This is a genomic window from Pseudomonas sp. MIL19 (assembly GCF_028680365.1).
Classification (GTDB): domain Bacteria; phylum Pseudomonadota; class Gammaproteobacteria; order Pseudomonadales; family Pseudomonadaceae; genus Aquipseudomonas; species Aquipseudomonas spirodelae.
This window is the reverse complement of the sequence record NZ_JAPPVG010000010.1, coordinates 1-114,421: the sequence shown is the minus strand read 5'-3', so window position 1 is coordinate 114,421 and position 114,421 is coordinate 1. Positions and strand designations below refer to the sequence as shown.

Annotated in this window: 114 protein-coding genes and 1 tRNA gene (1 of these 115 cut by a window edge); 41 read left to right on the top strand and 74 right to left on the bottom strand. The window is 59.0% G+C overall.

What is annotated here, in order from left to right:
- Nucleotides 1-1,525 carry the 3' portion of a glycoside hydrolase family 17 protein gene (locus tag N1078_RS09240; protein WP_274087886.1) on the top strand. Its footprint begins 35 nt before the window's first position, so only the last 1,525 of its 1,560 coding nucleotides appear in the window; its start codon lies off the left edge, out of view; the stop codon is at nt 1,523-1,525.
- On the opposite strand, the gene N1078_RS09235 is transcribed toward N1078_RS09240, so the two are convergent.
- Nucleotides 1,526-1,894, bottom strand: coding sequence for a hypothetical protein (locus N1078_RS09235; protein WP_274087885.1), 369 nt, complete (start codon nt 1,892-1,894; stop codon nt 1,526-1,528).
- Between the two features lie 103 nt (nt 1,895-1,997).
- Between N1078_RS09235 and N1078_RS09230 the strand changes: the two genes are divergently transcribed.
- The 4 genes from N1078_RS09230 (at nt 1,998) to N1078_RS09215 (ending at nt 5,291) form a co-directional block, all read left to right on the top strand.
- Nucleotides 1,998-2,570, top strand: coding sequence for a hypothetical protein (locus tag N1078_RS09230; RefSeq protein WP_274087884.1), 573 nt, complete (start codon nt 1,998-2,000; stop codon nt 2,568-2,570).
- A 143-nt stretch (nt 2,571-2,713) separates the two neighbouring features.
- Nucleotides 2,714-4,012, top strand: coding sequence for a serine/threonine protein kinase (locus N1078_RS09225; RefSeq protein WP_274087883.1), 1,299 nt, complete (start codon nt 2,714-2,716; stop codon nt 4,010-4,012).
- Between the two features lie 16 nt (nt 4,013-4,028).
- On the top strand, nt 4,029-4,781 hold the full coding sequence (locus tag N1078_RS09220) for an MlaA family lipoprotein (protein ID WP_274088004.1): 753 nt from the start codon (nt 4,029-4,031) through the stop codon (nt 4,779-4,781).
- 66 nt (nt 4,782-4,847) lie between these two features.
- Nucleotides 4,848-5,291, top strand: a complete 444-nt coding sequence (locus N1078_RS09215; RefSeq protein WP_274087882.1) for a MerR family DNA-binding protein — start codon at nt 4,848-4,850, stop codon at nt 5,289-5,291.
- Nucleotides 5,292-5,457: 166 nt separating this feature from the next.
- Here N1078_RS09215 and N1078_RS09210 read toward each other — a convergent pair whose 3' ends face one another.
- The 10 genes from N1078_RS09210 to ccmA form a co-directional block, all read right to left on the bottom strand.
- Nucleotides 5,458-5,784, bottom strand: coding sequence for a hypothetical protein (locus N1078_RS09210; RefSeq protein ID WP_274087881.1), 327 nt, complete (start codon nt 5,782-5,784; stop codon nt 5,458-5,460).
- Nucleotides 5,781-6,983, bottom strand: a complete 1,203-nt coding sequence (gene ccmI, locus N1078_RS09205; RefSeq protein ID WP_274087880.1) for a c-type cytochrome biogenesis protein CcmI — start codon at nt 6,981-6,983, stop codon at nt 5,781-5,783. Before ccmI ends, N1078_RS09210 begins: the two co-directional genes overlap by 4 nt.
- Entirely contained in the window at nt 6,976-7,479 is a 504-nt protein-coding gene (locus N1078_RS09200) for a cytochrome c-type biogenesis protein (protein WP_274087879.1), read from the bottom strand. The genes ccmI and N1078_RS09200 overlap by 8 nt, the downstream gene beginning before the upstream one ends.
- A complete protein-coding gene (locus tag N1078_RS09195; RefSeq protein ID WP_274087878.1) occupies nt 7,476-8,012 on the bottom strand; it encodes a DsbE family thiol:disulfide interchange protein in 537 nt (178 codons plus the stop codon). The genes N1078_RS09200 and N1078_RS09195 overlap by 4 nt, the downstream gene beginning before the upstream one ends.
- The gene (locus N1078_RS09190) at nt 8,009-9,982 is read right to left on the bottom strand and encodes a heme lyase CcmF/NrfE family subunit (RefSeq protein WP_274087877.1); all 1,974 of its coding nucleotides are present in this window, start codon (nt 9,980-9,982) and stop codon (nt 8,009-8,011) included. Before N1078_RS09190 ends, N1078_RS09195 begins: the two co-directional genes overlap by 4 nt.
- Nucleotides 9,979-10,467: a cytochrome c maturation protein CcmE gene (ccmE, locus tag N1078_RS09185; protein ID WP_274087876.1), complete on the bottom strand. Its 489-nt coding sequence runs from the start codon at nt 10,465-10,467 to the stop codon at nt 9,979-9,981. Before ccmE ends, N1078_RS09190 begins: the two co-directional genes overlap by 4 nt.
- Nucleotides 10,464-10,640 carry a heme exporter protein CcmD gene (ccmD, locus tag N1078_RS09180; RefSeq protein WP_274087875.1) on the bottom strand — a complete coding sequence of 59 codons (177 nt, stop codon included), beginning with the start codon at nt 10,638-10,640 and terminating at the stop codon, nt 10,464-10,466. The genes ccmE and ccmD overlap by 4 nt, the downstream gene beginning before the upstream one ends.
- On the bottom strand, nt 10,637-11,395 hold the full coding sequence (locus tag N1078_RS09175) for a heme ABC transporter permease (RefSeq protein WP_274088003.1): 759 nt from the start codon (nt 11,393-11,395) through the stop codon (nt 10,637-10,639). The genes ccmD and N1078_RS09175 overlap by 4 nt, the downstream gene beginning before the upstream one ends.
- Nucleotides 11,396-11,469: 74 nt before the next feature.
- Nucleotides 11,470-12,141, bottom strand: coding sequence for a heme exporter protein CcmB (gene ccmB, locus N1078_RS09170; RefSeq protein ID WP_136666296.1), 672 nt, complete (start codon nt 12,139-12,141; stop codon nt 11,470-11,472).
- The gene (gene ccmA / locus N1078_RS09165) at nt 12,138-12,773 is read right to left on the bottom strand and encodes a cytochrome c biogenesis heme-transporting ATPase CcmA (RefSeq protein ID WP_274087874.1); all 636 of its coding nucleotides are present in this window, start codon (nt 12,771-12,773) and stop codon (nt 12,138-12,140) included. Before ccmA ends, ccmB begins: the two co-directional genes overlap by 4 nt.
- A 163-nt stretch (nt 12,774-12,936) precedes the next feature.
- Here ccmA and fliK point away from each other — a divergent pair, with 163 nt between their 5' ends.
- Both fliK and N1078_RS09155 read left to right on the top strand, forming a co-directional pair.
- Nucleotides 12,937-14,481, top strand: coding sequence for a flagellar hook-length control protein FliK (fliK, locus tag N1078_RS09160; protein WP_274087873.1), 1,545 nt, complete (start codon nt 12,937-12,939; stop codon nt 14,479-14,481).
- Entirely contained in the window at nt 14,478-14,804 is a 327-nt protein-coding gene (locus N1078_RS09155; RefSeq protein ID WP_274087872.1) for an EscU/YscU/HrcU family type III secretion system export apparatus switch protein, read from the top strand. The genes fliK and N1078_RS09155 overlap by 4 nt, the downstream gene beginning before the upstream one ends.
- Nucleotides 14,805-14,833: 29 nt before the next feature.
- Here N1078_RS09155 and N1078_RS09150 read toward each other — a convergent pair whose 3' ends face one another.
- From N1078_RS09150 to putP, 34 genes are all read right to left on the bottom strand, one after another.
- A complete protein-coding gene (locus N1078_RS09150) occupies nt 14,834-15,238 on the bottom strand; it encodes a DUF2802 domain-containing protein (RefSeq protein ID WP_274087871.1) in 405 nt (134 codons plus the stop codon).
- A gap of 3 nt (nt 15,239-15,241) precedes the next feature.
- Complete coding sequence (locus tag N1078_RS09145) at nt 15,242-15,721, bottom strand: chemotaxis protein CheW (RefSeq protein ID WP_274087870.1); 480 nt, start codon at nt 15,719-15,721, stop codon at nt 15,242-15,244.
- Between the two features lie 104 nt (nt 15,722-15,825).
- Nucleotides 15,826-16,653, bottom strand: a complete 828-nt coding sequence (locus N1078_RS09140; RefSeq protein WP_274087869.1) for a CheW domain-containing protein — start codon at nt 16,651-16,653, stop codon at nt 15,826-15,828.
- 87 nt (nt 16,654-16,740) lie between these two features.
- Nucleotides 16,741-17,529 (bottom strand): ParA family protein, encoded by a 789-nt coding sequence (locus N1078_RS09135; RefSeq protein WP_274087868.1) that lies wholly within the window; start codon nt 17,527-17,529, stop codon nt 16,741-16,743.
- A 51-nt stretch (nt 17,530-17,580) separates the two neighbouring features.
- On the bottom strand, nt 17,581-18,450 hold the full coding sequence (gene motD / locus N1078_RS09130; RefSeq protein WP_274087867.1) for a flagellar motor protein MotD: 870 nt from the start codon (nt 18,448-18,450) through the stop codon (nt 17,581-17,583).
- 12 nt (nt 18,451-18,462) lie between these two features.
- Entirely contained in the window at nt 18,463-19,203 is a 741-nt protein-coding gene (locus tag N1078_RS09125; protein ID WP_274087866.1) for a flagellar motor protein, read from the bottom strand.
- A complete protein-coding gene (locus N1078_RS09120; protein WP_274087865.1) occupies nt 19,203-20,309 on the bottom strand; it encodes a protein-glutamate methylesterase/protein-glutamine glutaminase in 1,107 nt (368 codons plus the stop codon). The genes N1078_RS09125 and N1078_RS09120 overlap by 1 nt, the downstream gene beginning before the upstream one ends.
- A 44-nt stretch (nt 20,310-20,353) precedes the next feature.
- Nucleotides 20,354-22,516 carry a chemotaxis protein CheA gene (locus N1078_RS09115; RefSeq protein ID WP_274087864.1) on the bottom strand — a complete coding sequence of 721 codons (2,163 nt, stop codon included), beginning with the start codon at nt 22,514-22,516 and terminating at the stop codon, nt 20,354-20,356.
- A 13-nt stretch (nt 22,517-22,529) separates the two neighbouring features.
- The gene (locus N1078_RS09110) at nt 22,530-23,318 is read right to left on the bottom strand and encodes a protein phosphatase CheZ (RefSeq protein ID WP_274087863.1); all 789 of its coding nucleotides are present in this window, start codon (nt 23,316-23,318) and stop codon (nt 22,530-22,532) included.
- Between the two features lie 18 nt (nt 23,319-23,336).
- Entirely contained in the window at nt 23,337-23,711 is a 375-nt protein-coding gene (locus N1078_RS09105; RefSeq protein ID WP_208598743.1) for a chemotaxis response regulator CheY, read from the bottom strand.
- 93 nt (nt 23,712-23,804) lie between these two features.
- Complete coding sequence (gene fliA / locus N1078_RS09100; protein ID WP_274087862.1) at nt 23,805-24,551, bottom strand: RNA polymerase sigma factor FliA; 747 nt, start codon at nt 24,549-24,551, stop codon at nt 23,805-23,807.
- Entirely contained in the window at nt 24,548-25,378 is an 831-nt protein-coding gene (gene fleN, locus N1078_RS09095) for a flagellar synthesis regulator FleN (RefSeq protein WP_274087861.1), read from the bottom strand. The genes fliA and fleN overlap by 4 nt, the downstream gene beginning before the upstream one ends.
- Nucleotides 25,379-25,455: 77 nt before the next feature.
- On the bottom strand, nt 25,456-26,754 hold the full coding sequence (flhF, locus tag N1078_RS09090; protein WP_274087860.1) for a flagellar biosynthesis protein FlhF: 1,299 nt from the start codon (nt 26,752-26,754) through the stop codon (nt 25,456-25,458).
- A gap of 15 nt (nt 26,755-26,769) precedes the next feature.
- Nucleotides 26,770-28,893, bottom strand: a complete 2,124-nt coding sequence (flhA, locus tag N1078_RS09085) for a flagellar biosynthesis protein FlhA (RefSeq protein WP_274088002.1) — start codon at nt 28,891-28,893, stop codon at nt 26,770-26,772.
- Between the two features lie 136 nt (nt 28,894-29,029).
- Entirely contained in the window at nt 29,030-30,166 is a 1,137-nt protein-coding gene (flhB, locus tag N1078_RS09080; protein ID WP_274087859.1) for a flagellar biosynthesis protein FlhB, read from the bottom strand.
- 3 nt (nt 30,167-30,169) lie between these two features.
- Nucleotides 30,170-30,946: a flagellar biosynthetic protein FliR gene (gene fliR, locus N1078_RS09075; protein ID WP_274087858.1), complete on the bottom strand. Its 777-nt coding sequence runs from the start codon at nt 30,944-30,946 to the stop codon at nt 30,170-30,172.
- A gap of 1 nt (nt 30,947) precedes the next feature.
- On the bottom strand, nt 30,948-31,217 hold the full coding sequence (fliQ, locus tag N1078_RS09070; RefSeq protein WP_274087857.1) for a flagellar biosynthesis protein FliQ: 270 nt from the start codon (nt 31,215-31,217) through the stop codon (nt 30,948-30,950).
- Between the two features lie 2 nt (nt 31,218-31,219).
- Nucleotides 31,220-32,005: a flagellar type III secretion system pore protein FliP gene (fliP, locus tag N1078_RS09065; RefSeq protein WP_274087856.1), complete on the bottom strand. Its 786-nt coding sequence runs from the start codon at nt 32,003-32,005 to the stop codon at nt 31,220-31,222.
- Nucleotides 32,005-32,439: a flagellar biosynthetic protein FliO gene (gene fliO, locus N1078_RS09060; RefSeq protein WP_274087855.1), complete on the bottom strand. Its 435-nt coding sequence runs from the start codon at nt 32,437-32,439 to the stop codon at nt 32,005-32,007. The genes fliP and fliO overlap by 1 nt, the downstream gene beginning before the upstream one ends.
- A gap of 2 nt (nt 32,440-32,441) precedes the next feature.
- Nucleotides 32,442-32,927: a flagellar motor switch protein FliN gene (fliN, locus tag N1078_RS09055; protein ID WP_274087854.1), complete on the bottom strand. Its 486-nt coding sequence runs from the start codon at nt 32,925-32,927 to the stop codon at nt 32,442-32,444.
- Between the two features lie 35 nt (nt 32,928-32,962).
- Nucleotides 32,963-33,934, bottom strand: a complete 972-nt coding sequence (gene fliM, locus N1078_RS09050) for a flagellar motor switch protein FliM (RefSeq protein WP_274087853.1) — start codon at nt 33,932-33,934, stop codon at nt 32,963-32,965.
- A gap of 13 nt (nt 33,935-33,947) precedes the next feature.
- A complete protein-coding gene (fliL, locus tag N1078_RS09045; protein ID WP_274087852.1) occupies nt 33,948-34,475 on the bottom strand; it encodes a flagellar basal body-associated protein FliL in 528 nt (175 codons plus the stop codon).
- 313 nt (nt 34,476-34,788) lie between these two features.
- Nucleotides 34,789-36,042 (bottom strand): flagellar hook-length control protein FliK, encoded by a 1,254-nt coding sequence (locus tag N1078_RS09040; protein WP_274087851.1) that lies wholly within the window; start codon nt 36,040-36,042, stop codon nt 34,789-34,791.
- Nucleotides 36,043-36,156: 114 nt separating this feature from the next.
- The gene (locus N1078_RS09035) at nt 36,157-36,510 is read right to left on the bottom strand and encodes an Hpt domain-containing protein (protein WP_274087850.1); all 354 of its coding nucleotides are present in this window, start codon (nt 36,508-36,510) and stop codon (nt 36,157-36,159) included.
- Between the two features lie 30 nt (nt 36,511-36,540).
- A complete protein-coding gene (locus N1078_RS09030) occupies nt 36,541-38,235 on the bottom strand; it encodes a fused response regulator/phosphatase (RefSeq protein ID WP_274087849.1) in 1,695 nt (564 codons plus the stop codon).
- Nucleotides 38,236-38,249: 14 nt separating this feature from the next.
- Nucleotides 38,250-38,555 (bottom strand): STAS domain-containing protein, encoded by a 306-nt coding sequence (locus N1078_RS09025; RefSeq protein ID WP_274087848.1) that lies wholly within the window; start codon nt 38,553-38,555, stop codon nt 38,250-38,252.
- 146 nt (nt 38,556-38,701) lie between these two features.
- Nucleotides 38,702-39,154 carry a flagellar export protein FliJ gene (fliJ, locus tag N1078_RS09020; protein ID WP_274087847.1) on the bottom strand — a complete coding sequence of 151 codons (453 nt, stop codon included), beginning with the start codon at nt 39,152-39,154 and terminating at the stop codon, nt 38,702-38,704.
- Nucleotides 39,155-39,157: 3 nt separating this feature from the next.
- Nucleotides 39,158-40,519, bottom strand: a complete 1,362-nt coding sequence (fliI, locus tag N1078_RS09015; RefSeq protein WP_274087846.1) for a flagellar protein export ATPase FliI — start codon at nt 40,517-40,519, stop codon at nt 39,158-39,160.
- On the bottom strand, nt 40,509-41,315 hold the full coding sequence (fliH, locus tag N1078_RS09010) for a flagellar assembly protein FliH (protein WP_274087845.1): 807 nt from the start codon (nt 41,313-41,315) through the stop codon (nt 40,509-40,511). The genes fliI and fliH overlap by 11 nt, the downstream gene beginning before the upstream one ends.
- Nucleotides 41,316-41,318: 3 nt before the next feature.
- Nucleotides 41,319-42,335 carry a flagellar motor switch protein FliG gene (gene fliG, locus N1078_RS09005; protein WP_274087844.1) on the bottom strand — a complete coding sequence of 339 codons (1,017 nt, stop codon included), beginning with the start codon at nt 42,333-42,335 and terminating at the stop codon, nt 41,319-41,321.
- On the bottom strand, nt 42,328-44,112 hold the full coding sequence (fliF, locus tag N1078_RS09000; protein ID WP_274087843.1) for a flagellar basal-body MS-ring/collar protein FliF: 1,785 nt from the start codon (nt 44,110-44,112) through the stop codon (nt 42,328-42,330). Before fliF ends, fliG begins: the two co-directional genes overlap by 8 nt.
- 15 nt (nt 44,113-44,127) lie before the next feature.
- Nucleotides 44,128-44,457: a flagellar hook-basal body complex protein FliE gene (fliE, locus tag N1078_RS08995; protein ID WP_274087842.1), complete on the bottom strand. Its 330-nt coding sequence runs from the start codon at nt 44,455-44,457 to the stop codon at nt 44,128-44,130.
- Between the two features lie 94 nt (nt 44,458-44,551).
- On the bottom strand, nt 44,552-44,773 hold the full coding sequence (locus N1078_RS08990) for a VF530 family protein (protein WP_274087841.1): 222 nt from the start codon (nt 44,771-44,773) through the stop codon (nt 44,552-44,554).
- A gap of 295 nt (nt 44,774-45,068) precedes the next feature.
- Nucleotides 45,069-46,556: a sodium/proline symporter PutP gene (gene putP / locus N1078_RS08985; RefSeq protein WP_274087840.1), complete on the bottom strand. Its 1,488-nt coding sequence runs from the start codon at nt 46,554-46,556 to the stop codon at nt 45,069-45,071.
- Nucleotides 46,557-47,163: 607 nt separating this feature from the next.
- Here putP and N1078_RS08980 point away from each other — a divergent pair.
- Nucleotides 47,164-48,021, top strand: a complete 858-nt coding sequence (locus tag N1078_RS08980) for an HDOD domain-containing protein (protein ID WP_274087839.1) — start codon at nt 47,164-47,166, stop codon at nt 48,019-48,021.
- A gap of 108 nt (nt 48,022-48,129) precedes the next feature.
- On the opposite strand, the gene N1078_RS08975 is transcribed toward N1078_RS08980, so the two are convergent.
- From N1078_RS08975 to N1078_RS08955, 5 genes are all read right to left on the bottom strand, one after another.
- Complete coding sequence (locus tag N1078_RS08975) at nt 48,130-48,549, bottom strand: group I truncated hemoglobin (RefSeq protein WP_274087838.1); 420 nt, start codon at nt 48,547-48,549, stop codon at nt 48,130-48,132.
- Between the two features lie 2 nt (nt 48,550-48,551).
- Nucleotides 48,552-49,409: a DUF3034 family protein gene (locus tag N1078_RS08970; RefSeq protein ID WP_274087837.1), complete on the bottom strand. Its 858-nt coding sequence runs from the start codon at nt 49,407-49,409 to the stop codon at nt 48,552-48,554.
- 2 nt (nt 49,410-49,411) lie between these two features.
- Entirely contained in the window at nt 49,412-51,748 is a 2,337-nt protein-coding gene (locus N1078_RS08965; RefSeq protein ID WP_274087836.1) for a putative bifunctional diguanylate cyclase/phosphodiesterase, read from the bottom strand.
- Nucleotides 51,735-52,421, bottom strand: coding sequence for a methylamine utilization protein (locus N1078_RS08960; RefSeq protein ID WP_274087835.1), 687 nt, complete (start codon nt 52,419-52,421; stop codon nt 51,735-51,737). The genes N1078_RS08965 and N1078_RS08960 overlap by 14 nt, the downstream gene beginning before the upstream one ends.
- 176 nt (nt 52,422-52,597) lie before the next feature.
- Nucleotides 52,598-53,350 carry an AraC family transcriptional regulator gene (locus tag N1078_RS08955; protein WP_274087834.1) on the bottom strand — a complete coding sequence of 251 codons (753 nt, stop codon included), beginning with the start codon at nt 53,348-53,350 and terminating at the stop codon, nt 52,598-52,600.
- 454 nt (nt 53,351-53,804) lie between these two features.
- Between N1078_RS08955 and N1078_RS08950 the strand changes: the two genes are divergently transcribed.
- The 3 genes from N1078_RS08950 to cmoB all read left to right on the top strand — a co-directional run bounded on the left by N1078_RS08950 (nt 53,805) and on the right by cmoB (nt 56,108).
- On the top strand, nt 53,805-54,200 hold the full coding sequence (locus tag N1078_RS08950) for a protease inhibitor I42 family protein (protein ID WP_274087833.1): 396 nt from the start codon (nt 53,805-53,807) through the stop codon (nt 54,198-54,200).
- 166 nt (nt 54,201-54,366) lie between these two features.
- Entirely contained in the window at nt 54,367-55,143 is a 777-nt protein-coding gene (gene cmoA, locus N1078_RS08945; RefSeq protein WP_274088001.1) for a carboxy-S-adenosyl-L-methionine synthase CmoA, read from the top strand.
- The gene (gene cmoB / locus N1078_RS08940) at nt 55,140-56,108 is read left to right on the top strand and encodes a tRNA 5-methoxyuridine(34)/uridine 5-oxyacetic acid(34) synthase CmoB (protein WP_274087832.1); all 969 of its coding nucleotides are present in this window, start codon (nt 55,140-55,142) and stop codon (nt 56,106-56,108) included. The genes cmoA and cmoB overlap by 4 nt, the downstream gene beginning before the upstream one ends.
- Before the next feature lie 86 nt (nt 56,109-56,194).
- Here cmoB and pdxJ read toward each other — a convergent pair whose 3' ends face one another.
- The 12 genes from pdxJ to rpoE form a co-directional block, all read right to left on the bottom strand.
- Entirely contained in the window at nt 56,195-56,941 is a 747-nt protein-coding gene (pdxJ, locus tag N1078_RS08935) for a pyridoxine 5'-phosphate synthase (protein ID WP_274087831.1), read from the bottom strand.
- Nucleotides 56,934-57,632, bottom strand: coding sequence for a DNA repair protein RecO (gene recO, locus N1078_RS08930; RefSeq protein WP_274087830.1), 699 nt, complete (start codon nt 57,630-57,632; stop codon nt 56,934-56,936). The genes pdxJ and recO overlap by 8 nt, the downstream gene beginning before the upstream one ends.
- A 46-nt stretch (nt 57,633-57,678) precedes the next feature.
- Entirely contained in the window at nt 57,679-58,581 is a 903-nt protein-coding gene (gene era / locus N1078_RS08925) for a GTPase Era (protein ID WP_274087829.1), read from the bottom strand.
- Nucleotides 58,574-59,263 carry a ribonuclease III gene (gene rnc / locus N1078_RS08920; protein ID WP_274087828.1) on the bottom strand — a complete coding sequence of 230 codons (690 nt, stop codon included), beginning with the start codon at nt 59,261-59,263 and terminating at the stop codon, nt 58,574-58,576. The genes era and rnc overlap by 8 nt, the downstream gene beginning before the upstream one ends.
- Nucleotides 59,260-59,637, bottom strand: a complete 378-nt coding sequence (locus N1078_RS08915; protein WP_274087827.1) for a DUF4845 domain-containing protein — start codon at nt 59,635-59,637, stop codon at nt 59,260-59,262. The genes rnc and N1078_RS08915 overlap by 4 nt, the downstream gene beginning before the upstream one ends.
- Nucleotides 59,638-59,741: 104 nt before the next feature.
- Nucleotides 59,742-60,596 carry a signal peptidase I gene (gene lepB / locus N1078_RS08910; protein ID WP_274087826.1) on the bottom strand — a complete coding sequence of 285 codons (855 nt, stop codon included), beginning with the start codon at nt 60,594-60,596 and terminating at the stop codon, nt 59,742-59,744.
- A 6-nt stretch (nt 60,597-60,602) separates the two neighbouring features.
- Complete coding sequence (gene lepA / locus N1078_RS08905) at nt 60,603-62,402, bottom strand: translation elongation factor 4 (protein ID WP_274087825.1); 1,800 nt, start codon at nt 62,400-62,402, stop codon at nt 60,603-60,605.
- A 147-nt stretch (nt 62,403-62,549) separates the two neighbouring features.
- The gene (locus N1078_RS08900) at nt 62,550-63,932 is read right to left on the bottom strand and encodes a DegQ family serine endoprotease (RefSeq protein ID WP_443218104.1); all 1,383 of its coding nucleotides are present in this window, start codon (nt 63,930-63,932) and stop codon (nt 62,550-62,552) included.
- 82 nt (nt 63,933-64,014) lie between these two features.
- Nucleotides 64,015-64,470 carry a SoxR reducing system RseC family protein gene (locus tag N1078_RS08895; protein ID WP_274087823.1) on the bottom strand — a complete coding sequence of 152 codons (456 nt, stop codon included), beginning with the start codon at nt 64,468-64,470 and terminating at the stop codon, nt 64,015-64,017.
- Complete coding sequence (locus N1078_RS08890; RefSeq protein WP_274087822.1) at nt 64,467-65,414, bottom strand: MucB/RseB C-terminal domain-containing protein; 948 nt, start codon at nt 65,412-65,414, stop codon at nt 64,467-64,469. The genes N1078_RS08895 and N1078_RS08890 overlap by 4 nt, the downstream gene beginning before the upstream one ends.
- A 21-nt stretch (nt 65,415-65,435) precedes the next feature.
- Nucleotides 65,436-66,029 (bottom strand): sigma-E factor negative regulatory protein, encoded by a 594-nt coding sequence (locus tag N1078_RS08885; protein ID WP_274087821.1) that lies wholly within the window; start codon nt 66,027-66,029, stop codon nt 65,436-65,438.
- A 31-nt stretch (nt 66,030-66,060) separates the two neighbouring features.
- Complete coding sequence (rpoE, locus tag N1078_RS08880; protein ID WP_274087820.1) at nt 66,061-66,642, bottom strand: RNA polymerase sigma factor RpoE; 582 nt, start codon at nt 66,640-66,642, stop codon at nt 66,061-66,063.
- Nucleotides 66,643-67,009: 367 nt separating this feature from the next.
- Between rpoE and nadB the strand changes: the two genes are divergently transcribed.
- Nucleotides 67,010-68,626: an L-aspartate oxidase gene (nadB, locus tag N1078_RS08875; protein ID WP_274087819.1), complete on the top strand. Its 1,617-nt coding sequence runs from the start codon at nt 67,010-67,012 to the stop codon at nt 68,624-68,626.
- On the opposite strand, the gene N1078_RS08870 is transcribed toward nadB, so the two are convergent.
- A complete protein-coding gene (locus N1078_RS08870; protein ID WP_274087818.1) occupies nt 68,595-69,047 on the bottom strand; it encodes a protein YgfX in 453 nt (150 codons plus the stop codon). The two genes, nadB and N1078_RS08870, sit on opposite strands and share 32 nt — an antisense overlap.
- The gene (locus tag N1078_RS08865) at nt 69,031-69,285 is read right to left on the bottom strand and encodes an FAD assembly factor SdhE (RefSeq protein ID WP_274087817.1); all 255 of its coding nucleotides are present in this window, start codon (nt 69,283-69,285) and stop codon (nt 69,031-69,033) included. The genes N1078_RS08870 and N1078_RS08865 overlap by 17 nt, the downstream gene beginning before the upstream one ends.
- 249 nt (nt 69,286-69,534) lie before the next feature.
- Between N1078_RS08865 and ygfZ the strand changes: the two genes are divergently transcribed.
- The 3 genes from ygfZ (at nt 69,535) to N1078_RS08850 (ending at nt 72,208) form a co-directional block, all read left to right on the top strand.
- A complete protein-coding gene (gene ygfZ / locus N1078_RS08860) occupies nt 69,535-70,476 on the top strand; it encodes a CAF17-like 4Fe-4S cluster assembly/insertion protein YgfZ (RefSeq protein WP_274087816.1) in 942 nt (313 codons plus the stop codon).
- A gap of 56 nt (nt 70,477-70,532) precedes the next feature.
- Nucleotides 70,533-71,369 (top strand): HDOD domain-containing protein, encoded by an 837-nt coding sequence (locus N1078_RS08855; RefSeq protein WP_274087815.1) that lies wholly within the window; start codon nt 70,533-70,535, stop codon nt 71,367-71,369.
- A gap of 77 nt (nt 71,370-71,446) precedes the next feature.
- Nucleotides 71,447-72,208 carry a substrate-binding periplasmic protein gene (locus N1078_RS08850; RefSeq protein ID WP_274087814.1) on the top strand — a complete coding sequence of 254 codons (762 nt, stop codon included), beginning with the start codon at nt 71,447-71,449 and terminating at the stop codon, nt 72,206-72,208.
- Here the strand turns inward: N1078_RS08850 and N1078_RS08845 are convergent.
- Together N1078_RS08845 and N1078_RS08840 are read right to left on the bottom strand one after the other, a co-directional pair.
- On the bottom strand, nt 72,198-73,616 hold the full coding sequence (locus N1078_RS08845; protein WP_443218098.1) for a sensor histidine kinase N-terminal domain-containing protein: 1,419 nt from the start codon (nt 73,614-73,616) through the stop codon (nt 72,198-72,200). The genes N1078_RS08850 and N1078_RS08845 overlap by 11 nt on opposite strands.
- The gene (locus tag N1078_RS08840; RefSeq protein ID WP_274087813.1) at nt 73,609-74,280 is read right to left on the bottom strand and encodes a response regulator; all 672 of its coding nucleotides are present in this window, start codon (nt 74,278-74,280) and stop codon (nt 73,609-73,611) included. The genes N1078_RS08845 and N1078_RS08840 overlap by 8 nt, the downstream gene beginning before the upstream one ends.
- A gap of 206 nt (nt 74,281-74,486) precedes the next feature.
- Between N1078_RS08840 and N1078_RS08835 the strand changes: the two genes are divergently transcribed.
- The 6 genes from N1078_RS08835 to N1078_RS08810 all read left to right on the top strand — a co-directional run bounded on the left by N1078_RS08835 (nt 74,487) and on the right by N1078_RS08810 (nt 81,048).
- Nucleotides 74,487-75,758: an OprD family porin gene (locus N1078_RS08835; protein WP_274087812.1), complete on the top strand. Its 1,272-nt coding sequence runs from the start codon at nt 74,487-74,489 to the stop codon at nt 75,756-75,758.
- Nucleotides 75,759-75,930: 172 nt separating this feature from the next.
- Nucleotides 75,931-76,908, top strand: a complete 978-nt coding sequence (locus N1078_RS08830) for a Bug family tripartite tricarboxylate transporter substrate binding protein (RefSeq protein WP_274087811.1) — start codon at nt 75,931-75,933, stop codon at nt 76,906-76,908.
- 142 nt (nt 76,909-77,050) lie between these two features.
- Nucleotides 77,051-77,494 (top strand): tripartite tricarboxylate transporter TctB family protein, encoded by a 444-nt coding sequence (locus N1078_RS08825; RefSeq protein WP_274087810.1) that lies wholly within the window; start codon nt 77,051-77,053, stop codon nt 77,492-77,494.
- Nucleotide 77,495: 1 nt separating this feature from the next.
- Nucleotides 77,496-79,004 carry a tripartite tricarboxylate transporter permease gene (locus N1078_RS08820; RefSeq protein ID WP_274087809.1) on the top strand — a complete coding sequence of 503 codons (1,509 nt, stop codon included), beginning with the start codon at nt 77,496-77,498 and terminating at the stop codon, nt 79,002-79,004.
- The gene (locus N1078_RS08815) at nt 78,997-80,028 is read left to right on the top strand and encodes an AbrB family transcriptional regulator (RefSeq protein ID WP_274087808.1); all 1,032 of its coding nucleotides are present in this window, start codon (nt 78,997-78,999) and stop codon (nt 80,026-80,028) included. Before N1078_RS08820 ends, N1078_RS08815 begins: the two co-directional genes overlap by 8 nt.
- A 150-nt stretch (nt 80,029-80,178) precedes the next feature.
- Nucleotides 80,179-81,048, top strand: coding sequence for a DUF6279 family lipoprotein (locus N1078_RS08810; RefSeq protein ID WP_274087807.1), 870 nt, complete (start codon nt 80,179-80,181; stop codon nt 81,046-81,048).
- 6 nt (nt 81,049-81,054) lie between these two features.
- Here the strand turns inward: N1078_RS08810 and ung are convergent, their stop codons facing one another.
- The 3 genes from ung to N1078_RS08795 form a co-directional block, all read right to left on the bottom strand.
- Nucleotides 81,055-81,753 carry a uracil-DNA glycosylase gene (gene ung, locus N1078_RS08805; protein ID WP_274087806.1) on the bottom strand — a complete coding sequence of 233 codons (699 nt, stop codon included), beginning with the start codon at nt 81,751-81,753 and terminating at the stop codon, nt 81,055-81,057.
- Between the two features lie 90 nt (nt 81,754-81,843).
- Nucleotides 81,844-82,614, bottom strand: a complete 771-nt coding sequence (locus N1078_RS08800) for a hypothetical protein (RefSeq protein WP_274087805.1) — start codon at nt 82,612-82,614, stop codon at nt 81,844-81,846.
- A gap of 176 nt (nt 82,615-82,790) precedes the next feature.
- Nucleotides 82,791-83,672, bottom strand: coding sequence for an AraC family transcriptional regulator (locus N1078_RS08795; RefSeq protein WP_274087804.1), 882 nt, complete (start codon nt 83,670-83,672; stop codon nt 82,791-82,793).
- Between the two features lie 141 nt (nt 83,673-83,813).
- Between N1078_RS08795 and N1078_RS08790 the strand changes: the two genes are divergently transcribed.
- The 6 genes from N1078_RS08790 to mmsB all read left to right on the top strand — a co-directional run bounded on the left by N1078_RS08790 (nt 83,814) and on the right by mmsB (nt 90,952).
- Nucleotides 83,814-85,307 (top strand): CoA-acylating methylmalonate-semialdehyde dehydrogenase, encoded by a 1,494-nt coding sequence (locus N1078_RS08790; protein ID WP_274087803.1) that lies wholly within the window; start codon nt 83,814-83,816, stop codon nt 85,305-85,307.
- A gap of 117 nt (nt 85,308-85,424) precedes the next feature.
- Nucleotides 85,425-86,672: an ABC transporter substrate-binding protein gene (locus N1078_RS08785; protein WP_274087802.1), complete on the top strand. Its 1,248-nt coding sequence runs from the start codon at nt 85,425-85,427 to the stop codon at nt 86,670-86,672.
- A gap of 6 nt (nt 86,673-86,678) precedes the next feature.
- A complete protein-coding gene (locus tag N1078_RS08780; RefSeq protein ID WP_274087801.1) occupies nt 86,679-87,845 on the top strand; it encodes an isobutyryl-CoA dehydrogenase in 1,167 nt (388 codons plus the stop codon).
- Nucleotides 87,846-87,910: 65 nt separating this feature from the next.
- Nucleotides 87,911-88,729: an enoyl-CoA hydratase gene (locus N1078_RS08775; RefSeq protein WP_274087800.1), complete on the top strand. Its 819-nt coding sequence runs from the start codon at nt 87,911-87,913 to the stop codon at nt 88,727-88,729.
- 100 nt (nt 88,730-88,829) lie between these two features.
- Entirely contained in the window at nt 88,830-89,933 is a 1,104-nt protein-coding gene (locus N1078_RS08770; RefSeq protein ID WP_274087799.1) for an enoyl-CoA hydratase/isomerase family protein, read from the top strand.
- Nucleotides 89,934-90,067: 134 nt separating this feature from the next.
- Nucleotides 90,068-90,952 (top strand): 3-hydroxyisobutyrate dehydrogenase, encoded by an 885-nt coding sequence (gene mmsB / locus N1078_RS08765; RefSeq protein WP_274087798.1) that lies wholly within the window; start codon nt 90,068-90,070, stop codon nt 90,950-90,952.
- A gap of 179 nt (nt 90,953-91,131) precedes the next feature.
- On the opposite strand, the gene N1078_RS08760 is transcribed toward mmsB, so the two are convergent.
- From N1078_RS08760 to N1078_RS08750, 3 genes are read right to left on the bottom strand one after another with little or no spacing between them, the layout of a single operon-like run.
- The gene (locus N1078_RS08760; RefSeq protein ID WP_274087999.1) at nt 91,132-92,478 is read right to left on the bottom strand and encodes an HlyD family type I secretion periplasmic adaptor subunit; all 1,347 of its coding nucleotides are present in this window, start codon (nt 92,476-92,478) and stop codon (nt 91,132-91,134) included.
- 19 nt (nt 92,479-92,497) lie between these two features.
- Nucleotides 92,498-94,633, bottom strand: coding sequence for a type I secretion system permease/ATPase (locus tag N1078_RS08755; RefSeq protein WP_274087797.1), 2,136 nt, complete (start codon nt 94,631-94,633; stop codon nt 92,498-92,500).
- A gap of 47 nt (nt 94,634-94,680) precedes the next feature.
- A complete protein-coding gene (locus tag N1078_RS08750; protein WP_274087796.1) occupies nt 94,681-96,024 on the bottom strand; it encodes a TolC family outer membrane protein in 1,344 nt (447 codons plus the stop codon).
- Nucleotides 96,025-96,346: 322 nt separating this feature from the next.
- On the opposite strand from N1078_RS08750, the gene N1078_RS08745 reads away from it, so the two are divergent.
- Nucleotides 96,347-101,044, top strand: coding sequence for a retention module-containing protein (locus N1078_RS08745; RefSeq protein WP_274087795.1), 4,698 nt, complete (start codon nt 96,347-96,349; stop codon nt 101,042-101,044).
- Between the two features lie 80 nt (nt 101,045-101,124).
- The gene (locus tag N1078_RS08740; protein ID WP_274087794.1) at nt 101,125-101,463 is read left to right on the top strand and encodes a tryptophan synthase subunit beta; all 339 of its coding nucleotides are present in this window, start codon (nt 101,125-101,127) and stop codon (nt 101,461-101,463) included.
- 167 nt (nt 101,464-101,630) lie between these two features.
- Here N1078_RS08740 and N1078_RS08735 read toward each other — a convergent pair whose 3' ends face one another.
- Complete coding sequence (locus N1078_RS08735; RefSeq protein WP_274087793.1) at nt 101,631-102,077, bottom strand: hypothetical protein; 447 nt, start codon at nt 102,075-102,077, stop codon at nt 101,631-101,633.
- Nucleotides 102,078-102,771: 694 nt separating this feature from the next.
- Between N1078_RS08735 and N1078_RS08730 the strand changes: the two genes are divergently transcribed.
- The 6 genes from N1078_RS08730 (at nt 102,772) to N1078_RS08705 (ending at nt 107,800) form a co-directional block, all read left to right on the top strand.
- Nucleotides 102,772-103,230, top strand: coding sequence for a hypothetical protein (locus N1078_RS08730; RefSeq protein ID WP_274087792.1), 459 nt, complete (start codon nt 102,772-102,774; stop codon nt 103,228-103,230).
- Between the two features lies 1 nt (nt 103,231).
- Nucleotides 103,232-103,822 (top strand): adhesin, encoded by a 591-nt coding sequence (locus N1078_RS08725; protein ID WP_274087791.1) that lies wholly within the window; start codon nt 103,232-103,234, stop codon nt 103,820-103,822.
- A gap of 42 nt (nt 103,823-103,864) precedes the next feature.
- Nucleotides 103,865-104,854, top strand: coding sequence for a hypothetical protein (locus N1078_RS08720; protein ID WP_274087790.1), 990 nt, complete (start codon nt 103,865-103,867; stop codon nt 104,852-104,854).
- Nucleotides 104,855-104,956: 102 nt separating this feature from the next.
- Entirely contained in the window at nt 104,957-105,634 is a 678-nt protein-coding gene (locus tag N1078_RS08715) for a C39 family peptidase (RefSeq protein WP_443218103.1), read from the top strand.
- A gap of 39 nt (nt 105,635-105,673) precedes the next feature.
- Nucleotides 105,674-106,402, top strand: a complete 729-nt coding sequence (locus N1078_RS08710; protein WP_274087789.1) for a hypothetical protein — start codon at nt 105,674-105,676, stop codon at nt 106,400-106,402.
- Nucleotides 106,403-106,555: 153 nt separating this feature from the next.
- Nucleotides 106,556-107,800 (top strand): hypothetical protein, encoded by a 1,245-nt coding sequence (locus N1078_RS08705; protein WP_274087788.1) that lies wholly within the window; start codon nt 106,556-106,558, stop codon nt 107,798-107,800.
- 138 nt (nt 107,801-107,938) lie between these two features.
- On the opposite strand, the gene N1078_RS08700 is transcribed toward N1078_RS08705, so the two are convergent.
- Nucleotides 107,939-109,297 carry a sigma-54 dependent transcriptional regulator gene (locus N1078_RS08700; protein WP_274087787.1) on the bottom strand — a complete coding sequence of 453 codons (1,359 nt, stop codon included), beginning with the start codon at nt 109,295-109,297 and terminating at the stop codon, nt 107,939-107,941.
- Between the two features lie 340 nt (nt 109,298-109,637).
- Between N1078_RS08700 and N1078_RS08695 the strand changes: the two genes are divergently transcribed.
- From N1078_RS08695 to N1078_RS08670, 6 genes are all read left to right on the top strand, one after another.
- Nucleotides 109,638-111,110, top strand: a complete 1,473-nt coding sequence (locus N1078_RS08695; RefSeq protein ID WP_274087786.1) for a sensor domain-containing diguanylate cyclase — start codon at nt 109,638-109,640, stop codon at nt 111,108-111,110.
- Nucleotides 111,107-111,322, top strand: a complete 216-nt coding sequence (locus N1078_RS08690; protein ID WP_274087785.1) for a cysteine-rich CWC family protein — start codon at nt 111,107-111,109, stop codon at nt 111,320-111,322. Before N1078_RS08695 ends, N1078_RS08690 begins: the two co-directional genes overlap by 4 nt.
- A 2-nt stretch (nt 111,323-111,324) precedes the next feature.
- Complete coding sequence (locus tag N1078_RS08685; protein ID WP_274087784.1) at nt 111,325-112,017, top strand: pseudouridine synthase; 693 nt, start codon at nt 111,325-111,327, stop codon at nt 112,015-112,017.
- A 387-nt stretch (nt 112,018-112,404) separates the two neighbouring features.
- Nucleotides 112,405-113,289, top strand: coding sequence for an alpha/beta fold hydrolase (locus tag N1078_RS08680; protein WP_274087783.1), 885 nt, complete (start codon nt 112,405-112,407; stop codon nt 113,287-113,289).
- 96 nt (nt 113,290-113,385) lie between these two features.
- A tRNA-Gly gene (locus N1078_RS08675) sits at nt 113,386-113,459 on the top strand.
- A gap of 129 nt (nt 113,460-113,588) precedes the next feature.
- Complete coding sequence (locus tag N1078_RS08670; RefSeq protein WP_274087782.1) at nt 113,589-114,356, top strand: tyrosine-type recombinase/integrase; 768 nt, start codon at nt 113,589-113,591, stop codon at nt 114,354-114,356.
- Nucleotides 114,357-114,421 lie beyond the last annotated feature (65 nt).

Genomic DNA, 114,421 nt, shown 5'->3' with positions numbered 1-114,421 from the left:
CCTGTTTGCCTGCCTCCTCGGTCTGCTAGCACTTTTCGGCCTGTGGTTTGGCATTGGCCAATCGCTTGAGTTGGCCGATGCCGCGACCCCGACGCACAAGCTGCAATGTGCGTCCTACACGCCGTTCGACAAAGATCAGTCGCCCTTCGATCAGCCCATCCAATTGCGCCCCGAGCGCATGGACGCAGACCTGGCAATACTGGCCAAGCGCTTTGAGTGCCTGCGCACCTACTCGGTGACCGGCCTGGAAGACTTGCCGAATATGGCGCGCAAGCATGGCTTGAAATTGATCGTCGGCGCCTGGGTCAGCCGCAACCCCGCCGACACCGCCGTTGAAATCGCCAACCTGGTCAAAGTCGCCAACGCACACCCGGATGTTGTCCAGGCGGTGATCGTCGGTAACGAGGCCTTGCTGCGTAAGGAAGTCACACCCGAACAACTGGTGGCGCTGATTGAGCAGGTCAAGGCACAGATCAAGCAACCCGTGACCTACGCCGATGTCTGGGAGTTCTGGCTCAAGCACCCGCAAGTCGCACCGGCGGTGGACTTCATCACCATCCACTTGCTGCCCTACTGGGAAGACAACCCCGCGGGCATCGAAACCGCCCTGCATGAAGTCGCCGAGGTGCGTCAGACGTTTGGTAAAGCCTATGCGCCGAAGGACATTCTGATCGGCGAAACCGGCTGGCCCAGTGAAGGCCGTCAGCGCGAAACCGCCGTACCGAGCCGGGTCAACCAGGCGAAATTCATTCGCGGCTTCGTCGCCATGGCCGAACAAAACGGCTGGCACTACAACCTGATCGAAGCCTTCGACCAACCGTGGAAACGCATCAGCGAAGGCGCCGTGGGCGGTTACTGGGGCCTGTATGACGCCGACCGGCAGGACAAATCGATCCTCGCCGGGCCCGTTTCCAATCTGCCGCACTGGCCGGCCTGGTTGGCGCTGAGCCTGGGCCTGTTTGCCACCACGCTGCTGCTTGCCGGCCGCCCACACTCACCCCGCGCTGCACTGCTGTTACCGCTGCTAGCGGCGCTGGGCGCGGCCTGTATCGGGTTGTTTGCTGAGTTAGCGCTAGTGACCAGTCGCTACCTCGGCGAATGGCTCTGGGCCGCCGCACTGATCGTGCTGAACCTGCTGGTACTGAGCCACGCAGCGCTGTTGCTGGGTCGCCATGATGGCTGGCGCGCTCGCCTGCTCCATTGGCTGCACAGCCGTGGCGCACTTTGGCTGGCGCTGAGCGGCTTTGCCGGCGCGGTGATGATGCTGGCGCTCGTGGTGGATGCTCGCTACCGCAGCCTCCCCAGCGCCGCACTCTTGCTGCCGGCACTGGTCTATCTATTCCGGCCGGTGGCCGGTTATCGCCGCGAAGTAGCCCTGCTGGCCCTGCTGATCGGCGCGGGCATTGCACCGCAGTTGTATCAGGAAACCCTGAGCAACTGGCAAGCCCTGGGTTGGGCCATGACTTGCGCGTTGCTGGTCGCCGCGCTCTGGCGCAGCCTGCGGGCCAAACCACAAACCGCCTGATCAGGCGGTTTGTGGCGCGCGCACCCAGCGCAGTAGCGCCAGCACCACTGCAAATACCGCAAGGCTCGCGCTGTACAGCACCAGCGCCGGCAGAGCGAGCAGCAATGCAGGCACTGCCAGGCGCTTACCCCAGGCACCTGGCAGCACAAATGCCAACACGGCACACACCAACGAAGCCCAGGCCAATACCCCGAAGTGGATCAACCAGCCAAGGCTTGCGCGCACCTGGCAAGCCAACTGCTGCGGGGCATCGACGCATAGACCGACCCACTGCGCGCCTTCCATCAACTGATAACGCAGCGCAACGCTCAGCGCCAAACACAGCGCGGCCGCGATCAACAGAGCCGTACTGGACAGGTAACGGGACATAAGCAAACCAGGCAGATAAGAAGGGCGCGTAGGATAAGCTGAGGCGGCAGCGATAACACGCTCAAGATCGCCTATTTAAGGTCGCTGCGGCTAAAATCCAGCCATGCTTATACGCCGCCTAATACTGCTCACCGCCAGCCTACTCGGCCTTTGGATGCTGTGGGTCATTCTGCTGCCCACGCCCAGCAACCTGCCAGCAAGCACATCAGTGAGCAACGGCAGCTGGCGCGTGGCCGAATACACCGTCAGCGCCCTGCAAAGCTTCCAGCTGGAAGCACGCATTCTGGCCCGCGAAGACTATTACCTCGACCGTGGTGCCAAGCTGTCGCCGACCGACCTGGCGCTTGGCTGGGGGCCGATGGCCGACCCCGAGGTCGTGCGCCATATCAGTATCAGTCAGCGCAACCGCTGGTACTTTTGGCGCGCTGAGCAACTGCCCATTGCGCGCCGTCAAATCGAGACGCACAGCGCCAACATGCACCTGATCCCCGCCACCCCCGAAGTGGCCAAAACCCTGGCACAGCTCAAAGAGGGCCAGCAGATTCGCCTGGCGGGCCAACTGGTGCGCGTTGATGGTGACGACGGTTATCGCTGGGTCAGCTCGCTCAGCCGTGAGGACACCGGCGACGGTGCTTGCGAACTGATCTGGGTCGAACAGCTGGCTGTACTACCCTGATCATCCCGGCGCTCAACAAAGCGGCGCCTAGCTGAGGATGAAGCGTCTATAACTAAACGGCACTTGGTCGGGCTTATGTGGTCAAATCGATCCGCATTGCACTGCGACACCAGCAACAGCCCTCGCTCTCAAGAGATTTAGCCATGCCGTATTTCCTTCGCCTGCTTGCCCTTCTCGGCTGCCTGGCTCTGGTCACTAGCGCCAGCGCCGCCGACATCGACGCTGACAGCTATGGCTACCCCATCAGCAACGCCTTTGAAGCCACCCTGGTAACAACCCCGCCAGAACTACGCCCAAAGCTGCCGACAGATGCCGATATCAACCAGCGTGATTACCAGATCAAACTGCGCCCGGGGCGTGAATTTGAGCTGCCGGAAAACTTCTGGCCCGTCACCAAAATGCGCTACCGCCTGGCCAAGCAACGTGGCGAGGCACCACTGATCTTTATCATCGCCGGCACCGGCGCGCATTACGCCAGCAGCACCCCGGAGTACCTGAAGAAGCTGTTCTACGGCGCCGGTTATCACGTGGTGCAACTGTCATCGCCCACCAGCTATGACTTTATGTCCTCAGCCTCGCGCTTTGCCACACCGGGCATTACCCGTGACGATGCAGACGATCTGTACCGCGCCATGCAGGCAGTTCGCGCTCAGCATCCGCGGCTGAAAGTCAGCGCGTTTCACCTCACCGGCTACAGCCTGGGCGCCTTGCAGGCGGCGTTTGTCAGCGAACTGGATGAAACCCGTCGCAGCTTCAACTTCAAGCGCGTTTTGCTACTCAACCCGCCGGTCAACCTCTACACCTCGGTGACCAACCTCGACCGCATGGTGCAAACCAAGGTTAAAGGGATCGACAGCAGCACCACCTTCTACGAATTGGTACTGGGCAAGCTGACCCACTATTTCCAGGACAAGGGCTACGTTGATATCAACGACGCCCTGCTCTATGACTTCCAGAACTCCAAGGAGAAACTCAGCGACGAGCAGATGGCCATGCTGATCGGTGCGGCGTTTCGCTTCTCCTCCGCCGACATTGCCTTTACCTCAGACCTGATCAACCGCCGCGGCCTGATCACCCCGATCAACTATCCAATCACCGAAAACACCAGCCTGAGCCCGTTCTTCAAGAATGCGCTGAAGTGTGACTTTGATTGCTACCTGACCGAACAAGTGATCCCGATGTGGCGGGCCCGCTACGACGGCGGCAGCCTGGCGCAACTGATCGACCAGGTCAGCCTATATGCCGTGGCTGACTACCTGAAAAACAGCAGCAAAATTGCCGTCATGCATAACGCCGATGACGTCATTCTCGGCCCTGGCGACCTGGGCTTTCTACGCCGCACAATGGGCGAACGCCTGACTGTTTATCCGCTGGGTGGCCATTGCGGCAACCTCAACTACCGCGTCAACAGCGACGCCATGCTGGAGTTTTTCCGTGGCTAAGCCTATTTCCCTTGCCGTGTTTTTTAGCCTGCTGCTGGCCAGCAACCTGGCCTGCGCAGAGCACACGACCGACGACGACGGCTTCAAGCAGCCGATGCAGCACCTGCAATTTAACCCAGGCCTAGACCAGCGTGAATTCGAGCGCTCAACCCTCAGCGCATTGAATGTTTATGACCCATTAGAGTCGTGGAACCGCCGCGTTTACCACTTCAACTACCGCTTCGATGAATGGGTATTTCTGCCGATTGTCGATGGTTACCGCTACATCACGCCCACGCTGGTGCAAACCGGCGTCAGCAACTTCTTCAGTAACCTGGGGGATGTACCCAACCTGCTCAACAGTGCGCTGCAGTTCAAAGGCAAACGCACCCTGCAAACCACCGCACGCCTACTGTTCAACACCACCATTGGTGTCGCCGGCCTGTGGGACCCGGCCACGCTGATGGGCCTGCCCAAGCAGAAAGAAGACTTTGGCCAGACCCTCGGCTATTACGGCACCCCAGCGGGGCCTTACCTGATTCTGCCGCTACTGGGCCCATCCAACCTGCGCGATACCGGCGGCTTGGTTGCTGACTTTGCGGCGAAAAGCCAGGTTAACTGGCTGAATGTCGCCGAGGTCAGCACTAGCCATCCGGAAATCACGCTACTGGAGGTCGTAGACCAACGCTCAACGGTGAACTTCCGCTACGGCCAGCTCAACTCGCCATTTGAGTACGAGAAAATTCGCTTCTTCTATCACGAGTCGCGCAAGCTGCAGATTGCCGAGTAGCTTGACCCAAGGGCCGCCCCAAGGTTTTAACCTGATGCGGCCTAGCACTACTGGAGAACAAGGGTCATGCGCGTCGCCCAACTGGCAAAAGCTGCGGCAGTCAGCAGTGAGACCGTACGCCACTACACCGACCTTGGTCTGCTCAGGCCCACACGCAACCCGGATAACCGCTACCAGCAGTATTCCAATGCGGACCTGCAACGCCTGCGTTTTATCGCCCGCGCCCGCCGCCTGGGTTTTAGCCTGAAAGACACGCAACAAATCATCAGCAGCGCCGATAACGGCCACGCACCGTGCGCCGAGGTGCGCGACTTATTACACGAACGCTTAGCTGCGTTGCAGGCGCATATCGAGGAATGCCAACGCCTGGCGCTGGTGATGCAAAACGCCTTCAACGACTGGGCCGACAAGAACGATTGCGCCCCTGACGGTCAAGCCATTTGCCGTTTGATCGAAGACTTCGAACCGCAGATCGAGCGCCGCCCAGCGACACCCTGCCCCGCCCACTAACCAAGCTGCCTGAGATCTCGCAAGCTAGAGTCCTGCAAGGCGCTACGTTAGTAACAGCCTCCGGCTGGTCAAAACAAGCGAGGACGCGGAGTGTACTTTTGTACATGAGCATTCCGAGCTTGTTTTTAACGCAGTAGGGCCGACGCGCAGCAGATCGTAACCCTAGTTACTGCGCGTAGCGGCGATTCAGGCCAGGCGGTACACCGCTGCTGTCAGTCGGTAACCAAGGCCCTTGCGGATTAGTGGCCCAACTCCAGCCAGCATTCCAGCGGTAATAGGTGCGCTCACGGTAGTACAGATGAGAAGCGCCACCGACCACATACACCCCCAGCCGTGCATCCCACTGACTGGCCACCCCGGGTGGCGGGGCAAAGCGTGGGTGGTTGCTGCTGCCACCCGGGTACGTCACCGGCGCTGTGCTGAGCGGCGCCTGCACGCAGGCGCCGAGGCTCAGCACGCTTACAAGTACAACACCACGCCATAGCGGACTCATGGCGCCTTACTGTCTGCGCTGTCGATCAGCAGTTGTTGTGGCTCAGTGGTCTTGCTGGCCAGCGGCAGGCTGCTGCCGACCCACTCACCGGCCGTGGCATTGCCACTGCGAGAAATACGCGCCACCAGCTGCACCTGCTCGAAGCCAGAGATCTTCAACTGCGGCATCATCGCGTCGCTGTCCGACAAGCGCACTTCAGCGGGCAGGTCAGCCACGGTCAGACGCTTGACCGCCAGCGGCATCGGTGGCCCGGAAACCGCGCGGGCGAAGATAAATACCGCATCGCCCGGTTGCACCTTGGCCTGCAAGTCGTCGGCGAGCGCCACCTGTACCGTCAGGCCAGGGCCGGCACTAACTGCCGCCTCTTCAACGGGCTCACCAAGCTGCTCGCGGGCGCGGTCTATCCCGCCCTGAATCGCCTGACGTGAAGGGTCTTCAGCCGGCAGAACCGCCACCAGCTGCTGCCAGTGACCAATCGCCTGCTTGAACTGCCCGCTCTCATAGGCGGCAATACCCAATAGGCCAAGGCTGGTGACTTCCGCCGGATCGGCTTTAAGCGCCTCGTCGGTCAGTGCCTGCAACTGCGGCGTCCATTGTTTGCCACCGGCAAAATAAAGCGCCTGCGCCCATTGCCCGAGCAGCTCAGGCGCACGCCCGGCTACTTCAATGGCACGTTCAAAAGCCTGGGCAGCATCAGCCGCACGCTCCTGAGCCATGTAGGTGCGACCCAGGAAGTACCAGCTTTCGGCTGACTTGGGATCACTTTTTACTGCAGCTTCCAAGCGCGCAGTCATTTCCTCAATGGTCTTTGGCTGATCAGCAAAGGTGCGGGCACGCTCGACATCATCGATAGCCCCCCAATGCTGATACAGGCCATACCCCAGCAAGGGCATCAGCAAGGCAAACACCAGTGGGACTTTAATGCCCAGTGTGCGCTGCGGCGGCAGCGCCTGCGCACCTTCGGTATCGGCCAGCAACTCACGGGCTGCCTCATCACGACCAGCGGCAAGCTGCTCAGCGTTCAACGCGCCAGCAGCATTCTGCGCCTGCAGGTCCTGCAAGCGCTCTTGGTACAGGGTCACATTGAGGGCGGTGCGGTCTTCTTCAGCCTGGAGCTTGCGCCCACGCAGCACGGGAATCAGTACAAATGCCAGGGCTGTCAGCAACAGCAGGCCGGCGCATAACCAAAATTCAATCATCAGTCTTTTTATCCACAGGCGGTTGATTGGCGGGCTGTTGGCTGAGCAACGTCGCCAGACGCTGCTGCTCGTCCGCAGACAGGCCGCTGGCGACACCACCCGACTTAATACGACGACGCAACAGGATGACCCCAAGCAAAGCGAAACCACCGATCAGCAGACCGGCCGGGCCGTACCACAGCAAAAGGGTGCGCGTGGTTACCGGCGGTTTGTAGAGCACGAAATCGCCATAGCGGCTGACCAGATAATCGATGATCTGCTGGTTGCTCTGCCCCTCCTCCAACATGCGGAAGATCTGCGCACGCAAGTCCATGGCAATCGGTGCATCGGAGTCGGCGATGTTCTGGTTCTGGCACTTAGGGCAACGCAACTCTTGCACCAGGTTGCGATAACGCTGGCGCTCGGCCTCAGTGGCGAACTCGTAAGTATCGATAGCGGCCTGAGCGGTACCTAACAGAGCCAGACCCAGCACGGCGGCGGTGAGTAAACGCCTCATGGCTGGGCCTCATCGACCAATTCTTGATAAAGCGGCGCCAGCTGCTCACGCCAAACACGCTCATCGATCACGCCAACAAACTTGTGGCGGATGATGCCGGCCTTGTCGATCAGGAAGGTCTCAGGCGCGCCATACACGCCCAGGTCCAGCCCTAGAGTGCCTCGGGCGTCGTTGATATTCAGCTGATAGGGGTCATGGAACTCCACCAACCACTTTTGCGCGGCGGCATTGTCGTCCTTGTAGTTGACCCCATAAATGTTCACGCCCAGCTTGGCCAACTTGTTCAGCACCGGGTGTTCGACCCGGCAAGCCACACACCAGGTGGCCCAAACATTGACCAGCGCAGGCTTACCCTTGAGATCGGCCTCGCTAAGCAACTTACCGTCCTGCACGGCCGGCAGGGAGAACGCCGGCAGGGGCTTGCCGATCAGCGCCGATGGCAGCTCAGACGGATCGAGGAACAGCCCGCGGTAGAGAAACACCGCCACACCGAGAAAAAGCGCCAGGGGCAAGAGCAGCAACAAACGCTTCATGCCTGCGCCCCCGCCATACCCAGCGCTTCACGCACGCGGGTGCGCACCTTCATCCGGTAGCGTTTGTCGGAGGCTGAAAGGAAGCCACCAAAGCCCATCAGCAGCGCGCCGAACCAGATCCAGCGCACAAACGGCTTGATGTGCACGCGCACTGCCCAGGCGCCATTCTCCAACGGTTCACCCAGGGCGACGAACAGGTCTCGGGTGATCCCGGCGTCAATGCCGGCTTCGGTCATCACCGATTGCTGCACGGTGTACAAGCGCTTCTCAGGGTGCAGCACGGCAATCTGCTTGCCGTCTTCGAGGATGCGCACAGTGCCTTTATCCGAGGTGAAGTTCGGCCCTTCAAAGTGCTCGGCACCTTCGAAAGTGAACTGATAACCGCCAATCTCCACTGACTCACCCGGAGCCATGCGCATATCACGCTCGAAACTGCCGACACTGGTCAGCACCACGCCCAACGCACAGATCGCCATGCCCAGGTGCGCCGTCTGCATGCCCCAATAACTGCGGGTCAGGCTCGGCAAACCTTTGAGCAAGCCCTTGTGCCGGGTTTTCTCAAGAATGTCGCGCACACCGGCCAAAACCACCCAGGCAGCCAGCAGCCAGACCCCGAGCACCGCCCAGTTAAAGTCACCCACCAGGAAGGTGGCGACAACCGCCAGCACCACGCTGCCGATCAGTACCGGCGCGAGCATGTTCAGCAACCATTTAACTGGCGTGTCTTTCCAGCGCACCAGCACACCGACCGCAATCATCGCCATCAACAGGCCCATCAACGGCACGAACAGCGCGTTGAAGTACGGCGGACCAACCGACAGCTTGGCGCCGGTCATGGCGTCCAGCACCAACGGGTACAGGGTGCCGAGCAGAATCATCGCCGCGGACACTACCAGAATCAGGTTATTCACCAGCAGCAGGGTTTCCCGCGACCACAGGGCGAAGCCGACCTGGCTCTTGACCACCGGCGCACGGATTGCAAACAGCGCCAGCGAGCTGCCTACCACGATCAACAGGAATGCCAGGATAAACACGCCGCGCTCAGGGTCGCTGGCGAAGGCATGCACCGAGGTCAGCACCCCGGAACGCACCAGGAAGGTCCCCAGCAAGCTGAGGGAGAAGGCGGCGATGGCCAGCAGCACGGTCCAGCTCTTGAACACGCCGCGCTTTTCCGTGACCGCCAGGGAGTGAATCAGCGCGGTGCCGACCAACCAGGGCATAAAGGAGGCGTTTTCCACCGGGTCCCAGAACCACCAGCCGCCCCAGCCAAGTTCGTAGTAGGCCCACCACGAGCCCAGAGCAATACCAATGCCGAGGAAGGCCCAGGCAACGATGGTCCACGGCCGCGACCAGCGCGCCCAGGCCGCATCCAGCTTGCCGCCGAGCAAGGCGGCGATGGCGAAAGCGAAGGCGACAGAGAAGCCGACATAGCCCATGTAGAGCATCGGCGGATGCACGATCAGACCAAAATCCTGCAACAGCGGATTGAGATCACGGCCATTGGTCGGGGTATCAAACAGCAAGCGCGCGAACGGGTTGGACGTCACGATCAGAAACAACAGAAAGCCGATGCTGATGATGCCCATGACCCCAAGCACGCGCGCGAGCATTTCTTCCGGTAGCTGGCGCGAGAAGATCGACACGGCAAAAGTCCAGCCGGCGAGAATCAAGCCCCAGAGCAACAGCGAACCTTCGTGGGCACCCCACACGGCGCTGAATTTGTAATACCAGGGCAGCGCGCTGTTGGAGTTGTTGGCCACATAGGCGACGGTAAAGTCGTCGACCATAAAGGCGTAGGTCAGGCAGATAAAGGAAAACAGCAGGAAGGCAAACTGACCCCAGGCGGCCGGTGCCGCCAGGCTCATCCACTGACGGTCGCCCCGCCAGGCGCCAATCATTGGTAATGTCGCCTGCACCAGCGCCATGCACAGCGCCAGAATCATTGCCAAATGGCCGAGTTCGGGGATCATTGCGCCGCCTCCAGTCGGGACGCCTGCTTGGCCGCTTGGGCCGCGTCGTGTTTCTGCTTCATCCCGCTTTGCTCCAACGCCTGCATGACTTCCGGCGGCATGTAGTTTTCATCGTGTTTGGCCAGCACTTCATCGGCAATTAACACATTGCTGGCGTCGAGCTTGCCCATGGCGACAATGCCCTGCCCCTCACGGAACAGGTCCGGGAGAATGCCGCTGTAGCGGATGGTCACGCGCTTGGCGCCGTCGGTCACCACAAAATCAGTTTCCAGCGAATCGCTGGAACGCTTCACGGAGCCCTCTTCGACCAGGCCACCGGCACGAATCCGGGTGTCCTGCGGGGCGTCACCATTGGCAATTTGCGTGGGCGTGTAGAACAGGTTGATGTTCTGCTGCAATGCGCTCAGGGCCAGAGCCACGGCGATGCCTACACCAGCGATGATCGCCAGAACGATAAACAGGCGTTTCTTGCGCAGCGGGTTCACTTCGACTCCTCCCGGCGCAAACGACGCGCCTCGTCTTGCAGATAACGTCGACGTGCCAGGATTGGCAGCGCCACATTCAACCCCAGCACAACCAGGCTGATGGCATAACAGGACCAGACATATGGCCCATGGGTCCCCATGGCGAGAAACTCGCTAAAACTGGCAAAACTCATAGGCCTTTCTCCACCTGCGCCTTCACTTCGGCCTTGGCCCAACTGCTTCGCGCCTCGCGCTTGAGCACCTCCAAACGCATGCGCAGCAGTAACACCGCGCCAAAGAAGCAGTAGAAGCCCAGCACCATGATCAGCAGGGGCATCCACATTTCAAACGGCATACTTGGTTTTTCCACCACGCTGAAGGTGGCGGGCTGATGCAGGGTGTTCCACCACTCCACCGAGTATTTGATGATCGGGATATTCACCACGCCGACAATCGACAGCACCGCACAGGCCTTGGCGGCGCTGTCACGGTTGGTGATGGCGTTGCCCAAGGCGATCACGCCGAAATACAGGAACAATAAAATCAGCATCGAGGTCAGGCGTGCGTCCCAGACCCAGTAGGTGCCCCACGTGGGCTTGCCCCATATCGCGCCAGTCACCAGAGCAATAAAGGTGATCCAGGCACCAATGGGCGCCGCCTGCTGCAGCGCGACATCGGCCAACTTCATTTTCCACACCAAGCCAACGGTGCCGGCGACTGCCAGCATCACGTAGATGGACTGAGCCAGAAAAGCCGCTGGAACATGGATGTAGATGATGCGAAAACTGTTGCCCTGCTGGTAATCCGGCGGTGCAAAGGCCAGGCCCCAGACCAACCCAACCAGCAACAGCAAGACGGCAGCAGCGGCCAGCCAAGGTAGCCAGCGGCTGCTGATTTCATAAAACCATTTGGGCGAGCCGAGTTTGTGAAACCACGTCCAGTTCATCAGGTTACTCATCAGTGCTAGGGCTGATCGCGGTGCAGGTAGGCACCTGCGGCGGCCGGCCATTCAGGCTTAGTTGTCTACTCAGCGACACTGATCGTTAGACCAGCGGCGATGGCAAAAGGTGTCAAGGTCACCGCCAATGCGGTGAGGCTGGCCAACCACAACAAGTGGCCGACCGCCGGCAATCCTTGCAGGCTGGCTTGTAACGCACCGCTGCCGAGAATCAACACCGGGATGTACAACGGCAAAATCAACAACGCGAGCAGCAGACCGCCACGTTTAAGGCCCACAGTCAGCGCGGCACCGACCGCGCCCAGCAAGCTCAACACCGGGGTGCCCAACAGCAGGGAAATCAGCAATACCGGTAAACAGCGCTCAGGCAAGCCCAGCATCAACGCCAACAACGGCGCCAACAGCACCAGCGCCAAGCCGGAAAAAAGCCAGTGTGCCAGTACCTTGGCCAAAACCAGAAGAGCCAGGGGGTGCGGCGAAAGGACCCACTGCTCCAGAGAGCCATCCTCAAAATCACTGCGAAACAGCCCGTCCAGCGAGAGCAGCACGGCCAATAGGGCCGCCACCCACACCAGCCCGGGCGAAAGGCTTTGTAACAACTGCGTTTGCGGCCCCACCGCCAGAGGGAACAGGGCAATCACAATGGCGAAGAACACCAGCGGGTTGGCCAACTCGGCGGGACGCCGAAACAGCAAGCGCGCCTCACGCGCCAGCAGCAGGGTAAAAACATTGCTCATGATGTGCGCAGCCCCAAATCAAGCTCGCGATAACCGGCCGGTTTAACGCGTAACTCGTGATGCGTGGTCAGCACCACCAAGCCGCCCTGCTGACAATGAGCGGCCAGATGCTCTTCCAGCTGCGCCACTGCGGCTTTATCCAGCGCGGTGAAGGGTTCATCCAGCACCCATAGCTTCGGCCCTGGCAGGTACAACCGCGCCAAGGCCACACGTCGCTGCTGGCCAGCCGACAGGGTATGGCAGGGCACGTCTTCAAAACCGCGCAACCCCACCGCATCCAGCGCCTGCCAGATAGCGTCGCGCTCCGCCGGCTGATGCAGCGCGCACAGCCAGCCGAGGTTCTCTTCGGCCGTCAGCAAACCCTTGATACCGGCGGCATGACCAATCCACAGCAGGTTGCGCGCCAGTTCAGCACGCTGCGCCGTCAACGGACGACCATTCAGGCGGATCTCGCCGGCAGTCGGCTGCATCAAACCGGCCAACAGGCGCAGCAGGCTGGTCTTGCCGCTGCCGTTAGGCCCGGCAACCTGCAACATCTCACCGGGAACCAGACGTACCTCCAGCTGCTCGAACAGCATGCGCCAGTCTCGCTCACAGGCGAGCGCCACGGCTTCGAGAAGAGGACTGATCAAGGCATCGGTACCTAAAGTGGATGGCAAAAGCGGCTCAAGTCGGCAGCGTCTTGGCCGCTATACTGACGCAAGTGAAACACGCAGCCGGCCCGGACGGGGCGCGATTATACATGCCATGCCCCGCCTCCCGCAGCGGGCATTTTCGACAGGTTGTAACCCACCCATGAGCGAAATCAGCAGTCCACGGCCCCTGCCGCCGACACCCCCCAGCAGCCGCCCCAACGCCGTAGCGGCTGACCAAGCGGTGAAACTGCTGCAACCCCTGCAAGGCTTGCTGCTCAGTGGGGAAACCGCCAAGGCCGAAGTTATCGCCTTGAAGGAAGTGGCGCAGAGCTTTCAGTTGCTACTCAAGTTGACGCTGGAGAATGGCCGGCAAACCACCCTCGAAGCCAGCAGTTCCCGGCCTATCGCCCAGGGCACCTCACTGGCGGTGACCGCCTTGTCGGAAACCCGCCTGGCCTTAGCTGTACTGGCCGGGGGCAACAAACCTCTCACCAGCCTGGACCTCGAACAACTACCCGTCGGCACCCTGCTACAAGGCAAGGTGGTCGCCCGCGAGCAACTGCTGCAGGGCCGCGCGCAAGAGGTGGTCTACAAAGTCGTGGTCAACTTGCTCAACACGCAGCTGGCCGGCAGCAAGCTGTCGCTGGAAACTCCGCTGGCGCTGCCGGTGGGCAGTTTGCTCAGCGCGCAAGTGCAGGGGAACCAGTCGTTGAGCTTTCTGCCCTTGAGCGGCCGCCTGGATCAACTCGCGCTAAGCCAGCAATTGGCCTCACAAAGCAACCGCCAAGGTTCATTGGAGGGCTTTTTCAGCGCCCTACAAGGTCTGCGCGGCAGCGCCGAGATGAGCGAAGGTCTGCGCACCAGCATCGATAAACTCTTCGGCACCCTGCCCGATGCCGCTCAGCTAAGCACCCCAAAAGGCCTGGCCGCCGCCCTGGAGAACAGCGGTATTTTGCTCGAGAGCAAACTATTGGGCGGCCAGGGCCAAGCTCTGCCGAACGACCTCAAGGCCAACCTGCTGCGCCTGATTACCCAACTATTACCCAGCCTGTCAGCCGGTACCCCTTTGGCCGCCGCCACTGCCAGTTCCGCAATGGCACAGGCCATGCCGGCCCTGGCCCGCGACCTACTTGGCAGCCTAGGTAAGGCCAGCACACGCCAACAAGGACTGAACTTCCCCCTGCCCTCGCGCCTGCTGCAATCGATGGAAGGTGAGGCTGACCTGGAGGCCCTGCTAAAACTTGCTGCAGCGGCCATCTCGCGCCTGCAAACTCACCAGCTGTCCAGCCTGGCGCAGAGCCAGGTCGGATCGGACGGCAACCTGCTCACCACCTGGCAACTGGAGCTACCCATGCGTAACCACCAGGAGCTGGTGCCGCTGCAGGTAAAAATCCAGCGCGACGAAAGCAACCCACAAGAAAAACCCGAGAAAAAAGAAACCCTGTGGAAAGTTGAGCTGGCATTCGATATCGACCCACTGGGGCCCCTGCAGATCCAGGCGCAACTGGCCCATGGCCGTCTATCCAGCCAGCTGTGGGCAGAACGCAGCAGTACCGTCAGCCTGATTGACGCCGAACTGGACAACCTGCGCCAACGCCTTAATGCCGCAGGCGTCCAGGTAGGTGAGCTGGCCTGCAGCCAGGGCATACCGCCGCGTGGTCCACGCACAACCTTGGAACAACGCTGGGTGGATGAAACCGCATGAAGAAGACCACGCCACGCCAAGCCATCGCCCTCACCTACGACGGGCAGAATGCGCCTGTGCTCAGTGCTAAAGGCGATGACGAACTGGCCGAAGCAATCCTGGCGATTGCCCGAGAATATGAAGTTCCGATCTACGAAAATGCGGAGCTGGTACGCCTGCTCGCGCGCCTGGAGTTGGGTGATGCAATCCCGGAGCAGCTGTATCGCTGTATCGCGGAAATCATCGCCTTTGCCTGGTACTTGAAGGGTAAAGCACCGGCGGGTGGTGGGCGCGATACAGATATCACGCCGCCGCTGCGCCTATTGGAAGGCCCAGCCCACTGAGCAACCGCCGATCTAGAAGGAAGGGTTCATCAGTAACGCTGCAGTTTGGCCTGCTGCATTTTGCTGACCAACTCAGCCTCAGCCTTGCTCAGGCCGCAGGACTGAGTCAGGTCATCCACACTGGCACCCATGCCAGCCAGTCGCGCCGCTTGGGTAAACGACAGGCTACTGGGGTCACGCTGTTCAATTTGATTGAGTTTGTCCGGCAGCGGCGCCACAACGCGGCGCAGCTCTTGTAACTCCTCACCCATCTGCACACTGCCCGCCAGGTAGGCATCCAGACGCCGACTGAGCTCTTTGAACCGCCGGTCACGCGCGGCGTCACGCTCACCTTGCAGCTTGACGACGTCGCGCAACTGCCGTGCAAGCCAAATGCAGGCACCCATTAGCCCCAGGCAAACCAGGACTAGGACGGTAAGCAGCGCGACAAGCATGAGCTAGATGCTCTCCAGCTCGGACCACTCTTCTTCACTCATCATTTTGTCCAGCTCAACCAAAATCAGTAGTTCGCCGTTCTTGTTGCATACGCCCTGAATAAACTTGGCGGATTCATCATTGCCAACGTTCGGCGCTGTTTCCACTTCAGATTGGCGCAGGTAAACCACCTCCGCCACGCTGTCGACCAAGATACCAACCACCTGCTTGTCAGCCTCGATAATCACGATACGGGTGTTATCGGTCACCTCAGTGGAGTCAAGGCCAAAACGCTGGCGCGTGTCGATCACGGTGACCACATTACCGCGCAGGTTGATGATGCCCAGCACATAGCTCGGAGCACCCGGCACAGGGGCAATTTCGGTGTAGCGCAGAACTTCCTGCACTTGCATCACATTGATGCCATAGGTTTCGTTATCCAGGCGGAACGTCACCCACTGCAGAATCGGATCTTCAGAGCCTTGTGCCGAACTTTTCTTCATGTCCCTAACCTCGTCTTGAACCGCTCACGGCGGCGATCGCGGGTATCTAGCCCGGTGTCTTTACTGTAGTTGCCAGGCGGTGCAGCGCACAGCCCGTGCGTTATTCAATGACCCTGTCTGGCCGCCATACGTTTAGCGGCACCACTGGCAATCAACTCAGCCAGCGATGCAATATCCAACAGGGCACACATGTGTTCAATCACCGTACCGGCCAGCCATGGGCGCTGAGTCCGCTGGCTGCGCCATTTGACCTCATTCGGGTCGAGCCGAATCGAGCGGCTGACCTGATGCACAGCCAGCCCCCACTCATAGCCCTGAACGGAGATCACATACTGTAAACCTTCGCGAAAATCATCGCGGTAACGATCAGGCATTACCCAGCGCGCAGTATCCAGCACCTTCAGGTTGCCTGCCTGGCTAGGCAGTATGCCGAGAAACCAGTCGGGCTGGCCAAATAATGGCGTCAGCTCCTGGCCTTGCAGGGGATAAATCGAACCCAGACACACCAGCGGCACGGCCAACGTCAGGCCGGCAACGTCGAACAATAGACATTCGAAAGGCTCCTGAGCCCATTCCGGACGACCCGATAATACCGGCTCGGGCACCATCAACGACGGCAGCGGTGCGCGCTCAACCTCAATCACGGCTAGAGTGGCAGCCACTTGCGGCGCGACTTCAACGGACGGTGCCGGGATCTCGATAGTGGGCAGCACAAGCGGTCGCGCAGCCAGTTCAGCCAAGGGTTTGCTGGCCACGGCTTGCACTTGAGGCAGGGTTCGGGCGTCGCGGACCTGCTCTTCAAGCACCGCCGCTTCGAACTCATCCAGCGTGATGCTATCGGCTAACTCGACCGCAGCGTCCTGCAACAAGCTATCCAGATAGGACTGCAAGGCCAGTTGCGGACGTGTCGCGGTAGCAAGGGGAAGACTCATGAAAACAACCCGTAATAACAATCTGTACAGACTATCGGCCGCGCTAGCGACAGACTTGAGCCTATATCTTCAGCATAGCCGCTCATCTCAGGCGACCTGCGCGGCAATCTGCTGCGCCAACAAGTGCTTGAGAAGCGCCCGATAGGCAATCACGCCACGGCTATTTTTATCGAATTGCGACGGTGTCAGGCCGGCCCGACTGGCGTCGCGCAGGCGCGTATCAACCGGAATATAAGCGGGCCACAGGTGCTCAAGGTAATTGTTGCGCAAGACCCGCAGCGTACTCATGGAGGCCTGAGTACGGCGATCAAACAGCGTCGGCACGATGGTGTAAGGCAGCGCCTGCTGCCGCGAGCGGTTGATCATGGCCAGGGTATTGACCATGCGTTCAAGGCCTTTGACCGCAAGAAACTCAGTCTGCACCGGAATCACCAACTGTTGGCTGGCCGCCAGGGCATTGACCATTAACACGCCGAGCAAGGGCGGGCTGTCGATCACTGCATGATCAAAGTCCTCCCAAAGCTGCGCAAGGCTCTTGGCGATCACCAACCCTAACCCGCTCTGCCCGGGTGACTGACGCTCAAGCGTGGCAAGTGCGGTACTGGAAGGCAGCAAAGAAATTCGCTCATGGCTGGTCGGCAACAGCAATTGCTGCGGCAAACCGCGCGGCACGCTGCCCTTGTGCTGAAACAGATCAAAACTGCTGTGTTCAAGGCTGTCAGGGTCGTGCCCGAAATAGCTGGTCATCGAACCATGAGGATCGAGATCGACCACCACCACGCGCTTACCGGCATCAGCCAGCAGGCCCGCCAAGGCGATTGATGTGGTGGTCTTACCAACGCCACCTTTTTGATTGGCTACTGCCCAGACTCTCATCGTAATCATCCTCTCGGTGCAGGTGATGCCTGACCGAGAACGGGGCCACCTTTATGGGGCCGGCGACGGGGGGTTGACGGCACCCGCTTGCGGGGCCGGCGCTATCAGTGTTGCTGCAGGTTGCGTGCCAGCCCGCTTCAGGGCCGCATCAGGCTGCGCATTCGCGCTGCCCACACCACTTACGCTGCGGCGCACATCGAGATTGCGCGATATCACCAACACCACCCGACGATTGCGGCCACGCCCTTCTGCAGTGGTGTTATCGGCCACGGGCTGGAACTCACCGTAACCTACAGCCGCCAAACGACTCGGGTTAACCCCATCCATCGCCAGCATCCGGACGATACTCGCGGCCCTTGCGGTAGACAGCTCCCAGTTAGTAGGGAACTGCGCAGTCTGAATGGGCAGATTATCGGTAAAGCCTTCTACGTGAACCGGATTCTCATAGGGCGCCAGAATTTTGGCTACCTTCTCGATAATATCGAACGCCGCATTATTAGGGACGGCATCGCCACTGGTGAACAGCAGGCTGGAACTGAGTTCAATCTCGATCCATAACTCATTGCCGCTGACCTTGAGCTGACCGGACTGAATCAAGCCGCCAAAGGCATCACTTATGCTTTGGGCGATGCTTTCCAGCGAGTCGGCAGCTGACAGCGTGCTTTCTTCATCCACCAGCGAACGATCCGGCTCAGTGGTACGCGGCCGCTCATCACCGACCGGAATCGGCTTGATCGCACGATCAGGCTGATTGAACACACCGGTCAGGCTGTCTGAAAGAATTTTGTACTTGCCTTCGTTAATCGAGGAAATCGAGTACATCACCACGAAAAACGCAAACAGCAAGGTAATGAAGTCGGCATAGGAGACCAGCCAACGTTCGTGGTTTTCATGTTCTTCTTGATGACGCCGGCGGGCCATGTTGTGCCTCCATCAATCCATAAAGCCTTGCAGCTTCAATTCGATGGAGCGTGGGTTTTCACCCTCGGCAATCGACAGGATGCCTTCGAGCAACATCTCGCGATAACGCGATTGGCGTTGAGCGATGGCTTTGAGCTTGTTACCAATGGGCAGCAGCAGCAGGTTGGCAAAACCAACGCCATAAATGGTCGCCACAAACGCCACCGCAATGCCGCTGCCGAGCATGCTCGGGTCGGCCAGATTACCCATGACGTGAATCAGGCCCATCACCGCACCGATAATGCCAATCGTCGGCGCATACCCGCCCATGCTTTCAAACACCTTGGCAGCCTGAATATCACGGCCCTCCTGGGTGTACAGATCGACTTCGAGAATACTGCGAATGGCTTCCGGCTCTGCCCCGTCAACCAACAGCTGCAAACCTTTGCGGGCGTAGGGGTCCGTTTCAGCATCAGCCACCGCCTCAAGGCCCAGCAAACCTTCCTTACGCGCGGTCATGCTCCAGCCGACGACCCGATTTATGCCTCCAACCAGATCTATCCGCGGCGGGAAAAAGATCCAGCTGATAATTGCCAGCGCGCGCTTGAATACATGGACGGGAGCCTGGAGGAATGCTGCGCCTAGGGTACCGCCGATCACGATCAGCGCTGCTGGCCCATTGAGCAAAGCACCAACATGACCGCCTTCGAGATAGTTGCCGCCGAGGATCGCGACAAATGCCAGGATGACCCCAATAAGGCTCAGTACATCCATTAAATACAGGCCTCCACCAGGTGCCTGCCAATATCATCCAACGGGTACACAGCATCGGCCAGATTGGCTTTGACGATAGCCATGGGCATGCCGTAAATCACACAACTGGCTTCATCCTGTGCCCACACCTGGCTGCCAGTCTGTTTGAGCAGGCGCGCACCTTCACGGCCATCCGCGCCCATGCCCGTCAGCACGACCGCGAGCACTTTGTCCGCGTAAGATTTGGCCACGGAGCCAAAGGTGATATCGACACAAGGCTTGTAGTTAAGGCGCTCGTCACCCGGCAGGATCTTCACCATGCCACGGGCGTCGACCATCATCTGCTTACCGCCTGGGGCTAGCAGCGCCAGCCCAGGCCGCAGCACATCGCCATCCTCAGCCTCCTTGACGCTGATACGGCACAGTTTGTCGAGGCGTTCGGCAAAGGCCTTGGTGAAGGCTGCGGGCATGTGCTGGATCAGCACCAGCGGCGCGGGGAAGTTAGCCGGCAACTGCGTCAATACACGCTGCAGCGCCACCGGCCCACCCGTTGAGGTGCCGATAGCGACTAATTTATAGGGCTTACGCTTGGGTGTAGCACTCGAAACGGCCACAGGGGCAGGTGCAACCGCGGGTCGACTCAGCGTGCTGGCCGTTGAGGCGGGGCGTACCGCTGGCCGGGCTGGCGCAGCAGCTGATGCCGCAGGCTGCGGGCTCAGGCTGCGGCGGTTGCTGCGGGCGATGGTATGGATTTTCTCGCAGAGCAGTTGTTTAACCCGCTCGGGGTTACGCGAAATGTCCTCAAAGTTCTTCGGCAGAAAATCCACGGCACCCGCTTCAAGAGCATCCAGGGTGACGCGTGCGCCCTCATGGGTAAGCGAGGAGAACATCAATACCGGCGTTGGACAGCGCTGCATGATGTTACGCACGGCCGTGATGCCATCCATCATCGGCATCTCGTAATCCATGGTAATTACATCAGGCTTGAGCGCTTGAGCCTGCTCAATCGCCTCACGACCGTTAGTGGCGGTGCCGATTACCTGAATATTCGGATCGGCTGAGAGAATTTCCGACACGCGCCGACGAAAAAAACCGGAGTCATCGACCACCAACACCTTAACAGCCATATACAACTCCTAAGCGGCGCGAAAAATACCCGCGCCGCGAACAATCAGATACGTCGCGCGTAATGTTTGAGCATGCTCGGCACGTCAAGAATCAGAGCAATACGGCCATCACCGGTGATCGTCGCGCCTGACATGCCTGGTGTGCCCTGCAACATTTTGCCCAGCGGCTTGATCACCACCTCTTCCTGACCCACCAACTGATCGACCACAAAGCCAATACGCTGGCTGCCAACAGTGAGAATCACCACATGCCCCTCGCCCTGCTCCACGTGGGCGGCATTGCCGATCAGCCAACGCTTGAGGTAGAACAGCGGCAAGGCTTTATCACGCACGACCACCACTTCCTGGCCATCGACAATATTGGTACGCGATAGATCAAGGTGGAAAATTTCGTTGACGTTAACCAGCGGAAAGGCAAAGGCCTGATTGCCCAACATCACCATCAGCGTCGGCATGATCGCCAGGGTCAGCGGCACCTTAATGACGATCTTCGAGCCCTGCCCCTTCACCGAAAACACGTTAACGGTGCCGTTGAGCTGATTAATCTTGGTTTTCACCACGTCCATGCCCACACCGCGACCGGAGACATCGGAGATCTCCGTCTTGGTCGAAAAGCCGGGGGCAAAAATCAGGTTGTAGCACTCGAACTCATTGAGTCGATCAGCCGCATCCTTATCCAGCAAACCTTTTTCCACGGCCTTGGCACGCAGCACATCCGCGTCCATGCCCTTGCCGTCATCAGAGATCGACAAGAGGATGTGATCGCCCTCCTGCTCCGCGGACAGCACCACTTTGCCGCCTCGCGCTTTACCGGACGCTTCGCGTTCGTCTGGGGTTTCAATACCATGATCAACCGCGTTACGCACCAAGTGCACCAGCGGATCGGCCAGCGCCTCAACCAGGTTCTTGTCGAGGTCGGTTTCTTCACCGACCAGCTCCAGATTGATCTCTTTCTTGAGCTGGCGCGCGAGGTCGCGAACCAGACGCGGGAAGCGCCCGAAGACTTTCTTGATCGGCTGCATGCGGGTTTTCATCACCGCCGTCTGCAAGTCGGCCGTCACCACATCCAGGTTGGACACCGCCTTGGACATGGCTTCATCGCCGCTGCTGGAGCCCAAACGCACCAGGCGATTACGCACCAGCACCAGTTCACCGACCATGTTCATGATTTCATCCAGGCGCGCAGTGTCTACCCGCACGGTGGTTTCCGCTTCACTGGGCGGAGCAGCCTTTTCTACCGCAGGCACCTTGGCGGGTTCAGCCTTAGCCGCAGGCTTTGCAACCGCAGGCGCTGCACTTTTGCTGGGTTCTACTGGCTTGGCAGCTGGCGCCGGCGTAGCGGCTTTGATCGCCTCAGGCTCGACAAACTTGCCCTTGCCATGCAGCTGATCGAGCAAGGCTTCGAACTCATCGTCGGTGATATCACCGTTTGCTGCAGCAGGCTCAGCCGGGGCTGCCGGCGTAACGGGAGCCGAAGTGGCTGGCGCTACAAACTGACCTTTGCCGTGCAGCTGGTCGAGCAACGACTCAAATTCATCGTCGGTGATTTCATTGCTAGAGGTAGGCTCGGGTACGGCAGGTGCGACGGGAGCCTCGGGCGTGACGAACTGACCTTTGCCATGTAACTGATCCAGCAACGACTCGAATTCATCATCAGTAATTTCATCGCTGCTGGCGGCGCTGGAAGCGGCTGTCGCCGGCTCATCCAAAGCACCGAGCAACGTCTCGAATTCACTGTCGGTAATGTCGCCAGCAACGGTCTCAAACGCAGGCTCAGCGGACACTTTAACCGCCACGACCGGTTCAGGATCAGCACCTGCCGGTTCAGCCAGGCGCGCCAAAGCAGCCAGCAGCTCAGGAGTAGCCGGGGTTAGATCGGTACGCTCGCGCACCTCGGTAAACATGCCATTAACGGCATCCAGTGCTTCAAGCACCACATCCATTAACGCGGAGTCGACGCGCCGCTCACCCTTGCGCAGGATGTCGAAGACGTTTTCTGCGATATGGCAGCATTCCACCAGCTCATTGAGCTGGAGAAAACCAGCACCACCTTTGACGGTATGAAAACCGCGAAAAATAGCGTTGAGCAGATTCATGTCGTCCGGACGACTTTCCAGCTCTACCAGCTGCTCGGACAACAGTTCAAGAATCTCGCCGGCCTCTACCAGGAAGTCCTGGAGGATTTCTTCATCGGCGCCGAAGCTCATAAGACGTGTGCTCCTAAAATCCTAAGCTAGAAAGCAGGTCGTCGACATCATCTTGATTAGATGCGACGTCTTCACGCTTATCGGCATGAATCTGCGGACCTTCACCGTGGGAAGGTTCTTTTTGTTTTTCTTGCTCGGCACGGAGTAACTCGTGGTTGTGCTCAATGCCGGCAAATTGATCCACCTGACTGGCCATCAGCACCAGTTTCAGCAGGTTGCTCTCAACTTCAGTGACCAACTGGGTCACCCGCTTGATCACCTGCCCGGTGAGATCCTGATAATCCTGAGCCAGCAAAATATCATTGAGGTGCCCGGAGATTTTCGCGCTATCACGCTCACTGCTTGCTAGAAAAAGCTCAACACGCTTGGCCAATTCACGAAAACCGTCTGCGCTCATCTCGCGGCGCATAAAACGCCCCCAGTCGGCACTCAGGCTTTGCGCTTCAGCACTGAGGTCATTAACCAGCGGCGCACTCAACTCAACCAGGTCCATGGTGCGATTGGCCGCTTTCTCGGTCATCGTCACCACATAATTTAGGCGTTCGGTGGCATCGGTGATTTGCGAGACTTCAGTGGCATGCGGCACACGAGGGTCAAGCTGAAAATTGACGATGGCGTTGTGCAGCTCACGGGTCAGCTTGCCGACCTCATGATACAAGCCACGATCACGCGCCTTATTCAGGTCGTGTATCAGCTGGACCGCTTCACCAAAATTGCCTTTTTCCAGGCTGTCTACCAGTTGGCGAGCGCTGTGCTTCAAGGACGATTCAAGATCACCCTGAGCAGGATTTTTATGCTCCATAGAACCTCGTGGCAGACATCAGCCGTTGACCCGCTCAAAGATTTTCTCAATCTTCTCTTTCAGAACCTGGGCAGTGAACGGTTTGACTACATAACCGTTAACCCCAGCCTGGGCAGCTTCGATAATCTGATCACGCTTAGCTTCTGCCGTGACCATCAGCACGGGCAGGCTTTTCAGCCGATCATCCGCACGCACGGCACGCAGCAAGTCAATACCGGTCATGCCAGGCATGTTCCAATCCGTTACCAGAAAGTCGAAGCTGCCGCTTTGCAGCATGGGCAATGCAGTCGTGCCGTCATCGGCTTCTGCGGTGTTGGTGAACCCCAAGTCACGCAGGAGGTTCTTGATGATCCGTCGCATCGTTGAAAAGTCATCAACGATGAGGATTTTCATGTTTTTGTCCAAGTCGACCTCCGTACAGTCCCAAACGCACCCAGCAACCTGCATGCGCCTTTATTCATGAAACCAGCCGCGCGAGCGGGCAGTTTAGTGCGCGCGCCACTCACCCAGACGGGCGCGTAAACGAGCGGCACATTGACTGTGTAGTTGGCTTACGCGTGACTCGCTAACCCCCAACACCGCGCCGATCTCTTTAAGGTTCAATTCTTCATCGTAATACAGTGCCAACACCAAGCGCTCGCGCTCTGGCAGGTTGCCAATGGCATCCGCCAAGGCCGCCTGAAAGCGTTCATCTTCTAGATCACGAGAAGGTTCGAGGTGATGGTTGCCAGCGTCTTCAGTCAACTCGCCGTGCTCGCCGTCCTGTAACAGGTCGTCGAAACTGAACAGGCGGCTGCCTAAAGTGTCGCCAAGAATGCCGTAGTAATCCTCCAGACTCAATTGGAGTTCGGCCGCAACCTCTTGATCTTTAGCGTCCCGACCGGTTCTAGCCTCAACTTTTCGAATGGCATCACTGACCATGCGGCTATTGCGGTGCACCGAACGGGGTGCCCAGTCGCCTTTACGCACCTCATCAAGCATGGAGCCGCGAATACGGATACCGACGAATGTCTCGAAACTGGCACCTTTACTGGAGTCGTATTTTTTTGACGCTTCAAGCAGGCCGATCATCCCCGCCTGGATCAAGTCGTCAACCTGCACACTGGCCGGCAAGCGTGCCAGCAGGTGATAGGCAATGCGTTTGACCAGAGGCGCATAGCGCTCGATCAGCTGGTGCTGGGAATCCTGCGCCTGCGCTTTGCTATACATACGAAGTCCAGAGGCTGCTGTCATATGGCCGTGTCTACGATCGGTTGCTGCACCAGTCGCTCAACAAAGAACTCTAAATGACCGCGCGGGTTGGCCGGTAATGGCCAGGCGTCGACTTTCTGAGCGATTGCTTTGAACGCCAGCGCGCATTTCGAGCGCGGGAAAGCTTCGTAAACCGCGCGCTGCTTCTGCACGGCCTTGCGCACTGACTCGTCGTAAGGCACTGCACCGACATACTGCAGGGCAACGTCAAGAAAACGGTCAGTCACTTTGGTCAGCTTAGCAAAGAGATTACGACCTTCCTGCGGGCTGTGAGCCATGTTGGCCAATACGCGAAAACGATTCATACCGTGGTCGCGGTTGAGCAATTTAATCAGGGCGTAAGCATCGGTAATCGAGGTGGGTTCATCACACACCACCACCAGAACCTCCTGCGCGGCGCGCACGAAGCTGACGACACCATCACCGATCCCGGCGGCGGTATCGATAATCAGCACATCGAGGTTGTCGCTGATATCGCTGAAGGCCTGGATTAATCCAGCATGCTGCATCGGCGACAACTGCACCATGCTCTGAATGCCCGAAGCAGCAGGCACGATGCGAATACCACCTGGCCCCTGCAACAGCACATCACGCAGCTCACACTCGCCGCTGATAACGTCTTCCAGGGTGCGTTTAGCACTGAGCCCCAACAATACATCGACGTTGGCCAAACCCAGGTCAGCGTCCATCAGCATCACCCGACGGCCGAGATCGGCCAAGGCCAACGCCAGGTTCACCGAGACGTTGGTCTTGCCGACGCCACCTTTGCCGCCGGTCACCGCAATCACCTGTACGGGATGCATACCCATAATTTCTAATACCTTGTCTAACGTCGACTGGAGCCACTTGCTCGGCTAAACACCGCTCAATTCCAATAATATTTAGCTTAACTGGCACGCCGTGCAGGCTGCTGGTAAAGACCGGAAAACATCTCTGCCATCGTATCTTCACTCGGTTCTTGGGTCGCCTGCAGCCCAACGGCCCGACTCACCAACTGATGACTGCGCGGTATCTGCAGATCATCGGGAATACGTGGCCCATCAGTGAGGTAGGCTACCGGTAGACGTTGGCTAATAGCCAGCCCTAACACCTCACCCAAACTGGTGGCTTCATCCGCTTTAGTGATAATACAGCCAACCAGACCACAGCGTTTATAACTATGGTAGGCGGCTTTCAGCACTTGGCCCTGGCTGGTCGCGGCCATCACTAGATAGCTCTTGGCATTGACGCCACGGCTAGCCAGCGTTTCCAGCTGCATGCGCAGCGCCGGATCATTGGCCGGCAGGCCAGCGGTATCGATCAGCACGACGCGCTTACGCGCCAGCGGAGCCAAAGCCTGGGTCAAGGATTGACCCGGATCGACCAGCGTGACTGGCACGTTAAGAATACGACCCAGGGTTTTGATCTGTTCCTGCGCGCCAATGCGGTAGCTATCGAGGCTGACCAGGGCAATATGCTGCGCGCCGTACTTGAGCACATAACGCGCCGCCAGCTTGGCCAAGGTCGTGGTCTTGCCCATACCCGCCGGGCCCACCAGGGCGATCACACCACCCTCTTCCATTGGCTCTTGCTGCGGCGTCTTGATGGCGTGAGCCAGATGCGCCAGCAACATGCGCCAGGCCTGACGCGGCTCGGCAATGTTGGCAACGCGTTCAAGCAGCGCCTTCGCCAGTTCAGCGGACAGGCCCATGCGTTGCAGACGACGCCACAGATTCGCTTGCTGCGGCTGGCGATTCTGCAGCTGCCCCCAGGCAATTGAACCCAGCTGCACCTCAATCAGTTCACGCAGGCCATGCAGCTCGAAGCGCATGGCATCCAGGGCACCCTGATCAGCGGCGGCAGGTGCAGCACGTGCCGGAGACAATGCCTCGGCCAAGCGATCGACCGGCACGCTGGCGGCGGCGCCAAACAACTGACGATCCTTGCCGGCATCGACTTGAGCACGCGTGGTCAGCTCCGCCTGCGCTGTGGCGATTTTTGCCTGGGTTTTGCGTAGTTCGGCTTCCAGCGCCGGATTAGGCTGACGGGCTGGCGCGGCGGGCACTTGATAATCCAGTGCGGCAGTCAGCTCGACACCGCCAGCAACCCGGCGATTGCCAATGATCGAGGCATCGGCACCCAGTTCATCACGCACCAGCTTCATGGCGGTACGCATATCGGCGGCGAAAAAGCGTTTGACCTGCATGGCCTGTAACCTCGGTTAGTTCTGCCCCACCGTCGCAACGATGGTGACCTGCTTATTATCCGGAATTTCCTGGTATGCCAGTACATGGATACTCGGAACCGCCAGCCGCGCGAATCGCGAGAGCATCGCCCGGACCGGACCGGCCACCAGCAGTATCACTGGCTTGCCGAGCATTTCCTGGCGCTGCGCCGCTTCCACCAGGGAACGCTGCAGCTTCTCGGCCATGCCAGGCTCCAGGAGGATGCCCTCCTCGGAGCCTTGACCGGCCTTCTGAATACTGTTTAGCAATATCTGTTCCAACCTTGGCTCAAGGGTGATCACAGGCAGCTCCGGCTCTAGTCCCACAATGCTTTGCACAATTGCCCGGGCTAACGCGACACGCACCGCAGCCACCATCACGGCGGGATCTTGACTCTTCACCGAAACATTGGCGATGGCCTCGGCAATGGTACGGATATCACGCACCGGCACCTGCTCCTGCAGCAGGCTTTGCAGCACCTTGAGCAGGGTCGACAGGGAAATCATCCCAGGCACCAACTCTTCGGCGAGCTTGGGCGAGCTCTTGGCCAGCAGCTGCATCAACTGCTGCACTTCTTCATGCCCCAGCAGTTCATGAGCATGCTTGTGCAGCACTTGGTTGAGGTGGGTGGCAACCACGGTACTGGCATCAACCACGGTGTAACCGAGGGACTGCGCCTGATCACGCTGGCTTGGGTCAATCCACACCGCTTCCAGGCCGAATGCCGGATCCTTGGCGGCAATACCATTAAGTGGACCGAAGACCTGACCGGGATTGATCGCCAGCTCACGATCCGGATACACCTCGGCCTCGGCCACGCTGACACCCATCAAGGTCAGGCGATAGGCGCTGGGCTGCAGGTCAAGGTTGTCGCGGATATGCACCGACGGCATAAGAAAGCCCATTTCCTGGGAAAGTTTTTTGCGTACGCCTTTGATCCGCGCCAGCAACTGGCCGCCTTGGTTACGGTCAACCAGGGGAATCAAGCGATAGCCGACTTCCAGGCCGACCATGTCCACCGGCGTCACGTCGTCCCAGCCCAGCTCCTTAACCTCCTGAGCCTTCTGCGCTGGCAGCAGTTCCTGCTGGCGCTGCACTTCCTTAACCTCGCTTTCTTTGGTCGCGCGCTGCTTATTGGCAATCCAATAGGCCGCGCCCGCCGCCACCAGCCCGAGACTGATAAAGGAGAAATGCGGCATGCCAGGCACCAGGCCCATGGCGATCATCACCGCCGCCGTCACTGCCAGCGCGCGCGGCGAAGCGAACATTTGCCGATTGACCTGGGCGCCCATGTCTTCCGAACTGGAAACCCGGGTCACCATAATCGCTGCAGCAGTCGACAACAGCAGCGAAGGAATCTGCGCCACCAGACCGTCACCGATGGTCAGCAAGGTGTAGATACGCCCCGCATCGACAAAGCTCAGGTCATGCTGAAAAATCCCGATGGCCACACCGCCGATCAGGTTGATAAATAGAATCAGCAAGCCGGCAATCGCATCACCGCGCACGAACTTGCTCGCACCGTCCATGGAGCCATAGAAATCGGCCTCCTGGGACACCTCGCTACGCCGCAACTTGGCCGTTTCCTGATCGATCAGACCGGCGTTGAGGTCGGCGTCGATGGCCATTTGCTTACCGGGCATGGCATCCAGAGTGAAGCGCGCGCTGACTTCGGAGATGCGCCCAGCACCCTTGGTGACCACTACGAAGTTGATGATCATAAGGATCGCAAACACCACGATACCGACCACGTAGTTACCGCCGATCACCACCTCACCAAACGCTTGAATCACCTTACCCGCGGCATCTTGGCCATCCTGGCCATTGAGCAGCACCACCCGCGTGGACGCGACGTTAAGCGCCAGCCGCAGCAAGGTCGCCGCGAGCAGAATGGTCGGGAATACCGCGAAATCCAGGGGCCGTAGGGCATAGATCGCCACCAGCAACACGACGATCGACAAGGCAATACTGAAGGTAAACAGCACATCGAGCAGGAATGGCGGAATCGGCAGCATCACCATGCCGAGCATGACCAGCAGCAGCAACGGAATACCCAGATTGCCCTGCTTCAACCCCGACAGGTTGCTGCGTACGTCACCGATCATTTGTGAGCGATCTATTGCCACACCACTACCCCAGCCAATTCAATCTTTTGACGCTTTGCGCGCCTCTGGGCAGGGATTTGCAAGAAGCTGTCCAACTTTGCCGGGATCAGGCAAACAGCCGGTAAATGCGCGAGTTGCCGCGCACGGATGATCAGTCGTCGCGGCGTAAATCCGGCGGGATCGGTATCTCTGGCAGCGGCCCGGGGCGCTTGCCTTTGCCCGCCTGGTACTGGCGCAGCTGGTAGACGTAAGCCAGTACCTGGGCAATCGCCAGATAAAGCCCTGCGGGAATTTCCTGATCCAGCTCAGTGGAATAGAACACGGCCCGCGCCAGAGCCGGAGACTCCAGCACCATCACCTTGTGCTCATTGGCAATCTCACGAATCTTCAACGCCGTAAAGTCGCCGCCCTTGGCCAGCAGCACCGGCGCGCTGCCTTTGGCCGGGTCGTATTTCAAGGCCACGGCAAAGTGCGTCGGGTTGGTGATCACCACATCGGCGTCCGGCACTGACTGCATCATGCGCCGCTCGGCCATTTCGCGCTGTAGCTGACGAATACGCTGCTTAACTTCCGGCTTGCCTTCGCTGTCTTTGTACTCGTCGCGCACTTCCTGCTTGGTCATCATCAGCTTCTGCTTGCTGCTCCAGAGCTGGAATGGCACGTCTACGGCAGCAATCAAAATCAACCCGCAGGACATCCACAGGGCGCTCCAGCCCACAACCGTCATCGAATGCAGAATCGCCGATTCAAGGGGCTCATGGACAATTGCCAACAGGTCTTCCTGCCAGGCCGACAACACCACCACGCACACCAACAGGATCAGAATGAATTTGGCCAACGCCTTGAGCAGCTCAACCAGCGCCTGCACGGAAAACATCCGTTTAAGGCCCGCTGCGGGATTCATCCGGCTGGCCTTGGGCGCCATGGCTTCGGCGGAAAACAGCCACCCCCCCAAAGAAATCGGCCCAACAATCGAGACGATCAACAGCAGTATCAGCAGGGGAAACAGCGCGTTTAATGCGATCTCCCCGGATGCCGCCAGCCACAGCCCCATGCTGCGCTCATCCATGACCACCTCACGCGGCAAGGAAAAATTGCCCTGCATGATGTCCATCATGGACTTACCGATACTGCCGCCGAACGCCAACATGCCGCCAAACCCGCCCAACGTCACCGCGAGGGTGTTGAGCTCTTTGGAGCGGGCAATCTGGCCCTTCTCACGGGATTCGCGCAGGCGTTTCTCCGTGGGTTCCTCGCTTTTATCAGCACCACTCTCGGACTCGGCCATGGCTTAGCGCGCCCTCGCCATTTCACGAAGGAACTGCAAGGCTTCGGTCGCAAACATCTGGTATTGCGCGAGGAAATCGGCCATGCCGATCCAAACAATCACCAGCCCGAGCACCAAGGTCAGCGGAAAACCGATCGAGAAGATATTCAGTTGTGGCGCCGCCCGAGTCATGACTCCGAACGCAAGATTGACCACCAGCAGCGCGGTGACCGCAGGCAACACTAAAAGCAAAGCGGCGCCTAGCACCCAACTCAGTTTGTGGGCGATCTCCCAGTAATTTTCCAAGAGAAAACCGCCGCCAACCGGCAGGGTAAAGAAACTCTCGGCGAGCACTTCAAAGACCACTAAATGGGCATTCATCGCCAGAAACAGTAGGGTCACCAGGATCGTAAATACCTGGCCGATCACTGGCACCGAAATACCGTTGGCGGGGTCAACCATTGAGGCAAACCCGAGGCCCATCTGCATGGCAATAATTTGCCCGGCAATCACAAAAATCTGGAAGAACAGCTGCAGCACAAACCCCAGCATCGCGCCGATCAGGATCTCCTGAGCAATCCAGATAAAGGCCTGCACACTGATGGCATCAATAGCCGGCATGGGCGGCAGGCTCGGCATAATTGCCAGGCAGATGGCCAGAGACAGATACAGGCGCACCCGGCCAGGAACCAGCTGAGTGCCGATGAGCGGCATAAACATCAACAGCGCAGAAATGCGAAACAGTGGCAGCATAAAACTGCCCACCCACGCCCCAATCTGCCCGCTGCTTAATTCGAACATGTCAGCCGATCAACAGCGGAATGTTCATGATCAGGTTTTGGGTGTATTCCATCAATTCGCGCACCAGCCAAGGGCCGAGCACTATCAAGCAGATCAGAATCACCAGCAACCTGGGTAAAAAACTCAGGGTCTGTTCGTTGATTTGGGTCGCTGCCTGGAACATTGCCACCAGCAAACCCACCAGAAGACTAGGCACGACGAGCACAGCAACAATCATCGCAGTCAACCACAAGGCATCGCGCACCAGATCAACCGCCACTTCAGGAGTCATGGCTAAGTACCTCCGAAGCTGGCGGCCAAGGTGCCCATGATCAGCGCCCAGCCATCAATCAACACAAACAGCATGATCTTGAACGGCAGGGAAATGATCAGCGGCGACAGCATCATCATGCCCATCGCCATCAGGATACTGGCTACCACCATGTCGATGATCAGAAACGGGATAAAGATCATAAAGCCAATCTGGAAGGCGGTTTTCAGCTCCGAGGTGACGAAAGCCGGCACCAGAATGGTCAGCGGTGCATCATCCGGCGTGGCGATATCCGTACGTTTGGACAGGCGCACGAACAGCTCCAGATCGCTTTCGCGGGTCTGCGCCAGCATAAAATTTTTGATTGGCCCTTCCGCCTTGAGGATCGCATCCTGGGCGGTCATCTGCTCGCTGAGGTAGGGCTGCAGGGCTTCGCGGTTAATCTGATCAAACACCGGAGCCATGATAAACATGGTCAGAAACAGCGCCAGGCCCACAAGAATCTGGTTCGACGGTGTTTGTTGCAGGCCCAGCGCCTGCCGCAAAATAGAGAAGACGATGATGATCCGGGTAAAGCTGGTCATAAGCATGACAAACGCTGGAATAAAACTCAGCGCAGTCATGATCAGCAGGATCTGCAGGCTAACCGAATATTCCTGCTGTCCTTCGGTGTCGGTACTCAGGGTGATCGCCGGAATCGATAACGGGCTACTGCCCGACTGAATCAGCGTGCTACCCGTCGGCGGATCTGCAGCGAACGCAAGCGAAGCCGCCAGGCTAAAAACCAACACCAGTAAGCAACGCAGCATCACGACTTGTCCTTCTGATCCTTACCCAGCAACTCCATCAGGCGCTGCGCAAACTCGGTCGAGGCCGGCTCGGCATCCGGCAAATGCACCGGTTCCTGCATCACATGTAACGAGGTGATGTTGCCTGGCGTCAGCCCCAGCAACACCTGCTCGCTCCCCACCTGCACCAGCACCAAGCGATCGCGCGGCCCTAAGGCCTGGGTGGCCACCACTTTGATCACCTGACCACCACGCGGCACGATCCGCTGTACCCGGCGCATCAGCCAGGCCAGCAGAAAGATCAAGCCGATCACCAGCAACAGGCCCAGCAACAGCTGCACCAACTGCCCGCCCATACCTGAACTGGCAAGTGGGGCAGCGGCTTGTGCGGCGGGTTCGGCAGCCATTGCAACAACAGGTAGAGCCAGCAGGCTCAGCAGGAGGGTTCTATACATGGTTAGCGCAACTTCTTGATGCGTTCGCTGGGGCTGATCACGTCAGTCAGACGAATGCCGAATTTCTCATTCACCACCACCACTTCGCCATGAGCAATCAGGGTGCCGTTGACCAACACATCCAGCGGCTCGCCTGCCAGACGATCCAACTCAACGACCGAGCCTTGATTGAGCTGCAGCAGGTTGCGAATGGTGATATCAGTGCTGCCGACTTCCATGGAGATCGACACCGGGATATCCAGAATCACATCCAGGTTCGGCCCATCCAGGTTAACCGGCAGGTTGTTCTTGGGCGCGCTGCCGAATTCTTCCATGGGCGCACGCGGGACCGAGGGTGCCGCATTGCTTGCAGCAAGCATGGCGTCGATATCGTCCTGCCCGGCATCGCCGGCCTCAGACAATGCAGCCGCCCACTCATCGGCTAGCGCCTGCTCTTCAGGGGAGCTGGCTTCTTCGCCGTCTTCGATATTATCGTTTTCGTCTGCCATCGTTTTTCCTCGGCTGGCGTGAATAGGGTTAACAGTTAACGCAGGCGCTCAATCGGATCGAGCACCTGCAACGCCAGGTTGCCTTTGTGGGCCCCTAGCTTGACCTTGAATGAAGGGACGCCGTTAGCGCAGAGCACCATATTTTCTGGCAGTTCAACTGGGATCACATCGCCTGGCTGCATGTGCAATATGTCGCGCAATTTAAGCTGGCGCCGCGCGACGGTGGCACTCAGCGGCACGCTCACGCCGAGGATGTCTTCGCGCAGGGCCTTGATCCAACGCTCATCCTGATCGTCGACATCGGACTGGAAGCCCGCATCAAGCATCTCGCGAATTGGCTCGATCATCGAATACGGCATGGTGATATGCAGATCACCGCCGCCGCCGTCCAATTCGATATGGAAGGTCGACACCACAATCACTTCACTGGGGCTGACGATGTTGGCCAGCGCCGGGTTCACTTCCGAGTTGACGTACTCGAAGTTGATATCCATCACCGCGTGCCAGGCTTCTTTCAGGTCAACAAATGCCTGATCCAGCACCATGCGCACCACGCGCAATTCGGTCGGGGTGAACTCACGCCCTTCAATCTTGGCGTGACGGCCGTCGCCGCCGAAGAAGTTGTCCACCAGCTTGAACACCAGCTTGGCGTCGAGAATAAACAGGCCGGTGCCGCGCAGCGGCTTCATCTTCACCAGGTTGAGGCTGGTCGGCACATACAGCGAGTGCACGTACTCGCCAAACTTCATCACCTGCACGCCGCCCACTGCCACATCGGCGGAGCGGCGCAACAGGTTGAACATGCTGATGCGGGTATAGCGGGCGAAGCGCTCGTTGATCATCTCAAGCGTCGGCATGCGCCCACGGACAATGCGGTCCTGGCTGGTCAGGTCATATTGCTTGACGCTTCCCGGCTCGGCTTCATCCTCGGTTTCAACCAAGCCGTCATCCACGCCGTGTAACAGGGCATCGATTTCATCCTGGGAAAGCAGGTCTTGCACAGCCATATACCGCTCCTGGTTACTGCAATACGAGGTTGGTGAACAACACTTGCTCGATCGTGACCTTGCCGGTCTCTTTCTGCGCCAACTCCTGCACGCTGGCGGTGGCCTGTTGGCGCAGCATTTCCTTGCCCACCGGGGTGATCAGGGAGGCGAAGTCCTGTCCGGAAAACAACATAACTAAACGGTTACGCAGCACTGGCATATGCACTTTGAGGGCATCCAGTGCAGCCTGGTCGCGCGTCATCAACGCAACGCTGACCTGCATATAGCGGGCGCGGCCCTGATAGTTGAAATTCACTACAAATGCCGGCGACAGCTCTTCATAGATCGCCGCCTGTTTGACTGGCGCTGCAGGTTCAGCACTGGCGGCAGCCTTGGCTTCTTCAGCGCCCGCGTCATTCTTGCTCAAAAAGAACCAGGTGCCGCCCACGGAAAGGCCTACAGCCAGCAGCACGGCGAGCACGATGATGATGATCAGCTTCATTTTGCCGGCTGGTTTCGCTTCGCCATCTGCCGGCGCTTGCGCTGCTTCTTTCTTAGCCATGCCAATAATCCGTCATTATTCGGAGTTCTATCCGCTTTCAAAGGGTTGCGAGCAAGTGTTATGCCAGTCTGTCAACAGGCCTGCTCACTACGGGTGGCCCAGCACCTTAAATAGGTGCGGCCAAGGCATCGGTAAGCGCACGCCCCAAACAAAACCGCCCGACTCCCACGCAATGGGAGTCGGGCGGTACGCAGTTTAGATCAGTGGGCCGTGCAACTACAGCGCCAAGCACCTCAGAACCTAACCAAAGCCGGCGGCGCATCGCCTGCCCTGCATTAAAGCAGGCTGATGCGGGCTAGCGGTTGCTACTCGCTCAAGCGTAATAGTCGACCAGGCCACGGGCACTCCCCGCGTTTGGCCGCGCGGATTCAACAGTGCTCACGTGCAGTTCTTCGTCCGCGCCCGATCGTTCACCCGAGGCACCGCCACGCCCTCTGCCGTCACCACCGTCCTGACCTTGCCAACCGCGGTTCAGCGACTGATCGGAAACGCTCACGTCTAGTTGATTCATGCCTTGCTGAGCGAATAGCTCACGCAGGCGATGCATCTGCGCATCCAAGGCTTCACGCACGCCCGCATGGGGGCTGGCAAAGGTCACCTGGCTCTGTTCTTGGTTGACGCTAATGCGCACCTCTAGGCGCCCCAACTCGGCCGGATCGAGTTGAATTTCGGCGGATTTTAGATTCTGGCTGGACATCACCATCACTCGATCCACTACCGCCTCACTCCAACCGCCCTGCTGCATGGGCACCGGCTGCCCAACCACAACCGGCGCTCGCGCAGAGAGTGGGCTTTGTTGGCCAATGGCCTGACTCAGCGCATTGAGTTTGCTGACAAAGTTCTCAGGCGAATTGTTCGCTGTGCCTTCCTTCAGTGCTTCCAGGCTTTTGCCGGTAAGGGCCTCAAGCTGTACGTCCGAGAGCTCGAGCGCATCGCCTTCAACTGGCGCCTCATCCTGCAGCAGCTGACTGGCTAGCATGCCCTGACTCGCGCTCTGCGTTGCCTGATTAGCCTGCGCCAGAGGTGTAGCGGCTTGTTCCGCCAACGCTTTTTCCTTCGCCCCCATTTCCAATGCCATACGCACTGCCGGCAGTTGGTTGAGCGCATCCAACTCAGCGTCAAAGCTGGCCTCGGTCATGCTCGCAGGCCCTGAACTGGTCAACCCGCTGGTTACCAGCAAGGGCGCAGGCGCACTGTCGGGCGCTAGCCCTTGCTGCGGCAGTTCGCCGGTTATACCGAGCAACAACAGCGGATCAAGCGCATCCGCCTCGCTTGCCGGGTCACTCGGCAAAGGCTTGCCGCTATCGGCAAGCTCGCCCGGCACAGCGGCAGCAACAACCTGCGGCTCATCGTCTTGCTGTTCTTTCGGTTTACTCTCACGCGCAGGCTTTGCGGCAGCATCGTTACGCTCGACCGCCTTGGCCTGACGCTCTTTGGCGTACACCTGGGAAAAGCTGGATGCCTCGTTTTTATTGGCCTGCGCGGGTTTTTCCGGCGGCTTTGCTGCAGCAGCCTTAGGCTTTACGGCAGGTGCCGATTTAAGCAGCAGATCGGGGGCAACGGACATGGATACTCTCCGCTCGGGGTTGGTCGTGCAGAGGCAATTGCAAGGGGCGGGCCAACTCATTGGCGTAGCAATAAACAAGGCAGGTATGCAGCAGGCGCCTGCTCAGCAGCAAAACTAATGCCGATAACGCTGGCGCTCGGACTTCAGCAAGATGCGCACAATGGCAAACTCACGCTCAACCTGCTCAACCAGCTCAGGGGCTTGCGCCCATTGCTCGCGCCGCGCGGCCTCTTCCAGTTGCCTGCAAAGGCCTGCGAGCATCAGGGCCCCCATATTGCTGCAACTGCCTTTAAAACTGTGGGCGGCCAGTCGCAGGCTCTGTGCATCCGTCGCCTGCTCAGCCTGGCGCAGCGACAGTAGGCGCTCTTCGGAGTCGATCAGAAAGGTATCCAGCAACACTGGATATTCATCTTCCATAACGTCCTGCAATGCCAGCAACACGGTGCTATCAAGATGAATATCGGACAACGTCTCACTCCCTGGGCGTTATTGCGTCGATTATGCCCTAGGCTGCCAAGAAAACTCCACGCGCACCCCGGACTCGCCGCCACCCCAACTGCAACGCTCACTCAACCGCCTGACCAGCGCCAACCCGCGCCCGCTTAGGCGATGGGTATCGCTCGGTTGCGCTGACACCTGCGGCGCATTGAAGCCCGTGCCACTGTCCTCGACGCGGACAATCAAACGCCCGCCAGCACCTTCGGGGATTAACTGCAGATGAAAACGCACAAAACCGTCCACCAGCGCGGCCAGCCGCATGCTGCGCTGGCGGTAATACTCGGCAAACCCTTCGGCATTCGCCTTGAGCGCAGAATCCAGGCCTAACACACCATGCTCCAAGGCGTTCGAATACAGTTCGGCCAGCACGCTGAACAGGGCACCGCCTTGGGGGCGCAGCCCTTGTACCTCCAGCAGCAGCTGCAAGAGAAACGGCAAGGGATTGAAATGCCGCAGGGTTTCACCGCGAAACTCGAAGTTCGCCGACCAGTCCAGTGAGTGACTCTGGCCATTGTCCGCAAAAGCCAGTGGCGGCCGGTTCAGCGTGGCCTGATCGACCAGGCTGACCTCAACAAGGCTGACATCATCCTGTTGCTCACCACTGAAATGCGTCAGCGCCTGTTGGATTTCAGCAAACAGCTGCGCCTGCTGCCGGTTGGCACGAAACACCTCAAGCAAACGTTCCTCACCGAACAGCTCACCCTGCTTATTACACGCCTCCAGCACACCATCGGAGAGCAGGAAAACCCGATCACCCAGCGCCAGCGGGTAGACCTCGTACTTGTCATTGAACGCGCCAGGCTCCAGCACGCCCAGCGGCAAATGCCGCGACACCAACGGTATCCGCTCGCCATTACCGCGCAGCAGATAACCATCCGGCAAGCCACCGCCCCACACCTCGACCACCTGGCGCTGGAAGCTGATATTCAGAATGCTCGCACAGCAAAACACGCCCACGGGCAGGATGTGTTTGAGCTTGGCGTTGATTTCACGCAGCACTTCGGCCAGGGAATAACCCTTGGCTGTCATGCCATAAAACACCTCGGCCAACGGCATCGCGCCAATCGCCGCCGGCAAGCCATGCCCGGTGAAATCGCCGAGCAACACATGCATGCCACCGGAGGGTTTGAACGCGGCGAGCAGTAGATCGCCGTTAAACACCGCATAAGGCGATTGCAGGTAGCGGATATTCGGCGCATCCAGGCAACCGGAATGGGTCACCTTGTCGAATACCGCCTTGGCCACCCGTTGCTCGTTAAGCAGATGCTCGTTGTGCATGGCAATCAGATCGCGCTGCTGCAAGACGGTGTCCTGCAAGCGCCGCAGGCGGTCCATCGCGTTGATCTTGGCCTCAAGAATGACCCGATTGTAGGGCTTGGCCAGAAAGTCATCACCGCCGGCCTCCAGGCAGCGCACCAAGGCTTCGCCTTCGGTCAGGGAGGTCAGAAAAATGATCGGCACCAGTTCTTCGCCGGCAGCCTGCTTGATTCGCCGTGCGGCGTCGAAGCCATCCATCACTGGCATCAGGGCGTCCATCAGCACCAGCTGTGGACGCTCCTGCTCGAACAATGCCACCGCCTCAAGGCCATTGCTGGCCGTCAGCACCCGATGTCCCTGACGACTGACGATGGTCGACAGCAGCATGCGGTCGGCAGCGTTGTCCTCGGCGATCAGAATGGACAGGCGCTCTGGCATGGCATGCGCCCCGATCAGGTGATTTTGAACAGCTGCTCGAAGTTCGAGATCGCGAGGATTTTGCGCACATCCGGGTTGCAGTTGCGCAAGCTAATCTGCGCACTGTCGCCGCCGGCGTGATCACGCAGCAACAGCAACATACCCAGCGCTGAGCTGTCCAGGTAAGTGGTGCCCTTAAGATCGACAACATAGCGCTGCGGCGTAGTGCTGACGCGCTCATAGGCATTGCGAAATTCCTGATGCGCAGCGAAATCGAAGCGGCCCTGAATCACAATGGTCAGCTCTTGCCCATCGGATGAGGGCTGCGAGGTGATTGCCATGAATTACTCCTTTAACAAATAGACTCGGGCGCATGTTCGAGTATGCCAGGCGGCATGTTATGCACAGTCAAGATGTAGCATCGCAAAGCCTGTGCGGCAACTGTTTCGGCGGTATTGAGTGGTGATTCAAGCCGTTATATCGATGCCTAATACTGGGAATCACGGGCCACTAAGCGCTGCGAGAGTTCATCAAGCAACTTCTGTTCGCGCTTGTCTTCGGCCAGACGCGCTTCGTCCTGATAACGCTTGACCAGTTTGCGCAGCCCTTCCATGCGGGCGTAGCGCTGTTGCCAGATATCGCGCACCTTGTCCATATTGGCGCGGTGCCAATCGACACTGTTGCGCTGCTGGCCGATAGCACCTTCCAACTGAGTGAGAAAGCGCTGGTAGTTCATCAGCCACTGCCCGGAAACACCGCGCTGGCCTTCACTGATCCATTGCTGCTGATAATCACCGCGGTAGCGCTCCAAGTCCCCCAGCTGCACTTCAGCCTGACGCAATAAGCCCTGACAATGGCCCAGCTGCAAAGCGGCCTCGCGCTCGGCACGCTCGGCCATGACCACCACGGGAGCCAACCGCGCCGCGCGGCTTTGCGCCATGGCTTAGTTGCCCGCCGCGCCAGGGTTGAAGGTGGCAGCGAGCATCGCACTGCTGTTTTCCAGGCTTTCATTGTCGTGCAGGCCCTGCCGCAGGTATCTGACCATCGCCGGCTGACGGGCGATGGCCAGGTCGGTATCCGCGTCGCCCCCCGACACATAAGCGCCCACACTGATCAGGTCGCGGCTCTGCTGATAACGCGACCACAACTGCTTAAAGCGCTGCGAAAGGCGCAGATGTTCGGCACTGACCACCTGCGGCATCACCCGGCTAATCGAGGCTTCAATATCGATGGCGGGGTAGTGCCCCTCCTCGGCCAAGCGTCGCGACAACACGATATGCCCATCGAGCACCCCACGGGCGGCGTCGGCAATTGGGTCTTGCTGATCGTCACCCTCACTGAGCACGGTGTAGAAGGCGGTAATCGAGCCGCCGCCCTCCTCGGCATTACCGGCACGTTCCACCAGCTTGGGTAGACGGGCAAATACCGACGGCGGATAGCCCTTTGTCGCTGGTGGCTCGCCAATGGCCAGGGCGATTTCGCGCTGCGCTTGAGCAAAACGGGTCAGCGAATCCATCAGCAGCAGTACGTTCTTGCCTTTGTCGCGGAAGTATTCGGCTATTCGCGTGCAATACATGGCGGCACGCAGACGCATCAGCGGCGCGTCATCGGCTGGCGAAGCCACCACCACGGAGCGTTTAAGGCCCTCGTGACCGAGAATCTCATCGATAAATTCTTTTACTTCACGACCCCGCTCACCGATCAGCCCGACCACGATAATGTCGGCCTCGGTAAAGCGCGTCATCATGCCCAGCAGCACCGACTTACCCACACCGGTACCGGCAAACAGGCCAAGACGCTGACCGCGGCCGACGGTCAGCAAGCCATTGATCGAGCGGATACCAACATCCAGCGGTTCACTGATGGGATTACGCTTGAGCGGATTGATCGTCGGGCCATCCATCGGCACCCAGTCTTCGGCCTTCATCCCGCCTTTGCCGTCGAGCGCGCGGCCGGTGCCATCGAGAACCCGACCGAGCATCGACATGCCCATGGGCAGTCGGCCGGTATCCGGCAGCGGCACCACACGCGCACCGGGGGCGATACCGGCCAGACTGCCGACCGGCATCAGGAAGATTTTGCCATTGGAAAAACCCATCACCTCGGCTTCGACCTGCACCGGGTGATAGCTGTCATCGTTGATCACCAGACAACGGCTGCCGAGTGCAGCACGCAGGCCTTCGGCTTCCAGGGTCAGACCGACCATGCGCAGCAAGCGGCCTTCAACCTGCGGCTGAGTCGGCAGCGCTACGACATTGCTGTAACCGGCCAGGCGCTTGGCAAAGCTGATCCGTTCAAGGCGCATCCGCAATCATCTCGGGGGCATCCAGGTCAGTCTGCAGGTCGGCTTCCAGCGGGTGCATGGCCTGCTCGCGCTGCTGTTCAAACAACTGCTTGATGGCCTGATTCAGTCGGGTTTCCACCGTGGCATCAATGCGGCTGAGTTCGCTTTCCACCCGACAACCGCCGGGCAGCAAAGCGGCATCTTCGAGAATTCGCCAACTCTCTTCATGGCGCTCGCGCAGGGCTTTAACCATCTCGAAATCTTGCGGATTAAGGTGAATGCGGATATTGCCCGCGCCCATCGGCAGCAGCTTCAACGCCTCGCTGAGCACCTGACGAATCTGGCTGGAATCACTGACCAACTCACGCTGAATCACCTGGCGCACGATCTGCTCAAGCAGCTTGATCAGCCCTTCTTCGAGCTGCTGATCCTGCCCGGCGATCGGCTCGAACAGGTGAGTCATAAGCTGCTCCAGCCCAGCTATTTTTGCCGCCAAGGCCACATCGGCGTCCTGTTTGGCTTTTAGCTGGCCTGCATGGAAGCCGTCTTTTTCGCCGGTGGCAAACCCCTCGTTGTAGGCGTCCTGACGGATTGCCTCCAACTCATCCAACGTCAAAGGCTTGACGTCTTCTAGAGCCACCTCTTCGCTGTCGGCCTGCGCGGGTTCGCTCGTTTCAGCGGTCGGTTCAACAGCCTGTTCTTCTGCGCTGGGTTCAGGCGTTGGTGCGTGCGGGTCAAAGCTGGGCAACGCCCAGACGTTAACGCCTCTTAGATCCTTGGCGCGAATCAGCTCACTCGCCGGTTCTTTACTGGACATTGCTTAGACCATTTCCTCGCCGCCTTTGCCGCCCAGGACAATTTCCCCGGCTTCGGCCATACGTCTGGCGATGGTAAGGATTTCCTTCTGCGCCGTTTCCACATCGCTGACGCGTACCGGGCCTTTGGCTTCCAGATCGTCGCGCAGCAGTTCGGCAGCACGTTTGGACATGTTCTTGAACACCTTTTCCTTGATGGCCTCATCGGCGCCCTTGAGCGCCAACACCAGCACATCGGAGGAAACTTCGCGCATCAACGCCTGGATGCCACGGTCATCGACATCGGCCAGGTTGTCGAAGACGAACATCAGGTCTTCGATCTGGCTGGACAGGTCCTCGTCAACTTCACGGATCGAATCCATCAGCTGACCTTCAACCGAGCTGTCGAGGAAGTTCATGATGTCGGCGGCACGCTTGACCCCGCCCAATGCAGCGCGAGTGCTATTAGAGCTGCCGGAAAACTGTTTCTCAAGGATCAGATTGAGCTCTTTCAGCGCGGCTGGCTGCACGGTGTTCAGTGAAGACACCCGCAGCACGATGTCCAGGCGCACCTTGTGGTCGAAATGGCCAAGCACTTCACCGGCCTGGTCGGGGTCGAGGTAGGCCACAACAATGGCCTGAATCTGCGGGTGCTCGTAGCGGATCACATCCGCCACGGCACGCGGCTCCATCCATTTAAGGCTGTCCAGACCGCTGGTGCTGCCGCCGAGGAGGATGCGGTCAATCAGGTTGCCGGCTTTGTCTTCGCCCAGGGCCTGCGTGAGCATCTTGCGGATGTAGCCGTCGGCACCAACGCCCAGGCTGGTCTGATCGCCGACGATGTCAACGAACTCGCCCATCACCTGCTCGACCTGCTCACGCTGAATATTGCGCATACCGGCCATGGCCACGCCTACGCGCTGCACTTCCTTCGGCCCCAGATGCCGCAGCACTTGGGCGGCATCCGTTTCACCGAGCGACAGCAGCAGGATCGCGGCCTTATCGACCTTGTTCAACTTGGCGACGGTTCGATTATCACTCATCGGCGTTAATCCACTCTTTCACAACCTGGGCGACGCGGCCCGGATCTTCTGCGACCAGGCTCTTTATGGCGTTTAGCTGTGCATCATACCCCTCACTCGGGCTCGGCAGGAGGATGCTTTGCGGCCCGCCGAGGCTGACCCGGTCTTCGGCCAAGTCACCGCCCAACCCGCCCATTTCACCGAGTTCAACGTCGCCACCACGGCCATCGCCCTGGCTGCGGCCAGCACCGGTGATGTTGTTCAGCACTGGGCGCAACACACCAAATACCAACACCAGGATAAACAGGACGCCAAGTACCTGTTTGACCACATCCCAGAACCACGGCTGGGTATAAAACGGAATTTCGATCAGCTCTTCACCCAGTTCAGCGGAGAACGGCGTATTGATCACGCTGACGCTGTCGCCACGGCTGGCATCGAAACCGACGGAGTCCTGCACCAGACGGGTAAAGCGCGCCAGGTCGTCACTGCTCCACGGCACGCGAGTGACCTCACCCGTGGCGGCATCCAGCTTGGCTTGATCATCGACCACCACCGCCACCGACAAGCGGCGCAGACGCCCCTGCTGTTGTTTGGTGTAGCTGATTGAACGGTCCAGCTCGAAGTTGCGTGTCGATTGCTCACGTTTGTCCGCCGGATAAGGCGCGAGCATGGCCAGGCCGGTGGCCGGGTCGATGATTTGCGCGCCATTGGCGTCCAGCAAAGGCTGCCCGGGCGCAATCGCCCCAGCCACAGCTGCGGCACCCGCACCGGCTTGCTGAGGCGCAGCGGCGGGACCTGGCGGCTGATTACTCAGGGCACCGGGCACGCCTTGTGGTGGCAGGCTGCTGGTGCGTTGCTCATTGACCTGCTGCTCACTGCGCAGCGCCGGCTGGTCGGGGTTGAACATTTCCGAGGTGGACTCCACCGCGCTGAAGTCCACATCCGCCGACACTTCGGCCTTGTAACGACCAGAGCCCAGTACCGGCTGCAAAATATTGTGCACGCGCTGGGTGAACAGGCTTTCCATGCGGCGGCTGTAATCGAACTGTTTGCCGGCCATGGTCAGCTCGGACATTTCCTGAATATCCGAGAGCAGGTTGCCCTTCTGATCGACCACGGTGACCTGGGCCTTATTCATTTCCGGCACGCTGCTGGCAACCAGGTTGACGATGGCCATCACCTGGCTCGGCTCCAGGCCGCGCCCCGAATACAACTCAACCAGTACCGAGGCGCTGGGCTTACGTTCGTCGCGTACGAACACCGAGCTTTTCGGGATAGCCAAATGCACGCGGGCGGCTTTGATGTTGTTCAGGCTGGCGACCGTTCGGGCCAGCTCGCCTTCAAGGCCACGGCGGTAGCGGGTGGCTTCCATAAACTGGCTGGTGCCCAGGCCTTGCTCCTGGTCGAGAATCTCAAAGCCGACGCTGTTGTCTTTCGGCGCAACGCCAGCGGCCGCCAGACGCATACGCGCACGGGCCAGGTCATCGGCCTGAACCAATAACGCGCCGGAGTTGGGCTCCACGGTGTATTTGATATCGGCAGCGGACAGTGTCTCCATCACCTGCGAAGCATCCATGCCATCAAGGCTGCCATACAGCGGGCGGTAATCCGGTTGCTGCGACCACAGCACCACGGCAAAGCCGATGGCCACACTGGCGGCAAGACCGACCAACAAACCGATCTGCCGCAACATCGACATATCGGAAAGGTTTTCCAGGAAGGTCAGGCCGAACAATGGTTTTTTCGGCTCGCCACCAGTGGTGGCAGGTACGTTTGCAGCGACAGCTTCCGCCATGATTCAGCCCTACCCTTAAACCGGCATCTGCATAATGTCTTGATACGCCTGAACCAGCTTGTTGCGCACTTGGGTCATGGCTTGCATGGAGACGCTGGATTTCTGCGAGGCAATCATCACATCCGTCAAATCCACACCACTGGTGCCCATTTCAAAGGCGGTTGCCAACTTACTGGCTGCCTGCTGGGTTTCGCTAACCTTGCCCACCGCCAGGCCGAGCATATCGGAAAAGCTCGGGGCCCCTGGTTCAGGCGTGCTGGCGACAGGTTTCTGACGCACCATGGCGTCGGCCTGCATAGAACGCATTTCCAGCATCAAACGATTGAACTCAACACCCTGACTCATCACTTCCTCCACTGGCCGCAGTTTTTTGACGCTTTGCGGCGTTTGCAGAGGTATTGCAACAAGGGTGCCAGGTTACCGACCTAGCGCTCAGCGCCTAGCGACGCGCCTGCGAGCGGATATACAGCGCTTCAACCTTCTCTCGTGCCCAAGGCGTCTTGCGCAAAAAAGTCAGGCTGGACTTGATGCTCGGATCGCTCTTGAAACAGCGAATGTCGATGCGTTGCGCCAAGCCATCCCAACCATACTGGGCAACCAGAGCGGTGAGGATGGCTTCAAGTGTCACGCCATGCAGCGGATTGTTCGGTGATTGAGTCATGCAGAACCTGTACGGACAGCCTGATTGAAAATATGCGCCACCTTAGCCAAGCCCACGCCTGACCGAAAGTGCGAAAACTGATGCCGGGGCTTTTATCTCGTCATAAAACGGCTCTGGCCGTTTTTGACGTCGCCAAGCAACGGCGTAAGGACGATAGCGAAATATGACGACCAAAAAAAAACCGGCCCTACAACGTGTGGGCCGGCAAAAAAACGCTTAAGTCACATGCACATCAGCGCAAAACACGCTGACTGGGCAACTGCGCGATCGGTCAGTTGCCCACTACAGGGGATTATCAGGCCGACTGGTATTCTTTCTCGGCTTCGTCGAAGCGCTTGATCATGCCAGCCGATGGGCCGTTGCCGATTTTGCTGAACACGACGATGGCCAGGGTGGCGAAAATAAAGCCAGGGATGATTTCGTACAGACCCAGGTGACCGAGAAGGTTCTTCCACAGGATCACGGTCAGGGCACCCACCAGCATGCCGGCCAACGCGCCGTTGCGAGTCATTTGCTTCCATACCAGCGACAGGATCACCACCGGACCGAAGGCTGCACCGAAGCCTGCCCAGGCATAGGACACCAGGCCCAATACACGGTTTTCCGGATTAGCCGCCAACATGATGGCGACGATAGCGATCAGCAGCACCATGCCGCGACCCACCCATACCAGCTCGACCTGCGACGCATCTTTACGCAGGAAAGCTTTGTAGAAGTCTTCCGTAAGGGCACTGGAGCACACCAGCAACTGGCAGCTCAGGGTGCTCATCACCGCGGCGAGAATGGCAGACAACAGAATGCCGGCAATCCATGGGTTGAACAGCAACTTGGCCAGTTCAATAAAGACGCGCTCTGGGTTATCGGTTACCGGGCCAGCAAGGTCCGGGTTAGCGGAGAAATACGCAATACCAAAGAAGCCCACTGCCACGGCACCCGCGAGGGTCAGGATCATCCAGGTCATGGAAATGCGACGGGCAGCGGGAATCGACTTAACCGAATCAGCAGCCATGAAGCGTGCAAGGATGTGCGGCTGACCGAAGTAACCCAAGCCCCAGGCCAACAGCGAAATCACGCCAACAAAGGTCGCGCCCTTAAGCATGTCGAAGTTAGTGGCGTCCTGCAGTTCGATGGCAGCGAAGGTGGTATCTGCGCCACCGGTGGCAATCATCACCACGACCGGAGTGAGGATCAGCGCGAAGATCATCAGCGTGGCCTGCACGGTGTCAGTCCAGCTCACCGCCAGGAAACCACCGATAAAGGTGTACGCAATGGTCGCCGCCGCGCCAGCCCACAAGGCTGTCTCGTAGGACATACCGAAGGTGCTTTCAAACAGGCGGGCACCAGCCACCACGCCCGAGGCGCAATAAATGGTGAAAAACACCAGAATGATCAGCGCCGAGAAAATACGCAGCACACGACTGCCATCCTCAAAGCGGTGGGTGAAGTAATCGGGCAGGGTCAGCGCGTTGCCATTGTGCTCGGTCTGCACCCGCAGACGGCCAGCCACGAACAACCAATTCAAGTAGGCACCGGCGATTAGGCCGATGGCGATCCAGCCTTCAGACAGGCCCGAGAGGTATACCGCGCCCGGCAAGCCCATTAGCAGCCAGCCGCTCATATCCGATGCCCCCGCCGACAAGGCGGTAACAAAACTGCCCAGGCTACGGCCGCCCAGAATGTAATCGGAAAGGTTCTTGGTGCGCATATAGGCGACCAGGCCAATCAGCACCATGAGCGCGATGTACACCACAAAGGTGACGAGCATCGGAGTACTTGCAGTCATTAGGGAATCCCCTCTTGATTGTTGTTATTGGGCAATAGGGAGTAGCCCCATTACCAACGTGGCATTTCATACCCGCGGTGCAGGTGAAGCCGGTTCACGCAGTCGGAGTTCTAGACCCCATTACAAAAAGGGCGCATGTCGCAAAACAGTCGCCCGTAAAACGCCTTTAACGGCTTGCCAAGGCCTCGCACGCAAAGCCCCGGCACGTACTCAAACTACGAATTAATACTGCGCACGGCTGACAACTTAACACCCAAAGAATGCGGAGTTTGCGCACGATCAGCCGCAGAAGCGACCCAGCAAATTATACCGCCACGCCCTGCCTTTTATTGGCCGCTACCTGTATTAGGTCTAGCCCAATTGCAGCGACTTGCAGGAACGCCCTATGGCGCAAACCTAGGCACGGCGTAAGCCGGGAACGGAATTTAGTGGCAGAGGCATGAACGCTTCTTACAAAATGCTCTGGAGTTTTTACAAAAAGCTCCATGCCGGGAACTTCCGGCAAACACCTGTTTCAAGCTCCGAGCAGTGATGGCGGCGCCATTTACCGCACGGCCTACCCGCATAGTACCGATCTAGACAGCCTGAACAAATATTGAGGTGTGTATTGCAGAGCGAAACATCCGATTACTCCGTCTACCGGCGCTTGGTCTCGCAACTGCTGCAGGGTGAGGAGCAATTACCCAGCCTGCCGACCCTCACGATGGATATTCGCCGCGCCTTGGGCGATCCCAATATTTCGCTCAGCGCTTTAACCCGCTTAATCAGTCGCGACCCTGCCCTTAGCGCCTTGCTGATAAAGCATGCGTCCAGCGCTCTGCACCGTACCACCACGGCACCGAAAACCCTGCTTGAAGTCATCAGCCGGCTCGGCATGGCTGAAGTCGATCGAATCACCATGGCGCATAGCATCAAAAGCCTGTTTACCCTGCACAGCCCCAAGCATAAACAGCTGTTTATCGAGGCGTGGGAGCGCGTGGTGATCAAGGCCAGCACCTGCACCCTGCTGGCTCGCCAGCTTGGCCATGTGGCGGCGGAACACGCCCTGTTGGCCAGCCTACTCAGTGAAGTCGGCACCCTCGTTGTGCTTTCGGCGTTCCGCAGCGACAGCGTGCCCCTCTCCAGCGCGCTGTATTACAAGCTGTGCCGCGAATACAGCAAATCGCTGGGGATTATCGTGTTGAAGAAATGGTCGGTGGATAACGACTATATCGAGATCATTCGCAACACTGGCAATTGGCAGCACAGCCCGGCAGGTAAGCTGCAATTGCTGGATATGGTCAACCTGGCGCTTTACCACTCGCTCAGGGAGCACGAGCCAACGGCCGATTTACCGCCACTGCAAGAGCTGGCGGCCTATCAGAAGCTGATGCCGCCGCAGAACTCCATCGATGACAATGGTCAACTGAGCCTGCTGAGCAGTCACCGCGCCGAGATCCTGGCAATCGCCCAGACCTTACGCTGAGCCTCTTTACGGCTTCACACGCTCGAGCCAAGCAACGCACTGCGCGGGCAACAGCGTCAGGCTGGGTTTGATGCCGTAGGCCTATGCGCAACAGACCAGAACTAAACGTTAGCGATCGATTACTTGCGCCCGCATGGGCGCCAGCCGCGCCAGCAGGCGATTCTGCGCGGGCATGGGGACGCCCTGGGCACTCATGGCCTCTTGCAGGTTTTCCACCAGGGCATTGAAGTCACTCGGCGTGAGGTGCTGGCCCTTGTGGCTTTCTTCCATGCTGTCACCACTGTAAGTACAAGGGCCGCCGGCCTCGACGCAAATCTGCTCCACCAACTTGTCGCGCAGACGCACGATGTCGATATTTTCAAAGTGCCTAACGATGCGCGGGTCGCCGGCAATATTCAGCAGCATGCCCTCGACGATGCGGGTAATCCCGGCCTGTCCCCCCAGGTCGCGGTACAGGCTGTCGTCTTTGGCCGGCTGCTGAGCACAGGCCGTCAGGGTCAACACAATGGCCAGCAGCAGGCTGCGCATGCTTAGAAGCTCCCTTGCACGGACAGGTAAACGCCGTCCTGGTTATCCAGCGTGGCGATTTCCCCCAGGCGCGCATAGGCCAGTACCACGGAGAGATGCTTGTTGGGGAAGTAACCGAGAAACAGGTCGGCCCAGTCACTCTCCCCGGCAAAGCTGAGGTTGTCCGGCTTCTCGCGGTACTCGACGCCCAGCGCCCAGCGCGGGTTGAACAGCACGGCAACCGAGCCTTCCTTGAGCACCGAGTGGCGATCACGCCGATCACCGCCAAAGCCCAGCAGGCCCAGCTCATTGGCCCGGCTGTAACGAACACCGCCATTGAGCAGCAGGTTGTAGCCCAAGGCACCGCCAAGGATCAGCCGGCTCGCGGTGATATAGCCCTCGGTGTCTTCGCTGCGCTGCGCGCCAATCAGCCGGGGAATCAGAAAATCCTTCTGGCGCTTGTGCTGAATACCCAGCGACACCTGCGGCAGCTTGTCGTAAATCAGGTCGCCAAACAGGCGCACCTTGAGGCCGAACACATCCTGGCTCAGGCTGTTTTCCGGCAGGTTGAGGTTGCGCGCCAGGGTGCCCAAATCAAAACGCTGGCGGGCGAAGGACAACTCGATTCGGTTATCGAATGCGACACCAATACCGGCCACATCCAGGCGGTAGTCGCCGGTTTCCACCCGCGTGGCGAATACATCGGCGCCCCACTCGCCGCGCTCGCCATACCCGGACAACACCGCCCAGGGCGTGATGCCACCGCCGGCCGCGCCCTCCAGGCTGCTGGCGCCACCGGTGGCCAGCAGGCGGCCATCGGCCCAGCTCAGGTTAGCCAACAGGCCCAGCAACAGAAGCACACCGTGAAACGGCTTTAGCATGGTCAATGCACCACGTCCGAGGCGGCTGGCGCGTGTTGCGCCAGCCAGGTTTCAAAGGCTGACGCCGCCAGCGGCCGGCTGATCAGGTAGCCCTGGGCGGTGTCACACTTCCAGCGCGCCAGGAGTTGCAGGCTGCGCTCAAACTCAACGCCTTCAGCCACCACCTTGAGGCCCAGGCTGTGGCTCATTTCGATGGTTGAACGCACGATCACCGAATCTTCACTGTCATCATCCAGATCGCGGATAAACGATTGATCGATCTTCAGCTCCTGCACCGGCATACGCTTGAGCTGAGCGAGGGACGAGTAACCCGTACCAAAGTCATCCACCGACAAGCTGATACCGCACTCGCGCAAGCCATGCAGCACCTGCAGAGCGACCTCCGGATTGAGCATCACCCCGCTTTCGGTAATCTCAAAAATCAGCTGTGCGGCCGGCACTTGGTATTCAGACAACAATTGGCTGACCCGCGCCGGTAACTGCGGGTCGATCAGGTCCTCGGTGGAGATATTCAATGACACCTGCACGTAAAGGCCGCGCCCGCCCCACTCACGCAACTGGCGCATAACGTCTTCTAGCACCCAGGAGGTCAACAGCTGAATGCTGCCGGTGCGCTCGGCCAGCGGAATAAACTCCCCAGGCGAAACCATGCCCAGCTCGGGGTGTTGCCAACGCAGCAAGGCCTCTGCCTGCCGCACCCGCCCGCTGGCAATATCCAACTTCGGTTGATAGTGCAGCAGCAGCTCGGCCTTGCTCGGCGCGTGGCGTAAATCGCGAATCAGGCGAATCTGCCGCTGCTGGGCATCATCGCGCCCCCGCTGGTAGACCTGTAGATGGCTGGCCATACCGGCCGCATCCTGCATCGCGATGGCCGCCCGGCGCAGCAGTTCTTCCGGGGCGTTGCCATCCACCGGGTAACTGGCAATGCCAATGCGGCAATCCAGTGCTACATCATGGCTGGCCACGCGCAAAGGTTTGAGCAGCAATTGCTGCAGCGTGTCGGCAATGCCCACGGCGCTGTCGCTGTCGGCGTTTTCCAGCAGCAGGAGAAACTCGTCACCGATGATCCGCGCCACGCTATCGCCGGGGCGCAAAATTCCCTGCAGTTGCCGGCTAAGCTGCTGCAGCGCCAAGTCGCCGCCCTCCGGCCCGAGGCTTTCATTGACCGCGCGAAAGTTCGCCACCCCTAAATACAGCAACGCCATCGGCCGCCCCGCCGTAATGGCACTGCCCAGGCGCTCCAGCGCCAGCGTGCGGTTGGGCAAGCCGGTGAGCGCATCATGCAAGGCATTGTGCGCCAACTGCCGTTCACGCTCGGCAATGCCTTGCTGCATGGCCTTGAAGGCCATGGCCAAACGCCCTAATTCGTCAGCGCGGTGCAGGTCCAGATCGGCCTGATAATCCCCCTGACGCACTCGTTCGGCGACGGCAGCCAGTTGCTGCACGGGTTGCGACACCGAGCGCGCTAACAACAGGGCGCCGCTTAGTGACGCGGTCAGTGCCACCAGGGCGATCAGCAGAATATTTTGATCAAGCGACGCGAACGCCTGCTGCGCCTGACTCAGGGATTTGTGCAGCAGCGCACGCACCTCAAACCCGTCGCCACTGGCCAGTACCAGTGCTTGGTTAAGGTAGCGTTCGCTGCCGATCAAGCTCACCGCATCATTCGCCAGGTGGGTCATCCCCTCCTGTACCTGCTCGCGCTGCGCCGCTGGCAAGGTACTGATCCAGATATCGGCAACCCCCTTCTGGGTCGCCAACAGGGTTAAGTCCAGGTGGGTCAGTTCGCGCAGCTCGGCAGCAAAGGCATCATCCACCTGAAAGCCCATCATCACTCGGGCAATCGGCAACGGTGCGCTAACGGTGGCCTGCACCAGCAGGTAAATTTTGTCGGCAATCGGCATCAGGAAAATCTGTGCGCCTTCGCGCTGGCGCTGCATCACCTGGGCACTCAAACGCAGGGCTGTGGCGCCGCTAATCTGCCGGTCGCTGCTGACTTCCAGGTTGCCGTCTAGGGACAGCATCATCACCACACTGGCATTGATCCGCGCACCGTGATTGGCCAACGCCGAACGAATGGTCTCGGTGTCACCGCTGGCCACGGCGTCCTTAAAACCGAAGTCGGCGGCCAACACCTGAACGGCATCGTGCAACTGCCGGCCACGCACTTCGAGCAACTGCTGAAACACCAGGCTGCCGACATCCAGCTGCTCGCGTGCCTGGCTGCGCACCGCTGCATTAGTGGCGGTTTGTACGGCTACATAGAGCGCGCCGACCACAATGAGCAGCAGCAGAACCAATACACCGGCAATTCGCGCCTGGAAGCTATTGCGCAGCATCGCGGGCCTTCTTAAATGCATCGCCAAAGGCGCTGGCCGGCGCACGCGGGGCAACCCGGGCAGCCGGGGCTTGTATGGCCAAGGTGAAGCGCTGCTGGTTACCGCCCTCGCTCAACTGCACCTCACCGGCCGCCTGCGGCAACATCTCTGGGGCTTGTGGGTGCCACAGGCTGGCCGAGTAAGTACCCGCCGGCAGTTGGTCAATACGCAAGCGCCCCTGGGCATCGCTCACAGCAAACCAAGGATCGTCGGTGACATAGACATAGCCCAACATCCAGTCGTGGATATTGCAGCCAAGCACGACCACACCGGGCTTATCGAAGATCACCGGTTCACTTGGCGTGCCCTGATACAAGCGCAATTCAAAGCGCTTGGCTGGTGAGAAGGAATAGACGTGGTGGCGAATATTGTCGCTATTGGGAAACTTCACCGACGTGCCGCTGCGCACCGCCAGCACATTCGGTACGAACTGCTGCGAGCGTTGATCCATAATCGCAGCCGCCGATACAGTCGGGGCATCGGCGAAGCTGCGCAAACTAAGTACGGCATTCGCAAGCGGCTGGCCTTGGCTGTCCAGCAGTTCAGCCTGCAAGCTGGCGGCATGCAGCGGCGCGCTCAGCAGCAAGAAACTCAGCAGCGAGCGCGCAAACGATAAATACAGGTATTGGCTCATCAAGACGACTCGTACGCGAGGGGCACACTTTATTAGGAACAGCATCCATGCCTGACACATTGAGTGCCGCAGTGAGCCACAGCTTAGCCGCCTGCCTGCAGAAGTTCACCTTATGTCGGCCGCCATCCCCCGTTGTATCGCGGCGAGCCAGATGCAGCGCAGGCTAGAAGGGCCGGTTACTCGGCGCTGCGCAGGCGCTTGGACGTCAGGCCGAGGTAGCGACGCATCGCCGTGGTGAGCGCGCTCTGGCTGGAGAAACCGCACTCCTCGGCGATGCGGATAAGCGGCAACCCACTCTCGCGCAACAAGCGCACTGCGCGATCAAGGCGGGTTTTCAGCAGGTACTGGTGCGGCGTAAGGCCGACACTGTCCTTGAACTGCGCGTGAAAATGACTAGGGCTCAAGCAAGCCACCTGGGCCAGCTCAGCCACGCTGATGCGCCGAGCCAGGTGCTCGACGATATAAGTATCGAGTCGTTCTAAATTAAGCGGGCCAATGGCGCGCGCCTGCTGCTCACCAAACAGTCGCAGGTGCAAAGCCCTCAGCAAAACGCCACCGAGCGCCCGCGCCAACAGCGGATCAGAGCCGTAACGCTCCAGCTCGGCGCCGGCATAGCTCAGCAGGTTCTGGAAATCGGCATCCAGCTGCGGGTAGCGCGGTGTTTCAAACAACCCCGTCAGCAGCTGCAGGTCCTCACTGGATACACCCTGCTCATCCAGGTCGATGATCAACATGCGGTTATCGCCCATACCGGCGAACTGATGATCGGCATCCCCGGGCACCAGGCAGGCACGCATGCGGCACACCTCGCCGCCACGACCATTGACCTCAAACTCCGCGCGCCCAGCCAGCGACAACACCAGCTGGTGATGGTCGTGGGTGTGTTCATGGGCTTGGTCATCAAGACGTATCAAGCGCGCGTTGAGCATTAAAAGTGCAACCCCGGATAAAAGAGGTGCAACTTTAACCGTTTGCCCGGTGAAACTGCAGCCAGCACGACAAATGGGCAGCGCCCGCCGCGCCCCTTACAGCTAATTAAAAGCACCTGAATACGCTGCCTGTAGTCAGCCCCTAGTGGGTCAATCACCTTTCATTTGCACGACCTGGCAAGCGATTTGCTGAACAATCCTGTCCCTTGCGCATCGCTCGGGTTTTAGGACACCCGCTATGGTTTTCAGCATTGCCCTCGCTCTCGCATCAGCGCTGTTACTCGCCGGCCACTACCTCAGCCAGCTTGCGGCTAAACGCCATGAGCAGCACCTAAATCAACTGCAATCAGGCCGCCCCCTGGCACTGCAGGTGACGCGCCAACCCTAGTGCAGATTTCCGCAGGCGAGCCGTTGCAGTTATGCTGGCAACCTCGACTTTCGCCAGGAGTTCACCATGCTCGCTCCCCGCCTAACGCTGATGTTTGGCCTTGTGCTGCTCAGTGCCTGCGCACAAAAACCCAACAGCGTCAGCCTGGAGCAGAACCAGCAGAGCAAATGCCCGCTATCACTGCACATTGGCCAGCAATTTATCCTGCGCTTGCCGAGCAACCCGACTACTGGCTTTCGCTGGTTGATGCGCGACTCGGCAACACAGGTTCTGCAAAGCCTCGGCCCGGAGGTCTACAGCAACCCTGAAGATGCCGGCCTGGTCGGCAGCGCCGGGGTTTCTACCTGGCGCTTTCAGGTGGTTAAGGCCGGCGAAGGCCAACTGGCCCTCACCTATGAACGCCCCTGGGAAGTCGGCGTAGTGCCTGCCCAGCGCTTCGACTGCACACTCAAGGCGCAGTGACCTGTCGCCATAGGCTGCGCTAACTGGTTGGGCCAATGGGCAATCACCGCATCAGCCTTTAAACCGGCTAACGAGACCGAGAACTAGCGCCGCATACGTGACGGCCGCATGGATTTGCGACCAATAGCTGCAATCAACGTTTGGCTATGGACGTTACTTGGCTAAAATGCCCGGCTTTATCGATCAGTGCGCAGCCAACGTGAGCAAACAGCCCGACCGTCTTTTCGCCCAACCCCTGGCCCAGGTGCCGGACTTCGTGTTCAACGAAGATGTGGTGCGGGTCTTCCCCGACATGATCAAACGCTCGGTACCGGGCTACCCGACCATTGTCGAAAACATCGGCGTACTCGCCGGCCAGTTTGCCCAGCCGCACAGCGTGCTGTATGACCTCGGCAGCTCATTGGGCGCGGTTACCCAGGCGTTGCGCCGGCATGTACAGATCGCCGACTGCCGAGTCATCGCCGTGGACAACTCCAGCGCCATGGTCGAGCGCTGCCGCGAGTATCTGCATGCACAAGACTCGATGTTTCAGGAGCTACTCCCGGTCGAGGTGCTCGAAGCCGATATTCTCAGCCTCGACTTTCAGCCAACCTCGTTGGTGGCGCTGAACTTCACCCTGCAATTTATTCAGCCCGAACAGCGCCTCGAATTGCTCACCCGCATTCGCCAAGCCCTGCTGCCCGGCGGCGCACTGATTCTCTCGGAAAAACTGCACTTCGAGGACGCCGAACAACACCGCCTGCTCGGCGACCTGCACATCGCCTTCAAGCGCGCCAACGGCTACAGCGAGCTGGAGATTGCCCAGAAGCGCAGCGCCATTGAAAAAGTCATGCTGCCCGACAGCCTGGAGCAACACCGCGAGCGCCTCCTCGCCGCGGGTTTCAGCCAAGTAGTGCCGTGGTTTCAATGCCTCAACTTTGCCTCGATGATTGCCCTGCCATGATTAATCGCCTCGACCTCGACGCCCTGCAAGCAGTGCTTGCCGGTACCCCGCTGCAGGATTGGTCCGCCGACTTGCCTGGCCAGATCGATGCCAAACTGGCCATCGGTCACGGTGACCTGCCGCGCTGGTACGGCGCAGTCCAAGCACTGCCTGAACTGCAGGTTGAGCAACTGGAGTTGCTGCACGACTTCAGCCTCAACGGTCGCTGCGATGAGCCGACGCGCGGCGCGCTAAAAACCGCTTTGCAAGGGCTGATCCCCTGGCGCAAAGGGCCGTTCCATCTGTTTGACGTACACGTCGACACCGAATGGCGCTCGGACTGGAAGTGGCAGCGAGTGGCCCCCTACCTCGATCTCAAGGGCAAGCGCGTGCTGGATGTCGGCTGCGGCAACGGCTACTACATGTGGCGCATGCTCGGCGCAGGTGCGGACAGCGTGGTGGGCATCGACCCGAACTGGTTGTTCCTCTGCCAATTCTTGGCGATGAAAAACTACCTGCCCGACCTACCCGCCTGGCACCTGCCGCTGGCCTTCGAAGAGCTGCCCGGCAAGTTGCAGGGCTTCGATACGGTATTTTCCATGGGCGTGTTGTACCACCGTCGCTCGCCTATCGATCACTTGATCGACCTTAAGGATTGCCTGGTCAAAAATGGCGAGCTGGTGCTGGAAACCCTGGTGGTGGAAGGCGATGCGCAGCAAGTGCTGGTACCTGAAGATCGCTACGCGCAGATGCGTAACGTCTGGTTCCTGCCGTCGGTGCCGGCCCTAGAGCTGTGGCTGCGCCGCGCCGGCTTTGTTGATGTGCGCTGCGTGGATGTCAGCACCACCAGCGTCGACGAACAGCGCTCAACCGAGTGGATGCGCTTTCAGTCGCTGCCTGAGTTCCTTGATCCGGCCGATCATAGCCGCACGGTCGAAGGCCTGCCGGCGCCGAGCCGCGCAGTATTGATCGCACGTAAGCCGTAAGATGAGTTAGACGCGCAGCGGCGTAACCCATGAGTCCGAGAGATGGGTATCGCTGCGCTCAACCCATCCTACAACTCGTCTCTCGATCAGCCACGATTGGCCGCTGCGGTGATCAGCTGCTTCATTTCCACCACTGCCTGCTTAAAACCGACAAACAGGGCGTGCGCCACCAGTGCATGACCAATATTCAGCTCATTGATCCCGGCAATCGCGGCCACCGGCTCAACGTTGTGGTAATGCAGGCCGTGGCCGGCATTGACGATCAGCCCATGTTGCAGGCCGCAAGCCACGCCGTCGCGAATCCGCGCCAGCTCGCGTGCCGCCTCTTGCGGCGTATGGGCATCAGCATAACGACCGGTGTGCAGCTCGATAGCCGGGGCACCGACGCGCTTGGAGGCTTCAATCTGCTGCGGCTCAGGGTCGATAAACAGCGACACTTCACAGCCAATTTTGCTCAGACGCTCAACCGCCGCACGAATGCGTTCTTCTTGTCCTGCCACGTCCAGGCCGCCTTCGGTGGTCAGTTCCTGACGCGTCTCTGGCACCAGGCAGACGTGCTCGGGACGAATGCTTTCGGCAAACGCGAGCATCTCCTCGGTCACACCCATCTCGAAGTTCATCCGCGTCTGCATGACTTCCTTGAGCAGGCGCACATCACGCTCTTGAATATGCCGGCGATCTTCACGCAGGTGAACGGTAATCCCATCGGCCCCGGCCTCTTCAGCATCCAGCGCGGCCTTGACCGGGTCTGGGTAACGGGTACCACGGGCCTGGCGCAAGGTGGCCACATGGTCAATGTTCACACCCAGCAGAATACGATTGGCATCAGTCACGGCTTGGCTCCTTGAGCGTCATAAAAAGTTCGCGGCTGACCAGCGGTCGTCCGCCTAAATGGGGGGCCAGGGCTTGGCGCATCAGGCGCTTGGCAGCCGCTAGGGCACCCGGCGTGGTCCAGTCGGCCTCGGCCATGGCCAGCAACTCAATCCCGTGGAAAACCCCAGGCTGAAAATGCCCGATGGGCACCAGCCCGGTTTCGGTCTGCAGCCGATACAGGCCGGCTTCGGCGATGGGCTGGCCTTCACTGTCCAGATCCAGAGCAAAACCATAGCCCAGCTCATCCAGCAAACGCCACTCAAAAGAACGCAGCAACGGCTCCAGCGCACGGCCCTCGGCAAGGGCCAGCACTGTCATCGCGTAATGTTCGAAGACGGCTGGATGGGGCGCTTCAGCGGGGAGTAAGCGGATCAGTAGCTCGTTGAGGTAGATGCCACTGAACAGGGCCTCACCGACCAACAGATTAGGAATGCCTGCGGGATCGAGGCGGCCAACGTTCTTCAGCTCGCCGCGCCCGCGAAACTCGGCCTCAAGCGGAATAAACGGCCGCGCCAGGCTGCCCGCCTTCCCCCGCGCACTGCGCAATACCGCCCGCAGGCGGCCTTGCGGCGTAAGGAAATCCACCAGCGCACTGCTTTCGCGGTAAGCACGGCTGTGCAGCACATAAGCGGGCTGGCTAGGCGCAAGCATCAAGGCTTACTCGAAATAGCGGGCACACAGGCGGGCCCGCGGCGCATCAAATATTGTCGTAGCCCAACGAACGCATCGCGCGCTCATCGTCAGACCAGCCACTTTTGACCTTGACCCACAGATTAAGCATGACCTTGGAGTCGAACATCACCTCCATGTCCTTGCGCGCTTCCTGGCCAATACGTTTGATCCGCTCACCCTTGTCGCCAATGATGATTTTCTTCTGCCCGTCACGTTCCACCAGAATCAACGCATGGATGTGCAGAATGCGCCCATCACGCTTGAATTCTTCGATTTCCACGGTGATTTGATACGGCAGCTCGGCGCCAAGTTGACGCATGACCTTCTCACGCACCAGTTCGGCAGCGAAGAAACGGCTGGAGCGGTCGGTGACCTGATCTTCCGGGAAGAAGTGCACCCCTTCCGGCAAACGCTCACCTACCAGCTTTTCCAGAGTATCGAGGTTATGCCCGTGCTGCGCCGATACCGGTACGATTTCGGCATTCGGCAACTGGGTGGCCAGCCACTCCAAATGCGGCATCAGCTCGGCTTTATCTTCCAGACGGTCAGTCTTGTTGATCGCCAGAATCACCGGGCCTTCGACGTACTGAATGCGCTCCAGCACCATCTGGTCTTCGTCAGTCCAGCGGGCACGGTCGACCACAAAGATCACCACGTCGACATCTTTCAGCGCCGACGAGGCATTCCTGTTCATGTAGCGGTTGAGCGCTTTCTCGTTGTTTTTGTGCAGCCCAGGGGTATCGACATAGATCGCCTGCACCTCACCCTCGGTCTTAATCCCGAGCATATTGTGCCGCGTGGTCTGCGGCTTGCGCGAGGTGATCGCCAACTTTTGCCCGAGGATATGGTTGAGCAAGGTCGACTTACCCACGTTGGGCCGGCCGACGATGGCGACATAGCCACAGCGTGTAACAGGTAAATCAGTCATTGCCATTCTCCACACCCAGGGCGATCAGCGCGGCAGCGGCGGCCACCTGCTCGGCAATACGCCGGCTAGCACCCTGCCCCAGGGTTTTATCATTCAGTAAGGTAATCTGACATTCGACCACGAACGAGCGGCAGTGCGGCTCGCCCTGGATGTCCACCACTTCGTAACGTGGCAGCTCACAACCGCGAGACTGCAAAAACTCCTGCAGGCGGGTTTTCGGGTCTTTGTTGGTGTCGACCAGCGTCAGGCTCTCCAACTCCGTGGTCAGCCAGGCCAACACCCGCTCACGGGCGGCCTCCATACCGGTGTCCAGGTAAATGGCGCCAATCAACGCCTCCAGGGCATCGGCCAGGATCGACTCACGACGGAAGCCGCCGCTTTTTAGTTCACCGGAACCCAGGCGCAGGTACTCACCGAGGTCAAAGCCGCGCGCCAATATCGCCAACGTTTCGCCCTTGACCAAGCGCGCACGCAGGCGTGACAACTGGCCCTCACGGGCCAATGGAAAGCGCTGAAACAACGCTTCGCCGGCGACAAAGTTGAGGATCGCATCACCGAGAAACTCCAGGCGCTCGTTATTACGCCCGGCGAAGCTGCGATGGGTGAGCGCCAGGATCATCAGCTCCTGGTCTTTGAAGGTATACCCGAGTTGCCGCTCGAGGCGGGCTAATGAAGCGCTCACGGCATACGCACGCGGAATTCTTTATCGAAACGCACCACCAGATCGATATTCTCGATCAACGGCTCGCGCTTTTCGTATTTCACGTGTATCAGGAACTCGTTGTTTTCCACTTTAATTTTCACTGCGTCCTGCATGTTCAGGTCACGAATGCTGTTGACCTGCATGCCTTTGCTGATGTGGCTGTAGAAATCGCTAACGCTGCGAACATCAAGCGCTTTGTCGGTTTCGACGGAGGTGATCATTTTCTCCAGCGCCATGTTGTCGAAGTAATGCGGCATTACCTTGAACGCTGCGCTGGCCAAAAAGGCCACAACTGCAAGCACCATCAGCCAACTGAGAATCGACATTCCTTTTTGCGAATGTGCAGATTTCATATTTGTCCCCAAATTCAAGTGATGTGAAAGCCATTACGGCTGGAGGCAAGACTATATATAGCCTGCGAGGCTGCGTTTAACAGCGTCGCAAACTCGTCCGAGGGTCAGTGAATCAGACCTACACGGGAAAAATTGGGCAGGTTACTCGACTTAGGATCCGGCCAGCTCATCCAGATCGCGAAGGCTTTGCCGACGATATTCTGATCCGGAACCATGCCTAGCAGCGGTTTGGGGATAGCCGGATCATTCCAGTAACGGCTGTCATTGGAGTTGTCGCGGTTGTCGCCCATCATGAAGTAATGCCCTTGCGGCACCACCCACTCGCGGCCAGGTTCAAGGCGGTAGCGGCGCATTTCCTTACGGATCTGGTGCTCTGCCTCACCGAGTTTTTCGTTATACAGCGTCGCGCTGCCCAGACTGCCGGGCTCATCGCCAATCAACTGCTGAGCCACAGACTCACCATTAATGGTCAGGCGCTTGTCGCTGCTGTAAGCAATCCGGTCGCCGGCCAGGCCCACCACACGTTTGATGTAGTTAATGTTTGGATCGCTGGGGTAGCGGAACACCATCACATCGCCACGCTGTGGGTCACCCACCTCAATCACCTTGGTGTCCAGCACAGGCAGGCGAATGCCATAAGCGAACTTGTTAACCAGGATGAAATCGCCCACTTCCAACGTCGGCTTCATCGAGCCGGATGGAATCTGGAAGGGCTCGACCAGAAACGAGCGCAGCACCAGCACGATAGCCAGCACCGGGAAGAACGATTTACCGTACTCCATCAGCAGCGGCTCTTTGTTCAAGCGCGCCACCACCGCCTCATCAGGTTCACTGACCTGGCTGTGGTAGGTGCTAATCGCCGCTCGCCGGCGTGGCGCCAGAAAGATCAGGTCGAACAACGCCAGCGCGCCACAAACGGCGACGGCGATAACCAGCAATAACGGGAAATTGATCGACATAGGCCCTTAACTATCCAACCTGAGCACGGCGAGGAAGGCTTCCTGTGGAATTTCCACGTTGCCGACCTGCTTCATGCGTTTCTTACCGGCCTTCTGCTTTTCCAGCAGCTTGCGTTTACGGCTGACGTCACCACCGTAGCATTTGGCCAATACGTTCTTGCGCAGCGCCTTGACGGTAGTGCGCGCCACGATCTGCCCACCAATGGCCGCCTGAATGGCCACATCGAACATCTGCCGAGGAATCAGCTCTTTCATCTTCTCGGTCAACGCACGACCTTTGTAGTGCGCGTTGTCACGGTGCACGATCAACGCCAAGGCATCGACCTTCTCACCGTTGATCAGTACATCCAGCTTGACCAGATTGGCCGACTGGTAACGGTCGAAGTGGTAATCCAGCGAGGCATAGCCACGGCTGGTTGATTTCAGACGGTCGAAGAAGTCCAACACAACTTCGTTCATCGGCAGGTCATATGTAACTTGCACCTGGGAGCCGAGGAACAGCATGTCGTGCTGCACGCCGCGCTTTTCGATGCACAGGGTAATCACGTTACCCAGATGCTCCTGCGGCACGAGGATATTGGCGCGCACAATCGGCTCACGCATATCTTCGATGGCCGAAAGATCCGGCAATTTCGACGGGTTATCGACGTAAATCGTCTCACCGGTCTTGAGCAACAGCTCGAAAATCACTGTCGGCGCGGTGGTGATCAGGTCCAGGTCGTACTCGCGCTCCAGGCGCTCCTGAATGATCTCCATGTGCAGCATGCCGAGGAAGCCGCAACGGAAACCAAAGCCCAGTGCATCAGAGCTTTCCGGGGTGTACTGCAGGGACGAATCGTTCAGCGTGAGCTTTTGTAGGGCTTCACGGAAGTCTTCGAAATCATCGGAGCTAACCGGGAACAGGCCAGCGTAAACCTGCGGCTGGATGCGTTTGAAGCCCGGCAGCACATCAACATCCGGCGTCGAACTCAAGGTCAGGGTGTCGCCCACGGGCGCGCCATGAATGTCCTTGATGCCGGCGATGATAAAGCCCACTTCACCCGCTTTGAGATCAGCGGTGGCGGTGTGCTTCGGATTGAACACGCCGACACTGTCGACCAGGTGAATCTTGCCGGTGGACTTCACCAGCACCTTGTCACCCTTCTTGATCCGACCATGGCGCACGCGCACCAGGGACACAACGCCCAGGTAGTTATCGAACCAGGAGTCGATGATCAAGGCTTGTAGCGGGTCTTCGATATTGCCGGTGGGCGCGGGAATGGTCTGCACCAACCGCTCAAGCACCTCATCAACGCCCAAGCCGGTCTTGGCACTGCAAGTTACGGCGTCGGTGGCATCAATACCGATGATCTTCTCGATCTCTTCCTTAACCCGGTCTGGGTCGGCCTGAGGCAAGTCGATCTTGTTTAGGACCGGCATGACCTCAAGGCCCTGCTCAATCGCGGTGTAGCAGTTGGCTACCGACTGCGCTTCCACGCCCTGACCCGCGTCGACCACCAGCAGCGCGCCTTCACAAGCGGCCAAGGAGCGGCTGACTTCGTAGGTGAAGTCGACGTGACCCGGCGTATCAATGAAGTTCAGCTGGTACGTAACGCCGTCTTTAGCCTTGTAATACAGGGTGACGCTGTGGGCCTTGATGGTGATCCCGCGCTCGCGCTCAAGATCCATGGAATCCAGCACCTGGGCTTCCATTTCACGATCAGCCAGGCCGCCACACATCTGGATAAAACGGTCAGCCAGGGTCGACTTGCCGTGGTCAATGTGGGCGATGATGGAGAAATTGCGGATATGACTCAAATCACTCACGGATCAACACTCGAAAAGGTCGCAGGCGATTGCCCGCCGAAAATAGCCGCGAAGTGTACCCGAAAGCCACCTTGCACGTCACCACAGCCGCAAAGCGGCTCCACGTAAAAGGGCGACCGAAGTCGCCCTTTTACCCTAGAACTGCCGTTAATCGGCCAGCTTAAAGGTAATAAAGCTGGCACGCCCCTGGCGCAGTACGCGCATCGACACCGAACGATTTTTCGGCAATGCCTGCGCCACCTCGGTAAAGGTCTTGGCCGAATTAATCGCCTGGTTGTTCAGGTGCGTGATCACATCGCCCGGACGCAAGCCAATCAACGCTGCTGGCCCCTCCTGCACCTCGGAAATCACCACGCCACCTTTAAGGTCGAGGCTCTTCTTCTGCTCAGCACTCAACTCAACCACCTTGACCCCAAGACGGTTGCTGCTGCGCTCGACGCCAGGCGCCGCGTTTCCTGCCAACGTTTCGCCATCTTCAGGCAACGCACCAATGGTCACCTTTAACTTCTTACGTGCACCGTCACGCACCACGTCCAGCTCGGCGCGAGCGCCCGGCTTCAGCGCACCGACCAAATGCGGCAGATCAGCAGACATGATAATCGGCTTACCATCCAGACTGAGGATGACATCACCCACTTGCAGACCGCCTTTAGCCGCCGGACCATCTTCTAGCACCTGAGCCACCAACGCACCCGCCGGCTTATCCAGGCCAAATGATTCGGCCAAATCCTTGTTCACTTCCTGAATCACCACGCCCAGCCAGCCGCGACTGACCTTACCCTCCGCCTTGAGCTGATCAGCCACATCCATGGCCACACTCATCGGAATGGCAAACGACAACCCCATAAAACCGCCGGAACGGGTGAAAATCTGCGAGTTGATACCGACTACTTCGCCGGCCAAGTTGAACAGTGGACCACCCGAGTTACCCGGATTGATTGCCACATCCGTCTGGATGAACGGCACATAGCTCTCGTTCGGCAGACTGCGACCCTTGGCACTGACGATGCCGGCAGTGACCGAATGATCGAAGCCGAATGGCGAACCGATCGCCAAAACCCACTCACCGACTTTCAGCTCGTCAGACTTGCCCAGCTTGACGGTTGGCAGACCGCTACCCTCAACCTTGAGCAACGCCACATCGCTGCGCGGATCCGTACCAATCAATTTGGCTTCCAATTCACTGCGATCCGCCAAGCGCACGATGATCTCATCGGCATCGGCGATCACGTGATTATTGGTCAGCACATAACCATCAGCCGAAATGATAAAACCGGAGCCTAGCGACTGAGCCTCACGCTGACGACCGCCCCCTGGCGTACGCGGCATCTGGGGAATGTTGCGCTCGAAAAACTCGCGAAACATCGGCGGCAAGCCTTCCAAATCAGGCACATTAAGCTGACCTGCGCCGGCCACCGGGCGATCCGGCATCTTCTGCCGGGTACTGATATTGACCACCGCCGGCGACGCCTGCTCAACCAGCTCGGTGAAATCCGGCAGGCTTGCCTGAGCAAGCAGTGCCTGCCCCATCAGCAACACGGCACATAACGCAGTAAAGGTAGATTTCAGACCAGGCTTCGACATACAACTCCCCATCAGGCCAGCAAAAGTCTTAAAATACTGCCGCGGCACCAGCAAGCAATGCGCGCAACACCACAGGTTGCAGAGCCGGATCACCGGCCGTAAGACGACTGCGCCAACGTACTGCGCAGCAGGCAAGCAGAAAACCGAACAGCGCACTGAGTATCACCCAAGGCTCACTCAACCCTAGCTGATCAGCCAGCACAGCTGCAAAAAATAAACCCAGCAATGGCAGCAAATAAACCAGCAGTGAGCCGCGCACCAGCAAATCCTCGCGCACGCCGATGATGACTGCGTCACCAACACTCAGGTGTAGATTCGACAGCGCGCGTACATAACCACGACGCCCGCCTACCCCGATCTGGTCAAGCAAGCCCTGGCCGCAACCGGCTTTGACCGAGCAGCTGGAGCAGGTGCTTTTACGCAAGGTTTCGACCCAGACAGCGCCTGACTCGACAGCCACGACGCGACCCTGCTCCTCGATCACTGCGCCACCTCAGTGGCTGCACGCATTGACAAGGCCACACGCTCAGCGGTCCCCAGCGGTATCTCGCCGACCACCGTGACCATGACATCACCATCGTCCGTTTTCAGCCGGCGCGAAACAGCAGCAGTTGGCCCCAGTTGAGTGCGCATGTCTTCAACGGCCGTACCGCGCAGCGGCTCCATAAATACAGAAAAGCGTGCCAGGCCGTCGTCGTACACCTGGCAGGCGACCAACTCATCCGATGCTGGGCTGCGACGCTGAGTAACTGAGCTCAGGCTAAAACCTGGCGGCAACCAATCCGAGCGCCAGGCCTCAGCAGTGTCAGCCTGCACAGGCGACAACCGCACGGGCCGACAGCCGACACTCGGCTCTAGGTTGGCAACGGTGGGGGTTTCAGTTTGCAACTGGGTGAATTGAAAACGCTCGAGCAACTGGCCTTTATCGTTAACCAACAACGATTTCAACGGCAAACCTGTTTGCTGATCAATGTGCAGCTCGATGCCATAACGGTGCTGATCTCGCGGCACCAGCGCCAATACACGACTGGCACGCCCCGCCACGCGAGCCGCACCCAGCACGCGCAGCTCGTACCATTCACTCAATTGCGCAGCATCCAGCCCTCTGGCGGGCCACAGATGGCTATCAATCAACTGATCGGCCAATGCGCCGCTGGCACATTGCACCTGACCATCGACGCGCACGACCTCCTGAGCTGAACCATCCAGCTGCAGCAGCCGCTCACGCAGTGCGCCATCCCCCTCAACGCGATGCCAGATACTGTGCGTCGAAAAGCTGCCATTGCGCTCGTATACAAAGGTGCCTTGAAAGCTCTGCGTGCGCTCAGCATCCGCCAAACGCTGCAGTAAGTCCTGCCCCTCATCGGCCACGGCAGGCAATGCCAGCCAGCTACCCAGTAACAGGACGCTAAAAGGAATAAAGCGCATGCGACTCCCTAACGAAAGCCCTTAACGGGTTTCCAAACTGGCGGCGCGCGCATAAGGCAGCGCACCCTCACTGGTGCTCATGGCCGCTTGTTGCGCATGCTGGCGCAAATAGGCAGGCAGGCGCTGCTCATGCCAGCCAGGCTGACCCTGACCTACAGCACTGGCCGCTGGGCCAACAGACTCTTCGCTCGTATTAAAACCGGCCAACATGGCCTGACCGCTGACCTGTGGCGCGCTCAGCACCGGCTGACTAGCCTGCTGCGCCAACTGTGCACCGGTGATGTCATCCTGATTGTACAGACGCACGCCAGCCAACACCGCCACGGTAACCGACGCAGCAACCGCCAAACGCCCTACGGTGCGCCAGGCGCCACGTGCCGCTGACTGGGCAACCGGCGCGGCCTCATCAGCCAAGACGGCAGACACGGCAGCCGCAATATCCAGGCGCGGCTCAAGCAGCTCTTTGTGCATGACCGCACGCGCAATTTGATAGCGCGACCAGGTTGCACGCAGCTCTGGGTCGTCACTGGCCGCCAGCACTCGCCTTAATTCAAGTTCATCCGCTTGGTTATCCATCACCGCGGACAGCGATTCCTGCAGGGTTTCACGACTCATGGCGGTTCCTCTCTTGGCTGACGCCGCTGCCTTAGGTTTCCTGCAACAACGGCTGCAGGGATCGATCAATGGCCTCACGCGCCCGGAAAATTCGCGAACGCACGGTACCAACTGGACACTGCATGACGCTGGCAATGTCCTCGTAACTCAGACCATCAAATTCACGCAAGGTTAGCGCTGTGCGTAAATCTTCTGGCAACTGCTCAATACTGCGGTGCACCGTGGCCTCGATCTCGTCACGCAAGAGCACACGCTCCGGCGACTCGATATTTTTAAGGGCGTGATCGCCATCATAGAACTCGGCATCCTCAGCACTTACATCACTCTCTGGCGGCCGCCGACCGCGCGACACCAAATGATTCTTCGCCGTGTTAATGGCGATGCGGTACAGCCAGGTATAAAACGCACTGTCACCGCGGAAATTACCCAAGGCTCGGTAAGCCTTGATAAAGGCTTCCTGCGCCACATCCTGTGCCTCATGGGTGTCATGCACAAACCGCACAATCAACCCGAGAATCTTGTGTTGGTACTTGAGCACCAATAGATCAAATGCACGCTTGTCGCCGCGCTGAACGCGCTCGACCAGTTGCTGATCATCTTCCTGGGTTAGCATGAAAACTCCTCATTGGGTTTGAAGGAGCGCAAGCCGACCCATTAATCGATCTGCCAAAGTAGACTTGGGCATTGCGCAAAAGTTCTCTCCTTCAAACAAGCTTCCTGCAGATCACTTAAAAGTCCTGCACGGAATAGCGCAGCAAAGGGACTCCGATGCTGCGCTTTTAGTCTGGATCACACACGGGTCAAGCAAAACTGCCGCCCTACTGCAACGCCGCCCGAGACAGGCGAATTACCAAATAAATAACCGCCTATGGAACCCGAAACACTTAAAAAGTTCCCGAGTAACGCACTTGGTCATAAGCCGGCTATTGTGCAGCCCACCCCCTCTATATACTAGGGGTCGCTTTTCGCGGAATTCAAACATGAGCCAACATTACCAACACGACGTTCTGGTTATCGGGAGTGGCGCAGCCGGCCTGACTCTGGCCCTGACGCTGCCGGCACACCTACGCATTGCTGTGCTCAGCAAAGGTAACCTGTCCAACGGCTCCACCTACTGGGCACAGGGCGGCGTGGCGGCGGTGCTGGACGACACCGACACCATCGAATCGCATGTCGAGGACACCCTCAACGCCGGTGGCGGCCTGTGTCGCGAAGAAGCTGTACGCTTCACCGTCGAGCACAGCCGCGAAGCCATCCAATGGCTGATCGATCAGGGCGTACCCTTTACCCGCGACGATGAACACGCCCGTGAAGATGGCGGTTTCGAATTCCACCTAACACGTGAAGGCGGCCACAGCCATCGGCGCATCATTCATGCCGCCGACGCCACTGGCGCCGCAATCTTCAACACCCTGCTCGAACAGACCAAGCAGCGTAGCAATGTCGAACTGCTGGAGCAGCGCGTCGCCGTCGATCTGATCACCGAACGCAAACTCGGCCTGGAGGGCCAGCGCTGCCTGGGCGCTTACGTGCTCAATCGCACCAGCGGTGAGGTGGATACCTTCAGCGCGCGCTTTGTGATTCTCGCCACTGGCGGTGCAGCCAAGGTCTACCTGTACACCAGCAACCCAGACGGCGCCTGCGGTGATGGCATCGCCATGGCCTGGCGCGCCGGCTGCCGAGTTGGCAACCTGGAGTTCAACCAGTTCCACCCGACTTGCCTGTACCACCCCAAAGCGAAAAGCTTTCTGGTCACCGAGGCGCTGCGCGGTGAAGGCGCATTGCTCAAGCTGCCCAACGGCGAGCGCTTTATGCCGCGCTTCGATGACCGCGCCGAGCTGGCCCCGCGCGACATCGTGGCCCGCGCCATCGACCATGAAATGAAGCGCCTGGGGATTGATTGCGTATTCCTGGATATCAGCCATAAACCGGCTGACTTTGTGAAATCACACTTCCCTACTGTGTACGAGCGCTGCCTGGATTTCGGCATAGACATCACCCAAGAGCCGATTCCAGTCGTACCGGCCGCGCATTACACCTGCGGCGGCGTGCTGGTTGATCAAAACGGTCACACTGACGTGCCCGGGCTATACGCCATTGGTGAAACCAGCTTTACCGGCCTGCACGGGGCTAACCGCATGGCCAGCAACTCGCTGCTGGAATGCTTCGTCTATGCCCGCTCGGCGGCCGCAGACATCGTCAGCCAGCTGGCTCAGGTACAAATACCCACAGCGCTGCCCAGCTGGGATGCCAGCCAGGTCACCGACTCCGATGAAGACGTGATTATTGCGCACAACTGGGACGAATTACGGCGTTTTATGTGGGACTACGTCGGCATCGTACGCACCAATAAGCGCCTGCAACGCGCCGAGCACCGGGTGCGTCTGCTGCTCGATGAAATTGACGAGTTTTACAGTAACTACAAGGTCAGCCGCGACCTGATCGAGCTGCGTAACCTGGCCCAGGTGGCCGAGCTGATGATTCGCTCAGCCATGCAGCGCCATGAAAGCCGTGGCCTGCACTACACCTTGGATTACCCACAGCAACTGACCGAAGCCAAAGACACTATTTTGCTGCCGCCCACCTATGGCGACTGAACTTCAACCGCACGCGTAAGCGCCGGTGCTGATCACGTGGCAGGCTGTCGCGGGCGATGCACAACGAGCGCACGCGGCGCTGCCCAGCCAGGCGAAAGCGCAGCAAGACAATCAGCGGCAACGCCAGGCTATCGGGGTGTATTTCGATGGCCTGCCACCCCTGCGCGGCACTGTAAACCTGCCAGCCATCGTGATTGCAGCGCAGCGCCTGATAGGCACAAGGCTGCGTCAGCAACAGGTGTCGCGGCACAACCCAAGCGGCATGCGCCAGACAGAACAGCACACCCAAGCCCCATGCCCACAGCGGAATATCCACCCAAGTGAGACTGAGCAGCGCCAGCCCCAGGACTAGCGCATAGCCTGCCAGCAGCCGGCGCGAGGGCTGCCACTGGCATTCAAAGGCATCACTTCGGCTGGACACGGTCCAGAATCATTCGAACCATGCGCTTAAGATCGGCATCTTCCGGCTCAGCACGCTGCATAAACCAGCCGAACATGTCCTGATCTTCGCATTCAAGCAGCTTGCGATAACGCTCGCGATCATCGGCGTCGAGGTGTGGATACACCTCTTTGACAAACGGCACCAACAGCACATCCAACTCCAGCATTCCGCGACGGCTGTGCCAAAAAAGACGATTGAGTTCAACCGAGTCAACCATAGGTCTGCTCCTTAAAAAAATGGCGTGAAACCATTTTTAACGTCGCACAGCGACTGCCCGAAGGGTGGTCGCCATAAATGGCAGACCATAAATAAGGCGCGCAGTATACCGAGGAAACCGCCGCGATTGGCCATGTACAGCACTGAGCAGGGCGATGTACTGCTGCGATGCAGCGGCAAGCGCTGACAAGGCGCAAGGTGCACTCTATGATGAGCACCCTAATTTTTATCCAGCGATACCTAATCCACCATGGCCGACACCGCGTTTTATTGCATCCTCAGCCACGAAGGCATCCTCGCCGTACGCGGCCCTGACGCCAACAAATTCCTCCAGGGCCAAGTCACCTGCAACCTTAACTACCTGAGCGACAGCCATTCCAGCCTCGGTGCGCGCTGCACACCCAAAGGCCGTATGCAGTCGAGCTTTCGCATCGTTATGGTCAGTGACGGCTATTTACTGGCGATGGCCAGCGAGCTGCTTGAAGCGCAGCTCGCCGACCTTAAAAAATACGCCGTATTCAGCAAATCTAAGCTCGCCGATGAAAGCAGCGCGTGGCTGCGTATTGGCCTAAGCGGCGGCAACAAGGCCCTACACAGCCTCGGCCTGGAACTGTCTGACACCGCCGACAGCGTGACCCACGGTAATGACATGCTGGCCCTGCGCCTGAGCGATGGCCGCGCCGAACTGTGGATACCTGCCGCCCAAGCCGAAGCCGTACAGACGTTGTTGGCCAGCCAACTGCCAGAGGCGCCGCTCAACGATTGGCTATTGGCCCAGGTCCGCGCCGGGATTGGTCAGGTCATGGGCAGTACCCGCGAGCTGTTTATCCCGCAGATGCTCAACCTGCAGGCGGTCGGCGGTGTCAGCTTTAAAAAAGGCTGCTACACCGGCCAGGAAATCGTTGCGCGCATGCAATACCTGGGCAAGCTCAAACGCCGTTTGTATCGCCTAGAACTGCAGGACAGCCAAGTGCCGGCACCGGCCACAGAACTGTTTTCGCCCACACATACATCCAGCATCGGTGAAGTCGTGCTGGCCGCGCGCAGCGAAGCAGGTGTCGAACTGCTCGCCGTGCTGCAGGGCGATGCGGTGCTAAATGGCAATATCCACCTGGGTTCTGCCGAAGGCAGCCCGCTAAGCGTGCTTGATTTGCCGTATACACTGGATACAGACCGTGAAATACAGCGCTAATCAGCGCGCACCCGTTCATTACACTTATTTGCCTGACCGCCTAAAGAGAATTGCCCATGAGTAAGCTTGCCGAAAAAGTCCAACAAGAACTGCTCCTGGCTATCGACAGAGATGAACTGGTGCTGCCAACCCTGCCCGAAGTCGCCCTGCGGGTACGCGAAGCGGCAGAAGACCCTAACGTCGGCATTGCCGAGCTGAGCAAGGTGATCGGTAACGACGCGGCGCTGACCGCACGCATCATCAAGGTCGTCAACAGCCCGCTGCTGCGCACCAGCAAAGAAATCACCGACCTGCAGATGGCCGTCGGCCGCCTGGGCATCAACTACACCAGCAACCTGGCCACAGGCCTGGCGATGGAGCAGATGTTCCAGGCCACCAGCGACGTAGTGGACCGCAAGATGCGCGAAGTGTGGAACAAAAGCACCGAAATCGCCGGCATTTGCCACGTACTGTGTAAGCACTACACCCGCCTGATGCCAGACCAGGCCACCCTCGCCGGCCTGGTGCATCAGATCGGCATACTGCCGATCCTTACCTATGCCGAAGAGCACAGCGAACTGCTGGCTGACTCAATCAGCCTCAACCACGTAATTGAGCAGATTCACCCCATCATCGGTGACAAGATCCTGCGCACCTGGGAATTCCCCGAGCAGATCGCCATGGTGCCCAGCCAGCACCTGGACTTCACCCGCGACAGCGCCAAAGTCGATTATGTCGATCTCGTTCAGGTCGCCACCCTGCAAAGCTACCTGGGCAGCGAGCACCCCTACACCCAACTGGACTGGAGCCAGATCCCGGCGTTCCGCAAACTGGGCCTAGACCCAAGCCAGAACCTGAATGACGACGAAGACCTGTCGGCTGCCATGGAAGCAGCCATGAGCATGCTTCAGTAACGCGCTCACAAGCCCACACGCGCATGCAACCGAAGCCAACCAGCCGGGCCTCTACCTCGGCAACTGGCATACGGTTCATGCGCACACTGCTGTTATCCGCCCTACTCAGCCTGTTGGGCTGTGGCCTCGCGGCGGCACAATCGGTGCGTCTGACCAACGGCGAATGGCCGCCTTACCTGGGTGAACACCTGCCACACCACGGCGTTGCCTCGCGCATTGTCAGCGAAGCCTTTGCCTTGCAAGGCATCGTGGTGGAGTGGGAGTTTCACCCTTGGGCCCGCGCATTGCTAATGGCTAAAAAAGGCCAACGTGCCGGCAGCGCCGTGTGGCTGAATAACAGCGAGCGGGAAGCTGCGTTCTTTGTCAGCGACCCCGTGATGGACAGTGGTTATTACATCTTCCACCGCAAAGGCTATAGCTTTGACTGGGCTCAGGTAGCTGACCTGCAAAGCCAGCGCATTGTCGGCACCCGCGGCTATGACTACGGCAAAGCCTTTCAGCAGGCCGAAGCCAGCGGGCAACTGCGGGTCAACCGGGTGACCAGCGATGAAACTGCGTTTCGCCAGTTGCTCGCTGGCCGAGTGGATCTATTCCCGGTCGATAAAGCCGTAGGCTTTGACGTGCTGTATCAGCACTTCAGCGCCGCCGAGCGTGCCCAACTGAGCTTTCACCACACCCCGTTACGCACTGACAGCATGCACCTGCTGCTGTCTCGGCAAGTTCCCGGCAATGCGCAACTGCTCAAGCGCTTCAACCTTGGTCTGCAGCAGTTGCGCGAAAGCGGCAAAATCACCCAGTACCTGCTGGAAATCCAGCAGCCGCTTAGCCTCAGCCCTTAACGCAGGCCTCGCCTGCGGCAAATGCAACGCGAACCAACAAGCCATGGGGCTGCGCCTGATGCAGGCTGATCTCCGCCTGATGTGCACGGCAGATTTCACCGACAATGGCCAAGCCCAAGCCGGCTCCCGCGCCCTTACTACTGTGCCGATAGAAACGCGCAAACACCCGTTCATGCGCCTCTGCTGGAATACCTGGGCCATCATCCTCGACCTCCAGCACCGCGCTCGGTAGCACCCGCAAAATCACATTGCCGCCGGACGGCGTATGCGCCAGGGCGTTGTCCAGCAAATTGCACAGCAACTCATTGAGCAAGGTCGGCTCGCCGCTGACCCACACCGGCTGCTCGGCTTCCAACGCCAAGGCGATGCCCCGCGCATGGGCCAGCGGCGCCAGCGCCATTCCTAACTCGCGGGCCAGTTGACTGAGATCCAGACGTTGCGCGCCACCTTCAGCGATTGCCCGCGCGCCACTTTCGATGCGTGCCAGGGAGAGCAATTGATTGGCCAGATGGGTCAGTTTGTCGGTGTTTTGCGCCGCTTCCTCCAGCGTACTGCGCCACACCGCCGGCTCTTGTGCGCGCAAGCCCAACTCAACCCGCGCCTTGAGCGCCGCCAAGGGTGTGCGCAGCTCATGGGAAGCATCGGCAATAAATTGCGACTGACGCTCGAACAGGTTGTGCAGCCGATCATTGAACTGGTTTAGCGCATCGATCAACGGCCGCAACTCACGCGGCATGCCGACAGCCGACAACGGTTGCAAATCATCACTGGTGCGCGCTGCCACGCGGCGACGCAGGGTTTCCAGCGGGCGCAGCGCAGCACTCACCGCCAACCACACCAACAGCAACGCGCTCAGCGACAGCACGCCCATGCGCAGCAGAGTGCCGAGCAACAACTCGCGGGCCATGCGCTCGCGTGCGCCCTGGGTTTCCGCCACGCGAATTTCCGCGACACCATTGACTCCCGGCTCGCTGACCGGCTGCAGCAAGCTAACCACCCGCACGCCCTGATTACGGAATTCGGCATCGTAGAAACGCGCCAACGCCGGATAATCCTCGGTGCGTTTGGTGCCCGCTGGCGCAGGCGGCAAGTCCTCATAACCGGAGACCAGCGCGCCCTGCACATCCAGCACTTGGTAGTAGATGCGCCCGGCGCTGTCATAGGCAAAGGTGTCCAGCGCCACATAGGGCACATTGGCATTCAGCCGTTCGGCGGTGGTGTACAGACCATCGGCAATCGCCCGCGCCGAGGCCAACAAGGTGCGGTCATAGGCGGTATCCGCCGCATGTCGGGCGCTCCAATAGGCGCTCAGGCTGCTGACCAGCAGAATCAGCGCCAATAGCAGCGCCAAGCGGCGAAGCAGGCGCCCGCGTAGGCTGCTCGAGTCAGTCACAGCAGGCTCAGTCACTGAGTGCTTCCAGCAAATAGCCCAGGCCACGGAAGGTGACAATCTTCACATCGCCCCCTTCAAGCTTCTTGCGCAGGCGATGCACGTAGATTTCGATGGCGTCGCTACTGGCCTCCTCATCCAGACCGAACACCTGGGCCGCCAACTGCTCCTTGCTCATCACCCTGCCCGGCCTCGCAATCATCGCTTCCAGCACCGCCTGCTCGCGAGAGGTCAGGGTCAGCAGGCCATCGGCCAGGGTAAAACGCCGGGTATCCAGGTCATACAGCAGATTGCCGCAACGTTGCTGACGTTCGCCGCCGAGCACGGTACGGCGCAGCAGCGCCTTGACCCGCGCTTCTAACTCGCTCAATTCGAAGGGTTTGGCCAGGTAATCATCCGCGCCGAGGTTAAGGCCATGCACGCGGTCCTTGACCTCACCGCGCGCGGTGAGCATCAGCACTGGCAGGGTATTGCCGCGCTCGCGCAGGCGCGCCAACACCTGAAAACCGTCCAGACGCGGCAGGCCGATATCGAGAATCGCCAGGGCGTAATCCTCGCTGCCAAGGGCCAGATCAGCAGCTACGCCGTCATGCAGCATGTCCACGGTCAACCCGTTGCCACGCAGGGCCTGAGCCACACTTTCAGCCAGGGGCAGATGGTCCTCGACCAGCAGGATTCGCACGGTATTAGCACTCCACAGCACTTTTCTTGTACGCCCAGTGTAACGGTGCAGAGGCCACTGCGAACGCCCCAGCCATTTTCTTTCAAGCTGAAAGCCTGGTGAAAGCTTGACCCCCTAGCATCGGTTTCAGGTGGCTCGACCCACCGACCTGAACGACTGACGCAGTGGTGCGCAGCCGTGACAAAAACAACAATGGAGACCACAGGATGCCGACTGCATCAAATCGGGCACTTTCGCCTGTACACCTGCTCAGCCTGGCCATCAGCACGGCCCTGCTTGCCCCCGCGGCCCACGCCGACTTTGTGGCTGACAGCAAAACCAGCCTGACCACCACCAATATCTACCTCAATCGCGACTTCCGTGAAGGCACGAGCAGCCAGCAGAACAAGCGCGACGAATGGGGTCAGGGCTTTCTACTCGACATCCAGTCCGGTTATACCGAAGGCACCGTCGGCTTTGGTTTGGACGCCCTGGGTATGCTCGGCGTCAAACTAAACTCCGGCGGCGGCAGTACCGGCACCGACCTGCTGCCTGTGCAGGACGATGGCGGCACCCCAGACCAATTTGGCCGCCTAGGCCTGACAGCCAAGGTCAAGGTCTCCAATACCGAGCTGCGCTATGGCTCGCATATTCCTGAACTGCCCGTGGTCAAGGCCAGCGACAGCCGCCTGCTGCCGCAGGTATTCGAAGGCGGCCTGCTGACCTCCTCCGAACTCGAAGGCCTGACCTTTACCGGCGGGCGTTTGGACAAGGTGATCGACCGCGCCTCGACCAACTCCGAAGAGCTGATCCTGAACGGCAAGAACAAGCGCTTTGCCGCTGGCATCACCGCTGACCATCTGGACCTGATGGGCCTCGACTACCAGTTCGCCAAGGGCCTCACCGGGCGTTACTACTTTGCCGACCTCGACGACATCTACCGTCAGCACTTCTTCGGCCTGCTCGCCAGCCAGCCTCTGGGCAGCGGCAACCTGAGTGCCGATGTACGTCTGATGCTGAGCAAGGACAGCGGCGCGGCGAACGCCGGAAAAGTCGATAACCGCGCCCTCAACGCCATGCTCAGTTACGCCATCAACGGCCACAAACTCGGCCTGGGCTTCCAGGACATGAGCGGCGACACCGGTTACGCCTATATCGATGGCAGCGACCCGTTCCTGGTCAACTTCGTACAGATCAACGACTTCGCCAACGCCGACGAGCGCTCCTGGCAGGCTCGTTACGACTACGACTTCGGCAAAATTGGCGTACCCGGCCTGAGCTTTATGACCCGCTATATCAAAGGCAGCGATGCGCAGATTGCTGGCAGCGACGATACCGGTGGCGAGTGGGAACGCGACATCGAGGTCAAGTACGTGGTGCAGAGCGGCCCGCTGAAAGATGTCTACGTGCGTCTGCGTAACGCCAGCTTCAAATCCGACTTCGCCCGCGACGCGGACGAGAACCGCGTCATTGTCGGCTATACGCTGCCGATCTGGTAACCCACAATAATCGGGTGATACACACTACTGCGCTAGGCCATGCCGCGTTGAAATCAGCCTCAAAATGCTCATGTACAACTCGTACACTGCGCTTTCTCGGCCAATTTCGCCTTGCCTGACCTTCGCTCGCTACGTGTGTAAAGCACCCTCTACGAGTTCAGAGGAACACACCATGAAAACTGCCTTTACTCGCATTGCCCTGGCGACCGCTTGCATGGCCTTTGCCGGCCAACTGCTGGCTGCGGAACCGAAGCGCCCAGAATGTATTGCCCCAGCCAAGCCCGGTGGCGGCTTCGACCTGACCTGCAAACTGGCGCAGAGCGGCCTGAAAGATGAAGGCCTGCTCAAGTCGCCAATGCGCGTCACCTACATGCCCGGCGGCGTTGGTGCGGTGGCCTATAACGCGGTGATCGCCCAGCGCGCGGATGATCCAGGCACCATCACCGCGTTTTCCAGTGGCTCGCTGCTTAACCTCGCGCAAGGCAAGTTCGGCCGTTACGACGAAACCGGAGTGCGCTGGCTGGCCGCCGTCGGCACTGACTACGGCGCCATCACCGTGCGTGCCGACTCGCCCTACCAAAACCTCGATGATCTGGTGCAAGCGCTGAAAAAAGACCCGGGCAGCATCGTTTTCGGCGCTGGCGCCACCATCGGTGGGCAGGACTGGATGCAAACTGCACTGATCGCGCGTCTGGCCGGCATCGACCCGAAAAACCTGCGTTACGTGGCCTTTGAAGGCGGCGGCGAAACCCTCACCGCCATGCTTGGCGGCCATGTACAGGTCACCTCCAGCGGCCTGGGTGAAGTCACCCCGCAACTGGCAGCGAAGAAAGTACGCATCCTCGCCGTGCTGTCCGATGAGCGCCTGCCAGGCAAACTGGCTGACATCCCGACAGCCAAGGAGCAGGGCTACGACATTAGCTGGCCGGTGATCCGTGGTTTCTACATGGGCCCAGAAGTGACTGACGAGCAGTTCAACTGGTGGAAACAGCAGTTCGACACCCTGCTGACCAGCGAAGATTTCGCCAAGCTGCGCGAGCAGCGCGACCTGCTGCCGTTGTCAGTCACTGGCGACGAGCTGAAAGCCTTGGTCTTCAAGCAAGTTGAGGAATACAAGGCACTGGCTGGCGAGTTCGGCCTAGTTCAGTAACTCGCTACGTAGGATGGGTTGAGCATCGCGATACCCATCGCTCAAGCGCACCCTTGATGGGTATCGCTGCGCTCGACCTACGCGGCCCGACCCATCCTACGGTTTCACGCTCTGCCCCCGATTCTCGACTAGGTAATCCGCCATGTACGTTCGCCTGTTCGCCGCGATCTGGCTGTTGTTTTGCGCCGCGCTCGCCGTTATTGCCTGGGGCTTCCAGGCACCCTTCGCCTACGACCCGGTGGGTCCGCGCGCTTATCCCTTGCTGCTGCTAACCCTGATGTCGGCCGGCAGCCTGTGGCTATTGTTCAAGCCAGGTTTGCTCGAACAAACCTTCAACCGCAAAGCCGCTCTGCGTGCCACGTTGTGCGTGCTTACTTTGCTGGCCTATGCCGTGCTGTTTGAAACCCTTGGCTTTGTTATCAGCACGGCCCTGGCCGCGTTCGCCCTTGGCCTGCTGTTTACCGGCCGCCTGATTCCTTGCGCCATCAGCGCCGTGCTGATGGGCGTGTTGCTGTATGTGCTGTTTGACTACCTGCTGGATGTGCCGCTGCCCCTCGGCCTGTTCGAAGCCTTTGTGGAGAGCTGAAATGGAAACCCTGAACTTCTTGATGCAAGGCTTTGATGTCGCCACCCGCCCGGAAAACCTGTTGATGGCGCTGTTCGGTGCCTTTGTCGGCACCATTGTCGGCATGCTTCCAGGCCTTGGCCCGATCAACGGCGTGGCCTTGCTGCTGCCGCTGGCTTTCGCCCTTGGCCTACCACCGGAAACCGCACTGATCCTGTTGGCCGCCGTGTACCTGGGTTGTGAATACGGCGGGCGTATTTCCGCCATTTTGCTCAACGTACCGGGTGATGCCGCCGCGGTGATGACCACCCTTGATGGTTATCCGCTGGCCCGCCAGGGCAAGGCCGGTATAGCCTTGTCGCTGTCCGCGGTCAGCTCGTTTATCGGCAGCATCATCGCCACCTGCGGTGTGGTGCTGTTTGCGCCACTGCTGGCGAAATGGGCGGTGGCCTTCGGCCCGGCCGAATACTTCGTACTGATGATCTTCGCCATTGCTTGCCTCGGCGGCATGGTCGGCGACAAACCGATGAAAACCCTGATGGCGGCGTTGATCGGTCTGGCCCTGGCCACGGTCGGCGTCGACTCCACCACCGGCGTATACCGCTTCACCTTCGGCAGCGTTAGCCTGTCCGACGGCATCCAGTTCGTGATCGTGGTCATCGGTTTCTTCAGCGTCAGTGAAGTACTGCTGATGCTGGAAAAAACCCACAACGGCCAGAAAGCGGTGAAGGCCAGCGGTCGCCTGCTGTTCAACTTCAAAGAGTTCACCTTCACCTTCTGGACCATGGTGCGCAGCGCCGTCGCTGGTTTCGTCATCGGCACCCTGCCCGGTGCCGGCGCGACCATCGCCAGTGCCATGACCTACATGAGCGAAAAGCGCATGGCAGGCAGCACAGGCAAGTTCGGTGAAGGTGACCTGCGCGGCCTGGCGGCGCCAGAAGCGGCTAACAACGCTTCGGCCTGCGGTTCACTGATCCCGATGCTGACCCTCGGCGTACCGGGCTCGGGCACCACTGCGGTGATGATCGGCGCGCTGACGCTGTACAACATCACCCCCGGCCCGCTGTTGTTTGAACAGCAGCCCGATGTGGTCTGGGGCCTGATCGCCTCGCTGTTTATCGGCAACGTGATTCTGCTGGTGATGAACATCCCGCTGGTTGGCCTGTTCTCACGCATGCTCAGCGTGCCTAACTGGGTATTGGTACCGGCGATCACCGTGATCAGCATGGTCGGCGTCTACGCGGTGCACAGCACCACCTTCGACCTGGTACTGATGATCGGCCTCGGCGTATTCGGCTACATCCTGCGCAAACTGGACTTCCCGCTGTCGGCCTTGATTCTCGGTTTTGTGCTCGGTGAGTTGATGGAAGACAACCTGCGCCGCGCCCTGTCGATCTCCGCAGGTGATCTGAACATCCTCTGGAGCAGCCCGATCAGCCTGTGCCTGTGGGCACTCACCGCGTTGATGCTGGCCCTGCCAGGCCTGCGCTGGTGGCGTGCACGGCGCACGGCGCAACCGGCCAATGCCTAAGCTACCTGTGCTCACCGGCTGGCAAAGCTGGTGGGCCACTCCGCTGGTCGGCCTGGCCGGTGGCGCGCTGGCCAGCCTGATCGGCTGGCCTTTGCCGTGGATCATCGGCTCACTGCTCGCGGTTATCGCGGCACGCTGCAGCGGCTGGCTGATTACCGAGCTACCGGGCGGGCGCAAGACCGGCCAGTGGCTGGTATCCAGCGCCATCGGCCTGCATTTCACTAGTGAAGTATTCGGCCAGCTCTTCAGCCACTTCGGCGTGATCCTGCTCGGCGCCCTGCTCACCCTGCTGCTCAGCCTGATTGGCATTATCGTGCTGCGCCGCGCCGGCCTCGACCGCGCCACCGCGTTCTTCGCCAGCATGCCCGGCGGCGCCAGTGAGATGGTCAATCTGGCCCAGCGGCACAACGCTGAAACCGCCAAGGTGGCGGCTGCCCATAGCCTGCGCTTGTTGTTGGTGGTGCTACTGATTCCAGCGATTTTCACCTGGAGCCTGCCGCCTATCGAACCACCGGTGCCGGCGCCGGTGAGTTGGCCGTGGTTAGCGCTGCTGTTGCCTGGCGGTGCGCTGATGGCCTGGTTATGGGGCCGCTTGGGCCAACCCAACCCCTGGATGCTCGGCCCGCTGACTGTTTGTGCGGTAGCCAGCGTCAGTTTTGACCTGCATCTGGGCTTACCCGACGGCCTGGGCCAGGCGGGACAATGGCTGATTGGCTGCGCATTGGGTTGTCACTTCGACCGCAACTTCTTTCGCAGTGCACCCGGCTTTCTCGCACGCATCCTGCTGTTCTGCCTGCTCGCCATGCTCGCCGCCGCCGCATTGGGCCAGGGCCTGGGCTGGCTGGCCGGGGAAAGCCAGAACGCACTGATGCTCGGCATGATGCCCGGTGGCATCACCGAACTGTGTCTGACCGCCGAAGCCCTGCAACTTTCAGTGGCAATGGTCACGGCCTTGCAGGTGCTGCGCCTGTTTCTGGTGATGTTCCTGGCCGAGCCCTTGTTCAGGCTCTGGCAACGCAGCTGAACAAGCATTAACGACCACGTTTAGCCCGCCTTGTGCGGGCTCTTTTTTGCCGGCTTCGGCAACAGTTTTTGTTTAACAGATATGTCCATCGCCACGCAGACGCATTGCGCAGGGGTACTCTCAGGGCCTGGCTAAAAGAGGCATTTGTGTATGAGCGTACTGCGCTGGCCCGCCGCAAAAACCCTGCTGTTATTGCTCTGCCTGAGTCTACTGGTCACGGCCTGCAGCCGCCTGGGGCTGGCCTACCGTAATCTGGACTGGCTGGTGCCCTGGCGGCTGAACGATTACCTGAACCTCAACAGCCAGCAGCAGGCCTGGCTCAAGCCGCGCTTGCAGACCCACCTGCAATGGCACTGCAGCGTCGAGTTACCACGTTATATCGACTGGCTGCATAGCACCGAGAGCCTCCTCAACCAGGCGCAACCGGACAGCAGCCAGCTGCTTGAGCAATTCGCCCAGTTCGATGCCGCGCTCAAACGCATCAGCGTCGAAATCACCCCCACCGCCATCGAACTGCTGCAAGGGCTGAACGAGCAGCAGGTTAACGATTTTTACGCGGCGCTAGATGAAGACAATCTGGAAGACCGTCAGGACTTCCTCGACCCGCCCCTGGCCACCCAGATCAGCGAACGGCAGACGCGCATGCAGGAACGCCTGCGACCCTGGCTGGGCCGCCTGAACAGTACGCAAACCGAGCATATCGCCGCTTGGGCCAATGGCCTTGGCGAACAGAACCGCCTGTGGCTGGAGAATCGCCAACGCTGGCAAGCACAGTTGCGCACCCTGCTTGCTGAGCGCCACAGCGCTTACTTTGCGCCCGAACTGACGCAGCTCTTGCAGCACCGTGAACGCTTCTCCAGCGACGCCTATCGCGCCAGTTATGCTCGCTCACGCCAGGCGCTGGCCACGCTGCTGAGCCAACTGTTAAGCAGTGCTGATGAACCACAGCGCGAGCGCCTGAGACATCGCCTGCGTGATTTACGTCGGGATCTGGCCGAGCAGCAGTGCAGTGCCGCTTAAAGGGTTCTAGCAAGCAGGCTCGGGTAAGCGCCAGTCGATCGGGCTCAGTTCATGCTGCTGCAGGAACTTGTTGGTACGGTTGAAATGGCCATTGCCGATAAAGCCACGGTGCGCTGATAGCGGCGAAGGGTGTACAGATTTCAGCACCAGATGCTTGCTGGAGTCGATGAGTTTTTCCTTGCTCTGCGCATGCGCGCCCCACAGCAGAAATACCAGCCGCTCCTGCTGCTGGCTGACCACTTCGATCACCTTATCGGTGAAGGTTTGCCAGCCGATTTTGGCGTGGGAACCGGCGATGCCATGCTCCACGGTTAATGAGGTGTTGAGCAGCAACACGCCCTGCTCCGCCCAATGCTGCAGGTTGCCGTGACTGGGGATGTCGATATTCAGGTCGCGCTTGAGCTCTTTATAGATGTTCACCAGCGACGGCGGGGTTTTCACCCCAGGCTGCACCGAGAAGCACAGACCATGGGCCTGCCCCGGCCCGTGGTAAGGGTCCTGGCCGATCACCACCACCTTGACTGCCGCCAATGGCGTGGAATTCAAGGCATTAAAAATCAGCGCACCCGGTGGGTAGATCTCTTTGCCCGCCGCCTTCTCCGCCCGCAGAAAGTCGCCCAGCTCACGCATATAGGGCTTTTCGAACTCCTCGCGCAGCGCAGCTTTCCAGCCGGCTTCGAGTTTGACGTTATCTGCAGCGCTCATGCCTATGTCCTGCCTGTACCAACGGAGACGGCACGCTAAGGAAGCCTCATCGGCAAGTCAAGCAGACAGGCATGCCCCATATTGCTCACTCTAGAGTGGCTTAATCCCGTAGCGGGCAAATAATGCGGCCCAGGCGGGATCAGCCTTAGCGCGCTCAAGCACGTCGCGTAAATCTGGACGGCTTCTGGGAATCATGGCCTGCAAGGTGAACTGGTTGAACGGTTGCTTGGCCACGTAGAAATCAGCCGCAATTGACATCAACCGCGGATCGTTCTGCAGGTAATAGTTGAACGCCAAACGACGAATAATGGTTACCGCGGCCCGCCGTGAGTGGATACGCATCAGCGAGGCGCGCACATCATTTCCATCTTCGCGGTCAATTTTGCCTTGCTGCATCAGCTCTTCAACGCCCATTGGGTAGTGATGCCCGCGCAACGCGGCGAAGCGTTGACCGATCAGCGAGTTGGCGTTGCGGTAAGGAACCTTATGCTGCTGCGTTGAAACCACCAGGTCTTCATCTTTGAACAGATCAACCCAGAGAAATCGCTGCTCAGCCCTCTCGCCCCAGCCCCACGCGGGGATAACCCAAAGCAGCATCCAGTTGTCATCACAACCTGGCGCCCCTGGCCCTGCACAACTGCCGTCTAGCCAACCCGCCAAGGTTTGGTTTAAGCGTGCGCGCGGCAGCACACGGGCATCATAGGTTTGCTGAGCGTCGGCTTGCTGATTCAGCAGCGCAGCCACCTCAAACATAAGGCCCGTGCGCGGCTCTAACTCCAGAACGAAGGGGGGCTGGCGATGGTAGGTGTAAAGACTGACAGGTGCGGCCACTACCGTGACGGGCAACAACAGAAGCAGCATCCAGGCTAGGCGTCTCAATATGACCTCGTACTAACAGTGTCCCTACCGACCGTTGTGGGCCAGCTTAATGACTTTATTAGTGTGCCGGGGCCTTCGGCAGCACTTCATGTATAAGGCAGAAATCTGGCAAACACCACCTGCTGCACGGCTTATTTACTAAAGAATGCAAGGCAGCATCAGCCCTGATGCAACGCCCGATAATGACTAGGCGCCATGCCCACTACTTTGCGAAATAGCCGCGAAAAGTAATACACATCGTCATAACCCAACTGCTCCGCCACCTGACGAATGCCCTGCTCGCCCTCATCAAGAAGGCGGCAGGCGTGAGCCATTTTTAGCTGGATAAAGTCCTGAATCGGCGCATGCCCGGTCAGTGCACGGTAGGTCTTGGCGAAGTGAAAACGGGACAGTTTGAACTGCGCGGCCAGCTCATCGAGGTTCAGCGAGTCATGCAAATGCGCGCGCATCACCGCCTGCACCGCGTCCACATCCAGCACCCGCCCAGACTTCAGTGTGGCACGCGCCGGCAGCACCGCCAGGGATGTCAGCAACACCTGTAATTGATGCGCCGCATGAATAAAGTGCGGCGGGTTCAAGCCCTGCTTACGCAGATTCAGTAACGCATCGAATTCGGCCAGCAGCCTTGGCTGCACGCCAATGCGCCACAGCGGCCCCTTACCCAACGGCTTGAGAAAGTCCGCCACCAACTCACCATCAAAATGCACCCAGTACAGGGTCCAGGGCTTCTGCGCGTCCGCGCCATAGGTATGCGCCACGCCTTTTGGCAACAGCAGCAAATCGCCACCACTGACAGCTAATCGTCCATCCGCCGTGTCCAGCCAGCCCTGCCCGGCGCGGCAGTAGATCAGCAGGTGATCCTCCGGCTGCGGGCGATGCATACGGTGCCCCGCAGCTTGCGGGTAGAACCCCAGAGCCAGCGGGTAGCAGCCCTGAGCCAAAGGGCTCCGAGCCAGCAGGCGGCGCAAGCGGGGCGGCGTGATAAAGCGCACGCCGTTAGCGGGCAAGGGCCAGTTGGAGGTCTCGACATAGGCTGGCATCGGGCAGTCCTATTAGATTTCAAGCACAAGATAGTCCATCCAGCGACCAAGATCGTCAATCCACAAAGCACCGCAGGGCCGCTATAACAACCAAACAATAACAATCGAGCCCAACAGCGGTTCGCCACGAGGAATACCCGCATGGCCAAGGCAATCCCACAGTTGATCGACGGTGAATGGCGCGAAAGCCGCGCCCGTGAATTTATCGAAGTCACCGACCCGGCCACTCAAGAGGTCCTGGCCCTAGCCCCCAAGGCCACTGCCGAGGAAATCGAAGCGACGATTGCCAGCGCCAAGGCGGCCTTCCTCACCTGGCGTGAAGTGCCAGTCTCCGACCGTGCGCGGGTGATGCTGCGCTACCAGCATCTACTCAAAGAACATCATGATGAGCTGGCGGAAATTCTCGCTGGGGAAACAGGCAAGACCCTGGCCGACGCCAAGGGTGATGTATGGCGCGGTATCGAGGTGGTCGAGCAGGCCTGCAATATCGCCAGCCTGATGATGGGCGAGACCATGGAGAACGTGGCCCGCGACATCGACACCGCCAGCTGGATTCAGCCGCTAGGCGTATGCGTAGGCGTCACCCCGTTCAACTTCCCGGCGATGATTCCGCTGTGGATGTTTCCCCTGGCCATCGCCGCCGGCAACACCTTTATTCTCAAGCCGTCCGAGCAAGACCCGCTGACCCCCAATCGCCTGGCTGAGCTGTTTATCGAGGCCGGTGCGCCCAAGGGCGTATTGCAGGTCCTGCACGGCGCGCGCGAAGTGGTCGACAGCCTGCTCACCCACCCGGATATCCGCGCCATCTCCTTCGTCGGTTCGGTGCCAGTCGGCCAGCATATCTACCGCACCGGCACAGCTCACCTCAAGCGCGTGCAGGCCTTTGCCGGTGCCAAGAACCATATGGTGATCATGCCCGACGCCAACAAACAGCAGGTGCTGAGCAACCTGGTTGGCGCCAGTTGTGGCGCGGCCGGGCAGCGCTGTATGGCGATTAGCGTGGCGGTATTTGTCGGCGAATCGAAACAGTGGATCGACGAACTGCAGGCGCAGATGACCGACCTGCAGCCCGGCTACTGGACCGACGGCCACGCCGCCTTCGGCCCGCTGATCAGCCAGCAAGCGAAACAGCGCGTGCTGCGCCTGATCGCCGAAGGTAAAGCGGAAGGCGCCGAATGCCTGCTGGATGGTTCGCACTGCGCGGTTGAGGGCTACCCCAACGGCAACTGGATTGGCGCCACACTGTTTCGCGGCGTGACCCGCAAGATGAGCCTGTACCGCGAGGAAATCTTCGGCCCGGTGCTGGTGTGCATGGAAGTCGACACGCTGGAAGACGCCATCGAACTGGTCAACGCAAGCCCCTACGGCAATGGCACCTCGATCTTCACCCGCTCCGGCGGCGCGGCGCGGCATTACCAGCACGCAGTGGAAGTCGGCCAGGTCGGCATCAACGTACCGGTGCCGGTGCCGCTGCCGTTCTTCTCTTTCACGGGCTGGAAGGGCTCGTTCTATGGCGACCTGCACGCCTATGGTAAACAAGGGGTGCGTTTCTTTACCGAAACCAAAACGGTCACCAGCCGCTGGTTTGATGAGGATTCAGTGGCCGGCGCAAATATGACCATTCAATTGAAATGAGAACCCGTAGCCGTATTGATCCACTGCAATACCCAGTTGTTTAGACCAAAAGACAATGCCTCCTTGCGTGCCAGAGCCTCACAGTGCTTTGACATAACAACAACATGGAGGATTGCAATGAAACAACTGACTGCCGCCCTGGCCCTCTGGGCCGGGCTTACCGCCTGCGCGCAAGCAGCTGAGCCGATCACCCTCGGCCTCAACTACCCACGCACAGGCCCGTATAAAGAAGAGGGTTTGGCCCAGATGCGCGGAGCCTTGCTGGCTATCGACGAGCTTAACGCCCAGGGCGGTGTACTGGGGCGCACGCTGCGCCTGTCGAGCAAAGACACCGCTTCGCGTCCGGCCAAGGCCGTGAAAAATGTCGACAAGCTGGCCAGTGAAGGCGCGGCCATGCTGTTTGGCGGCTCATCCAGCGCCGTGGCCATCGCCTCCGGCAAGCGCGCAGCAGAACATGGGCTGCTGTACTTCGGCACCCTCACCTACTCCAACGACACCACCGGCAAAGACGGCCATCGCTATATGTTCCGCGAGAGCAATAACGCCTGGATGAGCGCGCGGGTATTAGGCCAATACCTGAGTCAAAATCTGCCGGATAAACGCTACTTCTACATCACCTCCGATTACACCTGGGGCCACACCAGCGAAAGCTCCTTGCGGCAAACCACCGGCAGCGCAGACAGCACTCAGCACCCTGGCCTCAAAGTAGCCTTTCCGGGTGCGCGCCTGGCCGACTATCAAGATGCGCTGAGCCAAGCCGCCGCCAGCAACGCCGAGGTGCTCGCTCTGGTGCTGTTCGGTGAAGACCTGGTGCGCGCCATGCGCATCGCCAAGGACCTTGGCCTCACCGAACGCATGCAAATCGTTGCGCCGAACCTGACCCAGAGCATCGTCGAACAAGCGGGCCCCGGCCTGATGGAAGGCGTTATCGGCAGCGAACCCTGGACCTGGCGCGTGCCGGCACTGGAAAAATCCGTGCACGGCGAAGCCTTCGTCAAATCCTTCAGCGAGCGCTACAGCACCTACCCGTCCAGCTCCGCCGCATCGGCCTACAGCATCGTCTATCAGTGGGCCGATGCCGCCAAACGCGCAGGCAGCCTGGACAGCGAAGCGCTGATCAAGGCCCTGGAAGGTCATCAGTACCAGCTACTTAAGGACCCACAAACCTGGCGCGCCTTCGACCACCAGAACGTGCAGACGGTGTATGCGGTCAAAGTCAAAACCCGCGCCGAGGTGCTCAAGGACCCGTTCAAGCAAGACTATTTTGAAATCGTCGACCGCCTCGACGCCTCCCAAGCGGCGCCCAGCCTTGCCGAATGGCAAGCCGAACGACGCGCCGCCGGGCAACCCCTAACCCTGCAATGAGGACTTATGGATTTCGAACTCAGCGATGAACAACGCCTGCTGGTCGACAGCGCCCGTCAATTTTCCAGCCGTGAGCTGGCGCCGCATGCCGCCGACTGGGATCGCGACCACCACTTCCCGGTGGATGTGATCAAGCGCGCCGCCGAACAGGGCTACCTGGCCCTGTACATCGGCGAAGAGGACGGCGGCCTCGGCCTGTCGCGACTCTCCGCATCGCTGATCTTCGAACAACTGTCGGCGGGTTGTATCGCCACCACCGCCTTCCTCACCATCCACAACATGGCGGCGTGGATGCTCGCCTCCTTCGCCGACCAGGCATTGAAAGATGCCTGGCTGCCGCGCCTGGTCAGTGGCGAGTTGCTGGCCTCCTATTGCCTCACCGAACCCGACGCCGGCTCCGACGCCGCCCATTTGCGCACCCGCGCTAAGCGCGATGGTGATGACTATGTGCTGGACGGCAGTAAATGCTTTATCTCCGGCGCAGGCAGCACCGATGTGCTGATCGTCATGGCGCGCACCGGCGAAGACAGCGGCGCCAAGGGCGTGTCCTGCTTCCTGGTACCGGCCGATGCCGAAGGCGTGAAGTACGGCCGTAACGAACTGAAAATGGGCTGGCGCGCCCAACCGACGCGCACCATCACCTTTGAAGGCGTGCGTATCCCGGCGGGCAACCGCATCGGCCCCGAGGGCCAGGGCTTCGTCTACGCGATGAAGGGGCTGGATGGCGGGCGCATCAATATCGCCAGTTGCTCGCTGGGCGCTGCACAAGCGGCGCTGGAGCAATCACTGCGCTACGTCGAAGAGCGCAAACAGTTCGGCAAGCCGCTGAGCGACTTCCAATCCTTGCAGTTCAAACTCGCTGACATGCTCACTGATCTGACCGCCAGCCGACAGATGGTGCGGTTGGCCGCGCATAAGCTGGACCATGGCCACAGCGAAGCCAGCCTGTATTGCGCCATGGCCAAGCGCTTTGCCACCGACCACTGCTTCAACCTGTGTAACGAGGCGCTGCAGCTGCATGGCGGTTACGGCTACCTGAATGATTACCCGCTGGAGCGCTGGGTGCGTGACAGCCGTGTGCACCAGATTCTCGAAGGCACCAACGAAATCATGCGGGTGATCATCGCCCGGCGCCTGCTCGACCAGGGCGGCATGTTGGATCGCCTTTTATAGAGCCTGAATCCTTGACCCGCAGGTGGCAGCAACAAGCGCCTGCATCAGCCCACATGAGGACACCCATGAGCCACGCCATCGAACCCTACAACCCCGGTGTATTCGACCTGACTCACAAGATCACCGTAGAAAAGCACGGCCACACAGCACTGATCACCCTTAACAACCCGCCCGCCAACACCTGGGATCGCGACTCGCTGATCGGCCTCAAGCAGTTGGTTGAACACCTCAACCGTGACGATGACATCTACGCACTGGTGATCACCGGCCAAGGCGGCAAGTTCTTCAGCGCCGGCGCCGACCTCAAACTATTTGCCGATGGCGATAAGGCCCGCGCCCGGGAAATGGCCCGACGTTTCGGTGAGGCCTTCGAAGCGCTGCGCGATTTTCGCGGAGTGTCGATTGCCGCCCTCAACGGCTATGCCATGGGCGGTGGCCTGGAGTGCGCCCTGGCCTGCGACATCCGCATCGCCGAGCGTCAGGCACAAATGGCCCTACCGGAAGCGTCGGTAGGCCTGCTGCCCTGCGCGGGCGGCACGCAAAACCTGGCTTGGCTGATCGGCGAAGGCTGGGCCAAACGGATGATTCTCTGCGGCGAGCGCCTCGATGCGGAAACCGCGCTGCGCATTGGTTTGGTCGAGCAAGTGGTCGACAGCGGCGAAGCCCGCGGCCATGCCCTGCTGCTGGCGGCCAAGGTTGCGCGGCAAAGCCCGGTGGCGGTGCGCACCATCAAGCCACTGCTGCAGGGCGCACGCGAGCGCAGCCCGAATACCTGGCTGAGTGAGGAACGTGAGCGCTTTGTCGACCTGTTCGACGCCGATGACACCCGTGAAGGGGTCAACGCCTTCCTAGAAAAACGCGATCCACAGTGGCGCAATAAATAATCCGCTCATGGGAGGGGCTTTAGCCGCGATTACAGCCCCTCCGACAAACCTATTAAGCCGGCTGAGCTGAACAAGCAGCCCCGTGCAGCAGGGACACATGATGAACGTGCAATTTGAAGAACGCCCCGCCCAACACGGCATGCGCATCGGCATCGCCAGCCTGGATGCCGAGAAAAGCCTGAATGCCCTATCACTGCCGATGATCGAAGCGCTGGATGCCCAGCTCAAAGCCTGGGCCGAAGACCCGGGAATTGCTTGCGTAATGCTGCGCGGTAATGGACCTAAGGCGTTCTGCGCCGGCGGCGACGTGGTGCAGCTGGCGCAACAATGCCGCGAGCATCCCGGTGAAGTACCGCCCTTGGCGCGGCGCTTTTTTGCCGACGAATACCGTCTCGACCACCGCATCCATACCTACCCAAAACCCTTTATCTGCTGGGCCCATGGCCATGTGCTCGGCGGCGGCATGGGGCTGATGCAAGGCGCTGATATCCGCATCGTCACCCCAGGCAGCCGCCTGGGTATGCCGGAAGTGAACATCGGCCTGTACCCGGATGTCGGCGGCAGCTGGTTCCTCGCCCGCCTGCCCGGCAAACTTGGGCTGTTCCTCGGCCTCACCGCCAGCAGCATCAATGCCCGTGACGCGCTGGATCTAGGCCTGGCCGATCGCGCGCTGCTCGACAGCCAGCAGAGCGACCTGCTCGATGGCCTGGCCCAGCTCAATTGGCAGGAACAGAGTGCACAACAACTGCACAGCCTGCTCAAGGCGCTGGAAAACCAAGCCCTTGCTGAACTGCCGGAAGCGCAGTGGCTGCCGCGTCGCGCGCGCATCGATGCGCTGCTCGACAGCGCCGACCTGCCCCATGCCTGGCAAGCCATCAGCGAACTGCAAAACGATCACGACCCGCTGCTGGCCCGCGCCGGCAAAACCCTGACCGGCGGCTGCCCGCTGACCGGGCACCTGGTATGGCAACAGATCAAGCGCGCCAAGCACCTGTCACTGGCCGAGGTATTTCGCATGGAATACGCCATCAGCCTGAACTGCTGCCGCCACCCGGAATTCCCCGAAGGCGTGCGCGCGCGGCTGATCGATAAAGACCACGCACCGCGTTGGCACTGGCCAGATGTGGCAAGCATTCCTGTCGAGGTGATCGAAGCGCACTTCGAGCCGGTGTGGGACGGTGCTCATCCGCTGGCGGATCTGTAAGGCATATCAACTCAGTGCGTAGGGTGGATGACGCTTTTTTCATCCACCGATAAGACCACAGCCGGCGGATGGGTAAAGCGTCATCCACCCTACACGGCTACCCGAACGTTATTCAGCGCGACAGGAGCATAACAATGACAACAATCGCTTTTATCGGCCTCGGTCACATGGGCCTGCCCATGGCGCGCAACCTGCTCAAGGCTGGCTTCAACTTAAACGTCTTCGACCTGCTGCAAGCTGCCGTTGAGGATTTGGCCAAAGATGGCGCACTCCCTGCCAGCAGCGCACTGGAGGCGGTGCAGAATGCCGATGTGGTGGTGAGTATGCTGCCGGCCAGCCGTCATGTTGAAGGTCTGTACCTGGGTGATAGCGGCCTGCTGGCGGCGCTCAAGCCCGGCAGCTTGGTGCTGGAATGCTCAACCATCGCCCCGGAATCTGCGCGTAAGGTGCACCAAGCCGCGCAGGCGCGTTGTATCGAACTGCTCGACGCCCCCGTCTCCGGCGGCACCGCTGGCGCGGCGGCAGGCACCCTGACCTTTATGATCGGCGGCGCAGCAGAAACCCTGGAAAAAGCCCGCTCGATTTTCGACGCCATGGGCAAGAATATCTTCCACGCCGGCCCCGCCGGTGCGGGCCAAGTCGCCAAGGTGTGCAACAACCAAGTGCTCGCCGTGCAGATGATCGCCACCGCCGAAGCGATGGCCATGGGCGTAGCCAACGGCCTTGAACCCGCGGTGCTGGCTGAGATCATGCGCCAGAGCTCAGGCGGCAACTGGACGCTGGAGAAGTACAACCCCTGGCCTGGCGTCATGGAAAACGCCCCCGCCTCCAAAGGCTACAGCGGCGGCTTTATGGCCGAGCTGATGGCCAAGGACCTGGGCCTGGCGCAGGAAGCCGCCCAAGCCAGCGGCAGCAGCATCCCCATGGGCGCGCTGGCCTTGCAGCTCTACCGGCTGCTGCTTAAACAGGGCAAAGGCAAGCAGGACTTCTCGGTGGTGCAGCAGTTGTTTATCGAGTAAGCGTGAGACGTTTGTAGCCTTAAAGCAGCCGCGAGCGCACGGCAGCGGGCTCATACGTCATAGTGCGGAAGCGCCCGATTGATCGCAGCCAAAGCGCCTCGCTAAACGCTGCTCGCGCTCACCCCAGACAGCGAAAAGCCGCAGATAACTGCGGCTTTTCGATGCTGACTTTCAACCACTCAACGTTCGCGCAATGCCTCGGCGCGGGCACGGATAATCGGCTTGAGCAGGTAACTGAGCACACTCTTCTTACCGGTGATGATATCCACCGAAGCGACCATGCCAGGAATAATCAACAACGGATGCTCCTCGCTGCCCAAATGGCTTTTGTTGGTACGCAGTTTGATCACGTAAAAGCTGTTGCCGTCATCGTCGGTTACCGTATCTGCACCAATCTGCTCCAGCTCAGCCTTGAGTCCGCCATAGATGGTGTAGTCATAGGCAGTGAACTTGACCATCGCCTCCTGCCCCGGATGCAGGAAAGCAATGTCCTGCGGGCGAATACGCGCCTCAACCAGCAGGTTCTCACCCAGCGGCACGATCTCCACCAGGTCGCTGCCCGGCTGAATCACCCCGCCAATGGTGGTGACCAACAGCTGTTTGACGATGCCGCGTACCGGAGAAATCACCAGAGTGCGGTTGACCCGATCTTCCAGCGCCTTACCGGTTGACTGAATTTTGCTCAGTTCGGTGCGCGCCTCGTTGAGCTGAGTCAGCGCATCGCTGCGGAAGCGACCACGGGTTTCATCGATCTTGCGCTCGACCTCCTTGATCGCCGACTCGGCGCGCGGTATGGCCAGAGTAGTGGCCTCCAGCTGGCCACGGGCCTCCACCTCGGCGCGTTTTAGGCGCAGCACTTCCACTTGGGAAATCGCCCCCTGAGCCACCAGCGGTTCAGACATACGTATTTCCTGACGCAGTAGACTGAGGCTGTTGTGGAACTGCCCCTGCTTAGAGACAAACTCGCGCAATTCCTGTTGGCGCTGAATCAACTGCTCTTCCAGGCCAGCCACTTCATCGAGCAATTGCTGCTTACGACTGTTGAACAGCTGAATTTCGTTATCCGCCTGCCTCGGCGCCTTTTCGCGCACCTCATCGGCCACCACCAGCTCGCGGTCCTGCACTTCGGCACTGAGTCGCTCAACCCGCAGCAGCAGGGCCAGACGATCGGCCTCTGTTTCACCGACATTGGAGGCAAAGCGGGTATCATCGAGGCGCAACAGTGGGTCACCCGCGTTGACGATCTGCCCCTCGCGGACAAACAGCTCAGCAACGATACCGCCTTCCAGGTTCTGGATTTTCTGCAGCCGCGAAGACGGAATCGCCTTGCCATCACCGCGCGTCACCTCATCAACCACAGCGAAATTCGCCCACAGTAAGCAGAACACCACAAAAGCAATCAGCCCCCAGATGGTCAGGCGTACCACCCGTGGCGCGTCCTCAATCAGCGCTTTATTGACCTCCGGCAGCGGTTCATCGCCCAGCTCATCGTCACTGCCAAAATAGGCGGCAATGGCCTGACGCAGGCTCTTTTTCTCGGGCACTTTAGCTGACACTGATCTGCCCCTTCTTCAACGCTTCCATCACGCTGCCTTTTGGCCCGTCGGCGATGATCTGTCCGCGGTCGACAATGATCAGCCGGTCGACCAGACTGAGCATCGACGCACGGTGGGTGACCAACAGCAGGGTTTTAGTGCCAATCACCGCAGACAAACGCTGCTTGAGACGCTCTTCGCCAGTGTTGTCCATGGCGCTTGTGGGTTCATCAAGCAGCAGAATTGGTGGGTCAAGCAGCAACGCACGCGCCAAGGCAACGTTCTGCCGCTGACCACCGGAGAGGTTCTGGCCGCGCTCCCCCACCTGGAGCTCATAGCCTTTCGGGTGCAGGCGAACGAACTCATGCACGCCAGCCAACTCAGCGGCCTGCAACACCAGCTCGTCTTCCACATAGCGCGCGCCGGACACCAGGTTGTCACGCAAGGTGCCGCTGAACAGCTGAATGTCTTGTGGCACATAACCGATGTTATGCCGCAAGTCGCTGACATCCAGTTGGCGTACGTCAATACCGTCAACCAGCAAGCTGCCAGCATCCGGCTGATACAGACCGACAATCAGCTTGGCCAGCGAACTTTTGCCCGACCCACTGCGGCCGATAATGCCAATTTTCTCACCGGGGCGAACGATCAGGTTGATGCCCTGCAAAGCAGCCTGCTGCTGATCCGGGTAATGGAAGTCCAGCTGCCGAAACTCGATGGCGCCCTGCAGCGATTGGCGTTTGAGCGGCCGCTCATCGGCCTGACGCTCCTGCGGCAACTCCATCATCTGATTGACTGAATCGAGGGTGATCCTGGCTTGCTGATAACGCGTGAGCAAACCGGAAATTTGCGTCAGCGGGCCTAGCGCACGGCTACTGAGCATGTAGCACGCAATTAGCCCACCCATGCTCAGATTGCCGTCGATAATCTGGTACACCCCGAGCACGATCACCACCACACCCGCCAATTGCTGCAGCAGCATGGTGGCGTTCATCGCGAGGCTTGAGAGCATGCGCGCGCGCAACTCCAGACGACTAAGGGTGCCGATGGTCTGCTCCCACAGGTATTGGCGCTCACTTTCGGCGTTATTCACCTTGACCGCATCCAGCCCCGCCAGGCTCTCGATCAGACTCGACTGACGCTCACCGGCCAGAGCCATAGTGCGCTGCATGGTCTCGGCCAGCGGGCGTTGCAGCGTCCAGCCAATCAGCGCCACCAGCGGGAAAGCGAGCACCGGAATCCACACCAAATGCCCGCCGATCATGGCGATCACCGCGAGAATCAACAGGGTGAAAGGCAGGTCAATCACGCTGGCCAGGGTCAGCGAGGCAAGAAAATCGCGCAGGCTTTGAAACTCATGGATGTTCTGCGCAAAGCTACCAACCCGCGCAGGACGGAATTTCATGGCCATCCCAACGATGCGTTCGAACAACGTGGCGGAGATAATCAAGTCAGTCTTCTTGCCCGCCAAATCCAGGCACAGACCGCGCAAGGTTTTCAGCAACAGGTCGAAGCAAAACACCCCGGTGATGCCAATCGCCAACACCCACAGGGTCGCTTCGGCCTGATTGGGCACTACTCGGTCATATACGTTCATCACAAACAGCGGCGTGGCAAGGCCGATCAGGTTGATCAGAAAGCTCGCCGCAATGGCATCTATATACAGCCAGCGCGAACGTTTGAGGGTGTCGCGAAACCAAGAAGTGGCGCGCGGAATCAACTCGCCGCGGTTGAAGTCGAACTTATGCAGCGGTTGAGCAAAGAACACCCGTCCGCTGTAATCCTCAGCCAGCGCCTCGGCACTCACGGACAGCTCACCACCCTCGCTTTCGCTGGGCATGATGCGCGCACGGCCTTGATCATCCCACCCCAGCAAAATGGCGCTGCGGCCATCGCGCAGCAACAACAAAGCGGGCATGGCCAAGGCCGGAATCTTCTCCAGCGCACGCCGCAACCAACGCCCTTGCAACCCCGCACGCGCCGCTGCACGTGGCAGCAGCTCGGCGCTCAAACGCTGCTCAGGCAACGGCAAGCCAGCCGTGAGCATGGCACGGCTGACCGACTTTTGATGCAAGCTACAGAGCGACAACAGGCTGTCTAGCAGTGGGTCGTCGTAGCGATCACGCGGATCACTACGGGTTTGCATCGGGCTGGGGTCTACTGCCACAAAGATTCACTCGTACTCAACTTGGCTCAATTCAGACCCGGCAAATTCACCTGGGTCTTGATCTCGTCCAGCGGCGCAGCGGCTATTGGCGCGACTACACCCTGACTCTTGAGCAGGGAGCCCATGGTGGCCTTGATCCGGTATTGAGTAAACAGCTCGGTGAAACGCACTTCCTCAAGACGGCGCGAGGCGGTGAACAACTCGTTTTCGCTGTCGAGCAAATCCAGCAAGGTACGATCACCCAGGCTGAACTGCTTCTGATAGGACTCACGCACGCGGCTGCTGTAATCAACATATTGCTGGGCAATCGGCAACTGCTGGCGAGCATTCTCACGAGCGTTCCAAGCCAAACCCAGCTCTTCATTTAATACGCGTAGGGCGTTATTACGAATGTCCATGGCCTGGTTGGTTTGATAGGCCTTGGATTGCAGGTCCGCCTTGTTGCTGCCACCGGCAAACAGGTTGTAGCGCATACGCAGCATCGCCTGCCACTCGTTGCTATGGCCGCTGACGCCATCGATATTGTTGTCTAAACCGCGTGACAGTTCGGCATCAAAGCGCGGATAGAAACTCGACTTAGCCGCTTCATACTGCTGTTCAGTGGCCTTTACATCCGCCTCGGCAGAACTCAACAGCGGATTGTTGGCGAGCATTTCCTGGCGGGCCGCTGGCAAACTTTCCGGCAACCGACCAACCAGGCCAGCGGGGCGGCTCAGCTCACTGGCATCGCGGCCAACCACGCTGAAATAATTGACCTGCGCGTCTGCCAGGTTAGTTTGCTCGGTGATCAGGTTGTTACGCGCCTGCGCCAAACGCGCCTCCGCCTGATCAAGGTCCGCTGTGCGCCCTACGCCACTCTGGCTACGCAAGGTGATCTGATCGTAGATTCGCTCATGGCTGGCCAGATTAGTCTCGGCAAGACGCACCAACTCCTGACGGGTCAGTACATCCAAATACACCTGCGCCACTGTCAGGGCAGTGCGCTCGGCAGTGCCTAGCAACTCATAGGCACGCGCATTAACCGTGGCGCGTTGGCGGCCAACTTCACTGCGGGTGGCGAAACCGTCAAATACCATCTGCTGCAAGCGCAGGCTCGACTCGCCGCGATTTAGCGTTTCAGTGTTGTGGGTATTGCCACGGGTACCGGGGCTATCCGTACCTTCACGGCCATAACCGGCCAACAGATCAACCTGCGGCAGATACCCACCCTTGGCGGCCTTCATCTGCTCTTCAACCGACAAGCGCGCATTAATCCCCGCCTGAATCTCCGGATGCACCTCAAGGGCACTTTGCATGGCTTCATTGAGCGTTTGGCCATGGGCAGCCAGAGATACCGACAGGGCAAGGGGAACGAGAGCAAGCAGGCGCATTTAGTGAAACTTCCTTATCAGGTGGACTAGCGACTTGAATCGTGAGGCGCTGCACGCTTGACGTACGACCGGCAGGGTAATTAAACAGCCGGACTAGACGTGACTCACATCACAGAATTCTCTGCCAATATCAAAGTGACATCAGGTGCGGCATTGTTTATTATCGCGAAGAGATGGTCAATAGTTTGGCATATAGCTAATTCCAAAAAGAAATAAGCCATAGAAATGACGCACCGAAAAGTCAAAAAAATACCTTTCACGCATTACTTGTAAATTAGCCACATAACGAATTTCACTGCATCACACCCATGGAGCTTCACCTATGAGCACTATCGCCGCCATCGTCAAAACCCTTGTAGGACAAGTGTTTGCCGTTTCCCTCGACGGCCTTAAGCGTCAGATATTCGAAGGTGAGCGCCTGCTAATGGGTGAGCAGATCCTTACAGGCCTGGGCGGCGAAGTGACCTTGCAACTGGCCAGCGGCGATGTGGTCAATGTGGCGCAGAACAGCAGCTGGCAAGCAGCGCCCAGCGCAGCTCAAACTGAGGACGATAAAGCCGAGCCCGACTCAAGCCTGGAACAGGCCCTGGCTGCCGGCCTCGACCCCACTACAGACCTTGAAGCCACCGCTGCAGGCCCAGGAACTGGCGGCGGCACTGGCGGTACTGCAGGGGGTGGCCATAGCTTTGTATTGCTGGGGGAGACTGGGCAGCGTCTAGACCCGACGGTAGGGTTTGAAACCGAAGGTTTGGGCTTTGCTAACCAAACCTTCGATGATCAAGCAGGCGCTACGGAAAACGCTGCAACCGATGCAACGCCAGCAGTTATAGACACGCCTCCAACCATCATCAGCATCACTAATGGGGCCACAGGCTTAACTGTTAATGAGGGCGAAGCTGCCATCTTTACCGTTACTCTCAGCAAGACCAGCAGCTCGGCCACTGAGTTCGATCTGGCGCTGGCTGACGGCACTGCAAATTTGGGCGCTGATTACAGTGCAAATTTGACATTTAGCAACGGCGTCACCTTTAACGCGACCAGCGGTCGAATCAGCGTACCTGCAGGCGTAACCAGCTTCGACGTCAGCGTCCCAACTATCGACGACAGCATCTTCGAGGCTAACGAGACCTTCACTCTGAGCATCGGCGACAAAAATGCGACCAGTACGATCGTCGATAACGACAGCACCCCAACGGTCAGCAGCATCAGCAGCCCAACGGTGGCCGAAGGCGCCGACCTGGTTTACAACATCACCCTCAGCAACGCCTCGACCACCCCCACCTCGTTGGCCTACAGCCTGGGCGGCGGCAGTGCGAGTGCAGCGGATTACGGTACCCCGACCTTCAGCAATGGCGTCACCCTGGTCAGTGGCAACCTGATCGTGCCGGCCGGTGTGACCAGCTTCAGCGTCACCCTGCCGACCGTCGATGATGCACTCAATGAACCGACTGAGACCGTGCCACTGACCCTGGGTGGCGTGACCGGTACCGGCAGCATCACCGACAACGATGCGGCGCCAAGCCTCAGCATCAACAGCGTCAGCGTTAACGAAAGCGCTGGCACCGCGACCTTTACCGTCACCCTCTCGGCCGCTTCCGGCCAAGCCGTGAGCGTTAACTACGCCAGCAGCAACGGCACCGCCACCGCCGGCAGTGACTACACCGCGGTCAGCGGCACGCTAAATTTCGTCGCCGGCGAGACCACTCAAACCATCACGGTGCCGATCAGCGACGACACGCTGTTCGAAGGCGCTGAGAACTTCACCATCACCTTAAGTGCACCGACCAATGCCACCCTCGGCACCGCCGTCGGCACGGGCACGATCGTCGATAACGACAGCGCCCCGCCGGTCTTCGGTAGTTCACAGTTGACTGCGAGCGTATCGGAAGAAGGCCTGCCGAATGGAGTAGCGGACAATACCGGCTCACCCAGCGACACCACCAACGCGGTGATCGCCACCGGTAATTTCGCTATCAGCGATATAGATAGCCCAAGCGTTTCGGTCACCCTCGCGCCACCAGCCCAGACGCTGACCTCTAATGGTGTGCCCGTGAGCTGGAGCGGATCCGGCACTTCGACCCTGAGTGCCAGTGCCGGCGGCAAGACGGTCATGACTATCAGCATCAACAACAGCGGCGCCTATACCGTCACCCTGCTCGGTCCGGTCGATCACCCGCAGGCAGGCGTGGAAGACGTACTGAACCTTTCATTGCAGGTCACTGCCAGCGATGGACAGTCGAGCAGCACTGGTCAATTGAATATTCGTATCGAAGATGATGCGCCGATCGCCAATGATGACCTAGCCAACCTACTGTTCGGCGGGAACGCCGCTGGCAATGTATTAAACAACGACCTTGGTGCAGACCTCCCTGGCAAGGTAGCCAGCGTCAACTACAAGGGCCAGGCATACAACTTTGGTACGGACGGCAACGTCACCATCAGTACCGACACCGGCACATTGGCGATGAACCAGAATGGTGACTACAGCTACCAGTCCAAGTTGTTCAGCAGTATAGGCGGGGGTGGCTCCCTGGCATCTTGGAGCGGCGTCAGCATCACTGCGTTCAAAGGAGCCCTAACCGGCAACCAGTCTTCTCAGAATGAGTTCTTCATCAGCAATGGGGTACCGGTGGCGAGCAACATCCTCAACCTTACCGGTAGCGGGACACTAACCGTCAGTAGCAACGGCCTTGGTATCGCCGGGGGCGGCGGCAACGCCGACTACCTCAATGGGCACCCCGCCACCCCAGAAGCCATCATGGTCAACTTAGGCCATGAGGTCAGCTCGCTGACTGCCAATTTCTATGCTCAGACAGGCGCAGCGGCCAACTTTAACTGGGCGACCTATACGGCTAACGGTCAACTAATCAGCACAGGCTCTGGCTCGGCACTCAGCCCAGGCTTTAGCTTGAACGTAGCCAATGGCGGCGGACAGGCCTTCCAGTACGTAGTGTTTTACGGCAATAACGACACTGCAAATATCAAGGTGCTGTTGCAGGGACTGGAGAATATCCAGTACGCCAATCTGCAACCCGACACCTTTACCTACCAGATGGTGGATGCAGATGGTGATGGCAGCTCCGCCATACTCAGCGTATCCCAGAGTTCTGCGAGCAATACCCCGCCGGAGGCTAGGCCGGACACAACGGCGACCAAAGAAGATACCTCGGTGACCGTCAACGTACTGGGCAACGACAGTGATGCAGACGGTGATGCGCTGACTGTCGGGGGCGTGTCGGCAAACAATGGCAGTGTGGAGATCAACCCGAACGGGACGCTCACCTATACGCCGAATCTTGATTTCCATGGCACCGATACAATCATCTATTCGATTCGCGACGGCAAGGGCGGACAGGCGCAATCTACTGTCACCGTCAATGTGTCGCCGGTGAACGATGCCAGCAACCCTACCCTGAGCATCGCCACTGCTGGTCAATGGACGTTCAACGAGTCCAGTGGTTCTGGCACAACCTTGAACCAGTACAGCAATCAGAGTGGAACCTTGGCGGACGACAACAGTACCGGTGGTACGGCACTGCCTAGCTTCGCGGGTACACCACGTAACGCGACGGCAGGCAACAACCTGCACTTCCAGGATGCGGGCGACCGGGTAGACGTCAGCACCTCCGTCACTCAACCCCTGATGGGCACCTCCACACTCACATTTTGGGTGAATACCACACAAACAGGCACTGCCAGCGGTGCTGGCAATTCCTGGGATCTGCCTACTGTTATCGGCAGCGAACAAAATGGCGGTGGTAATGATATTCAATGGGGGGCTATCAATACCCAAGGCAAAATTGGTTTTGGCCTGGGCAACGTAGCGGGTGTCTACAGCACCACCTCCATTAACGATGGCAAGTGGCACCATGTCGCCATTACCCGTAACGCGACCACCAAGCTTGTTGAGGTCTACGTAAACGGCCAGCGTGAAGCAACAGGCTCGCCAAATGACCCAGACTTTACCGCAACCATTAATAAGCTCGTTTCGATTGGCGCCAACAATAGATTCAGCAACAATGCCGCTGCATCCGACATGGCGGACACACGCTACTTCAATGGCCAGCTCGATGATCTGCGCATCTATTCCGGCGTGCTCAGCGCCGCGCAAATTACCGCCATTCGTAGTGTTGAGGGTGGTTTCCATGACACCGCACTGGCAAATGACGGCGGTGCAATGAAGTTCAGCCTGAGCGCTGGCAACTTCACCAGCTTGGCTATTTCCGGCCTGGAAGCCGGCATGACCATCACCGATGGCGTGCGCTCAGTCAGCGCCACCGGCAATGACCACTCCATCGCCCTAGATGGCTGGAACCTGTCTTCACTGAGCCTCCTGAGTGCCGGCACACAGTCGGCCACCCTGGCCATCACGGCGACCAATACCATCGCCAATGGTGACAGCGCCCACACCACTAGTTACCTGACCATTGCCAACGGCAACACAGTGCTGACCAACGGCACCAGTGGTAACGACATACTCACCGGCAGCAATGGCGCTGACCTTCTGCGCGGCGGTGACGGCAACGACAGTCTTAATGGCGGTGCAGGCAATGATCGCCTTGAGGGTGGCAGCGGTAATGACACCTTAATCGGCGGTACCGGCAACGATGTACTGTTCGGTGGTGCGGGCAACGATCTTCTGATTGGCGGTGCCGGGAACGACGTCCTATGGGGAGGGAGCGGTGCGGATACCTTTACCTGGAAGAAAGACGACCTCGGACGGGGCGTCATCAAAGACTTCAATGCCAGCGAAGGCGACCGCATTGACCTGCGCGACCTGCTGCAGGATGAGAGCGATGGAAATATACTCAATTACCTGCGGGTCAATACCAGCAATTCGACCTTGGAAATCAGCACCACCGGCCAGTTCAATGCCGGAGGCAGTGCCGATGTGACCATCAAACTGGAGAACGGCGATATACCAGTCGACTTATCCAGCTATGGATCGACATCCTCTGCCATAGTCAACTCACTGATCGCGGGCGGTGATCTAGCGCTAATCAAAGTCGACCACACCTGATAAAGCCAACCCCGCTACCATAAGGAAGCGGGGTTATTTATTTGGGGCAGCCAATGAGCCAACGAGGCAAGGAGCGGTCGATGTTGTATGTAAAGCGCGATGCCTGGGGCAATTTACAGCAAGTGGAGGCCGCGCCTTTCGAGGGCATGGATGGTGAGCTGTTGGCAGACAGCCAGGAAGCTCAGGCGTGGTATGCCAATCAGATAGCTGAAAGCAGCCTGCTTAAACTGGAACAGAGCGACCTGGACATGATCCGGGTACTGGAAGATTTGATCACCGTGCTCATCCGCAAGGGCGTAGTGCGCATTACTGATCTACCGGAAGCGGCGCAGAGCAAGTTGGTCGGCCGTAGCAAGGCGCGGGATGCACTGGGCGGTTTGCATCGGCTGATTAATGACGATGAGTCAGAGCTGATCTGACCCCGACCAACGGTATAAGGCTTTTCCGGTTCAAACCCAATTGTTTGCGGGCAACCCGCACTTATAAAGGCAGTGGCTGCTAGTACCTAGGCGCGAGCTCGTGCCTTGATACGCCTAGCGCACTATTCGCACGTCCCCTTGCGTCTCCAGCGGTTCGGCACTCAGCGCTACCGCTTCCATCCCCGCTTGCCATCGCGGCGCTCATCTGCACGGCGTTCTTCGTAACGCGGTGCATCGGCGCGCTGTTGGCGTGACGCCTGATGGCTGCGTGAGAAGTCGCGATCAGCATGGCCATCCCACCTCGCACGCGGTTGCGGTGCGCGGTCACCATGGCGCTTCTGATACCTATGCGCTTGGTAATCGCGGGGCTGTGGGGCCGGCGCGTAATAACGCGGCGGTTGTCGATGATCATCATAGCGGCGACCATCATGGCGGTATGCCTTGTAGCGGTGAGGCTGCGGCACCGCATACACCGGGTAGCGTTGCACCTGGTAATAGGTGCTTGAATGCCCTCGATCATAACGGTGATCGCCATAACCGCTGCCGCCGCCATAGACCGCACAACCGCTTGAGGACATCAACAACAGCGCCAAGAGCATCGTTTTATAGGGCATAGCGGCCTCCTTCGACCGCAGGTATGGCAGCGACCGTTGTCGCTACCAGGGGTGACTCCCGCTAACTCTGACAGCGGTATATGCGCTTTGGTGCGCTTATGGACAGTAAGTATCCGACCAGTTGCTCTCTGCAGATTGATTCAGCAACGCCCCAAAGCCCAGCTCAGCCATCAGCTGTTGACTCACGCCCCGTCGTGACCTGCTTTAAGCCCCCGCTCGGTCACGGTTTAATCACCTGAGCCTTAAAAACGGCGTTGCACCGGCCTGTCCTTTGAACAGGCTCGGTGGTCGGTCAGCCCCCTGAAACCAACCCAGCGTTACACCATAAAAATCAGCACCTTCAAACATTTTGAGCGGCCCTAAAAGCCTCGAGGAGTCAGCCCTAGATGATGCTCAGGGCATAACGGCTATCGCCTTCTACTGAGCAGGCCACGTGATATTTACAGCCTGCATCTGTTTCAGCGATGTAACACATTGCACCGTGCAGCAAACACGCCACATGCCCATCGGTGGGCAAGCCTATGTTTTAAAAACATTTTTGCCTGACAGCCAAGTATCACCGGCTTTACACATACGCCATTAAGCCGGCAAAAATAATCACCATCTTATTGATATTTAAGGAAATTAAATTAATGGCATGTTCTCTGCGTTACCTACCGCCGTAAATAAGAGGCTTCGCAAAGGGAACCTAAAAATGCACAAGCAGCTCAGCAGAATCACATGCACAGGGTTGCTGAGCAGCGCGCTGGTAATGGTGCTGCTGAACAATCCGGTACACGCCGATAACGGCTTAATCGTCCTCACACGCGACGTTCAACCGCGTGCCGCAACCCGAACGGAACTGGTTGCCGACCCTCACCCGCTAACGGTCCAGGCCGGGCTGCCGCGCAATGCGAGCGCCGAGCTGAATGACAGTGACTTTGCCCATATCAACACCGGCCTGTCGGTATCCAACAGCGCGCTGACAAGACAAACCAACAGCCTCTCCAGCTCAAACAGCATGACCCAATCGGCGGGTAATGGCATGCCTGGGCTCGGTGCAGCCATCGGGGGCGATGCCACCGGGGGCACAACGGGCGGTCTCAGCGGCCGCATCAACGGCGCCATACAAACCGGCTTGCGCCCCCTGCAAAAAATTAGCTTAGGACAATGACATGCGCCAGCTAACGCTATTTCTCGCGAGCGCCCTGTGCAGCCAATTATTGCTGGCCGAGCCAGCCATGCAAGCCACTGCCAGCCTCAACCAAAGCGGCCAGAACCATCAAGGTGTACTGATGATTAATCAGGCTGCAGGCGATGCTCAGCAACAGGTAAACGCCCGCGCCATAGCCATTGGCAGCGGTGCGAATGCGCACGCCACGGCGACCACCAACGTCAAGCAAAACACCGACCATTTACCCATAAACCCAGCCGGCATGGTTGCCAGCGCCAGCATTGGCGGCAGCTCATTTGCCAATAGCAACGGTGTTGTGGGGATCAACCAGGGGGCCGGTAGCGGCAACCAACAGATCAATGCCCTGCGCATCACCAGCGGTCTTGCGCAGGGTTTGGATGACAGTGCCTTGGCGCAACAAAGCGTCAGGCCGTCAAGCATCTCGGGGGCAACAGAACCACTAAGCGCAGAGCGCATTGTCTCGGTAGACGACAGCGCATTCGGTAACAGCCGCGGCGTGGTCCAGTTGAACCAGAGCGCCGGAGTAGGTAATCGCAGCATCAATAGCCTCGGCATACGGATCTCGGAATAACTCCGCGTATCCGCCAACACAACCGCGAATGGAGAAACAAAAATGAAAGCTCAATTCATGCTCAAGCCACTGGCATTTGCATTGGCTGCCGTTCTGTCCGCAGGCGTCTATGCCGACCAGGGTGGTGATCGCAACAGAGGCCCTCAAAATGGCGGCAACGCCAGCATTGTTGATAGCCAGAACAACCATAACAACCTGGTGCGTAATGAAGGCACCGTGAACGACGCCAGTATAGAAGGCTCACTCGGCGGCGCTTCGGGCAATGTCGGTGTCAACGTGGCCGCCGGCGACAACAACCAGCAAGCCAACGCCGGGGCCATTGCCGTGGCCGATGCGTACATGGTGTTTGGTGCAGCCGCCAGCGCCACTATCGATGTGGATCAAACCGCGCGTAACAACACGCTGCGCAATTTCAGCGTGCCTAATACCGCGTCGATGGTCGACTCGGCCAACGGGGCGAGCGGTAACGTAGGCGTGAATATCGCTGCAGGTAACTTCAACCAGCAGAAAAATGACATGGCCATTGGCGTATCAGAAACCGCCTATGCGGCGAATGCCGGCGTGAATGTGAGTCAGGTGTCCAATGGCAACGTCACCAAGAACAACGCCACTCTGGACTACGGCACAGCGGCTGTGAGCCTGAGCATGAATGGCACAGGCACCTACAGCGGGCAGTCTGACCAAATTGGCAACGTCTATCCCGATATCTGGACGGGCGACGCTCACCCGGCTGGCAGCCCAGACGGCCACTTTGACTTGGATACCGCCACTCAGGGTGGCTCTGACCTGAATGAAGATGGTGGTGCTCTGGCCTTTAACGAGGCCGGTACGCTTGGCCTCTCGGGCTCGGTTACCGGGTCTATCCCGGTTGTTGCCGGCTTCAATACCGCCGTCGTTAACACCGCCAGCCTGACTAACTCGCTGAACGGTGTCAGCGGCAACGTAGGCGTCAACATTGCCGCCGGTGGCGGCAACCAGCAGAGCAATTCGCTGGCAGTGGCAGTCGGTTGTACTGCGTGCGCTAGCCAGTAACGCAACGGGTCGCGCGGGGCGCCAGCAAGGGCCCTGCGCTTTTTTGCAGACGTTTCAATAACCGGAGTGTTGCAACTCATGTTGCGTTTTGTACCGACGCTTATGCTCTGCTCTGCCCTCTGCGGTGTTTATCTGCAGCCGGCTGCAGCTGCCCAGAATATGCCGCTCGCGGTATTGCCAGGCGGTGGCATGGTGTTCAAACCGGTGCAAAGCATCCGTGAGCGGCGCTTCAGTAATCTAGTAGAGCAAAAAACCGATTTCAGCTGCGGAGCCGCCTCCGTAGCGACCATTCTCAACCAGGCCTATGGCTGGGATTTGAGTGAAGAACAAGTTATCCACGGCATGCTCGCTGTGGCCGACGAAGAGCAAGTGCGCAGCAAGGGCTTCTCCATGCTGGACATGAAGAACTACGCGACCAGCTTGGGTATGCGTGCCCGCGGCTACCGCATCGAAAGTAGCCAACTCAAAAGTGTCAGCATTCCGGTGATCGTGCTGATTGAGGTTCGCGGCTACAAACATTTCGTGGTGATGCAGCGCACAGCCGATGACGCGGTGTACGTCGGAGATCCAGTGCTGGGGCACAAGAAAATGACCATGGACGAGTTCACCAAGGGCTGGAACGGCATTGTCTTTGCCCTGATTGGCCCCGGCTATGACCGCAACAATCCATTGCTTGACCCACCTGAGCCATTGACCGCCAGGAACCGCTTAGCGGGTTACAAACTGGTCAACGATGCCGAGCTCATGGAGTTCGGATTCATTCAGAGTGATTTTTTCTAGCACACAGTGCGCGCGGGCAAGAGGCCCCGGGAGTCTGCAATGAAACTCAAAACATGGATGCTTGCCAGCATGTTGCTACCGGCAATGCCGGTTAGCGCATCGAGTTTGTTTCAACCTGTCGAAATCAGTGATGCCGAGATGGCCACCCTGCGCGGCCGCTACATTCTGCCCGAAGGCATTGTGCATTTTGGCGTCACCATGTCGACGTCATGGCGCAACAGCAGCGGCGCCACCATTGGGGCCCAGGTCAATCTGTCAGTGAGTAATCTGACGGCCAACCTGAACGTCACGCCGCTGAATACGGCAGGTAGCGGCGGTGTGCCAGGCCAAGGTCAGGGCCAAGTCATCGGCGGCCAAGGCCTGAATAACGTTCAGGGCATCTCCCAGAGCTTACGCACGGCGGGTGACTACAACACTGGCGAAAACTACGTTGACATCGCGATCACTCACAGCGCCGGGCAACCAATCGCCACGACGGGGCAAAGCTGGAGTGGCAATCAGCAGTTCAGCAATGACGCCGGCACGGTGCAGGTCTCTTCTGCCAATGGTGGCCTGCAGATGCAATTACAAGCCAATCAGGGCCAAGGGGTAGCCCGCCAGTCGATCGGGCGTGGCGGTATCAATCAGCAGGCCAATATCGGCGGCACCTTGAACCAGGTGCGCAACCTCACCTCGCTAACCGTGGCCATGCAAGAGAATCCGGCGGCGCAGCAGCGGGTCTACTGCAACCTGAGCCAGTTAGGCGTCATGCAGCGTGCCGGTTATTAAGCGGCTGATCTGAGCGCGACCTCAAGCGCTGTACTTTCTAGGCGTAGGCATTTCAGCGCCTGTGAGCCCCATCTTGAGCCGATGTTTTCGGCACAGCCCGGCAAGTGTGTCTAGGCTGGTCAAATAATAATCAGAGTTGATGGAGTTACCCTTATGCGCATACCCGCTTACCTGTTGATATTGCCCATAGCGACTGCCATCAGCACGGTCAACGCGGCCGAGAACAGCGCCGAAATAACCGCCCTTCGTCAAGAGATGGAGACACTGCAAAAGCGTTATGAGGCGCAGCAGAACGCGCTGATGGTGCTTGAGCAACGTTTTCGCGCCGTAGAGGCCCGCGACCGGCAACAGGCCGCGGCGCCACAGCGCAGCCTGGTTGATTCGGGCCGTGCCGTAGGCGGCGCACCTTCTTCTTACGGCGCCTCGCTCAAAGATGATTCCAAGCCCGCCGAAAGCGTTGAAGACGTTTACCAGCAAGCCAGTGGTTTCTACGGTACTGGCGCGTTCAGCTTGGAAACCGGCCTCACCTACACCCACTACAACTCCAACCAGCTCGCCCTAAACGGCTTTCTGGCGCTGGATGCGATCTTCCTCGGCAATATCAATATCGATGAGATCAACTCTGACAGTTACACCCTGGACGTGACCGGACGCTACAACCGGGACCGCTGGCAGTACAGCATGACCGTGCCGGTCAACTACCGCGAATCGACTTACTCCTCGGCGGGTGCTGGCGGCTCAACCGCCAGCTTTAGCGAGCAGAGCGTTACCGGCGACCCACGCATTGGCGACATCACCTTTGGCGTGGCCTACAAGTTTCTCGACGAGGCGGCTGGCATGCCCGACGGCGTGCTCAGTGTTGACGTGCGTGCGCCCACCGGCAAAGACCCATACGGCATCAAGCTGGTGGAAACCTCAGGCAACGACAACCTGTTCGTCCCCGAAGACCTGCCAACCGGCAACGGGGTATGGGGCGTGACCACCGGCCTCTCGCTGGTCAAGACTTACGACCCCGCGATTGTCTTCGGCAATATCGGCTACACCTACAACCTTGAAGACAGCTTCGACGACATCAGCTCCCAGCAAGGCGTGAAAGTGCCGGGCAAGGTGAAGCTGGGCAACACCATCAATTTCGGCTTGGGCGTAGCCTTCGCGCTAAACGAAAAAATGAGCTTGGCCCTGTCGTTTTCCGAGCTGATCTCACAAAAGAGCAAGATCAAGCCTGACGACGGCGATTGGCAATCAGTGGATAACAGCAATTACAACGCGGCCTACTTCAACGTCGGCATGACCTTCGCCCCAACAGCCAACATGAGCATCGTGCCAAACCTGTCGATTGGCCTGACCCCCGACGCCCCGGACTTCAGCTTTAGTATCAAATTCCCCTATTACTTCTAAAGCCTATGCACGGTCTTTTGGACTAGCGTCAGACAAAGAAAAAACAGGCGAGGAAGCGCAGTTTACGAGCTGTAAATGAGCATTCCGAGCCTGTTTTTAACGCGGCATGGCTGACGGCCAGGAGAGCGTGAGCCGGTTCTAAGAGCCCGTATTTCCAAGCCCCCCTACCCCACTTAATTGGTGCTTATGCAAGAGGCGGTACAGGGTGGGCCTAGAAATACCCAGCGCGCGTGCCGCCTGACTGAGATTCTGCGAGTGCTGCATAAGCGCATCGCCAACGGCCTGGCGTTCGGCTCGCAGCTTGTATTCTTCTAGGGTGCCGATTAACGGTGGCCGCTGGATGCCCCGATCAAGCCCAATATCCTCGGCTTCAATCTGCTTGCCCTCCGCGATAACCAACCCACGCCGGACTCTGTTAGCCAGCTCGCGCACATTGCCGGGCCAATGGTGCGAGGTCATTGCCAGTAATGCAGCCTGGCTAAAGCGCCGCGGGCGGCGACCGGTCTCCACACTGAACAGGCTGGCAAAGTGAGCGGCCAGTTGCGGCACATCGAGCACGCGTTCGCGTAACGGCGGCACCTGCACCTGTAACACGTTGAGGCGGTAGTAGAGGTCTTCGCGAAATGTGCCGCTGGCGACAGCCTCTTCCAGGTTGATGTGGGTCGCAGCGATCACCCGCACATTGACCGAAATCGCTTTGGACCCGCCGACTCGTTCGATGGTCATTTCCTGCAAAAAGCGCAGCAAATTTGCCTGCATCTCCAAAGGCAGATCGCCGATCTCATCCAGAAACAGGGTGCCGCCATCGGCAGACTCGATGCGCCCTATTTTGCGCTGGTGAGCACCGGTAAAGGCGCCCTTCTCATGCCCGAAGAGCTCAGACTGAATTAGGTTTTCCGGGATGGCACCGCAATTAATCGCCACCGACGGCATGTTGGACCGCGCGGACATCCGGTGCAGGCTGCGGGCAACCAGCTCTTTACCCGTCCCGCTTTCACCGCGAATCAGCACCGGCGTATCGGTCGGCCCGAGTTTCTCCATGAGTTTGCGCACACGGCGAATCGATTCACTTTCGCCCAGTAATTCATGGCTCTCGTCAGCCAGAAACTTATCACTCTGTTCGCGCAGGAGGGCCATGCCGCAAGCACGCCCCAAGGTGACAATCAGGCGACTCAGGTCAACCGGCATCGTATGAAAATCAAAGAACCATTCACTGATGAAGTCGCACAACTTGGCTTTGGACATGTCTTGGGCACTGACCAACGCCACCCACTCAGCAACATTGCTCGCAATCACAGCCTTGATTTCATCCAGGCGTGATAGCAATCCGGAATGAAAACAGAGCATGCCAACCTGACAAGGATGAATGCCTACATCGCTTAACGAGCGCGCTTCAACCAACCATCCTGCCGCTCGCAACCGTGGGAATAAGCCTCGACACTCCTCGCACGGCTCAATAACCAGCAGCCGACGGGGCTCAACGGCAACAACACACATGCGAACCTCACTCAAGGGTCAAAAAAATAGCCAACCCGAGCAAAAGTAGCAATAATTTGACACAAATGAGCGAACGATTCGCTCTAGATAGCCAAGGGCTTATTACCCTGCATGTGGCGCCGAGCTATCGACTCAACGCCTAGAAGCCCTGACGGCGCGAGCAAAAACAGTATGGAGATGCGGACTTTTGGTGAGTCGCACGGTCTAGCGGCATCAGGGCAATCGTGGTTAAGTGCAGCAAGCGCGATTACTCCGCGCACATCAGCCAAACCCTGTTGTAGCCACCCTGCTCAGTATCGAGCGCTACAATGCGGTGAGTATTTAACCAGCAGAGCCTTGCATGCCTGACTCATCTTCCCTGCCTCGCCAATGGCCGTTGATTGTCTTACTGCTGGTACTACTGGGGTGTGGCTTCCTTGCCACCTCCCTTGCCAGCTATTACGCGGCCCTCGACTCCATTCGTGCAGGGATCATCCACACCGAGCTGCCACTGACTTCGGATAACGTCTATTCGGAAATCCAAAAGGATCTGGTCAGGCCCATCCTGATTTCCTCGATGATGTCCCGCGATACCTTTATGCGTGACTGGGTAATGGACGGTGAGCAGGATGCCAAACAGGTTGTCCGCTACCTGCGCGAGGTGCAGGAGCATTACGCCACGGTCACCAGCTTCTTTGTTTCCGAGAAAACCCACACCTACTATCAGGCCAAGGGCGTACTCAAAAAGGTCGAGAAAGGCCAATCGCGCGATGACTGGTATTTCCGTGTGCGCGACATGCAAGCGCCCTACGAGATCAACGTCGACGTCGACATGGCCAACAGCGATCGCATGACCGTGTTTATCAATTACAAGGTGTTCGATTACCAACAGCGCTTTATCGGCGCAACCGGTGTCGGTCTAACCGTGGATGCCGTGGTCAAACTGATCGACACCTACCAGCAGCGCTATAACCGCAGCGTGTTCCTTGTCGACACCGAAGGCCGCTTGGTCCTCACCGGATCCAGCGGCGGCCCCTTGGGCGCACGCGTCGGCCAGTCGCTCAACGAAATTGCCGGCCTGGAAGAGCTGATGGTCAAGCTGCCCCAGCCACAAAGCGGTGATTTTGAATACCAGGAACAGGGCCGCGGCCACTTCCTCAACGTGCGGTTTATCCCTGAGTTGAACTGGTATCTGTTTGTCGATACACACGAAGACGGTGCAGTGGCCGGCATCCGCCAATCGCTGTACATAAACCTGCTGATTTGCCTGGTTATCACCGCTCTTATCATCACCCTGGTTAGCGTGGCGCTACGGCGTTACCAGCGCCGAATCAGCGCCCTGGCCACCACCGACCAATTGACCGAACTGCCTAACCGCCGCGGCTTTAACCTGCTCGCCAATCAAGCCATGCAGGAAGCCCGGCGTAACCAAAGCGCGCTGTGCGTGCTGATGCTCGACCTGGATAACTTCAAGCAGCTTAACGACAGCCAGGGGCATATGGCCGGTGATGAAATGCTGCGCCGCTTTGCCAGCCACCTGCGCAATACCGTGCGCAAATCCGACATTATCTGCCGCTGGGGCGGTGAGGAATTTATCCTGCTGCTCAAAGACACCACGCCCGAACAGGCCCGCGAGCTGGCCGAGAAAATTATTCAGCAAACGGAGCAAAGCGGCATTCATTTCAATGGCGTCGACCTGCAGATCACCACCAGCATTGGTCTGGCCCACCTGCAGGCCGATGAATCGCTGGAGCAAGTGATCACCCGCGCCGACCGCGCGCTGTACCGGGCCAAGCAGAGCGGGCGCAACCGCCTGTGTGAAGAAATCGCATGAGTGACGCACCGAGCAACTGCCCCTGCTGTGGCCAGCTCAACCAATGCGCCCAGGCCGCAAGCGCGTCACCCGTGACGCAGTGCTGGTGTTTTGCCGTAAAGGTCGACGCCCAGCAACTGGCCAACGTGCCAGCAGAACTGCGCAACCGCAGCTGCCTGTGCCCACGCTGCGCGCAAGGCCTGCCGCCTGAATCGCCACCTGCAACCAACTAGCCATGCGCCTCGACCGCTTTATCAGCAACCTGCCGCAATTCAACCGCCAAGCCTCACGTCGGCTATTGGCCAGCGGGCAAGTGCGGGTGGATGGCGCAGTGGTCGGCGACGGCCTGTACGAAATCAGCCAGTTCAGCCGCATCGAGCTGGATGACCAATTGCTGCAAGCTGGCAAAGCCGCGCGCTACTTTATGCTGCACAAACCGCCTGGCGTGGTCAGCGCCACCGCGCACGATGAACACCGCACCGTACTTGATCTGCTGGATGAGCCGGATAAAGCCGAGCTGCACCTGGCCGGCCGCCTGGACCTCAACACCAGTGGCCTGCTGCTCATCACCAACGATGGCCAATGGTCGCGCCGCCTAACCGAACCCAGCAGCCGACTGGGCAAGGTCTACCGGGTCGAAACCGAACAACCGATAACGCCTGAGTACATCGAGGTATTCGCCGGCGGCCTGTACTTCGCCTATGAAGACCTCACCACCCTGCCCGCCGAATTGGTCATACTCAGCAGCCACAGCGCCCTGCTGACCCTGCACGAAGGCCGCTACCATCAGGTAAAGCGCATGTTTGGCCACTTCCAAAACAAGGTCATCGGCCTGCACCGCCTGAGTATGGGCGCCATCGAACTCGACCCTCAGCTCGCCCCCGGCCAGTACCGCGCACTCAGTGCCGCAGAAATCAACCACTGCTGAACCACCTGCCGCCTTCTCGGCATACGACCAGCGGTGGAAGAAAAAACAAATAAAGACTTGTGAGTGCAACACGCGGCTGCTTAAATCGAGCCACAAGGTCTTAACGTGACTTGCTAGTCACGAAAGCCATCTAAGCGTTCTTTTGGTTGCTTGCGCACTGCGCAAAATGGGTTCCTGCCTGGTTAAAGACACCGCTCCACACCTGTAAAAAGGGCCGTGGAAGATGTTCTGTTTCAGCCCTAACTGATTGAAAATAAACAACTTATAAAACCCTCCAGCCTGACATCTTGCTGTCACGTCCAGGCGCTTATCTATCTGTCCTAAATAGCCCGGCTTAACGCTACCACCGTTAGCCGTGACCACTTTTATGCGCCAGGAGGAAACGACATGAAGCCAGCCATTGCTGTCGTCGATATACACAGGACGTTCAAGGTACACACGGAGTTCTACGCCAACCCCAGCGCGCGCAAGACCATCATCCTGATCAACGGCTCGCTGGCCACCACCGCCGCCTTCGCTCAAACCATCAAATACCTGCAACCGCAGTTCAACGTGGTGCTGTACGACCAGCCCTATGCCGGCCAATCCAAGCCGCACAACAGCAACGCCCGGCCGATTAGCAAAGAAGATGAAGCGAGCATCCTGCTGGAACTGATCGAGCAGTTTCAGGTGGACTACCTCATGTCGTTTTCCTGGGGCGGCGTTGCCGCCATGCTCGCCCTGGCCCAGCGCCCAGCGCGCATCGAAAAAGCCGTCATCACCTCCTTCTCACCCCTGCTCAACGAGCCAATGCTCGATTACCTGGAGAAAGGCATGGTCTGCCTGCAGGCCACCGACGGCGAACAGGTCGGCCAATTGGTCAACAGCACCATCGGCAAATACCTGCCATCGCTGTTCAAACGCTACAACCAGCGCCATATCAGCCGCCTCGACCGCCACGAATACCTGCAGATGTATGCGCACATCAACCAGGTGGTGCACATGGAGAACCACTGCCAGATGGAATGCCTGGCGGCTATCGACATCCCGCTGCTGTTTATCAATGGCGAACACGACGAATACACCGCCGCACAGGATGTGCGCATATTTGCCGAGTACCTGAGCGACTGCCAGTTCGTCACCATCAACAACGCCGGGCACTTTCTGGATATGGAACACAAAGGCGCATGGCTGCAAAGCCAAACCGCCCTGCTGAAATTCCTCCAAGCCCCGGCTCGCAGCAGCGCCAGCTACCGAGCAGCGCCCAACCCGCACCACGCGATCGCAGTATGAAACCGCGCCGTAAACCCAAGCCTGCCGCGCAAAAGCACAGATAACCGCGCGGCAGGCTTCATTTCGGCCAAGACTTCCGGTATAAAGGCACCCGCTGCGGACGTCGTATAGTGGTAATACCCTAGCTTCCCAAGCTAGAGCTGTGGGTTCGATTCCCATCGTCCGCTCCAAATCTAAGTTCCCACATATCCTCATATGCAATGGAACACCAGTAAAACCGGCCCTTGCGCCGGTTTTCTTGTTTCTGGACGCCCCTACATAATCCCGCACACACTGCCCCCTTGCGTATGGCAATTTGTATGGTTCTATTTGAGCCTAACTTTGCCATACACAGAACCATGAAAAGAGCAGACATCAAACGCAGGCCACTAGCAGATACCGTTCTCGCATCCCTTGAGCCAGAGGCTAAGGAGTATCGAGAGCCCTACGGTGCCGATAGGTTGTACTTCCTGGTGAAACCCAACGGACGAAAACGCTGGGAGGTTCGCTACAAAAGACCTGATGGAAAATGGGGCTGGCATGGACTAGGTAGCTACCCAGACATATCAGCAAAACGGGCACGAGAAAAGGCTGCTGCAGCGCAACAGCTTGCCAGCGACGGTATTGATCCTGTCCAGTACAAAGCTGCGAAAAGGCTTTCCGACCATGCCGTAACACTGAACCCATTCAGTGAGTCTGTCGCGTATTGGTATCAGAGGAAAATTGACGACGGGCTAGCCGAGAGCACCCTTCGGCTTATGCGTAGCTTCCTAAACAACGATATTCTTCCTGCACTTGGCGAAAAACCTATTCGGGCGATTACTCCGCGGGACTGTGCAGCACTTCAAGAAAAAATTGAAGCTCGTGGCGCGACCAATACGCGAGATAAAATTCGCGTCGCGCTACGTCAGATTTTTAGCCAAGCGATTGCTCGCGGGCTTTGTGAGGTCAACCCGGCTGCCGAGTTGGTTGCCATCGCTATAAAAAAACCAAAGGTCGAACATCACCCCCATCTGCTCGAATCCGAGCTACCGCCCTTCCTAAAGGCGCTTCGAAATAGCACTAGCCGTACCCCTTGTTGGCGCTGATGGAAAATTGACCCACCCTGCCGATTGAAATTTGACCCAGGGCGGATTGCTGATTTTGTTACCAG

Excerpts from the sequence above, each read along its gene's own strand:
- N1078_RS08690 (WP_274087785.1), top strand. The coding sequence starts at position 111,107 with ATGAGTGACGCACCGAGCAACTGCCCCTGCTGTGGCCAGCTCAACCAA.
- fleN (WP_274087861.1), bottom strand. The coding sequence starts at position 25,378 with ATGGGTATGCATCCCGTACAGGTGATTGCGGTGACCGGCGGCAAAGGT.
- N1078_RS08810 (WP_274087807.1), top strand. The coding sequence starts at position 80,179 with ATGAGCGTACTGCGCTGGCCCGCCGCAAAAACCCTGCTGTTATTGCTC.
- fliA (WP_274087862.1), bottom strand. The coding sequence starts at position 24,551 with ATGACAGCAGCCTCTGGACTTCGTATGTATAGCAAAGCGCAGGCGCAG.
- N1078_RS08780 (WP_274087801.1), top strand. The coding sequence starts at position 86,679 with ATGGATTTCGAACTCAGCGATGAACAACGCCTGCTGGTCGACAGCGCC.
- fliQ (WP_274087857.1), bottom strand. The coding sequence starts at position 31,217 with ATGACTCCTGAAGTGGCGGTTGATCTGGTGCGCGATGCCTTGTGGTTG.
- N1078_RS09155 (WP_274087872.1), top strand. The coding sequence starts at position 14,478 with ATGAAGAAGACCACGCCACGCCAAGCCATCGCCCTCACCTACGACGGG.
- N1078_RS08990 (WP_274087841.1), bottom strand. The coding sequence starts at position 44,773 with ATGACTCAATCACCGAACAATCCGCTGCATGGCGTGACACTTGAAGCC.
- N1078_RS08830 (WP_274087811.1), top strand. The coding sequence starts at position 75,931 with ATGAAAACTGCCTTTACTCGCATTGCCCTGGCGACCGCTTGCATGGCC.
- fliG (WP_274087844.1), bottom strand. The coding sequence starts at position 42,335 with ATGAGTGATAATCGAACCGTCGCCAAGTTGAACAAGGTCGATAAGGCC.
- era (WP_274087829.1), bottom strand. The coding sequence starts at position 58,581 with ATGACTGATTTACCTGTTACACGCTGTGGCTATGTCGCCATCGTCGGC.
- nadB (WP_274087819.1), top strand. The coding sequence starts at position 67,010 with ATGAGCCAACATTACCAACACGACGTTCTGGTTATCGGGAGTGGCGCA.
- fliH (WP_274087845.1), bottom strand. The coding sequence starts at position 41,315 with ATGTCCAGTAAAGAACCGGCGAGTGAGCTGATTCGCGCCAAGGATCTA.
- N1078_RS09120 (WP_274087865.1), bottom strand. The coding sequence starts at position 20,309 with ATGGCTGTTAAGGTGTTGGTGGTCGATGACTCCGGTTTTTTTCGTCGG.
- N1078_RS09225 (WP_274087883.1), top strand. The coding sequence starts at position 2,714 with ATGCCGTATTTCCTTCGCCTGCTTGCCCTTCTCGGCTGCCTGGCTCTG.
- N1078_RS09195 (WP_274087878.1), bottom strand. The coding sequence starts at position 8,012 with ATGAAGCGTTTGTTGCTGCTCTTGCCCCTGGCGCTTTTTCTCGGTGTG.
- N1078_RS08720 (WP_274087790.1), top strand. The coding sequence starts at position 103,865 with ATGAAAGCTCAATTCATGCTCAAGCCACTGGCATTTGCATTGGCTGCC.
- fliL (WP_274087852.1), bottom strand. The coding sequence starts at position 34,475 with ATGGCTAAGAAAGAAGCAGCGCAAGCGCCGGCAGATGGCGAAGCGAAA.
- N1078_RS09135 (WP_274087868.1), bottom strand. The coding sequence starts at position 17,529 with ATGAGAGTCTGGGCAGTAGCCAATCAAAAAGGTGGCGTTGGTAAGACC.
- cmoA (WP_274088001.1), top strand. The coding sequence starts at position 54,367 with ATGCCCGGCTTTATCGATCAGTGCGCAGCCAACGTGAGCAAACAGCCC.
- flhF (WP_274087860.1), bottom strand. The coding sequence starts at position 26,754 with ATGCAGGTCAAACGCTTTTTCGCCGCCGATATGCGTACCGCCATGAAG.
- N1078_RS08740 (WP_274087794.1), top strand. The coding sequence starts at position 101,125 with ATGTTGTATGTAAAGCGCGATGCCTGGGGCAATTTACAGCAAGTGGAG.
- N1078_RS08670 (WP_274087782.1), top strand. The coding sequence starts at position 113,589 with ATGGTTCTATTTGAGCCTAACTTTGCCATACACAGAACCATGAAAAGA.
- N1078_RS09115 (WP_274087864.1), bottom strand. The coding sequence starts at position 22,516 with ATGAGCTTCGGCGCCGATGAAGAAATCCTCCAGGACTTCCTGGTAGAG.
- rpoE (WP_274087820.1), bottom strand. The coding sequence starts at position 66,642 with ATGCTAACCCAGGAAGATGATCAGCAACTGGTCGAGCGCGTTCAGCGC.
- N1078_RS08890 (WP_274087822.1), bottom strand. The coding sequence starts at position 65,414 with ATGCGCTTTATTCCTTTTAGCGTCCTGTTACTGGGTAGCTGGCTGGCA.
- N1078_RS08855 (WP_274087815.1), top strand. The coding sequence starts at position 70,533 with ATGAGTAAGCTTGCCGAAAAAGTCCAACAAGAACTGCTCCTGGCTATC.
- fliR (WP_274087858.1), bottom strand. The coding sequence starts at position 30,946 with ATGTTCGAATTAAGCAGCGGGCAGATTGGGGCGTGGGTGGGCAGTTTT.
- N1078_RS09125 (WP_274087866.1), bottom strand. The coding sequence starts at position 19,203 with ATGGATGTACTGAGCCTTATTGGGGTCATCCTGGCATTTGTCGCGATC.
- fliF (WP_274087843.1), bottom strand. The coding sequence starts at position 44,112 with ATGGCGGAAGCTGTCGCTGCAAACGTACCTGCCACCACTGGTGGCGAG.
- fliI (WP_274087846.1), bottom strand. The coding sequence starts at position 40,519 with ATGCGCCTTGAACGGATCAGCTTTGCCAAGCGCCTGGCCGGTTACAGC.
- flhB (WP_274087859.1), bottom strand. The coding sequence starts at position 30,166 with ATGGCCGAGTCCGAGAGTGGTGCTGATAAAAGCGAGGAACCCACGGAG.
- N1078_RS08800 (WP_274087805.1), bottom strand. The coding sequence starts at position 82,614 with ATGCTGCTTCTGTTGTTGCCCGTCACGGTAGTGGCCGCACCTGTCAGT.
- N1078_RS08730 (WP_274087792.1), top strand. The coding sequence starts at position 102,772 with ATGCACAAGCAGCTCAGCAGAATCACATGCACAGGGTTGCTGAGCAGC.
- fliM (WP_274087853.1), bottom strand. The coding sequence starts at position 33,934 with ATGGCTGTGCAAGACCTGCTTTCCCAGGATGAAATCGATGCCCTGTTA.
- N1078_RS08700 (WP_274087787.1), bottom strand. The coding sequence starts at position 109,297 with ATGTGTGTTGTTGCCGTTGAGCCCCGTCGGCTGCTGGTTATTGAGCCG.
- N1078_RS08715 (WP_443218103.1), top strand. The coding sequence starts at position 104,957 with ATGCTCTGCTCTGCCCTCTGCGGTGTTTATCTGCAGCCGGCTGCAGCT.
- N1078_RS08960 (WP_274087835.1), bottom strand. The coding sequence starts at position 52,421 with ATGAGCCAATACCTGTATTTATCGTTTGCGCGCTCGCTGCTGAGTTTC.
- N1078_RS08900 (WP_443218104.1), bottom strand. The coding sequence starts at position 63,932 with ATGGGGCAGGCACTGCTTGCTCAGGCAAGCCTGCCGGATTTCACCGAG.
- fliJ (WP_274087847.1), bottom strand. The coding sequence starts at position 39,154 with ATGGCGCAAAGCCGCGCGGCGCGGTTGGCTCCCGTGGTGGTCATGGCC.
- N1078_RS08755 (WP_274087797.1), bottom strand. The coding sequence starts at position 94,633 with ATGCAAACCCGTAGTGATCCGCGTGATCGCTACGACGACCCACTGCTA.
- N1078_RS08915 (WP_274087827.1), bottom strand. The coding sequence starts at position 59,637 with ATGAAATCTGCACATTCGCAAAAAGGAATGTCGATTCTCAGTTGGCTG.
- N1078_RS08710 (WP_274087789.1), top strand. The coding sequence starts at position 105,674 with ATGAAACTCAAAACATGGATGCTTGCCAGCATGTTGCTACCGGCAATG.
- N1078_RS08680 (WP_274087783.1), top strand. The coding sequence starts at position 112,405 with ATGAAGCCAGCCATTGCTGTCGTCGATATACACAGGACGTTCAAGGTA.
- lepB (WP_274087826.1), bottom strand. The coding sequence starts at position 60,596 with ATGTCGATCAATTTCCCGTTATTGCTGGTTATCGCCGTCGCCGTTTGT.
- ung (WP_274087806.1), bottom strand. The coding sequence starts at position 81,753 with ATGAGCGCTGCAGATAACGTCAAACTCGAAGCCGGCTGGAAAGCTGCG.
- fliO (WP_274087855.1), bottom strand. The coding sequence starts at position 32,439 with ATGTATAGAACCCTCCTGCTGAGCCTGCTGGCTCTACCTGTTGTTGCA.
- ccmI (WP_274087880.1), bottom strand. The coding sequence starts at position 6,983 with ATGATTGAATTTTGGTTATGCGCCGGCCTGCTGTTGCTGACAGCCCTG.
- N1078_RS09140 (WP_274087869.1), bottom strand. The coding sequence starts at position 16,653 with ATGAGTCTTCCCCTTGCTACCGCGACACGTCCGCAACTGGCCTTGCAG.
- fliE (WP_274087842.1), bottom strand. The coding sequence starts at position 44,457 with ATGAGTCAGGGTGTTGAGTTCAATCGTTTGATGCTGGAAATGCGTTCT.
- N1078_RS09190 (WP_274087877.1), bottom strand. The coding sequence starts at position 9,982 with ATGATCCCCGAACTCGGCCATTTGGCAATGATTCTGGCGCTGTGCATG.
- N1078_RS09210 (WP_274087881.1), bottom strand. The coding sequence starts at position 5,784 with ATGAGTCCGCTATGGCGTGGTGTTGTACTTGTAAGCGTGCTGAGCCTC.
- N1078_RS08965 (WP_274087836.1), bottom strand. The coding sequence starts at position 51,748 with ATGCTGCGCAATAGCTTCCAGGCGCGAATTGCCGGTGTATTGGTTCTG.
- N1078_RS08885 (WP_274087821.1), bottom strand. The coding sequence starts at position 66,029 with ATGAGTCGTGAAACCCTGCAGGAATCGCTGTCCGCGGTGATGGATAAC.
- N1078_RS09030 (WP_274087849.1), bottom strand. The coding sequence starts at position 38,235 with ATGCCAGAGCGCCTGTCCATTCTGATCGCCGAGGACAACGCTGCCGAC.
- N1078_RS08795 (WP_274087804.1), bottom strand. The coding sequence starts at position 83,672 with ATGCCAGCCTATGTCGAGACCTCCAACTGGCCCTTGCCCGCTAACGGC.
- N1078_RS08975 (WP_274087838.1), bottom strand. The coding sequence starts at position 48,549 with ATGCGCAGCCTGCTGCTGGCCATTGTGTTGACCCTGACGGCCTGTGCT.
- N1078_RS09200 (WP_274087879.1), bottom strand. The coding sequence starts at position 7,479 with ATGAGGCGTTTACTCACCGCCGCCGTGCTGGGTCTGGCTCTGTTAGGT.
- N1078_RS08695 (WP_274087786.1), top strand. The coding sequence starts at position 109,638 with ATGCCTGACTCATCTTCCCTGCCTCGCCAATGGCCGTTGATTGTCTTA.
- N1078_RS08825 (WP_274087810.1), top strand. The coding sequence starts at position 77,051 with ATGTACGTTCGCCTGTTCGCCGCGATCTGGCTGTTGTTTTGCGCCGCG.
- N1078_RS09025 (WP_274087848.1), bottom strand. The coding sequence starts at position 38,555 with ATGGCAATCACCTCGCAGCCCTCATCCGATGGGCAAGAGCTGACCATT.
- N1078_RS09235 (WP_274087885.1), bottom strand. The coding sequence starts at position 1,894 with ATGTCCCGTTACCTGTCCAGTACGGCTCTGTTGATCGCGGCCGCGCTG.
- N1078_RS08950 (WP_274087833.1), top strand. The coding sequence starts at position 53,805 with ATGCTCGCTCCCCGCCTAACGCTGATGTTTGGCCTTGTGCTGCTCAGT.
- N1078_RS09145 (WP_274087870.1), bottom strand. The coding sequence starts at position 15,721 with ATGAAGAAAAGTTCGGCACAAGGCTCTGAAGATCCGATTCTGCAGTGG.
- cmoB (WP_274087832.1), top strand. The coding sequence starts at position 55,140 with ATGATTAATCGCCTCGACCTCGACGCCCTGCAAGCAGTGCTTGCCGGT.
- N1078_RS09215 (WP_274087882.1), top strand. The coding sequence starts at position 4,848 with ATGCGCGTCGCCCAACTGGCAAAAGCTGCGGCAGTCAGCAGTGAGACC.
- N1078_RS09105 (WP_208598743.1), bottom strand. The coding sequence starts at position 23,711 with ATGAAAATCCTCATCGTTGATGACTTTTCAACGATGCGACGGATCATC.
- mmsB (WP_274087798.1), top strand. The coding sequence starts at position 90,068 with ATGACAACAATCGCTTTTATCGGCCTCGGTCACATGGGCCTGCCCATG.
- N1078_RS08970 (WP_274087837.1), bottom strand. The coding sequence starts at position 49,409 with ATGCTAAAGCCGTTTCACGGTGTGCTTCTGTTGCTGGGCCTGTTGGCT.
- N1078_RS08820 (WP_274087809.1), top strand. The coding sequence starts at position 77,496 with ATGGAAACCCTGAACTTCTTGATGCAAGGCTTTGATGTCGCCACCCGC.
- N1078_RS08750 (WP_274087796.1), bottom strand. The coding sequence starts at position 96,024 with ATGCGCCTGCTTGCTCTCGTTCCCCTTGCCCTGTCGGTATCTCTGGCT.
- N1078_RS08725 (WP_274087791.1), top strand. The coding sequence starts at position 103,232 with ATGCGCCAGCTAACGCTATTTCTCGCGAGCGCCCTGTGCAGCCAATTA.
- N1078_RS08735 (WP_274087793.1), bottom strand. The coding sequence starts at position 102,077 with ATGCCCTATAAAACGATGCTCTTGGCGCTGTTGTTGATGTCCTCAAGC.
- N1078_RS08865 (WP_274087817.1), bottom strand. The coding sequence starts at position 69,285 with ATGGTTGACTCGGTTGAACTCAATCGTCTTTTTTGGCACAGCCGTCGC.
- N1078_RS08775 (WP_274087800.1), top strand. The coding sequence starts at position 87,911 with ATGAGCCACGCCATCGAACCCTACAACCCCGGTGTATTCGACCTGACT.
- N1078_RS08705 (WP_274087788.1), top strand. The coding sequence starts at position 106,556 with ATGCGCATACCCGCTTACCTGTTGATATTGCCCATAGCGACTGCCATC.
- N1078_RS08955 (WP_274087834.1), bottom strand. The coding sequence starts at position 53,350 with ATGCTCAACGCGCGCTTGATACGTCTTGATGACCAAGCCCATGAACAC.
- recO (WP_274087830.1), bottom strand. The coding sequence starts at position 57,632 with ATGCTTGCGCCTAGCCAGCCCGCTTATGTGCTGCACAGCCGTGCTTAC.
- N1078_RS08790 (WP_274087803.1), top strand. The coding sequence starts at position 83,814 with ATGGCCAAGGCAATCCCACAGTTGATCGACGGTGAATGGCGCGAAAGC.
- N1078_RS08850 (WP_274087814.1), top strand. The coding sequence starts at position 71,447 with ATGCGCACACTGCTGTTATCCGCCCTACTCAGCCTGTTGGGCTGTGGC.
- N1078_RS09040 (WP_274087851.1), bottom strand. The coding sequence starts at position 36,042 with ATGTCCGTTGCCCCCGATCTGCTGCTTAAATCGGCACCTGCCGTAAAG.
- N1078_RS08835 (WP_274087812.1), top strand. The coding sequence starts at position 74,487 with ATGCCGACTGCATCAAATCGGGCACTTTCGCCTGTACACCTGCTCAGC.
- N1078_RS09150 (WP_274087871.1), bottom strand. The coding sequence starts at position 15,238 with ATGCTTGTCGCGCTGCTTACCGTCCTAGTCCTGGTTTGCCTGGGGCTA.
- N1078_RS09230 (WP_274087884.1), top strand. The coding sequence starts at position 1,998 with ATGCTTATACGCCGCCTAATACTGCTCACCGCCAGCCTACTCGGCCTT.
- motD (WP_274087867.1), bottom strand. The coding sequence starts at position 18,450 with ATGGCCCGCCGGCGTCATCAAGAAGAACATGAAAACCACGAACGTTGG.
- fliK (WP_274087873.1), top strand. The coding sequence starts at position 12,937 with ATGAGCGAAATCAGCAGTCCACGGCCCCTGCCGCCGACACCCCCCAGC.
- N1078_RS08685 (WP_274087784.1), top strand. The coding sequence starts at position 111,325 with ATGCGCCTCGACCGCTTTATCAGCAACCTGCCGCAATTCAACCGCCAA.
- N1078_RS08815 (WP_274087808.1), top strand. The coding sequence starts at position 78,997 with ATGCCTAAGCTACCTGTGCTCACCGGCTGGCAAAGCTGGTGGGCCACT.
- ygfZ (WP_274087816.1), top strand. The coding sequence starts at position 69,535 with ATGGCCGACACCGCGTTTTATTGCATCCTCAGCCACGAAGGCATCCTC.
- ccmB (WP_136666296.1), bottom strand. The coding sequence starts at position 12,141 with ATGAGCAATGTTTTTACCCTGCTGCTGGCGCGTGAGGCGCGCTTGCTG.
- fliN (WP_274087854.1), bottom strand. The coding sequence starts at position 32,927 with ATGGCAGACGAAAACGATAATATCGAAGACGGCGAAGAAGCCAGCTCC.
- N1078_RS08785 (WP_274087802.1), top strand. The coding sequence starts at position 85,425 with ATGAAACAACTGACTGCCGCCCTGGCCCTCTGGGCCGGGCTTACCGCC.
- N1078_RS08770 (WP_274087799.1), top strand. The coding sequence starts at position 88,830 with ATGAACGTGCAATTTGAAGAACGCCCCGCCCAACACGGCATGCGCATC.
- N1078_RS08745 (WP_274087795.1), top strand. The coding sequence starts at position 96,347 with ATGAGCACTATCGCCGCCATCGTCAAAACCCTTGTAGGACAAGTGTTT.
- putP (WP_274087840.1), bottom strand. The coding sequence starts at position 46,556 with ATGACTGCAAGTACTCCGATGCTCGTCACCTTTGTGGTGTACATCGCG.
- ccmD (WP_274087875.1), bottom strand. The coding sequence starts at position 10,640 with ATGAGTTTTGCCAGTTTTAGCGAGTTTCTCGCCATGGGGACCCATGGG.
- N1078_RS09110 (WP_274087863.1), bottom strand. The coding sequence starts at position 23,318 with ATGGAGCATAAAAATCCTGCTCAGGGTGATCTTGAATCGTCCTTGAAG.
- fliP (WP_274087856.1), bottom strand. The coding sequence starts at position 32,005 with ATGCTGCGTTGCTTACTGGTGTTGGTTTTTAGCCTGGCGGCTTCGCTT.